This window comes from Sediminibacillus dalangtanensis (assembly GCF_017792025.1).
GTDB lineage: Bacteria > Bacillota > Bacilli > Bacillales > Amphibacillaceae > Sediminibacillus > Sediminibacillus dalangtanensis.
The window spans coordinates 1728302-1843644 of sequence record NZ_CP046956.1; the positions used below are offsets into that span (position 1 = coordinate 1728302).

At 42.9% G+C, this 115343-nt stretch carries 117 protein-coding genes (2 of these 117 running past the window's edge); 115 read left to right on the forward strand and 2 right to left on the reverse strand.

The window, feature by feature from the left end:
* The 14 genes from ERJ70_RS08695 to spoVM form a co-directional block, all read left to right on the forward strand.
* Positions 1–503: the 3' portion of a YicC/YloC family endoribonuclease gene (locus ERJ70_RS08695; protein ID WP_209368649.1), read on the forward strand. 376 nt of this gene lie to the left of the window's left edge; the window shows 503 of its 879 coding nt (coding positions 377–879); the start codon falls outside the window, past its left edge; it ends in the stop codon at positions 501–503.
* A gap of 83 nt (positions 504–586) precedes the next feature.
* Positions 587–847 (forward strand): extracellular matrix/biofilm regulator RemA, encoded by a 261-nt coding sequence (gene remA, locus ERJ70_RS08700; RefSeq protein ID WP_026570417.1) that lies wholly within the window; start codon positions 587–589, stop codon positions 845–847.
* 15 nt (positions 848–862) lie between these two features.
* Positions 863–1483 carry a guanylate kinase gene (gene gmk, locus ERJ70_RS08705; RefSeq protein ID WP_209368651.1) on the forward strand — a complete coding sequence of 207 codons (621 nt, stop codon included), beginning with the start codon at positions 863–865 and terminating at the stop codon, positions 1481–1483.
* Complete coding sequence (gene rpoZ / locus ERJ70_RS08710; protein WP_209368652.1) at positions 1480–1683, forward strand: DNA-directed RNA polymerase subunit omega; 204 nt, start codon at positions 1480–1482, stop codon at positions 1681–1683. Before gmk ends, rpoZ begins: the two co-directional genes overlap by 4 nt.
* A gap of 275 nt (positions 1684–1958) precedes the next feature.
* The gene (gene coaBC / locus ERJ70_RS08715; RefSeq protein ID WP_209368654.1) at positions 1959–3173 is read left to right on the forward strand and encodes a bifunctional phosphopantothenoylcysteine decarboxylase/phosphopantothenate--cysteine ligase CoaBC; all 1215 of its coding nucleotides are present in this window, start codon (positions 1959–1961) and stop codon (positions 3171–3173) included.
* A complete protein-coding gene (gene priA, locus ERJ70_RS08720; protein ID WP_209368656.1) occupies positions 3170–5578 on the forward strand; it encodes a primosomal protein N' in 2409 nt (802 codons plus the stop codon). Before coaBC ends, priA begins: the two co-directional genes overlap by 4 nt.
* Positions 5579–5591: 13 nt before the next feature.
* A complete protein-coding gene (gene fmt, locus ERJ70_RS08725) occupies positions 5592–6539 on the forward strand; it encodes a methionyl-tRNA formyltransferase (RefSeq protein ID WP_209368658.1) in 948 nt (315 codons plus the stop codon).
* A complete protein-coding gene (gene rsmB, locus ERJ70_RS08730) occupies positions 6532–7878 on the forward strand; it encodes a 16S rRNA (cytosine(967)-C(5))-methyltransferase RsmB (RefSeq protein ID WP_209368660.1) in 1347 nt (448 codons plus the stop codon). The genes fmt and rsmB overlap by 8 nt, the downstream gene beginning before the upstream one ends.
* A 69-nt stretch (positions 7879–7947) precedes the next feature.
* Positions 7948–8700 carry a Stp1/IreP family PP2C-type Ser/Thr phosphatase gene (locus ERJ70_RS08735; RefSeq protein ID WP_209368662.1) on the forward strand — a complete coding sequence of 251 codons (753 nt, stop codon included), beginning with the start codon at positions 7948–7950 and terminating at the stop codon, positions 8698–8700.
* Positions 8700–10694, forward strand: coding sequence for a Stk1 family PASTA domain-containing Ser/Thr kinase (gene pknB, locus ERJ70_RS08740; RefSeq protein ID WP_209368664.1), 1995 nt, complete (start codon positions 8700–8702; stop codon positions 10692–10694). Before ERJ70_RS08735 ends, pknB begins: the two co-directional genes overlap by 1 nt.
* Positions 10695–11579 (forward strand): ribosome small subunit-dependent GTPase A, encoded by an 885-nt coding sequence (gene rsgA / locus ERJ70_RS08745; RefSeq protein ID WP_209368666.1) that lies wholly within the window; start codon positions 10695–10697, stop codon positions 11577–11579.
* A gap of 3 nt (positions 11580–11582) precedes the next feature.
* Entirely contained in the window at positions 11583–12236 is a 654-nt protein-coding gene (rpe, locus tag ERJ70_RS08750) for a ribulose-phosphate 3-epimerase (RefSeq protein WP_209368668.1), read from the forward strand.
* Positions 12237–12727: 491 nt separating this feature from the next.
* The gene (locus tag ERJ70_RS08755) at positions 12728–13381 is read left to right on the forward strand and encodes a thiamine diphosphokinase (protein WP_209368670.1); all 654 of its coding nucleotides are present in this window, start codon (positions 12728–12730) and stop codon (positions 13379–13381) included.
* Positions 13382–13438: 57 nt separating this feature from the next.
* Positions 13439–13519, forward strand: a complete 81-nt coding sequence (gene spoVM, locus ERJ70_RS08760) for a stage V sporulation protein SpoVM (protein WP_035426727.1) — start codon at positions 13439–13441, stop codon at positions 13517–13519.
* A 132-nt stretch (positions 13520–13651) separates the two neighbouring features.
* Here the strand turns inward: spoVM and rpmB are convergent, their stop codons facing one another.
* A complete protein-coding gene (gene rpmB / locus ERJ70_RS08765) occupies positions 13652–13840 on the reverse strand; it encodes a 50S ribosomal protein L28 (protein WP_026570405.1) in 189 nt (62 codons plus the stop codon).
* A gap of 227 nt (positions 13841–14067) precedes the next feature.
* Here rpmB and ERJ70_RS08770 point away from each other — a divergent pair, with 227 nt between their 5' ends.
* From ERJ70_RS08770 to rnc, 11 genes are all read left to right on the forward strand, one after another.
* Complete coding sequence (locus tag ERJ70_RS08770; RefSeq protein ID WP_209369240.1) at positions 14068–14430, forward strand: Asp23/Gls24 family envelope stress response protein; 363 nt, start codon at positions 14068–14070, stop codon at positions 14428–14430.
* A 115-nt stretch (positions 14431–14545) separates the two neighbouring features.
* Positions 14546–16210 (forward strand): DAK2 domain-containing protein, encoded by a 1665-nt coding sequence (gene fakA / locus ERJ70_RS08775; protein WP_209368672.1) that lies wholly within the window; start codon positions 14546–14548, stop codon positions 16208–16210.
* A 161-nt stretch (positions 16211–16371) separates the two neighbouring features.
* On the forward strand, positions 16372–17034 hold the full coding sequence (sdaAB, locus tag ERJ70_RS08780; RefSeq protein WP_209368673.1) for an L-serine ammonia-lyase, iron-sulfur-dependent subunit beta: 663 nt from the start codon (positions 16372–16374) through the stop codon (positions 17032–17034).
* A gap of 64 nt (positions 17035–17098) precedes the next feature.
* Positions 17099–17983, forward strand: coding sequence for an L-serine ammonia-lyase, iron-sulfur-dependent, subunit alpha (gene sdaAA / locus ERJ70_RS08785; RefSeq protein ID WP_209368675.1), 885 nt, complete (start codon positions 17099–17101; stop codon positions 17981–17983).
* 5 nt (positions 17984–17988) lie between these two features.
* Positions 17989–20025, forward strand: coding sequence for an ATP-dependent DNA helicase RecG (gene recG, locus ERJ70_RS08790; RefSeq protein WP_209368676.1), 2037 nt, complete (start codon positions 17989–17991; stop codon positions 20023–20025).
* Positions 20026–20115: 90 nt separating this feature from the next.
* Positions 20116–20709, forward strand: coding sequence for a transcription factor FapR (gene fapR, locus ERJ70_RS08795; protein WP_209368677.1), 594 nt, complete (start codon positions 20116–20118; stop codon positions 20707–20709).
* Entirely contained in the window at positions 20693–21694 is a 1002-nt protein-coding gene (gene plsX, locus ERJ70_RS08800) for a phosphate acyltransferase PlsX (RefSeq protein ID WP_209368678.1), read from the forward strand. Before fapR ends, plsX begins: the two co-directional genes overlap by 17 nt.
* A gap of 1 nt (position 21695) precedes the next feature.
* Entirely contained in the window at positions 21696–22643 is a 948-nt protein-coding gene (gene fabD, locus ERJ70_RS08805) for an ACP S-malonyltransferase (RefSeq protein WP_209368679.1), read from the forward strand.
* A 2-nt stretch (positions 22644–22645) separates the two neighbouring features.
* Complete coding sequence (gene fabG, locus ERJ70_RS08810; RefSeq protein WP_209368680.1) at positions 22646–23386, forward strand: 3-oxoacyl-[acyl-carrier-protein] reductase; 741 nt, start codon at positions 22646–22648, stop codon at positions 23384–23386.
* A 35-nt stretch (positions 23387–23421) separates the two neighbouring features.
* The gene (locus ERJ70_RS08815) at positions 23422–23655 is read left to right on the forward strand and encodes an acyl carrier protein (protein ID WP_053219699.1); all 234 of its coding nucleotides are present in this window, start codon (positions 23422–23424) and stop codon (positions 23653–23655) included.
* A 109-nt stretch (positions 23656–23764) separates the two neighbouring features.
* Complete coding sequence (rnc, locus tag ERJ70_RS08820) at positions 23765–24451, forward strand: ribonuclease III (RefSeq protein ID WP_209368681.1); 687 nt, start codon at positions 23765–23767, stop codon at positions 24449–24451.
* Between the two features lie 56 nt (positions 24452–24507).
* On the opposite strand, the gene ERJ70_RS08825 is transcribed toward rnc, so the two are convergent.
* Positions 24508–24729: a DUF1128 domain-containing protein gene (locus tag ERJ70_RS08825; RefSeq protein ID WP_209368682.1), complete on the reverse strand. Its 222-nt coding sequence runs from the start codon at positions 24727–24729 to the stop codon at positions 24508–24510.
* A 170-nt stretch (positions 24730–24899) separates the two neighbouring features.
* On the opposite strand from ERJ70_RS08825, the gene smc reads away from it, so the two are divergent.
* The 90 genes from smc to ERJ70_RS09275 form a co-directional block, all read left to right on the forward strand.
* Positions 24900–28466: a chromosome segregation protein SMC gene (gene smc / locus ERJ70_RS08830; RefSeq protein WP_209368684.1), complete on the forward strand. Its 3567-nt coding sequence runs from the start codon at positions 24900–24902 to the stop codon at positions 28464–28466.
* Positions 28467–28488: 22 nt separating this feature from the next.
* Complete coding sequence (ftsY, locus tag ERJ70_RS08835) at positions 28489–29493, forward strand: signal recognition particle-docking protein FtsY (protein ID WP_209368686.1); 1005 nt, start codon at positions 28489–28491, stop codon at positions 29491–29493.
* A gap of 66 nt (positions 29494–29559) precedes the next feature.
* Positions 29560–29886: a putative DNA-binding protein gene (locus ERJ70_RS08840; protein WP_209368688.1), complete on the forward strand. Its 327-nt coding sequence runs from the start codon at positions 29560–29562 to the stop codon at positions 29884–29886.
* A gap of 13 nt (positions 29887–29899) precedes the next feature.
* On the forward strand, positions 29900–31243 hold the full coding sequence (gene ffh, locus ERJ70_RS08845) for a signal recognition particle protein (protein WP_209368690.1): 1344 nt from the start codon (positions 29900–29902) through the stop codon (positions 31241–31243).
* Between the two features lie 82 nt (positions 31244–31325).
* A complete protein-coding gene (rpsP, locus tag ERJ70_RS08850) occupies positions 31326–31598 on the forward strand; it encodes a 30S ribosomal protein S16 (RefSeq protein WP_074597396.1) in 273 nt (90 codons plus the stop codon).
* Between the two features lie 14 nt (positions 31599–31612).
* Positions 31613–31840 (forward strand): KH domain-containing protein, encoded by a 228-nt coding sequence (locus ERJ70_RS08855; RefSeq protein WP_209368692.1) that lies wholly within the window; start codon positions 31613–31615, stop codon positions 31838–31840.
* 193 nt (positions 31841–32033) lie between these two features.
* Complete coding sequence (locus tag ERJ70_RS08860; RefSeq protein WP_209368694.1) at positions 32034–32420, forward strand: YlqD family protein; 387 nt, start codon at positions 32034–32036, stop codon at positions 32418–32420.
* A gap of 11 nt (positions 32421–32431) precedes the next feature.
* Entirely contained in the window at positions 32432–32950 is a 519-nt protein-coding gene (gene rimM / locus ERJ70_RS08865) for a ribosome maturation factor RimM (RefSeq protein WP_209368696.1), read from the forward strand.
* Positions 32947–33687, forward strand: a complete 741-nt coding sequence (gene trmD / locus ERJ70_RS08870) for a tRNA (guanosine(37)-N1)-methyltransferase TrmD (protein ID WP_209368698.1) — start codon at positions 32947–32949, stop codon at positions 33685–33687. The genes rimM and trmD overlap by 4 nt, the downstream gene beginning before the upstream one ends.
* A 189-nt stretch (positions 33688–33876) precedes the next feature.
* Positions 33877–34221 carry a 50S ribosomal protein L19 gene (gene rplS, locus ERJ70_RS08875; RefSeq protein WP_074597392.1) on the forward strand — a complete coding sequence of 115 codons (345 nt, stop codon included), beginning with the start codon at positions 33877–33879 and terminating at the stop codon, positions 34219–34221.
* Positions 34222–34389: 168 nt separating this feature from the next.
* On the forward strand, positions 34390–34947 hold the full coding sequence (gene lepB / locus ERJ70_RS08880) for a signal peptidase I (protein WP_209368700.1): 558 nt from the start codon (positions 34390–34392) through the stop codon (positions 34945–34947).
* A gap of 243 nt (positions 34948–35190) precedes the next feature.
* Positions 35191–36033, forward strand: a complete 843-nt coding sequence (gene ylqF / locus ERJ70_RS08885) for a ribosome biogenesis GTPase YlqF (protein WP_209368701.1) — start codon at positions 35191–35193, stop codon at positions 36031–36033.
* A 47-nt stretch (positions 36034–36080) separates the two neighbouring features.
* Positions 36081–36920: a ribonuclease HII gene (gene rnhB / locus ERJ70_RS08890; protein WP_309507410.1), complete on the forward strand. Its 840-nt coding sequence runs from the start codon at positions 36081–36083 to the stop codon at positions 36918–36920.
* Between the two features lie 13 nt (positions 36921–36933).
* Positions 36934–38775: a TP0910 N-terminal domain-containing protein gene (locus ERJ70_RS08895; protein WP_209368702.1), complete on the forward strand. Its 1842-nt coding sequence runs from the start codon at positions 36934–36936 to the stop codon at positions 38773–38775.
* The gene (locus ERJ70_RS08900; RefSeq protein ID WP_209368703.1) at positions 38772–39041 is read left to right on the forward strand and encodes an EscU/YscU/HrcU family type III secretion system export apparatus switch protein; all 270 of its coding nucleotides are present in this window, start codon (positions 38772–38774) and stop codon (positions 39039–39041) included. The genes ERJ70_RS08895 and ERJ70_RS08900 overlap by 4 nt, the downstream gene beginning before the upstream one ends.
* A gap of 107 nt (positions 39042–39148) precedes the next feature.
* Entirely contained in the window at positions 39149–40309 is a 1161-nt protein-coding gene (gene sucC, locus ERJ70_RS08905; RefSeq protein WP_209368704.1) for an ADP-forming succinate--CoA ligase subunit beta, read from the forward strand.
* A 91-nt stretch (positions 40310–40400) separates the two neighbouring features.
* Positions 40401–41303 carry a succinate--CoA ligase subunit alpha gene (sucD, locus tag ERJ70_RS08910; RefSeq protein ID WP_074597386.1) on the forward strand — a complete coding sequence of 301 codons (903 nt, stop codon included), beginning with the start codon at positions 40401–40403 and terminating at the stop codon, positions 41301–41303.
* A gap of 117 nt (positions 41304–41420) precedes the next feature.
* Entirely contained in the window at positions 41421–42230 is an 810-nt protein-coding gene (dprA, locus tag ERJ70_RS08915; protein ID WP_245208159.1) for a DNA-processing protein DprA, read from the forward strand.
* 226 nt (positions 42231–42456) lie between these two features.
* Positions 42457–44532, forward strand: coding sequence for a type I DNA topoisomerase (gene topA / locus ERJ70_RS08920; protein WP_209368705.1), 2076 nt, complete (start codon positions 42457–42459; stop codon positions 44530–44532).
* Between the two features lie 765 nt (positions 44533–45297).
* Positions 45298–45666, forward strand: a complete 369-nt coding sequence (locus ERJ70_RS08925; protein ID WP_209368706.1) for a hypothetical protein — start codon at positions 45298–45300, stop codon at positions 45664–45666.
* A gap of 245 nt (positions 45667–45911) precedes the next feature.
* Entirely contained in the window at positions 45912–46829 is a 918-nt protein-coding gene (xerC, locus tag ERJ70_RS08930) for a tyrosine recombinase XerC (protein WP_209368707.1), read from the forward strand.
* An 18-nt stretch (positions 46830–46847) separates the two neighbouring features.
* A complete protein-coding gene (gene hslV, locus ERJ70_RS08935) occupies positions 46848–47396 on the forward strand; it encodes an ATP-dependent protease subunit HslV (protein WP_209368709.1) in 549 nt (182 codons plus the stop codon).
* Between the two features lie 19 nt (positions 47397–47415).
* Entirely contained in the window at positions 47416–48810 is a 1395-nt protein-coding gene (gene hslU / locus ERJ70_RS08940) for an ATP-dependent protease ATPase subunit HslU (protein ID WP_209368711.1), read from the forward strand.
* A gap of 21 nt (positions 48811–48831) precedes the next feature.
* A complete protein-coding gene (codY, locus tag ERJ70_RS08945) occupies positions 48832–49611 on the forward strand; it encodes a GTP-sensing pleiotropic transcriptional regulator CodY (protein WP_209368713.1) in 780 nt (259 codons plus the stop codon).
* 943 nt (positions 49612–50554) lie between these two features.
* Positions 50555–50953: a flagellar basal body rod protein FlgB gene (flgB, locus tag ERJ70_RS08950; RefSeq protein WP_209368715.1), complete on the forward strand. Its 399-nt coding sequence runs from the start codon at positions 50555–50557 to the stop codon at positions 50951–50953.
* Positions 50954–50956: 3 nt separating this feature from the next.
* Positions 50957–51412: a flagellar basal body rod protein FlgC gene (flgC, locus tag ERJ70_RS08955; protein ID WP_209368717.1), complete on the forward strand. Its 456-nt coding sequence runs from the start codon at positions 50957–50959 to the stop codon at positions 51410–51412.
* A gap of 99 nt (positions 51413–51511) precedes the next feature.
* Positions 51512–51754 carry a flagellar hook-basal body complex protein FliE gene (gene fliE / locus ERJ70_RS08960; RefSeq protein WP_374099813.1) on the forward strand — a complete coding sequence of 81 codons (243 nt, stop codon included), beginning with the start codon at positions 51512–51514 and terminating at the stop codon, positions 51752–51754.
* An 85-nt stretch (positions 51755–51839) separates the two neighbouring features.
* A complete protein-coding gene (gene fliF / locus ERJ70_RS08965; RefSeq protein WP_209368719.1) occupies positions 51840–53447 on the forward strand; it encodes a flagellar basal-body MS-ring/collar protein FliF in 1608 nt (535 codons plus the stop codon).
* Between the two features lie 12 nt (positions 53448–53459).
* On the forward strand, positions 53460–54470 hold the full coding sequence (fliG, locus tag ERJ70_RS08970) for a flagellar motor switch protein FliG (protein WP_026570365.1): 1011 nt from the start codon (positions 53460–53462) through the stop codon (positions 54468–54470).
* The gene (fliH, locus tag ERJ70_RS08975; protein WP_209368720.1) at positions 54463–55218 is read left to right on the forward strand and encodes a flagellar assembly protein FliH; all 756 of its coding nucleotides are present in this window, start codon (positions 54463–54465) and stop codon (positions 55216–55218) included. The genes fliG and fliH overlap by 8 nt, the downstream gene beginning before the upstream one ends.
* Positions 55208–56527, forward strand: coding sequence for a flagellar protein export ATPase FliI (fliI, locus tag ERJ70_RS08980; RefSeq protein ID WP_209368722.1), 1320 nt, complete (start codon positions 55208–55210; stop codon positions 56525–56527). Before fliH ends, fliI begins: the two co-directional genes overlap by 11 nt.
* Entirely contained in the window at positions 56527–56976 is a 450-nt protein-coding gene (gene fliJ, locus ERJ70_RS08985) for a flagellar export protein FliJ (RefSeq protein ID WP_209368724.1), read from the forward strand. Before fliI ends, fliJ begins: the two co-directional genes overlap by 1 nt.
* Before the next feature lie 3 nt (positions 56977–56979).
* Positions 56980–57564, forward strand: coding sequence for a MotE family protein (locus ERJ70_RS08990; RefSeq protein WP_209368726.1), 585 nt, complete (start codon positions 56980–56982; stop codon positions 57562–57564).
* 20 nt (positions 57565–57584) lie between these two features.
* Positions 57585–58991, forward strand: a complete 1407-nt coding sequence (locus ERJ70_RS08995) for a flagellar hook-length control protein FliK (RefSeq protein ID WP_209368728.1) — start codon at positions 57585–57587, stop codon at positions 58989–58991.
* Positions 58992–59441, forward strand: a complete 450-nt coding sequence (gene flgD, locus ERJ70_RS09000; RefSeq protein WP_309507411.1) for a flagellar hook assembly protein FlgD — start codon at positions 58992–58994, stop codon at positions 59439–59441. It begins immediately after the preceding gene.
* Between the two features lie 12 nt (positions 59442–59453).
* Positions 59454–59825, forward strand: a complete 372-nt coding sequence (locus ERJ70_RS09005) for a TIGR02530 family flagellar biosynthesis protein (RefSeq protein ID WP_209368729.1) — start codon at positions 59454–59456, stop codon at positions 59823–59825.
* A 90-nt stretch (positions 59826–59915) separates the two neighbouring features.
* Positions 59916–60818 carry a flagellar basal body rod protein FlgG gene (gene flgG / locus ERJ70_RS09010; protein WP_209368730.1) on the forward strand — a complete coding sequence of 301 codons (903 nt, stop codon included), beginning with the start codon at positions 59916–59918 and terminating at the stop codon, positions 60816–60818.
* Positions 60819–60861: 43 nt separating this feature from the next.
* The gene (locus tag ERJ70_RS09015) at positions 60862–61083 is read left to right on the forward strand and encodes a flagellar FlbD family protein (protein WP_209368731.1); all 222 of its coding nucleotides are present in this window, start codon (positions 60862–60864) and stop codon (positions 61081–61083) included.
* Positions 61073–61495, forward strand: a complete 423-nt coding sequence (fliL, locus tag ERJ70_RS09020; RefSeq protein ID WP_209368732.1) for a flagellar basal body-associated protein FliL — start codon at positions 61073–61075, stop codon at positions 61493–61495. The genes ERJ70_RS09015 and fliL overlap by 11 nt, the downstream gene beginning before the upstream one ends.
* Before the next feature lie 32 nt (positions 61496–61527).
* Complete coding sequence (fliM, locus tag ERJ70_RS09025) at positions 61528–62526, forward strand: flagellar motor switch protein FliM (RefSeq protein WP_209368733.1); 999 nt, start codon at positions 61528–61530, stop codon at positions 62524–62526.
* Entirely contained in the window at positions 62516–63706 is a 1191-nt protein-coding gene (gene fliY / locus ERJ70_RS09030; RefSeq protein ID WP_209368734.1) for a flagellar motor switch phosphatase FliY, read from the forward strand. The genes fliM and fliY overlap by 11 nt, the downstream gene beginning before the upstream one ends.
* Positions 63707–63727: 21 nt before the next feature.
* Entirely contained in the window at positions 63728–64090 is a 363-nt protein-coding gene (locus ERJ70_RS09035) for a response regulator (protein ID WP_026570354.1), read from the forward strand.
* A 16-nt stretch (positions 64091–64106) separates the two neighbouring features.
* Positions 64107–64784, forward strand: coding sequence for a flagellar biosynthetic protein FliO (gene fliO, locus ERJ70_RS09040; RefSeq protein ID WP_209368735.1), 678 nt, complete (start codon positions 64107–64109; stop codon positions 64782–64784).
* Complete coding sequence (gene fliP, locus ERJ70_RS09045) at positions 64777–65442, forward strand: flagellar type III secretion system pore protein FliP (protein ID WP_209368737.1); 666 nt, start codon at positions 64777–64779, stop codon at positions 65440–65442. Before fliO ends, fliP begins: the two co-directional genes overlap by 8 nt.
* A 21-nt stretch (positions 65443–65463) precedes the next feature.
* Positions 65464–65733 carry a flagellar biosynthesis protein FliQ gene (gene fliQ / locus ERJ70_RS09050; RefSeq protein WP_026570352.1) on the forward strand — a complete coding sequence of 90 codons (270 nt, stop codon included), beginning with the start codon at positions 65464–65466 and terminating at the stop codon, positions 65731–65733.
* 5 nt (positions 65734–65738) lie between these two features.
* Entirely contained in the window at positions 65739–66518 is a 780-nt protein-coding gene (gene fliR / locus ERJ70_RS09055) for a flagellar biosynthetic protein FliR (RefSeq protein ID WP_209368739.1), read from the forward strand.
* A 1-nt stretch (position 66519) separates the two neighbouring features.
* Positions 66520–67608: a flagellar biosynthesis protein FlhB gene (flhB, locus tag ERJ70_RS09060; protein ID WP_209369250.1), complete on the forward strand. Its 1089-nt coding sequence runs from the start codon at positions 66520–66522 to the stop codon at positions 67606–67608.
* A 17-nt stretch (positions 67609–67625) separates the two neighbouring features.
* Positions 67626–69659: a flagellar biosynthesis protein FlhA gene (gene flhA / locus ERJ70_RS09065; protein ID WP_209368741.1), complete on the forward strand. Its 2034-nt coding sequence runs from the start codon at positions 67626–67628 to the stop codon at positions 69657–69659.
* The gene (gene flhF / locus ERJ70_RS09070) at positions 69656–70783 is read left to right on the forward strand and encodes a flagellar biosynthesis GTPase FlhF (RefSeq protein ID WP_209368743.1); all 1128 of its coding nucleotides are present in this window, start codon (positions 69656–69658) and stop codon (positions 70781–70783) included. The genes flhA and flhF overlap by 4 nt, the downstream gene beginning before the upstream one ends.
* Positions 70776–71639: a MinD/ParA family protein gene (locus ERJ70_RS09075; RefSeq protein ID WP_209368745.1), complete on the forward strand. Its 864-nt coding sequence runs from the start codon at positions 70776–70778 to the stop codon at positions 71637–71639. The genes flhF and ERJ70_RS09075 overlap by 8 nt, the downstream gene beginning before the upstream one ends.
* Before the next feature lie 5 nt (positions 71640–71644).
* Positions 71645–72697 carry a protein-glutamate methylesterase/protein-glutamine glutaminase gene (locus ERJ70_RS09080; protein ID WP_209368747.1) on the forward strand — a complete coding sequence of 351 codons (1053 nt, stop codon included), beginning with the start codon at positions 71645–71647 and terminating at the stop codon, positions 72695–72697.
* Between the two features lie 18 nt (positions 72698–72715).
* Positions 72716–74758 (forward strand): chemotaxis protein CheA, encoded by a 2043-nt coding sequence (locus tag ERJ70_RS09085; protein WP_209368749.1) that lies wholly within the window; start codon positions 72716–72718, stop codon positions 74756–74758.
* Positions 74759–74824: 66 nt separating this feature from the next.
* Positions 74825–75295 (forward strand): chemotaxis protein CheW, encoded by a 471-nt coding sequence (locus tag ERJ70_RS09090; protein WP_209368751.1) that lies wholly within the window; start codon positions 74825–74827, stop codon positions 75293–75295.
* A 6-nt stretch (positions 75296–75301) separates the two neighbouring features.
* The gene (locus ERJ70_RS09095; protein ID WP_209368753.1) at positions 75302–75937 is read left to right on the forward strand and encodes a chemotaxis protein CheC; all 636 of its coding nucleotides are present in this window, start codon (positions 75302–75304) and stop codon (positions 75935–75937) included.
* Entirely contained in the window at positions 75934–76431 is a 498-nt protein-coding gene (locus ERJ70_RS09100) for a chemotaxis protein CheD (RefSeq protein WP_209368755.1), read from the forward strand. Before ERJ70_RS09095 ends, ERJ70_RS09100 begins: the two co-directional genes overlap by 4 nt.
* Before the next feature lie 55 nt (positions 76432–76486).
* Positions 76487–77260 carry a FliA/WhiG family RNA polymerase sigma factor gene (locus ERJ70_RS09105; RefSeq protein ID WP_209368757.1) on the forward strand — a complete coding sequence of 258 codons (774 nt, stop codon included), beginning with the start codon at positions 76487–76489 and terminating at the stop codon, positions 77258–77260.
* Between the two features lie 208 nt (positions 77261–77468).
* A complete protein-coding gene (locus ERJ70_RS09110) occupies positions 77469–77774 on the forward strand; it encodes a hypothetical protein (protein WP_209368759.1) in 306 nt (101 codons plus the stop codon).
* A gap of 9 nt (positions 77775–77783) precedes the next feature.
* Positions 77784–78293, forward strand: a complete 510-nt coding sequence (locus tag ERJ70_RS09115) for a DUF6115 domain-containing protein (protein ID WP_209368760.1) — start codon at positions 77784–77786, stop codon at positions 78291–78293.
* Positions 78294–78450: 157 nt separating this feature from the next.
* Positions 78451–79197 (forward strand): 30S ribosomal protein S2, encoded by a 747-nt coding sequence (gene rpsB, locus ERJ70_RS09120; protein WP_209368762.1) that lies wholly within the window; start codon positions 78451–78453, stop codon positions 79195–79197.
* Between the two features lie 111 nt (positions 79198–79308).
* Positions 79309–80193 (forward strand): translation elongation factor Ts, encoded by an 885-nt coding sequence (gene tsf / locus ERJ70_RS09125; RefSeq protein ID WP_209368764.1) that lies wholly within the window; start codon positions 79309–79311, stop codon positions 80191–80193.
* Between the two features lie 146 nt (positions 80194–80339).
* Positions 80340–81062, forward strand: a complete 723-nt coding sequence (gene pyrH, locus ERJ70_RS09130) for a UMP kinase (protein ID WP_209368766.1) — start codon at positions 80340–80342, stop codon at positions 81060–81062.
* Position 81063: 1 nt separating this feature from the next.
* Positions 81064–81621, forward strand: a complete 558-nt coding sequence (gene frr, locus ERJ70_RS09135; protein ID WP_209368768.1) for a ribosome recycling factor — start codon at positions 81064–81066, stop codon at positions 81619–81621.
* Positions 81622–81769: 148 nt separating this feature from the next.
* A complete protein-coding gene (uppS, locus tag ERJ70_RS09140; protein ID WP_209368770.1) occupies positions 81770–82540 on the forward strand; it encodes an undecaprenyl pyrophosphate synthase in 771 nt (256 codons plus the stop codon).
* 15 nt (positions 82541–82555) lie between these two features.
* Complete coding sequence (locus tag ERJ70_RS09145; RefSeq protein ID WP_209368771.1) at positions 82556–83347, forward strand: phosphatidate cytidylyltransferase; 792 nt, start codon at positions 82556–82558, stop codon at positions 83345–83347.
* Between the two features lie 27 nt (positions 83348–83374).
* The gene (gene dxr / locus ERJ70_RS09150) at positions 83375–84520 is read left to right on the forward strand and encodes a 1-deoxy-D-xylulose-5-phosphate reductoisomerase (protein WP_209368773.1); all 1146 of its coding nucleotides are present in this window, start codon (positions 83375–83377) and stop codon (positions 84518–84520) included.
* 15 nt (positions 84521–84535) lie between these two features.
* Positions 84536–85792: an RIP metalloprotease RseP gene (rseP, locus tag ERJ70_RS09155; RefSeq protein WP_209368775.1), complete on the forward strand. Its 1257-nt coding sequence runs from the start codon at positions 84536–84538 to the stop codon at positions 85790–85792.
* 213 nt (positions 85793–86005) lie between these two features.
* The gene (locus tag ERJ70_RS09160) at positions 86006–87703 is read left to right on the forward strand and encodes a proline--tRNA ligase (protein ID WP_209368777.1); all 1698 of its coding nucleotides are present in this window, start codon (positions 86006–86008) and stop codon (positions 87701–87703) included.
* A 157-nt stretch (positions 87704–87860) separates the two neighbouring features.
* On the forward strand, positions 87861–92153 hold the full coding sequence (locus tag ERJ70_RS09165; RefSeq protein WP_209368779.1) for a PolC-type DNA polymerase III: 4293 nt from the start codon (positions 87861–87863) through the stop codon (positions 92151–92153).
* A 429-nt stretch (positions 92154–92582) separates the two neighbouring features.
* Positions 92583–93056: a ribosome maturation factor RimP gene (gene rimP / locus ERJ70_RS09170; RefSeq protein WP_209368781.1), complete on the forward strand. Its 474-nt coding sequence runs from the start codon at positions 92583–92585 to the stop codon at positions 93054–93056.
* A gap of 14 nt (positions 93057–93070) precedes the next feature.
* Positions 93071–94189, forward strand: a complete 1119-nt coding sequence (gene nusA, locus ERJ70_RS09175; RefSeq protein ID WP_209368783.1) for a transcription termination factor NusA — start codon at positions 93071–93073, stop codon at positions 94187–94189.
* Between the two features lie 14 nt (positions 94190–94203).
* Entirely contained in the window at positions 94204–94482 is a 279-nt protein-coding gene (gene rnpM, locus ERJ70_RS09180; RefSeq protein ID WP_209368785.1) for an RNase P modulator RnpM, read from the forward strand.
* The gene (locus ERJ70_RS09185) at positions 94475–94789 is read left to right on the forward strand and encodes a YlxQ family RNA-binding protein (protein ID WP_209368786.1); all 315 of its coding nucleotides are present in this window, start codon (positions 94475–94477) and stop codon (positions 94787–94789) included. The genes rnpM and ERJ70_RS09185 overlap by 8 nt, the downstream gene beginning before the upstream one ends.
* A 4-nt stretch (positions 94790–94793) precedes the next feature.
* Positions 94794–96923, forward strand: coding sequence for a translation initiation factor IF-2 (gene infB, locus ERJ70_RS09190; protein WP_209368788.1), 2130 nt, complete (start codon positions 94794–94796; stop codon positions 96921–96923).
* The gene (locus ERJ70_RS09195) at positions 96920–97198 is read left to right on the forward strand and encodes a DUF503 domain-containing protein (RefSeq protein WP_209368790.1); all 279 of its coding nucleotides are present in this window, start codon (positions 96920–96922) and stop codon (positions 97196–97198) included. The genes infB and ERJ70_RS09195 overlap by 4 nt, the downstream gene beginning before the upstream one ends.
* A 36-nt stretch (positions 97199–97234) precedes the next feature.
* Positions 97235–97585: a 30S ribosome-binding factor RbfA gene (gene rbfA, locus ERJ70_RS09200; protein ID WP_209368792.1), complete on the forward strand. Its 351-nt coding sequence runs from the start codon at positions 97235–97237 to the stop codon at positions 97583–97585.
* 222 nt (positions 97586–97807) lie between these two features.
* Positions 97808–98719 carry a tRNA pseudouridine(55) synthase TruB gene (gene truB / locus ERJ70_RS09205; protein WP_209368793.1) on the forward strand — a complete coding sequence of 304 codons (912 nt, stop codon included), beginning with the start codon at positions 97808–97810 and terminating at the stop codon, positions 98717–98719.
* 241 nt (positions 98720–98960) lie between these two features.
* Positions 98961–99230, forward strand: coding sequence for a 30S ribosomal protein S15 (gene rpsO / locus ERJ70_RS09210; RefSeq protein WP_074597330.1), 270 nt, complete (start codon positions 98961–98963; stop codon positions 99228–99230).
* Positions 99231–99514: 284 nt separating this feature from the next.
* On the forward strand, positions 99515–101623 hold the full coding sequence (gene pnp / locus ERJ70_RS09215; protein WP_209368795.1) for a polyribonucleotide nucleotidyltransferase: 2109 nt from the start codon (positions 99515–99517) through the stop codon (positions 101621–101623).
* A gap of 688 nt (positions 101624–102311) precedes the next feature.
* On the forward strand, positions 102312–103262 hold the full coding sequence (locus tag ERJ70_RS09220) for a polysaccharide deacetylase family protein (protein ID WP_209368797.1): 951 nt from the start codon (positions 102312–102314) through the stop codon (positions 103260–103262).
* A gap of 33 nt (positions 103263–103295) precedes the next feature.
* Positions 103296–104507, forward strand: a complete 1212-nt coding sequence (locus ERJ70_RS09225) for a M16 family metallopeptidase (protein WP_209368799.1) — start codon at positions 103296–103298, stop codon at positions 104505–104507.
* Positions 104508–104596: 89 nt separating this feature from the next.
* Entirely contained in the window at positions 104597–104827 is a 231-nt protein-coding gene (locus tag ERJ70_RS09230; RefSeq protein WP_074597326.1) for a YlmC/YmxH family sporulation protein, read from the forward strand.
* Between the two features lie 414 nt (positions 104828–105241).
* Positions 105242–106138, forward strand: coding sequence for a dipicolinic acid synthetase subunit A (dpaA, locus tag ERJ70_RS09235; protein ID WP_209368801.1), 897 nt, complete (start codon positions 105242–105244; stop codon positions 106136–106138).
* Position 106139: 1 nt separating this feature from the next.
* Positions 106140–106727 (forward strand): dipicolinate synthase subunit B, encoded by a 588-nt coding sequence (gene dpaB, locus ERJ70_RS09240; protein ID WP_209368803.1) that lies wholly within the window; start codon positions 106140–106142, stop codon positions 106725–106727.
* A gap of 118 nt (positions 106728–106845) precedes the next feature.
* A complete protein-coding gene (asd, locus tag ERJ70_RS09245; RefSeq protein WP_209368804.1) occupies positions 106846–107892 on the forward strand; it encodes an aspartate-semialdehyde dehydrogenase in 1047 nt (348 codons plus the stop codon).
* A gap of 15 nt (positions 107893–107907) precedes the next feature.
* Positions 107908–109134: an aspartate kinase gene (dapG, locus tag ERJ70_RS09250; RefSeq protein WP_209368805.1), complete on the forward strand. Its 1227-nt coding sequence runs from the start codon at positions 107908–107910 to the stop codon at positions 109132–109134.
* An 81-nt stretch (positions 109135–109215) separates the two neighbouring features.
* Entirely contained in the window at positions 109216–110106 is an 891-nt protein-coding gene (gene dapA, locus ERJ70_RS09255; RefSeq protein WP_209368806.1) for a 4-hydroxy-tetrahydrodipicolinate synthase, read from the forward strand.
* A 663-nt stretch (positions 110107–110769) separates the two neighbouring features.
* Positions 110770–111492 carry a ClpP family protease gene (locus ERJ70_RS09260; protein ID WP_074597320.1) on the forward strand — a complete coding sequence of 241 codons (723 nt, stop codon included), beginning with the start codon at positions 110770–110772 and terminating at the stop codon, positions 111490–111492.
* Positions 111489–111701 (forward strand): YlzJ-like family protein, encoded by a 213-nt coding sequence (locus tag ERJ70_RS09265; RefSeq protein ID WP_209368807.1) that lies wholly within the window; start codon positions 111489–111491, stop codon positions 111699–111701. The genes ERJ70_RS09260 and ERJ70_RS09265 overlap by 4 nt, the downstream gene beginning before the upstream one ends.
* Before the next feature lie 164 nt (positions 111702–111865).
* Positions 111866–114181, forward strand: a complete 2316-nt coding sequence (locus ERJ70_RS09270) for an FtsK/SpoIIIE family DNA translocase (protein ID WP_209368808.1) — start codon at positions 111866–111868, stop codon at positions 114179–114181.
* A gap of 580 nt (positions 114182–114761) precedes the next feature.
* Positions 114762–115343, forward strand: the 5' portion of a protein-coding gene (locus ERJ70_RS09275) for a GntR family transcriptional regulator (protein ID WP_209368809.1). 144 nt of this gene lie beyond the right edge of the window; only the first 582 of its 726 coding nucleotides appear in the window; its start codon is at positions 114762–114764; its stop codon lies off the right edge, out of view.

The following is a 115343-nucleotide window of genomic DNA, read 5'->3' on the forward strand; positions in this document are numbered from 1 at the left end:
AAGGCGGTCTGTCTGAAGCCGTTATCGAAACGGTAGAAAGAGCCTGCCGGCTGGTTTACAAGATGAGATATAAAGAAGGCGTCCAATTGGCAGAAGACATGCTCTCACGTATAGAAAACATTAAAAAACTGGCAAAATGGTTGGGAGAACATCGAGATATTGTTATAATGGAGTATCGAGACAGAATAATCAATCGGATTCAGGGTTATTTAGACGAGGAAGTCAGGGATAATGCGAGGATTATTCAGGAAGCTGCCTTGATTGCGGAGAAGGGTGATATTACAGAAGAGGTGACCAGGCTCTTAAGCCATGTGGACCAATTCAGGCATACGATTCTTCAGCAGGAAGCAGTCGGCAGGAAACTTGATTTTATCCTACAGGAAATGCTCCGTGAAACGAATACAATCGGTTCTAAATCAAACGATGTACAAATTAGCGAAAGGATAGTCGATTTAAAAAGCGAAATAGAAAAAGTGAAAGAACAAACGCAAAACATTGAATGATCCTTTTGTAGTTTGGATATGGGACTGATTATCGAAAAATATGTTAGTCTGGGCGAAGAGCCTGGAATAAGGGGGAACACATGGTGAGCTTACGATTGATAAATATTGGGTTTGGCAATGTGGTTTCGGCGAATCGGATTATTTCGATTGTATCGCCTGAATCTGCACCAATCAAAAGAATCATAACAGTTGCACGAGATAATAATAAATTAGTGGACGCCACGTATGGACGTCGTACCAGAGCAGTTATCATTACGGACAGTGACCATGTTGTATTATCTGCCGTACAGCCGGAAACGGTTGGGCAACGGGTAATCAGTAACGATGAGATTTCGGATGAATAGGTAGGAGGAAGCGTTTTGATCAAAGAGAAAGGGATATTATTTATTTTGTCAGGTCCTTCCGGTGTTGGAAAAGGCACAGTTAGAAAGGCTTTGTTCGATCGAGATACGGAATTGAAGTATTCTATCTCCATGACTACACGCGGAAAGCGTGAAGGCGAAGTCGAAGGAATCGACTACTTTTACAAGTCAAGAGATGAGTTCGAGGAATTGATTAATGGGAACAGGCTGTTGGAATATGCGGAATACGTCGGCAACTATTACGGAACTCCTCGTGATTATGTAGAGGAAACGTTGGAATCGGGAAAAGATGTATTTTTGGAAATTGAAGTCCAGGGAGCACTTCAAGTAAAAGAAAATTTTCCGCAAGGTGTGTTTATCTTTTTGTTTCCACCAAGCCTTGAAGAATTGGCAAATAGAATCATTAATAGAGGAACAGAAACGGAAGATATCGTAAAGAACAGATTGACAGAAGCAAAAAAAGAAATCGAAATGATGGATGCTTACGATTATGTTGTGGTAAACGACCAGATAGAGAACGCTGTCGATAAAATACAGGCTATTGTGAAGAGTGAGCATTGCAAACGCGATCGAGTCGCGAAACAATATAAAAAAGTATTGGAGGCTGAACTGGGATGATGTTAGAACCGTCTATCGACGCTCTACAAGAGAAAATTAATTCAAAATATACGTTGGTGACACTTTCTGCACGGCGAGCACGGCAAATGCAGGAAACAAAAAGCTACTTGGTAGATAAGCCTAAGTCAAATAAGTACGTAGGTATCGCCCTGGAAGAGATTCAGAATGAAAAGCTTACTTTCAGCCGGGATGAGGAATAGTCAGCAATCAATCTCGGTATGCTATCCTTTTTTTCTTCCTGTCAGGAGGAAACCATAACCGGCCCTTGCTGCGTTCCAGCTGCAAGGGCTTCCTTTTGTTTGTTATCAGAAAGTAGCGTTTTAAAAAGGCAAGCTGGAAGGTCACTTGTATAAACCATGCTGTATCACTACACACTGTTTCCGCAGAAAACAAAGGAAAAGGCCAAGAGTGCCGATAAATCGACAGTTTAAAAGGATCAGCACGATGCTGCTGTGCGAAAGGGGATATAACCATAATGGTAAAGGGGAAGAAAATTGTTTTGGGAGTTACAGGAGGCATAGCTGCATATAAGGCATGTACACTGACAAGCAGACTGACCCAAGCGGGTGCTGATGTGAAAGTGATTATGACAACTAGTGCTGCCAAATTTGTCTCGCCATTGACTTTTCAGGCACTCTCGAGAAATCCTGTCTTTACGGATACTTTTGATGAAAAAGACCCGACTAAAATCGCTCACATAGATTTGGCCGACTGGGCAGATCTTGTATTGATAGCACCTGCTACTGCCAACATAATCGGGAAAATGGCAAATGGACTGGCAGATGATATGCTGTCCACGATGCTGCTGGCTACTCAGGCCCCTGTTTATATCGCTCCTGCCATGAATGTCCACATGTATGCCCACCCAGCAGTGATTGACAATATGAAATCGCTGGAAGGTTGGGGATATCGGTTTATCGAACCGGGTGATGGTCTGCTTGCATGCGGTTATGTAGGAAAAGGGCGCCTAGAGGAACCGGAAGCAATTGTTGAAGTGCTAAAAAGCGATATAGAACGAGAGTCCGTAAAACCAATTTTGGAAGGCAAGCGGGTGTTGGTATCCGCAGGACCGACAAAAGAAAAAATTGATCCAGTTCGTTATTTCACCAATCATTCAACAGGAAAAATGGGCTTTGCCCTAGCTGCTCAAGCAGCGAAAATGGGTGCGGAAGTAACGCTAGTATCCGGCCCTGTGAGCCTGGCAACCCCTTCTGGTGTTAACAGAATCGATGTAGAAACAGCCGAGCAAATGTACAGGGCCATGATCGACCAGTTTGTTGGAAAAGATATTGTCATTAAAGCGGCAGCCGTTGCTGACTATCGGCCGGCCTCGACATATGAGGAAAAAATGAAAAAACAACCAGGTGACTGGACTGTTGAAATGGAAAGAACAAAAGATATTCTGCAAGAATTAGGAAAAAGGAAACAGAAACAATACTTGGTGGGATTTGCTGCAGAAACACTTCATCCATTGCAATACGGCAGAAAAAAACTGGAATCAAAAAATTTGGATGCAATTGTCATCAACAATATCAAAACAAAAGGCGCAGGTTTTGGAACAGATAAAAATGAAGTTACCTTTATAAATAACCAAGGATTGGAAAAAACAATTGAACTTGCTGAAAAAACCGAAGTGGCCGGTCAAATACTCGAATTGATCTCTGCAGGATTAAAGGATGAGAGCCGGTGAACATTGCCAAAGTAGTAGTAGATGTACCAGCTAGTCAAACCAATCGCTTATTCGACTATCTTGTTCCGGACCATTTGATTGGTACTGTCCGTCCCGGTATGCGTGTGGTTATGCCGTTCGGTCCCAGGAAAATTATGGGGTTTGTTTTAGAATTGACAGATCGATCGGATTTTGACAAGCTGAAAAAAATTAGTGATGTGATGGACGTCTTCCCCGTGTTGACTCCAGAATTGTTGGAGCTTGGAAAATGGATATCGGAGAAGACGCTCAGTTTTTATATTTCTGCCTATCAGGCTATGCTGCCGCAAGTACTCAAAGCAAAATACAAGAAAGAATTGCTGCGGTTGACGAAAGAGGAATTACCTGATCTTTTGGAGGAAGTCTTTGCCCACCGAGACACCCTCCCCTACGAAGAATTTGTGGAAAGGCAAGGAAGCCTGGCAGCGTTACAAAAAGCAATACAGGAAGGGCTGGTCGAAGTCCGTTATTTGGTTAAATCCAGGGAAACCAAAAAAACAGAAACCATGCTCAAAGCGAACAGGAACACCATGGACTTAGAAGCTGCCATAGCCGAACTTCCACCACAGGCTTCCAAACAAAAAGAAATCCTTTCCTATATGGCAGATAATTCAGAAGCTGTAAGTCAAAAAAAACTGTGTTCCATCCTGCAAACAACAAGGGCAACCATCAAACAATTAATTGAAAAAGGTTTGCTCACTGAGTATCATCAGGAAATATATCGAAATCCTTATGAGGATGAAAATTACGAACGGACGTTTCCGTTGGAGCTGACAGAAGAACAAGCTGACGCCATTGCTCCAATTCAACAAGATATTGCAGCAGATAAGCACGATGTTTTTTTACTGCATGGGGTTACCGGGAGCGGAAAGACGGAGGTATATCTTCAATCCATTCAAAAAGTGATCGAGAAAGGGAAAGAAGCAATCGTTCTTGTTCCAGAAATCGCTCTTACTCCCCAGACCGTGCAGCGGTTTAAGGGACGGTTTGGATCTAACGTTGCTGTTCTTCATAGTGCGCTTTCTGCAGGTGAGAAGTTTGACGAGTGGCGAAAGATTCAACGAAAAGAAGTTCAAGTTGTTGTCGGAGCGCGCTCTGCTGTGTTTGCTCCCTTCGAAAATTTGGGGATTATTATCATTGATGAAGAACATGAGACAAGTTACAAGCAAGAGGATCATCCTCGATACCACGCTAGAGATGTTGCCATTTTCCGGGGGGATCATCATAACTGTCCTGTCGTCCTTGGAAGTGCGACACCGCTACTGGAAACGTACGCCCGGGCTCAAAAGGGAGTTTATCAGTTACTGACCTTGACCAAGCGGATGAACAATGCAAGCATGCCAACCGTTGATTTAGTGGATATGCGGCAAGAACTCCATGCGGGGAATCGGTCGATGTTTTCCTGGAAACTTAAAGAAGCGATAGAAGACAGGTTGGAGAAAAAAGAGCAGACCGTACTATTCTTAAACAGGCGGGGTTACTCGACCTTTGTGATGTGCCGGGACTGTGGACATGTTGTCGAGTGCCCTCACTGCGATATAGCACTAACCTATCATCGAAATAATGAAAGACTGAAATGTCATTATTGTTCTCACGAAGAACCCATGCCCGTTCAGTGTCCATCCTGCCAGAGCGAGACGATCCGTTATTTCGGAACAGGGACCCAAAAAGTAGAGGAATCTCTGACCAAACTCATTCCGAATGCACGGATCATCAGAATGGATGTGGATACGACCCGAAAGAAGGGGGCACATGAAAAGCTGTTGAACCAATTTGGCAACGGGGAAGCCGATATTTTACTCGGAACGCAAATGATTGCAAAAGGACTCGATTTTGCCAATGTCACGCTTGTAGGTGTGCTGGCTGCTGATTCGCTGCTACATCTTCCGGATTTTCGTGCTGCCGAGAAAACATTTCAGCTTTTGACCCAGGTCAGCGGCAGGGCTGGTCGACATACATTACCTGGAGAAGTGGTGGTTCAGACTTATACACCGGAACATTACAGCGTCGAGCTGGCAAGTCAGTATGATTATCCAAGTTTCTATCGCAAAGAAATGGAGATGCGCAGAGCTTTTCATTATCCTCCCTATTTTTTCTTGACTTTGATCACCGTTTCGCATCCAAATCAAGTGAAAGCGATCGAAGTCACCAAGAAAATCACACTGCTGCTGAATAATGAGTTGTCTCCTCAGACATCTTTGCTCGGGCCTACTCCTTCGCCTTTGACAAGGATCAAAGATAGATATCGTTATCAATGCATGATAAAATACAGAAATGAACCAGGCCTAAGTAAGTCGATCCGAAAAATTTTAGCAATGTTCGAAGAAGAAATCAGACAAAATGATTTATTGATAAACGTAGATATGCAACCCTATCAATTAATGTAGAGAGGAGACTTACATGAAACGGATAATTTTTATGGGCACTCCGGATTTTGCTGTTCCTGTTTTGAGACAACTTGTCGATGACGGCTACCAAGTTGTCATGGCTGTAACACAACCCGACCGCCCGAAAGGAAGAAAGAAAGTGTTGACACCCCCGCCAGTAAAAGTGGAGGCAGAAAAACTGGGAATACCCGTCTATCAACCGGAAAAAATAAAAGACGAGTATGAATATGTGCTTGATCAGCAGCCTGATTTGATTGTGACGGCTGCTTTTGGACAAATTTTGCCGAAAGCACTCTTGGAGTATCCAGCGTTCGGTTGCATTAATGTCCACGCCTCTTTACTGCCTGAGCTGCGGGGAGGAGCGCCGATTCAATACGCTATATTGCAGGGTAAAACGGAGACAGGTATAACCATTATGTATATGGTAGAAAAGTTGGATGCCGGTGCTATTTTGACACAAAGAAAAGTACCCATCGACAAGGAAGACCATGTGGGAACGCTTCATGACAAGCTCTCGGAAACAGGAGCCCAGTTGTTGAGCGACACACTGCCCAAACTGTTAGCAGGAGAGTTGCAAGCAGTTGAACAAGATGAAACGAAAGCAACCTTTGCTCCGAATATAAAACGGGGTGATGAAAAAATCGACTGGACCAGACCGATGATAGAGATTTACAACCAAATACGAGGCTTACACCCATGGCCAGTTGCCTTCACTACGTATAAGGATAAGATCATGAAGATATGGTGGGCAGAACCGATTGACCGGTCTTTTGACGGCGAACCGGGCGAAATTGTCGATTTAACGGAAGACGGCATGGTTGTGGTGTGTGGCGACACGAAAGCTGTAAAGGTGACCAGCTTGCAGCCAGCCGGAAAAAAACGGATGGAGACAGGGGACTTTCTTAGGGGGACTGGCAGCAATACCAGGTGTGGTGACAAGTTAGGAGAAAAAAATGGCTAAATATCAATTGCGAAAAACTGCCCTCGATATTTTGGTCAGGGTGGGAGAAAATGGCGGATTCAGCCATTTGCTGATCGACCAGGCGATACGAAAGCAAGGATTTGATCAGAGAGATGAGGCCCTGCTTACAGAAATCGTTTATGGAACTATACAGCGTAAACTTACCTTGAATTACTTTTTGGATCATTTTCTGAACAGCAGAAAAAAAATCGATGGCTGGGTAAGATGGTTATTATATATGTCGATGTATCAGATGAAATATTTAAACAAAGTCCCTGATCATGCCATCATCCATGAATCTGTCGAAATAGCCAAACAAAATGGGCATAAAGGTATTTCTTCTTTTATAAATGGCATCCTGCGGAATGTGCAGCGGAACGGTTTTCCTGATTTTGCAGAAATAGAAGACCAGGCAAAAAAGCTTTCCATCGAGACTAGTCATCCATTATGGCTTGTCGAGCGTTGGCTCGACATGTATGGGGTGGAGACAACAGAAAAAATGTGTCGATCCAACTTGAAGCATAAACCAATCAGTGTCCGTGTACAGCCGATGAAGCTAACCCGTGAAAAAGCACTGCAGCAATTGGAGGAAGAAGGGTATCAAGTAGAAGCATCCATCTTCTCCCCGCAAGGTATTAATGTAGTATCAGGGAACGTGCTGAAAAGCAGCTTATTCCATACAGGAAAGCTTACCATTCAAGACCAGACCTCCATGCTGGCAGCGGAAATTCTGTCTGCCGGACCGGAAATGATTGTCCTCGACGCATGCAGTGCGCCAGGGGGAAAAACGACCCATATTGCTGAGAAAATGAACAATCGTGGAGAAGTCCATGCTTACGATCTTCATAGCAAGAAGGCCAAGCTCGTATCTAAACGGGCAGTAGAATTGGATTTGACCATTATTGAAGCCAAACAAGCGGATTCGAGAAAATTGGCAGAATTATATGAGCCGGAACATTTTGACCGGATTCTGCTGGATGCTCCTTGCTCCGGTTTAGGAGTATTGCGCGGCAAGCCGGACATCAAGTACCATAAGAACGTAAAAGATATCGAAACATTGTCCGTCATTCAGCGTGAATTGTTGGAAAAGGTAGCCTCTTTATTAAAAAAAGGTGGTAAACTGGTATATAGTACGTGTACGGTTGATAAAGCTGAAAATGAAGCAGTTGTAAAAGCGTTTTTAGCTGAACACGAAGATTTTCAAGTCGACAGGCAATTTGTTGAAGAACTGCCTGAAGTCTTAAAAAAAGGGGACGGTCTCAGTGACTGGGGTCTTCAAATTTTTCCTTACGAGTTTGATACAGATGGATTCTTTTTAACGAGACTGACAAAGAATTGATCATACAAACTAATTGCACGTTAGCTAATCGAGCAAATGAAGTTATGCTTGAGGAGAGAAGGTGAGTAAATGAACGGTTATTATTCGACCGATCAAGGGAAAGTCAGGGCGCACAATGAAGATGCCGGAGGCTACTTCAGTAATGCAGGCGGCCAAGTGCTTGCGGTGATAGCTGATGGCATGGGTGGCCATAGGGCTGGTGATGTAGCAAGTCAAATGGCGACTTCTTTGCTAAGCGATATATGGAGTGAGACAGCTGAACTTACTTCTCCGGAAGCGGCCGAGTCATGGCTGGCCGATACATTGATACGAGTCAATCAGTCAATATTAGATTATTCGCGTACTCACGAAGAATGTGAGGGGATGGGAACGACCATCGTGTCTGTTATCTGTTCCCAGGATTTCATAACGATAGCTCATGTAGGAGACAGTAGATGTTACCTGATAAACGAACAAGGGTTTAAGCAGGTTACCGAAGACCACTCACTGGTTAACGAATTGGTCCGCTCCGGCCAAATCTCGAAGGATGATGCTGAACATCATCCAAGGAAAAATGTTTTATTGAAAGCTCTTGGAACAGAAGAGAACATTCAGGCTGACATTCAGTCGATTGGTTGGGACAAAGGGGATAAATTGCTCCTTTGCTCGGATGGATTGACCAATAAGTTGAGCGACGAGGAGATAGAGGAAGTATTGAGTAGTTCTGTAATTTTGCAAGATTCTGCCCGGCAATTAATTGATATGGCCAATGAACGAGGCGGGGAGGATAATATTTCCGTGGTGTTGGTGGATTATGATTCAGCGGGAGAAGGTGAATCATAGTGCTAAACGGCAGAATCTTGAATGAAAGGTATAAAATAAAGCAAACGATCGGCGGCGGAGGAATGGCAAACGTCTATCTTGCCAGGGACATTATCCTTGAGCGGGATGTTGCCATCAAGGTACTGCGGCTCGAGTATGCGAACGATGACGAATTTATAGCAAGGTTCCATCGAGAGGCACATTCGGCAACCAGTCTTTCCCATCCAAACATTGTCAATATTTATGATGTTGGGGAAGAAGAAGGCATTTATTATATGGTAATGGAATATGTAGATGGCATGACTTTGAAAAAATACATACAAACGTATGGTCCTATTGCTGTAGACGAAGCTATCACTATTATGAAACAAGTAACATCGGCGATCACACACGCCCATGCCAATGATATTGTCCATCGTGATATCAAGCCGCAGAATATTCTGATTGATAGCTATGGCAATGTAAAAGTGACTGATTTCGGCATTGCCGTTGCGTTAAGTGCTACCTCGTTGACGCAGACCAATTCCGTACTTGGATCGGTTCATTATCTGTCACCGGAACAAGCGCGGGGAGGAATGGCGAACAAAAAATCAGATATATACTCTCTAGGAATCGTCCTGTTTGAACTTTTAACCGGCAGATTGCCGTTTTCTGGTCAATCGGCGGTTTCCATCGCATTGAAGCACTTGCAGAGCGAAACCCCTTCTGTGAAAAGATGGGAACCGGACATACCACAAAGCGTCGAGAACATCGTTTTGAAATCCACTACAAAGGATCCTTTCTACCGTTATGAAACGGTACATGAAATGGAAGAAGATTTGGAAACGGCTCTTGATCCCGAAAGACTGGATGAGGGGAAGTTTCAGACGCCAGATGAAAACGGGGAAGAAACGAAAGCGATTCCCATCATTACAGAAGACACATTCCAAACGAAGTCCACAGAAGAAACCATCGTGCATGATAATACGAAGAACCATGGCGTAAAAGACAAAAAAAATAAAAAGCGAAAACGGAACAAGACTCTCATATGGATTGCAATTAGCATATTTGTCCTTTTGGGTGGGGTTATCGCTGCATTATTTTTCATCCCTGGTCTCCTGCAGCCTAAGGATGTCGAGTTAATCGACGTAAGCGGAATGGAATATGAAGAAGCGCTTAGCAAGCTGGATGATCTGAATTTAGAGGTGGAACGGGAAACCATGTTTTCGGATGAAGTACCTGAAGGAAGTGTCATCAGCACCGATCCGGAAGCGGGAACGACTGTGAAAGAAGGATCCACAGTAACAGTCTTTACAAGTGATGGAAAGGAAAAGGTCACGTTTGACGATTATATCGGCAGGGATTTCAGCCAGGTAGAGAGTTTGCTGGAACAGTCTGGTTATAAAAATATCAATGCGTATGAAAAGTTTTCCGATAGACCGGTCGGTGAGATTATCACACAAATACAACCACAACCTGATGCAGAAGTTGTGCCAGATGAAACCAATGTCATTTTTGAAATTAGTAAAGGTCCTGAAACTGTTACATTGCCGTCTTATCAGGGAATGACAGAGTCAGAGGCACGAGAGGCGATTGAAGACGAAGGGCTGCGGGTAGCCGTTTCGGAAGAGCATTCGGACGACGTGAAAGAAGGAAATGTCATTCGTCAGAAACCAGAGCCATATAGTGATGTCACACTCGAATCAGAAGTGGAAATCTTTGTTTCCACTGGACCAAAAGAACAGCCGCCAGTTAACCATTCGGTTACTTTCACAGTACCTTATACGGCGGATGAGACAAATCCGGACGACGAGCAGCAGGAAGAACAGCCTATCGAACAGGAAGTGAGAATCTACGTAGGTGATCTGGATCGAGATATAACAGAGCTGTTTAAAGAGGAAACCATTACTGAGGATACAGAGTTCACCATCAAATTGACGATTCCTCCCGGAGAGGATGCGGAATACCGTGTCATGCGAGAGGACGAAGTGATAATCGAAAAAACAGTGCCATACGAGGACGGGGAAGGTGACTAAATGACAACGGGCAAGATCATAAAAGCATTGAGCGGCTTTTATTATGTAAAAGCAGGAAATGGCGACATATTCCAATGCCGCGGAAGAGGGGTTTTTCGAAAAAACAAAATCAATCCTCTGGTAGGAGATATGGTGGAATTTGAAGAAAGTAACCCGGGTGAAGGGTATGTCGTGGATATCAAACCGAGAAAAAATGAACTGGTAAGGCCGCCAGTAGCTAATATTGATCAGGCGATTATTGTCGTTTCTGCGGTAAAACCCGATTTTAGTACACTTCTGCTCGACCGTTTTCTTGTTTTGATAGAGTCTAAACATATAGAGCCGGTCATCCTTATATCCAAAATGGATATGCTTGATCAGCAAAAGACTGTAGATATTGACCGCTACCAGGAGGATTACCAAAAAATAGGTTACCTGGTGCAGCCGGTTTCCTCGAAGCAGGAGGAAGGATTGACCGATGTGGAAAAGACGATAAAAGGCAAAATATCTGTGATTGCGGGTCAGTCCGGTGTAGGAAAGTCTTCTTTACTTAATGCTGTCAATCCTCGTCTTAATCTGGAAACAAATGAAATTTCCGAAAGTCTCGGCCGGGGGAAACACACAACTAGACATGTTGAATTGGTAGAAATAAATGACGGGTTTGTAGCCGATACACCCGGTTTCAGTTCGCTGGATTTCACGGAGGTTGAATTGGAGGATCTCCCGGAATGCTTTCCAGAAATGAGACAAAGACAGGCAGATTGCAAATTTCGGGGATGCATGCACTATAAAGAGCCCAAATGTGCCGTAAAAGCTGCAGTGGACGCTGAAGAGATACCGGAATACAGGTATCAGCATTATTTGCAGTTTTTTGAAGAAATACAGAATAGAAAGCCGAGGTACTAAACGATGAACACAAAAATAGCACCATCGATCCTATCTGCAGACTTTGCAAGATTAAAAGAAGAGATAGAAGAAGTGGAAGCAGCTGGGGCTGACTACATCCATGTGGATGTGATGGATGGACATTATGTTCCGAACATAACAATCGGTCCGCTGGTTGTGGAAGCGATCAGGCCTGTTACAAACCTTCCGCTTGATGTTCATTTAATGATCGAGCAACCTGAACAGTATATCAAGGCGTTCGCGAACGCTGGGGCAGATATTCTTACCGTACATCAAGAAGCATGCACCCATTTGCATCGCACCCTGCAATTGATAAAAAACGCCGGGGTGAAAGCCGGGGTTGTCATCAATCCTGCCACACCAGCAGATTTTATTAAACCAGTCTTACACCAGGTTGATCTTGTTTTATTGATGACAGTGAATCCGGGTTTTGGAGGGCAAAGCTTTATATCCGAAGTTTTGGAAAAAGTGAAGAGGATCTCTGAATGGCGAAATGAAATGAATCTGGATTTTGAAATCGAAGTGGATGGAGGAGTAAATGCTGAGACAGCAGCAGCCTGTGTAAACGCGGGAGCGAATGTACTCGTAGCAGGAAGTGCCATTTTCTCAAAAGAGAATCGGCAGCAAGCGATTCAAGAAATACGTAATGCATACTGAAAAATGCTATTCTCCTGTATAACCCGCAAGCATAAGTGAGGTCTCGGAGCGGCATTGTTTTAACTCCCGGAGGCATGGCTTATGACCACGGGGATAGGTGCAGGGGCTGGACAGCAGTACGTAAAATGTTGAGACTGGAACAAGCACATAGGGTCCAAAACAAAACCGAACGATGATTCGAAATCCTCCTGGACATTCGAAACTCGTTCGATTTTCTTTTAGATTTCTAATATAACTTCTGTTTAGCTTGTCTTACTTTCTCATGGAGATGAATGGCTCAGCAGACATTCCGGTAAGGTACTTTCCTTTCTGGGGAAGGTGAAGCCGTCCCGGTAAATACTCCAGTTTCTCGACGTATCGAGAAGAATCACTTATCAAACAACAGAATGAAAAGAAGTCAACCTAAGCAGGATTATCCTCTCATGAATGCCATGCTGGGATGGGTTGAGTGGTAAAACACCGATTTTCATTGAAAAGGAGCATCGCATAATATGGCAATTGGAATCGTAGGAGGGGGTCCTGAAGACTATGTCCCCGACTTACATGCATATCAGGATGTTACGTGTTGGATTGGAGCCGATAAAGGTGCTGTAACGCTCATTCAACAAGGACTGAAGCCCGATTTGGCTTTAGGGGATTTTGATTCCGTGACAAGGGAAGAAATGGAAAAAATCCGTGCCCATGCTCGAGAAATAAAAACATTTCCGCCGGAAAAGGATGAAACCGACTTGGAGCTGGCAGTAATCGAGGCGCAAGAACGGAAGGGTTCATCCATTTACTTCTTTGGCGTGACCGGCGGACGAATGGACCACAGCTTGGCCAACGTACAGCAATTATACAGATTGGAAAAACAAGGCATCCAAGGAACCATCATCGATATAGGGAACCAAATTTCCCTTGCTTTTCCAGGAACCATTCAAATAAGGAAAGATAAAATGTACCCTTATATTTCTTTTCTGCCCTTTACAAAAAGCGTAAGCGAGTTAACATTGCAACATTTTTACTATCCCTTGCAAAATGGTTACTTGGAGTGGGGATCCACTTTATGCATGTCTAACCAGCTTCTTTCAGAAAAAGGTACTTTTTCTTTCAACGAAGGCATATTAATGGTTATAAAGAGCCGTGATGTACTTATAGATGAATAAAGTCATATACTACACAAAGTGACTGCGCAGCCATCCGGAAAAGAGGAGGGGGATTTCATGAAGTTCTATACCTTTAAACTCCCGAGGTTCATAGGAGGATTCGTCCGAGCACTCATTGGTACCATTAAAAAAGATTGAACAGTTGAACAGAAACGCACGATCATTATTTACGAAAAAAGCAAAAAGCACCCTGACGGGGGTGCTTTTTGCTGTCAAACATTTTTAATTACGCATGGGTACTGGAGACCCTGCAAAATTGAATGTCTACCTTTATACGCGTTCTACTTTACCAGATTTCAAAGCACGAGCAGAAACATATACACGTTTCGGCTTGCCGTCTACCATAATGCGCACTTTTTGAACATTCGCTTTCCAATTACGTTTATTTGCGTTCATGGCATGAGAACGGGTATTACCTGAACGAGTTGTACGACCTGTAACAACACATTTACGTCCCATGTTTATCCCTCCTAAAACCGTAAATATCTTCACATACTTATACAATTTATCACATGACATCGAATAATGCAATTATAGTTTTCTGACGATATCAAGAAAACCAGCTTGACAGATAGTTTGTTTTCGTCCATTGTATAAAGGGGTTTGTGTATTGTGAAACTGCTTTCATTTCGGCTTATGTTATAATAAAATTACTTTAGACTTTTTAGTAACAAGGAGGAGTCATGATGTCCATTGAACTCACGACAAAGGATGGCCACGTAACGATTACCAATGAAGTTGTTTCTACCATTGCGGGTGGAGCGGCAATTGAATGCTACGGTATTGTCGGAATGGCCTCTAAAAACCAACTCAGAGATGGATTGGCAGAAATTCTTCGAAAAGAAAACTTTTCCCGGGGTGTGGTAGTAAGACAGGATGGGGAAAATCTTCATATAGATATGTACATTATCGTCAGCTATGGAACAAAAATTTCAGAAGTAGCCCATAATGTTCAGTCCCAGGTAAAATACACACTCGACAAGACATTGGGATTGTCTATCAGCTCGGTAAACATTTATATCCAGGGCGTAAGGGTAACGATTGATTAAAAAGAGTGTTGCTGTGGAAAATTCACGGCTTATAAAAAGAAAGGCAGGAAACCAGCCGTTTACTTAAAAAAGGTTGGACAGCTGTCCAGTTTGTGGATAGAAGGAGGAAGTTTTAGTGACGGTACGGACAATAGACGGTGCTGCTTTTGCCCAGATGGTATTGGCAGGATCTCAGCACCTGACGAATAATGCAAAAATGATCGATTCTCTCAATGTATTTCCAGTACCAGATGGAGATACAGGAACCAATATGAATTTATCGATGACATCTGGGGCAAATGAGGTTAAAAACACCAATTCAGATCGGGCTGGTGAAATTGCCCAGGCTTTGTCTAAAGGGTTATTGATGGGGGCAAGGGGTAACTCAGGGGTTATTCTTTCTCAACTGTTCCGAGGGTTCGCCAAAGGCGTTGAAGGAAAAGCTTTGTTGGATGCCACTGCCTTTGCGGAAGGCTTAGACACGGGTGTGAAAACAGCATATAAAGCAGTCATGAAGCCAGTTGAGGGAACCATTCTGACTGTGGCCAAAGATGCAGCAGCTAGAGCAGCTGATATAGCACCGGCTACACAAGATCTTACCGAATTTCTCGAAGCAGTATTGGAGGAAGCGAAGGCATCCCTGAAACGGACTCCCGAATTACTCCCTGTACTGAAAGAGGTAGGAGTAGTGGATAGCGGGGGGCAGGGATTGGTTACGATTTATGAAGGGATGTTAGCTTCCCTTAAAGGAGAAGAACTTCCGCAAACAACCGATTCGACCGTTGATTTAGATGACATGGTGAACGCCGAGCATCACAAAATGGCCCAGGATTTCATGGATACAGAGGATATTACCTTTGGCTATTGTACGGAATTCATGGTCAAGCTGGAAGAAGAAAAAACGAAGGAGCACCCGTTCGAAGAAGAAACCTTTCGAAATGAATTGGGGGAACACGGAGACTCTCTTTTGGTGGTGTCAGACGAAGAAATCGTCAAAGTACACATCCATGCTGAGTACCCGGGTGAGGTTTTAACGCTCGGTCAACGTTTTGGCAGCTTGATTAATTTGAAAATTGAAAACATGAGGGAACAACATACCTCGATTGTCGGCGATAAAAAGAAACAAAAGGATGCAAAAGAGCCCGCTGAATATGGAATAGTAACAGTCGCCATGGGAGAGGGACTCAAAACGTTGCTGGAAAGTCTGGGAGCCACGGTTGTCATTCAAGGCGGACAAACGATGAATCCAAGTACACAAGATATTGCTGATGCAATCCAACAAGCAAACGCGCGGAATGTGATTGTTCTTCCAAATAACAAAAACATTGTCATGGCAGCAGAGCAAGCTGCCGATCTTGCTGGAGAAAACGTAGCTGTCGTTGCCACAAAAACCATCCCGCAAGGTATGAGTTCTTTGCTGGCTTTTCATCCGGATGCTACAATAGAAGAGAATCAGACAAACATGTTGAAAGCGAGCAAACATGTGAAAACCGGCCAGGTAACTTACGCTGTAAGAGATACTCAAATCGATGGTCTTGCTATTGAAAACGGAAGTTTCATGGGACTTGCGGATGGGAAAATCAAATCCACCAATAAGGACAAGCTTACTACGGTAAAGAACCTGCTGCAGGAAATGATAGAGGAAGAAGATGAAATTGTAACCATTTTGCAGGGTGAAGACGCTACACAAGAAGAAGTGGAAGCCCTTGAATCCTTTATAGAAGAGAACTATGAAGATTTAGAAGTAGAAATTCATGAAGGCGATCAACCGATATATGCATTTATCCTGGCGGTCGAATAAAAGCCAAAGCCCTCCCCTCGTTTGGGATGAGGGCTTTTTTTGCCCGTTGCCATGTAAATATGAATAGCCGGACAGCCGTCTATTAACAGATTTTATTACGTATAATTGGCTGGTATTCACGTCCGGAAGCCTTTACAATAAAAGGGGAAGGAGATGAAAGGATGAAATACAAATCTGTGTTTGATATCATCGGTCCGGTAATGGTTGGTCCTTCCAGTTCGCATACTGCTGGTGCCGCCAGAATCGGAAGAGCTGCTAGGAATTTGTTCGGAAGGGAACCTGCATGGGCGGAAATTCATCTCTATGGATCGTTCGCCAAGACATATAAAGGCCATGGAACGGATGTAGCTATTGTTGGCGGCTTATTGGACTATGATACGGATGATCAGCGGATTGGCAAGTCGATTCAAACAGCTGAGAAAAAAGGGATGAAGGTCTCTTTTCATGAAGATGAAGCTGCAACAGAACATCCTAACACTGCCCGGATTAAAATTGGCGATGGTGAGGGCGATTTAGAACTTGTCGGTATTTCTATTGGCGGGGGAAAAGCAGAGATTACGGAATTGAATGGATTCGAGCTGCACTTGTCCGGCAACCATCCCGCTATTCTTGTGATGCATAATGATCGACATGGCGCAATCGCTTCTGTAACGCAAATACTTGCCAAGCATGAAATCAACATTGGCCGGATGGAAGTTTCGCGAAAAGATATTGGAAAAGAGGCACTCATGGTCATTGAAGTAGACCAAAATGTGGAAGATAACGTTATGCGTGAACTGGAAAATGCTTCCCATATTCTACAATTGTCAAAAATCGTAGATTGATAGAGTAGACAGCAGGAAATGCGCAACAGTCAAGCGCTATTATCAACAGAGAGGAGTTTTACATGTGTTCCGAAATGCTGCTGAATTAGTTGAAATTGCAGAAAACGAAAACATTAAAATCTCAGAAGTGATGATTCGTCAGGAAATGGACGTGAAAGATAAAACACGAGAAGAAGTTTTCAGCCAAATGGAAACCAACTTATCGGTCATGGAAAAAGCAGTAGAAGAAGGACTGCAAGGAGTGAAATCTCATTCTGGTCTGACTGGCGGAGACGCCGTTCTCTTGCAAAAGTATCTTCAGGAGAAACAACCATTGTCTGGAGAACTTCTGTTGGATGCAGTGAGTAAGGCGGTGGCTACGAACGAGGTGAACGCAGCCATGGGCACCATATGCGCTACCCCCACTGCTGGAAGTGCTGGCTGTGTTCCGGGTACCCTGTTCGCAGTTAAAAATCGTCTACACCCAACAAGGGAAGAAATGATCCGTTATCTATTTACTGCTGGCGCATTCGGTTTTGTCGTTGCTAACAACGCTTCCATTTCAGGGGCAGCTGGTGGCTGTCAAGCCGAAGTAGGGTCTGCAGCTGCAATGGCGGCTGCGGCAATCGTGGAAATGGCAGGAGGTACTCCCCAGCAAAGTGCTGATGCATTTGCTATCACATTGAAAAACATGCTTGGTCTTGTTTGCGACCCGGTTGCGGGCCTTGTGGAAGTTCCCTGTGTAAAACGCAATGCTGCGGGGGCTTCCAATGCTATTGTATCAGCGGATATGGCGTTGGCCGGAGTTACAAGTCGTATCCCTTGTGACGAAGTGATCGGTGCCATGTACCGGATAGGGAGAGCTATGCCCTCGGCTCATAGAGAAACGGCTGAAGGTGGATTGGCTGCGACCCCTACTGGCAGGGCGCTAGAAGCCAAGATATATGGAATTCCTATGAAGAAAGAGTGAATACCTTGTTGAATGACCCGGTAATAAATGTGAAAGGAATCGGAGAAAAATTAGAGCAGGGGTTGAACAGCTTAGGAATTCATACTGTAGAAGACTTGCTGTTTTACTTTCCTGCCCGGTATGATGTATATGAAATCAAACCATTAAGTGAACTGGTACACAATGATAAGGTAACGATCGAGGGAGAGGTGATCAGTGAACCTTCCCTTGCTTTTTATGGAAAAAAAAAGTCGCGTCTTTCTTTTAATTTGCAAGTGGAACATGTGACAGTCAAAGCAGTTATGTTCAATCGTTCTTTTGCAAAAAAACAATTGCAGACCGGAGACATCGTGACGGTTACAGGCAAGTGGGATCAACATCGCTTGCAAATCACGGTCAGTAATTATAAGAAAGGCAGAGCAAAAAGCGATGCGAAAATACAACCAGTCTATGCTTTGAAGAGCGATGTTTCCAACCTTCAGATCAAAAAAGCTGTCAGCACAGCATTATCTCAATTTCAGGATAGTCTCCAAGAAATTTTGCCACAGGAGTATTTATCGGCATACAAATTGCCGGGTCGTATGGAAGCTGTGAAGCAAATGCACTTTCCTGATAACCATCAGGTTTTGAAACATGCTAGAAGACGGTTCACTTATGAAGAATTTCTGCTTTTTCAGTTAAAAATGCAGCTGCTCAGGAAGCGTAAACGAGAATCAACTTATGGAAACAGCCTGGAGTATGAAAAACAGGCTGTGGATGAATTTGTCGAAAGACTTCCATTTCGGCTCACTGCTGCACAATTGCGTTCGCTTCAAGAAATTTTGACAGACTTGCATTCCCCTTACCGAATGAATCGGTTGTTGCAGGGGGATGTGGGTTCGGGCAAAACGGCTGTTGCTGCCATTGCCTTGTATGCTGCAATTACGGCCGCGAAGCAGGGGGCATTAATGGTGCCGACAGAAATTCTGGCTGAGCAGCATTTTCATTCATTGACAGAACTGTTTGCCGACCATGCATCGGTAGTGTTGCTGACTGGTTCTGTCAAAGGAAAAAGAAGAAAGCAAATTCTGCAAGAAATTGCTGAAAAAGAGGCGGATATCATTATCGGTACGCATGCTTTGATTCAAGACGAGGTTCTCTTTCAGGATCTTGGCCTGGTGATCGTTGATGAACAACATCGTTTTGGGGTGGAACAAAGGCGTGTGTTGAGGGATAAAGGTCTTCATCCGGATGTTTTGTTCATGACCGCTACACCCATACCGCGGACTTTGGCAATAACGGCTTTTGGAGACATGGATGTATCTGTTATCGACGAGTTGCCTTCGGGAAGAAAGCAAGTTGAAACCTATTGGGTAAAAGAAAACATGCTGGACAGGGTCTTGCAGTTTATCCAAAAAGAAGTGGACAATGGTCATCAGGCATATGTCATTTGCCCATTGATAGAAGAGTCCGACAAACTGGACATTCAAAATGCGGTTGAACTTTATGAGCAGTTAAAAGAAATCTACGCTCCCAAAACCACTGTCGGACTGATGCATGGAAGGCTTCCTTCCGATGAAAAGGAAGAGGTTATGCGGGAGTTTGCTGCCAATGATATACAAGTATTGGTGTCCACCACTGTCGTAGAAGTAGGGGTCAATGTGCCTAATGCGAGTGTGATGGTCATTTATGATGCGGAAAGGTTTGGGCTTTCCCAGCTTCATCAGTTAAGGGGACGTGTCGGCAGAGGTGAAGCCCAGAGTTATTGTATTTTGGTGGCCGATCCAAAAGGAGAGGTTGGAAAAGAGCGAATGAAAATCATGACCGAAACAGCAAACGGCTTTCAGTTGTCTGAAGAGGATTTGAAACTCCGTGGTCCCGGTGACTTCTTTGGCAAAAAGCAAAGTGGAATACCTGAATTCAGAGTCGCTGATATGGTTCATGATTACCGGGCCCTAGAAACAGCAAGAATGGACGCACAGCAAATCTTGGAAGCAGGTTCACTCGATAAAGATCCGCAATTTAAACAGCTTGCCACGCATGTTTACAATGATAAGATCGTTATGGGAGAAACGCTCGACTAACCAATTTAACTACATGATTTATGCTTGCATATTCATATTTGGTATTATATATTACTATTAGTACCTAGTCTTAATTTGGACGGTGGAGAGATGAAGCGAACGAAGAAGGAAAGGCAACAGCTGTTGAAACAGACAATAGAAGACACGCCTTTCATAACGGATGAAGAACTGGCAAAAAAATTTGCAGTCAGTATCCAAACCATCCGACTAGACAGGATGGAAATGTCGATACCTGAACTACGTGAAAGGATTAAAACGGTCGCTTCCACTCAATGGAATGAAACCGTGAAGGCTCTGCCTATTGACGAGGTGATCGGAGAAGTCATCGATTTAGAGCTGGATGAGCGGGCAATTTCGATATTGGATATCGGAAGCGAACATGTTTTTTCCAGAAACCGGATTGCCAGGGGGCATCATTTGTTTGCGCAGGCAAATTCCCTGGCAGTCGCTGTCATTAATGATGAATTGGCCCTTACAGCGAAAGCGGAAATCAAATTTACCAGACAGGTGAAGCAGGGAGAACGGGTGATTTCCAAAGCAACTGTGAGTGGAAGTGATGCCAAAGGGAGAACAGTAGTGGAGGTTAACAGTTTTGTTGAAAACGAAAAAGTGTTTTCTGGAGAATTCCTGATGTTCCGTTCCCATCATCATAAAGGAGAGTCAAGCAATGAAAATAGCAATTGATGCAATGGGGGGCGACCATGCCCCGGATGAAATTGTTGCCGGAGCAATCGAGGCTGTAAAAGAGTGGCAGGATATGGAAGTGACTTTGATAGGTGATGAGGCGAAAATATCTCCCCTCTTAAAAGATACACAAAGAATCAATGTGATACATACAACGGACATGATTACCGGAGAAGATGAACCTGTCCGGGCAGTTAGGCGCAAGAAAAATTCTTCTATGGTATTAATGGCGGAGGAAGTAAAACAACAAAAAGCAGATGCTTGCATATCAGCAGGGAACACAGGAGCGTTGATGAGTGCCGGTTTATTTGTGGTAGGGCGGATGGAAGGAATCGATCGTCCAGCCTTAAGTCCGACATTGCCTACGAAGGATGGCAGTGGTTTTTTATTGCTTGACGTCGGAGCGAATGTCGATGCAAAACCTCATCATCTCGTCCAATACGCGATCATGGGAGCTGTTTATACCGAAAAAGTTCGAAAGGTGGACAACCCCCGTGTCGGTCTTCTGAATGTCGGGACAGAGGATGGAAAAGGAAATGACTTGACGAAACGGGCTTTTGCGGAACTAACAAAAGCGCCGATTCATTTTGTAGGGAATGTAGAAGCTAGGGATTTACTCGAAGGTGCTGCGGATGTCGTGGTAACGGACGGGTTTAATGGGAACATCGCATTAAAAACGATTGAAGGTACTGCGATGACCATGTTTTCCATGCTGAAACAAACATTTATGTCAAACTGGAAGTCCAAATTGGCAGCCGGTTTGGTGAAACAGGAATTGAGAGAGTTGAAGGATAAGCTGGATTATTCGGAATATGGGGGTGCAGGCTTATTCGGATTGGCTGCCCCGGTCATCAAGGCCCATGGTTCTTCCAACAGGAGGGCTATCTATAATGCTGTCAAACAGGCGCGCAATATGGTTGAGTTAAATGTTACCGAGACGATTGAAAAAACGATAAAAGAAATGCATTTGGAAGAGGAGGAATAACATGAAACGCGTTGCTTTTGTTTTTCCTGGACAAGGTTCGCAGGAAGTCGGAATGGGAAAAGATCTGTTCGATAATTTTGATACGGTAAGGCAAATGTTCCGACATGCAGACCAACAACTGGATGGCGATTTGACTTCCCTTATGTTCGATGGCCCCCAGGAAACATTGACCAACACGGAAAATGCACAACCTGCTTTGCTGTTGACGAGTGCAGCCGCTGCAGCTGTTTTAAAGGAAAAAGGTGTGGAACCGGTAATGACAGCCGGCCACAGTTTGGGAGAATACAGTGCACTCGTATCGGCAGGAGCGATTAGCTTGGAAGAAGCGCTGCCGCTTGTCCGATTGCGCGGCAGGCTAATGGAAAAGGCTTATCCTGCTGGGAAAGGAGCCATGGCAGCGGTGTTAGGCGGTGAAATGGAGACAATCCAGTCCGTGCTTGATTCCGTTAATGATGAAACAGGAGAAGTTGTAGACGCTGCCAATTTCAACTGTCCTGGTCAATTGGTGATATCCGGTACGAAGCAGGGAATTGAAGCAGCAGGAGAAAAGCTGAAGGAAAATGGGGTCAAAAGGGTCCTCCCTCTGAATGTCAGCGGTCCTTTCCACTCTCGTTTGATGAAGCCTGCGGCAGAAAAGTTTGCCGAGGAATTACAAAAAACTGATCTAACCGACACCAAACTCCCTGTCTATGCCAATGTAACGGCTGCACCGGTGACAGAACGCTCCCAGATTGCGGAATTGTTGGTCCAACAATTGTATTCGCCGGTAAGGTTTCAGGAAATCATTGAAGCGATGCTGGATAAAGAGCTTGATGCCATCGTCGAGGTAGGGAATGGAAAAGTATTGACTGGACTCGTAAAAAAAATTCACAGACGCATGAAAACTTTTTCCGTGCAGGATACGGAATCGCTTCAGGCATTTGTTGAATGGTATAAGGAGGAATCTTAAGCATGCTGAAAGGGAAAACTGCATTAGTGACAGGGGCTTCCAGAGGAATAGGGAAGGCGATTGCGCTGGAACTCGTAAGTCAAGGAGCGAAAGTCGCGGTTAATTTTGCAGGAAACGAAGCGAAAGCCCAAGAAGTAGTAAAGGAAATCGAGTCGCTTGGCGGGGAGGCTATCAAGGTAAAGGCCAATGTTGCAGACGAAACGGAAGTCAAAGAAATGATCAAACATGTGATCGATTCCTTTGGCAGTCTAGATATCCTAGTGAATAACGCCGGCATTACGAGAGATAATCTATTGATGAGAATGAAAGAAGAGGAATTCGATCAGGTGATTGACACCAATCTGAAAGGTGTCTTCCTTTGTACAAAAGGGGTCACCCGGCAGATGATGAAGCAAAAGAGCGGCCGGATTATCAATATCGCTTCTGTTGTCGGAGTAAGCGGCAACCCGGGACAGGCGAATTACGTGGCAGCGAAGGCTGGAGTCATCGGGTTGACGAAATCAACTGCAAAGGAACTTGCTTCCAGAAACATATTGGTAAATGCGATTGCGCCGGGTTTTATCGAAACGGATATGACTGATCAATTGACAGATGAACAGAGACAAGGCATGCAGGAACTTATCCCGCTGGCAAAATTGGGAAAAGGGGAAGACGTAGCGAAAGTTGTACGCTTTCTTGCTTCTGAAGATGCCAATTATATTACCGGCCAAACCATCCATGTGGATGGTGGCATGGTGATGTAATACTTTATCGTTTACTTTGAAAGGGGGTGAATGAAATGGCAGATACATTCGAGCGTGTTAAGAAAATCGTAGTAGATCGTCTGGATGTGGAAGAATCAAAAGTAACGATGGAAGCTTCCTTCAAAGATGATTTGGAAGCTGATTCATTGGATGTTGTGGAATTGGTTATGGAATTGGAAGACGAATTCGACATGGAGATTTCTGATGAGGAAGCGGAAAAAATTGAAACAGTAGGTGATGCTGTTAATTACATAAACAGCATTCAATAATAAATAGTACTTATTTATTTAGCTAGACAGCAATATGTTGTTTATGGAAATGGCAGCACAGAAAAGTCCCGCGCATGAGCGGGGCTTTCTCCATATGGGAGGTGACGAAATGGACTTTTCAAAGCTGCAGAAACAGCTTGGAATCACTTTTAATAATGAAAGGCTTTTACAACAAGCATTTACCCATTCATCTTATGTGAATGAGCATCGGAAAAAGGACTACCGGGATAATGAGCGACTAGAATTTTTGGGCGATGCGGTATTAGAACTCGGTGTGTCTCAATATTTGTACCGTGAATACCCGGAAATGGAAGAAGGAGAACTGACAAAATTCAGGGCATCTATCGTTTGTGAACCTTCCTTGGTAAGTTTTGCGAATGATTTGAATTTTTCTCCTTATGTATTGCTAGGAAAAGGGGAAGAAATGACTGGCGGCCGTAACAGACCGGCGTTGCTGGCAGACGTTTTTGAAGCATTTATTGGCGCCTTGTATCTTGACCAGGGATTTGACGTTTCCATCAATTTTCTTGAAAAGTATGTCTATCCGAAGATTACCAAAGGTGCTTTTTCGCATGCGATGGATTATAAAAGTCAGCTGCAAGAATTGGTTCAACGAAGTAAGAATGGCAGCATTGACTATGCCATCACGGAGGAGCGCGGGCCGGCTCATAACCGTGAATTCGTTGCCGAGGTTCGCATACAGGGAGCGGTAGCTGGAACCGGCATTGGCAGGACGAAAAAAGAAGCTGAACAACGAGCTGCAAAAAAAGCGCTTGACAGTTATGAGGCAGGTTAAATAAAAGGAGGCGTGAGCTTGACTATTGAACGAGCCCAGCCTCCTTTTATTTATGATTACTTACGGTGGTCGGCCAATTCCTGGATGAACGCCTGGGTCTCTGCCACACTTAACTGGCCTTTCTGCTCAAGCATGTCATGCAAGGATTTCAGCTCTTGGTATTTTTCTATATCGTAATCATCCGGGTTCATGATTGAGCGGTTTACGACCTGTAATTTTCTCGCCATGTTATCAATAATAATTGCCAAGTTTTCCCTTGTTGGTTCCTGCAAACTCACATTAACACTCCTCAATATTTTATGATTCCTTCTATGACTCTACTCTTTATGATAAAATAAATAAGTTGAAATGCAAATTTATCTTGGATTTTTTACATATTTTTTGCAGGCTGCGCTGTCTGCAAAATTCCGATAGAGAAACAGTTAAACAGCGAATTAGGAGAATGAATATGTTTCTAAAACGATTAGATACAGTAGGTTTTAAATCTTTCGCCGAACGGGTTTCCGTTGATTTTGTACCAGGTGTAACAGCGGTTGTCGGCCCTAACGGCAGTGGGAAAAGCAATATTACGGATGCGATTCGCTGGGTGCTTGGAGAACAGTCTGCCAAGTCACTGCGCGGTTCAAAGATGGAAGATATTATCTTTCAAGGAAGCGATTCGCGGAAAGCATTGAATATTGCGGAAGTAACCCTGACACTGGATAACAGTGACCAGGCGTTGCCGCTCGATTACCAGGAAGTGAGTGTGACCAGAAGGGTTTACCGTTCGGGAGAAAGTGAATTCTTAATCAATAAACAGACTTGCCGGTTAAAGGATATCATTGATCTGTTTATGGATTCAGGGCTCGGAAGAGAAGCTTTTTCAATAATAAGCCAGGGAAAGGTCGAGGAGATTCTCAGTTCGAAACCTGAAGAGAGAAGGTCGATTTTTGAAGAGGCTGCAGGTGTACTCAAGTATAAGCAGAGAAAGAAAAAGGCTGAATACAAGCTGGCAGAAACGCAGGAAAACCTTAACCGTATCGAAGATATCATCTATGAAATAGATGGCCAGCTTGAACCATTGAAGGAGCAGGCGGCGGTTGCGAAAGATTACTTGCAAAAGAAAGACGATTTAAAAAAAGTGGAGATCGCCCTTTTGATTGCTGAGATTGAAGAGATGCATGGAAAATGGAAAGCGATATTGGCGGAAATAGAAATTCAAAAAGAGAAAGAAGTCGCTCTTCAAACAAGCATTCAACAAAAACAGGCTGATTTGGAAGAAGGACGTAGCCAAATTCAGGCACTGGATGAGTCTATTGAAGCGTTGCAAGAATCCCTTTTGGATTTGACAAAACAGCTTGAAAATTTACAAGGTAAAAAAGAACTGAGTAATGAGCGTTTTAAGCATTTTGAGGATAACAAATCGAAATTAGAGGAAGAAAATGGCCAACTAAAAATACGGATGGACAAGCTGGAAACCGGTTTGGCAGAGGAACAAGAGAAGTTAGCCCGGCTGGAAGCCGAAAGACGTGAAACAAACAAAAGTCTGAAGCAGACTGCAGAATTGCTTACCACCTCGAAGCAGAACATAGAGGAGCAAATTGAAGAATTAAAAAGTGACTATATTGAAAAATTGAATGAACAGGCAGCAAAACGAAATGAGCGTCAGTCCATCGCCAGGCAGTTGGAGCAACTCAACCTGAAAAAGGACAATCAACAGGATAAATTCAAAGGCTTGATCAATGAAAGGGGAAAGCTGGAACAAAAGCTGGCTGATTTGCAGGCGGAACTGGCAGAGAGGACTGACAACCGGCAGGCAGCTGAACAGACTTATGAAAAACAGAGAAAAACCTTGGAAGCGGATAATGCAGCTTATCAAGAATTGCAGACAAAGCTTTATCAAGGGTATCAGTACATTGAAAAGTTAAAGTCAAAGAAAGAAATGCTCGAAGATATGAAGGAAGGGTATCAAGGTTTTTTTCACGGGGTTAAAGAAGTTCTGAAGGCCAGAGAGGATAAAGAATTGACCGGAATCGACGGAGCCGTGATCGAATTGATCGATGTTCCAGCCAAGTTGATCCCGGCAGTCGAAACAGCGCTTGGAGGTCAAGCTCAGCATATTGTTATGGAAGATGAATCCAAAGCGAGAGCTGCGATTAACTGGCTAAAAAAGTATAACAAAGGCCGCGCGACCTTTTTGCCGATAACAGCCATTAAATCGAAATACATTCCCGGTGATTTGTTAGCGGGAGTGAAAAATCACCAAGGCTTTGTTGGTGTAGGAGCGGAGCTGGTTTCTTTCCAACAAAGACACAAGGGGATAGCAGAAAGTCTGTTGGGAAATGTGGTAATTGCGGATAACCTTAAGTCTGCAAACGAAATTGCTATTCGTCTGCATCGGAAGTTCCGAGTCGTGACGTTGGACGGAGACATCATTAACCCAGGCGGGTCGATGACTGGCGGAGCGAAGAAAAAATCGGGTCAATCCTTGTTTTCCCGTGAAAAAGACTTGCAGGAAGTGACAGACAAACTAAATGAATTTCAGCAAAAAGCGTTGGAATTTGAACAGAAGGTCAAGTCACGGAAACAAGCAAACGAAGAGTTGGAACAAGTGATGGAAAAGCAGCGTGAGGCAATAAGAGTAGCACAGCAACGAGAACAAGAAACAAGAACTGCCATGAAAGAAACGGAAGTAAATGTTGCTCATTACAACGAAAACTTAAAATTATACGATCAAGATACCAATCAATATGAAACAGATCTTTTTGATTTGAAGCAACGGAACGCGAGATTGGAAGAGGAGTTAAGCGAGCTGGAAAGAACGCTGGAGGATCTCCAAGGTAAAATTGATGATTGTACCCGTAGGCAATCCGATTATCAAGAAAACCAGGAGAAGTTGCAAGAGAGACATCAACGATTGCAAATATCCCTAGCTGAACAGGATGCCAACGTGAACAGTCAAAAAGAAAAATGCAAGACACTGAATCAGCAACTCGAAGAAACTAAACAGGCTTTCCGAGAAAACAAGGAACAATTGGAGAAAATGTTCGATTTTCAAAACAACCGTGAAACGGAAGAGGAAATTGACGCGAAGCTTGAAGAGAAACAAAAACAAAAGGATAAAGTGGCTGAATTGATTCAAGTACGACGTCAGGAACGTCTGAAAAGAACGAAAAAGGCAGGCGATCAAGAACGGGAAATCAAAGAGAAAAATCGGATCCATCAGTCGCTGGCTCAGGATTTGCAGGATAAAGAGCTGAAAGCTGCCAGGTATGATGTCGAATTGGAAAACCGGCTGAACCATCTGCAAAACGAGTACGCGCTTAGCTATGAAAAAGCGGCTCAAGATTATGAAAAGGCAGAGGATATCGATCAGGCAAAACAGTCGGTGAAGTTAATCAAACGTTCTATCGAAGAACTTGGTACTGTCAATCTTGGCGCGATTGATGAATATGAGCGGATCAGTGAACGATATGAATTTCTTACAGAACAGCAGACAGATTTGGTACAGGCGAAGGATACGCTGTTCGGAGTTATTTCCGAGATGGATGGGGAAATGGTCAGGAGATTCGAAACAACATTTATGCAAATCAAGGAAGAGTTTTCTATTGTCTTTTCCGCCTTGTTCGGAGGCGGGAGTGCAGAATTGAAATTGACGAATCCCGAAAACATGCTGGAAACAGGCGTCGATATCATCGCAAGGCCACCTGGTAAAAAACTACAGCACTTAGGATTGCTTTCCGGGGGAGAAAGAGCTTTGACGGCGATCGCGCTGTTGTTTGCGATTTTGCGTGTCCGTCCGGTTCCGTTCTGTGTACTGGATGAAGTGGAGGCCGCTCTGGACGATGCAAATGTCAGCAGGTTTGCCAGGTATTTAAAGGAGTTTAGCGAAAAAACACAATTTATTGTGATTACCCACAGAAAGGGTACAATGGAGGAAGCGGACGTATTATACGGGGTAACCATGCAGGAGTCGGGAGTTTCCCGTCTTGTATCGGTCCGGCTGGAAGATGCGCCTGCATTAGTGAAAGCATAAATGCACTAGAAAGGAAGGTATTATGAGCTTTTTTAAGAAACTAAAAGAAAAATTCAGCGGTGATACTGCTGATCAACAAGAGGCCCAGCCTGAAACGTATAAAGAAGGGCTTTCCAAGACGAGAAGCTCTTTTTCCAGCAAAATAAATGACCTAGTTGCACGTTATCGTAAGGTGGATGAGGACTTTTTTGAAGACCTGGAAGAAATATTAATTTCGGCAGATGTAGGCGTTACGGCTGTAATGGATCTTATCGATGAATTGAAAATGGAAGTGAAACGCAGAAACATTAAAGACAGTGGAGAAATGAAAGAAGTCATTTCTGAAAAGCTGGTCGAAATCTATTATGGGGAGAAAGACGGAGACACGGCAAAATTGCAGTTGAAAGAAGATGGACTGTCTGTCATTTTATTTGTCGGGGTCAATGGCGTCGGAAAAACGACGACCATAGGAAAAATGGCTCACCAATTGAAACAAGAAGGAAAAAAAGTAATCATGGCAGCAGGTGACACCTTCCGTGCCGGAGCGATTGAGCAGTTGGAAGTCTGGGGGGAAAGAGCCGGGGTTGATGTGATCAAGCATAATGCTGGGAGTGACCCGGCTGCAGTAGTTTACGATGGCATCCAGGCAGCGAGATCCAGAGGGGCCGATGTTTTACTGTGTGATACGGCTGGACGATTGCAGAACAAAGTCAATTTGATGAATGAACTTGCCAAAGTGAAAAAAGTCATTTCCAGAGAAGTTCCAGACGGCCCGCAAGAGGTGCTGCTTGTCCTCGATGCCACCACAGGTCAGAATGCGATGAGCCAGGCCAAAACCTTTTCGGAAGCGACGGACGTGTCAGGAATCGTTCTGACCAAGTTGGATGGTACGGCAAAAGGTGGCATTGTACTTGCTATTCGAAATGAATTACAGATACCAGTAAAGTTTGTCGGCTTAGGTGAGAAAGTGACTGATTTACAGTCTTTCGATGCGCACGCCTTTGTTTACGGATTGTTTGCAGATATGCTGGAAGAGGAAACATCTTGACACGACCTAAGAATGTTAGGTAGTATTTCATTGTAAAGGCATTTCACTTAACAAGGAGTGCTCGCTTTGCTGGAAAAAACGACAAGAATTAATTTTCTATTTGACTTTTATCAGGAATTGCTGACGCCAAAACAGCGAAATTACATGGAACTGTACTATTTGGAGGATTATTCACTCGGCGAGATCTCTGAAACATTTGAAGTTTCACGACAAGCCGTGTACGATAATATCCGACGTACGGAATCGATGCTGGAAGCTTATGAGGATAAGCTCCATTTGTATAAGAAGTTTTCAGAGCGAACCCAGTTGCTGGAGCAGCTGGAACAAGCGCTGAAAGGAAATCAGTTAACTACTTTAAGGGAATTGGTTGATTCACTTAAAGAATTAGATTAAGGGGGCTCCTTCTATGGCATTTGAAGGCTTGGCCGAACGCCTGCAAGGGACAATCCAACGTATCAAGGGAAAAGGGAAAGTCACGGAGCAGGATGTAAAGGAAATGACAAGAGAAGTACGGCTTGCTTTATTGGAAGCAGATGTCAACTTCAAAGTCGTGAAAGATTTTGTCAAACGCATTAAAGAACGTGCAGTCGGGCAGGAAGTAATGGAAAGTCTGACGCCCGGCCAGCAGGTAATCAAAGTAGTAAGGGACGAACTGACGGAGCTGATGGGAGGCGAGCAAAGCAAAATAGCAGTAGCCGACCGTCCGCCAACCGTGATTATGATGGTTGGTCTTCAGGGGGCAGGTAAAACGACTACCACTGGGAAGCTTGCGAACTTACTCCGTAAAAAATATAATAGGAATCCGCTTTTGGTTGCAGCGGATGTTTATCGACCGGCTGCTATTAACCAGTTGGAAACATTGGGCAAGCAATTGAGCATGCCGGTGTTCTCTCTGGGTACAGATGCAAATCCAGTCGATATTGCCAATCAGGCTATCGAACAAGCAAAGGCGGAACATCAGGATTACGTTATCATTGATACGGCAGGCCGTCTGCATGTCGACAATGAATTAATGGACGAACTGGATCAAATCAAGTCCAATGTAAAACCGGATGAAATCTTCTTGGTAGTTGACGCGATGACAGGACAAGATGCTGTCAATGTAGCGGAAAGCTTCAACGAACAGCTCGATGTCACGGGTGTAGTATTGACGAAATTGGATGGCGACACGCGTGGCGGCGCTGCCTTATCGATTAAAGCTGTTACAGACAAACCGATTAAATTTGCCGGGATGGGAGAAAAACTAGATGAGTTGGAAGCATTTCATCCAGAACGGATGGCTTCTAGAATCTTGGGTATGGGCGACGTTCTTTCGCTGATCGAAAAAGCACAAGATACAGTGGATGAGAACAAAGCCAAGGAATTGGAAGAAAAGATGCGATCTGCGTCCTTCACATTTGATGACTTCCTGGAGCAAATGGGACAGGTCCGAAATATGGGACCTTTGGAAGACTTAATCGGTATGCTCCCTGGCGCAAATAAAATGAAGGGTTTAAAGAATGTTCAATTCGATGAAAAACAACTTTCCCATGTCGAAGCGATCATCCAGTCCATGACAAAACAGGAACGGCAGGACCCCGGGGTCATGAACGCCAGCCGGAAGAAGCGGATTGCTAAAGGTGCCGGAAGATCGGTGTCGGAAGTCAATCGACTGCTCAAACAATTTGAAGAAATGAAGAAAATGATGAAGCAGATGACCAACATGCAAAAAGGGAAAAAAGGCAAAGGAATGAAATTTCCGTTCATGTAATGGAAAAACCCTTTACAGACAAATGAACATCTGATAGAATCTAAACTTGTGATAAGCAATATAAATGATGGAGGTGCAAGACATGGCTGTTAAAATTCGTTTAAAGCGTATGGGTTCAAAAAGAAATCCATTTTATCGTGTAGTAGTAGCTGATTCACGTTCTCCTCGTGACGGACGTTTTATTGAACAAATTGGCACTTACAATCCGGTAGCCAATCCGGTTGAAGTAAAACTAGATGAAGATAAGGCGCTTGACTGGATGACTAAAGGCGCTAAGCCTAGTGATACAGTACGTAACCTTTTCTCAAAAGAAGGCATCATGACGAAATTCCACGATACGAAAAACCAAAAGTAAAGTAGAGTGATATCATGAAAGCCTTAATCGAAACGATGGTGGCTCCGTTGGTCGATCATCCGGAAGATGTCCAGGTGACAGTCAAGGAAGACGATGAAAGATTGACTTACCATCTAACTGTCAATCAGGATGATGTCGGAAAAGTAATCGGGAAAAACGGACGAATCGCAAAAGCTGTTCGGACGGTTGTTTATGCAGCCGGTTCGGATGAAACAAAGCGAATCTATTTGGATATCATGTAAAAAGGGGAAGGGGGAACCTTTCCCTTTTTTCCAAATTCATAAAAGTTGTCATCCTTTTTTTCCTGCCTCACTAGAACAAGCCTGGTCTCGGGGACAGCTTTTAATAGGTCTTTTGAACAGGGTACGACCAGTAATCCATTTCGAGCCAGTGATATGTGGCTTGGGATATATGGAGGAAAGGCAGGGGCTGGTATTGAAAATAATTCGTAAAATTCCTGTCAAGCAGGTAATAACGGAGAGAAGCAAGGAAAGACTGGTGAAACAGTTTAACCAAAATAAACAGCAGCTTGAACAAGAGTGTCAACAACTGCAATTTGAACAGCGGAAACTACAAAATAAAAAAGGAGTTTCCAAACATGAAGTAGCCAAACGGTTCCAACAGGAAATAAAAAAGCGCAAAGACAAAATCAAGTGGATAGAATTTCAATTGGAGCAGTTGGACATCCTGCCTATTGGCAGTGAAATAACAGAAGAAGAAGTTGAAACTCTTGTTGAAGTTGAAGAAGGATCTAACTGGAGTGACATTTCCGATAACAAAGCAATCATCGTGAAAGATGGCATCGTGATCCAAATTACATAGCAGGTGAAGATATGAGCGAAGAAATGTACAATGTAGGAAAAATTGTAAATACCCACGGGATAAAGGGAGAAGTAAAGGTAGTGCGGATTACCGATTTTGATGAACGATTTGAAACTGGAAGCAGGTTATACTGGTCTGATGGCCAAGGCAGCCAGATAGCCCTTACTGTTGATGGTCACCGCAGGCATAAAAACTTTGATTTATTGCACTTCTCCGGCTATGATTCCCTTAATGATGCAGAAGCCTTAAAAAATGGCGTGCTTCAAGTAAGGGAAGAGCAACTGGCGCCCTTAGAAGAAGGCGAATTTTATTACCACGAAATCATTGGCTGCGAAGTTTATACGACGAATGGAGAATTCCTTGGGAAAATCAAAGAAATTTTATCACCAGGTGCCAATGATGTATGGGTGACCAGCAGAAAAGGAAAAAAAGATTTATTGATTCCTTATATAGAGGATATTGTTAAAACCATTGAGGTCGACCAAAAGCGGGTAACCATAGAGCCGATGGAGGGACTGCTTGACGAATGAAAATAGATATACTGACGCTGTTCCCGGAGATGTTTGACGGAGTAATGAACCATTCGATTTTAAAAAAAGCACAGGAATCAGGAGCATTTCAATATCGCTTGGTCAATTTCCGTGAATATTCACAAAATAAGCATAAAAAGGTGGATGACTATCCATACGGAGGTGGAGCTGGAATGGTTCTCACCCCTCAGCCCGTATTCGACGCTGTGGAAGACTTGTCGGCAGATCGGTCAGATAAAAGGGCGGAACCACGTGTGGTGCTAATGTGTCCCCAAGGGGAGCCTTATAATCAGGCAAAAGCGATGGAACTCGCAAACGAGGAGCATCTAATTTTTATTTGCGGGCATTATGAGGGTTATGACGAAAGGATCCGTGAACATATCGCAACCGATGAAATATCGATTGGTGATTATGTCCTGACAGGTGGAGAATTGGGTGCGATGGTGGTTATTGACAGTGTGGTCCGATTGCTTCCAGGCGTTCTTGGTAATGAATCATCTGCTCCGGAAGATTCATTTTCCACCGGCTTACTCGAGCATCCCCATTATACCAGACCGCTTGATTTTCGCGGTATGCGGGTGCCGGATGTACTGGTATCAGGGAACCACGGCAAGATTGAGGAATGGAGACGCCTGCAATCTTTGAAACGTACTTATCAGCGGCGCAAGGATTTGCTTGATGGGTTTCAATTGACCGACAAAGAAAGACAATGGCTGGAAGGTTTGAATGACGAATAATTGAACTAGAATATACTGGTTGGTCGATTGTTGAATCTATTTCCGGGAATCATCAATAAATAGTTGAAGTAGACGGTATGATATGGTATATTATTTGTTGTGCTTAAACGAAAGTTTAAGCTGGATAAACAATGTTCCGCTGTCTTTATTCTTAAGTTAAGAACGTTGGTTTGGAAGGAGTGTAACAGGATGCAAAATATTCTAGAAGAAGTGACAAGAGAACAGCTTCGCACTGATCATCCTGATTTTCGCCCTGGTGATACGGTAAAAGTCCACGTTAAAGTAGTGGAAGGAAACCGTGAACGTATCCAGGTTTTCGAAGGCGTTGTAATCAAGCGTCAAAACGGCGGAATCAGCGAAACTTTCACTGTTCGTAAGATTTCTTACGGCGTAGGCGTTGAACGTACTTTTCCAGTACATTCACCGCGCATTGATAAGATTGAAGTGAGCCGCCGCGGTAAAGTACGTCGTGCGAAACTTTACTATCTACGCAACCTGCGTGGTAAAGCTGCACGTATTAAAGAAATCCGCTAATTTGAATGCAGGAAAGGAGCTTGAAAAGTCAAGCTCCTTTTTTCTACTTAAAATAGGTAATTAGACTGGTTTGCTGAAATTGAAAAATAGACAATCGGGTGGTATAAGTTACCTGTCGACCGGTTACTGCTTTAAGCCGGATTAAAGCTGTTTTATGGAGGGAAGATAATGGCCAAAAAAAAGAATGAATGGCTGGATTGGATAAAGGCACTTTTGATTGCCGGATTACTGGCAGTTATCGTCCGGATGTTTTTATTCGCTCCTATTGTAGTAGATGGACCGTCCATGCTGCCAACACTGCATAATGGAGATCATATGATTGTAAACAAGTTCAATTATCTAGTTGGTGATCCACATAGATTCGATATCGTGGTATTCCATGCTACAGCCCAGAAAGACTATATAAAGCGGGTCATTGGCATACCGGGCGACCATGTAGAGGTCAAAAATGACACCCTTTATATAAATGGAGAAGCAGTGGAAGAACCATATTTAAAGTCTGCAAAGCAAATGATGGATGGCAACCAGCATTATACCGTCGATTTCAGTCTCGAAGAATTGCCGGGCGGGTATGAGGAGGTGCCGGAAAATCATGTATTGGTGCTTGGGGACAACCGGGGCAATTCAACGGACAGTCGTTTGTTGGGATTGATTTCCTATGATCAACTGGTAGGAGAAGTCCAGTTATTATATTGGCCGTTCGACCGCTTCCGTTTATACACGTGATAACAGCGTTAGAGAAATAACGAACGTTTTTCTTGTTGTATAGGAAATTATAAATTTAACTGTCTGTGGATCATTATTGGCTGAACCAGCCACGTCCAGCTCCAGCGCCTACCCCCTCGAGGTCTTAAGCCCACCCTCTGTGTGGCAAAAAGCGCCACGCCGAGGCTGTTCTTAAGCTTGTCGGGGGTGAGCAAGGCGCTTGCGCTTTTGTCCGTAAAGACGGAAAGGAATAGGTGGGATACTATGACAATTCAATGGTTTCCAGGACATATGGCAAAGGCAAAACGAGAAGTTCAGGAAAAATTGAAATTAGTGGATTTTGTTATCGAATTAGTTGATGCCCGGGTGCCGGATTCCTCACAAAATCCCATGCTGCAAGAGGTGCTGCAAAATAAGCCGCGCATGCGTGTATTGATGAAAAAGGATTTAGCTGATCCGGCAATTACACGTCTGTGGATGGATCGGTTCGAGGCTGAAGGTATCAAATCTGTTGCAGTGGATGTGCAGAACAAACAAGATGTGCAATTGGTCATTGCTGCTGCCAAGGAAATGGGCAAAGAAAAGCAGGAAAAGCTCATGAAAAAGGGTGTAAGACCACGGGCTTCCAGAGCAATGATTCTAGGTATTCCGAATGTGGGTAAATCAACACTGATTAACCGGCTGGTGAACAGAAAAATAGCTAAAACGGGAGACCGGCCAGGTGTGACCACCAGTCAACAGTGGATAAAAGTAAAGAAGGATTTTGAACTTTTGGATACACCGGGTATTTTATGGCCAAAATTCGAAGATGAACTGGTCGGCTATCGTCTGGCCGCTATTGGAACGATAAAAGATCAATTGCTGCCGAAAGAAGATATCGCTGCTTTTATTGTCAACTTTTTAAAAGAAGCTTATCCATCCCTGCTTCAGGAGCGATATGGCTTAGAAGGGGAAAATGACATGGGAATCATCTTTGAAAAAATCGGCGGTTCCAGAGGCTGTTTGGAAAGTGGAGGACGGGTGAATTTTGAGAAAACTGCAGAAGTGATCATCCGCGATCTGCGTTCTGGCCGATTGGGCAGGTTGACTTTAGAAGGCCCTGAATAAGACAGGCCGGACGATACACTAATGTTATGTAAAGGGCATCCGTCATTGTGGATGCCTTTCGTGCTTCATTACCAGAAAATATAGTCGATATAATGGATATGGGGGAATTGAAATTGGTATCCGATATGAAAATTGCTAAGATCAGGGAGCATTTGGACACGGATCAAGTATCTGATTCGTTTCTTGAAGAGTTGAAGAAAGATAACCGTAAGGGAGTACATAAATTAATAGCAGGCTATCAAAAACGAAAACAACAGCAATCCATACAGCAAGAGCTTTTTGTTCAAATGAGTGTGTATGAAAAAAAACATTATCAGGTCGGTAATAAGGTAGCAGGTATAGATGAAGCTGGCAGGGGCCCATTGGCAGGACCTGTTGTTGCGGCAGCAGTGATTTTAGGGGAATCTTTCTACCTGCCGGGCCTGAATGACTCCAAACAATTAAGCGAACAGACCCGGGAGGCATATTACCACTACATCATACAACACGCAGAGGCTTACGGTATTGGTGTCGTTGAAAGCGAAGAAATCGACCAGCTCAATATTTATCAAGCATCCAAGCACGCTATGCGCAAGGCAGTGGATGGACTCGCTTTTCAACCGGATCATATCCTCGTAGATGCTGTTCCGCTTGATGGTGTATCAAGTACAGTCGAAGCAATTGTAAAAGGGGACCAAAAAAGTATCTCGATTGCTGCAGCAAGTATTCTTGCCAAGGTAACCAGAGATTGGATGATGGAATCATTAGATGAGCGATACCCGATGTACCAATTTAAATCTAACAAAGGTTATGGCACGAAAGCGCACTTGGAAGCGTTGAAAACATACGGTGCTTCGCCCTGCCATAGGAAGAGTTTTTCGCCGGTTCGTGAGCAAATCCTAGAGTGAGAGGGGAATGATGATGCCTTCGATGAATCAAGCGGCTTCTAAACTGTTTAATACATTACATAGCCAGAAAATTTATCAGACAGCTGCCAAGGTAAAGCCTGGCCAAATACTTGCAGGCAAAGTAGTAAAACTTTATCCTGATCAAAAGGCATCCATTCAGTTCGGTGGTAAGCAAATAATAGCGCAGCTTGAAGCCCCTTTGACCGCTAACGGGAAGTATTGGTTCCAGGTTGCCACTGTCGGAGAGGTGATTCGCCTGAAAGTTCTTTCCAATAAAGTGACGTCCGATCAATCGAGTCAGGGTATTGCCGCCTTATTGGAAGAATTGGGGGTAAAAAACACCAAAGACAGAACAGCCCTAGTAGGTCAACTGTTAAGTAAAAAGATACCTTTTCAAAAGGAGACGATTCTTCAGGCATTTCAATTGATGGATGGGCAGGGGAACAAAACTGAAGCCCGTTCTCTTATTGTCGAAATGATTTCTCGGAAACTTCCGCTGACCAGTCCTGTTCTACAAGCGGTACAGGCAAAAAAGGAACAGCAGTTTGGTGCGTTGCTGGCCGAAACCCAACATCTACTCGAAGAGTCGGCGGTTTCTTCGGCAACACGAGAAGCACTGACAAACCGGTTAAATGGTTTTACCTATCAAAAGAACGCTCCGCTGATGAACCTTTTGCAAACGGCAGTACAAGAAGAATTGAAAAGGGGGGATACCAATCTGTTTCAGATGATGAAAAAGGCAGGAGTAATAACAGATTCCACTACCTTTACTGAATGGCAAAATACGTGGAAAACGTCACAGTCATCATCTGGCCAGATGAATGGATCCCTGGTCATACAAGCGGAGCCTCATGAAGTGATTAAGGGGCTCCATCAACTGCAACAAATGCAATTAACGCTTTCAAAGTCCTATCAAGAGCTTTTGGTAGCATTGACAGACCTGGCGGAAAACCAAGCAAAGGGAGAACTGTCACCATTAGAGAAGCAAAAAATGGCTTCTTTGCAGACGCAGCTTGTAAAAAGTGACTTTTTGTCCAGCATCCCGACACGCTTGCCACATAAGTATTCGGAGGCTATCCATCAACTTATCGTCAATGAGTCTCCCGATCGCGAAAGTATAGATGTCGTCAGGCAGGTCATCGATCGGCAGCTTCCAAAGTCCTCAGCAAATGTGCTGCTGCAATTACTTTCCGACACTACAGAGGGACAGACTATGCTGCTTACAGATCCAAAGCAGTACTTTCTGAGAAAATTGGAACAGGTTTTCCTTTTTTCAGGAGTAAACCATGAGAATAATCTGTTGAAAGATCAGCTTGTTGAAATGCCGATAAAAGAGCAAACATTGAAATCGATTTTGTTTCAAGCACTCTCTGACAGCGGAAGTAAGACAGCCGAAAAGCTTGATGGATTGCTTCATTACTTAAACGGTCTTCAGTTAACCCATAGCCAAGAGACGGTAAATACTGTCCAAGTCAATTTAATGCTTCCCGGTGACCATATCGGGGTAAAAAAAGATATCCAAATCGACTTTGAAGGGAACAAAGATGAAACAGGAAAAATAAACCCTGATTTTTGTCACATTGTTTTTTATTTGGATTTAGAGAAAATGAAGGAAACCGTTATCGATATGCAAATTCAAAAACGAATGGTCCGTATCACTGTATTTAATGAGAATCAGCGGTTGGAAAACCTTTTCCCTTTATTGAAATCTAAACTACAGCAAGGACTGGAGAATTTGGATTATCATTTAACTTCCGTCCAATGGAAGCCTTTTGAGGAATCAAATATCTGCAGTCCGGTTCAAGCTGCACAAACTGAATTAGATCGAACACAAGGAGTGGATTTCCGCATATGAATCCCCAGTCACCAAAAAGAAAAGCCGCAGCGTTAAGATACGAGGGCGACAAAGCTGCCGCACCCAAAGTAACAGCTGCTGGAAAAGGGTATGTTGCTGACAATATCATTGCCAAAGCTGAAGCGGCCAATGTTCCTATTCAAGAGGATTCGACATTGGTAGAGTTGCTGGCGGAATTGAATATCAACGAAACGATACCAGAAGAATTGTACCAGGCGGTTGCGGAAGTCTTTGCTTTTGTGTACCGTGCGGATCGGAAACTATGAAGCTGGAAAGAAAGCAATCTATCGATAAGTGATGGTAATGTGTAGACAATTTATGACGTTTTTTTATACAATAGATTTGCAGTGAAATTTTGATGGGAGGATGGAAGATGAACATTCACGAGTATCAAGGCAAAGAATTATTGCGAAAATACGGCGTGGCAGTGCCAAATGGCCGTGTTGCTTATACGGTAGATGAAGCAGTTGAAGCCGCAAAAGCACTTGGCAGCAATGTATCCGTTGTAAAAGCCCAAATCCATGCAGGCGGCAGAGGGAAAGCAGGCGGTGTCAAAGTTGCAAAAAGCCTGGATGAAGTCCGTACATATGCCAAAGAGATTCTCGGTAAGACTTTGGTTACACACCAGACAGGCCCTGAAGGCAAAGAAGTTAAGCGGTTACTAATCGAAGAAGGCTGCGATATTAAAAAAGAATATTATGTCGGTTTGGTGCTGGACCGTGCAACTTCGCGCGTAACCATGATGGCTTCAGAAGAAGGCGGTACTGAAATCGAGGAAGTGGCAGCAGAGACTCCGGAAAAAATCTTTAAAGAAGTCATCGATCCCGTAGTCGGTTTGACTCCTTTCCAGGCAAGACGGTTAGCGTTCAACATTAATATTCCGAAAGAATATTTATCAAAAGCGGTTAAATTTATGCTTGGACTTTATACCGTTTTTGAAGAAAAGGATTGCTCGATTGCAGAAATCAATCCACTTGTCACAACTGGTGATGGGGATGTTCTCGCATTGGACGCTAAGTTAAACTTTGATGATAACGCTGTATTTCGGCAGAAAGATGTGGCTGAGTACCGCGACTTGGATGAAGAAGATGAAAAAGAGATCGAAGCTTCCAAACATGACCTTAGCTATATAGCGCTTGATGGAAACATAGGCTGTATGGTTAACGGAGCTGGCTTAGCTATGGCTACGATGGATATTATCAAGCATTATGGCGGCGATCCGGCGAACTTCCTTGATGTTGGGGGCGGCGCAACAGCTGAAAAAGTAACAGAAGCTTTTAAAATTATTTTATCTGATTCCAACGTCAAAGGCATTTTGGTCAATATCTTCGGAGGTATTATGAAATGTGATGTCATCGCAGAAGGTGTTGTCGAAGCAACCAAACAAGTAGGACTGGAAATTCCGCTTGTTGTCCGGTTGGAAGGAACCAACGTGGATTTAGGCAAGCAAATTCTCGCTGATTCCGGACTGAACATCACTGCTGCAGAATCGATGGCTGACGGTGCAGAAAAAATCGTATCACTAGTTAAATAATGTGCAAGAAGACCATACCGGAACCATTCAACTATTTATTGTCTTAGTTGAAGGCTTGTAAGGGAGTAAATAACAGAAAGGACGGACGAAGATGAGCGTATTTGTTAACAAAGATACCAAAGTAATCGTGCAAGGTATTACAGGCTCTACAGCACTTTTCCACACAAAACAAATGCTGGATTACGGTACGAAAATCGTCGGCGGGGTGACCCCTAAAAAAGGCGGCACGGAAGTCGAAGGAGTACCGGTGTTTGATACGGTACAGGAAGCCGTTGAAAAAACAGGTGCCAATGCTTCAGTCATTTATGTACCTGCACCATTTGCTGCAGACGCTATTATGGAAGCGGTTGATGCAGAGTTAGATCTTGCTATATGTATTACCGAACACATCCCTGTGATGGATATGGTAAAGGTAAAACGTTATATGGAAGGGAAGAATACGAGACTAGTAGGTCCGAATTGCCCGGGAGTTATTACTCCGGAAGAATGTAAAATCGGTATCATGCCAGGTTATATCCATAAGAAAGGACATATCGGTGTCGTTTCCCGTTCTGGCACTTTAACCTATGAAGCAGTTCACCAATTGTCAGAGCAAGGGTTCGGACAATCGACTGCTGTCGGTATTGGCGGCGACCCTGTAAACGGAACAGACTTTATTGATGTGCTCAAAGCTTTTAATGAAGACCCGGATACAGAAGCAGTCATGATGATAGGGGAAATCGGAGGAACCGCGGAAGAAGAAGCAGCTGAGTGGGTAAAGGCTAACATGTCTAAGCCTGTAGTAGGCTTTATCGGCGGTGCTACAGCGCCTCCGGGAAAAAGAATGGGCCATGCTGGCGCCATCATCTCCGGCGGAAAAGGAACGGCAGATGAAAAAATCAAAGTGATGAACGACTGCGGCATCCAGGTTGCCGAAACACCTGCAGTCATGGGAGAAACCCTGATTAGCGTTCTAAAGGAAAAAGGATTGCACGATAAATGTAAAACCCATTAATAAATATGCTGGCTCAAGCTTTGCGCTTGGGCCGGATTTTTAAAAAGAGGTGGTTTTTTGAAAGAGGCCAGGCTGAAATTACTCCATTTACACCGGTGTCGTGGAGTCACTAGGCCATTGATCAGAAAGATGCTTCATGATGATCCTGCTCTGAATAGATTGTATCATTATTCAGTGGATGATTTCCGCGTACTGTTTTCCCTTCCAGACAAGCGTACTACTATGATTTATCAAGATCTCCATTCCTCTCAAGTTTTCTCTCAATTACGAAGAGACTTGAATACTTTTCAAACCGTCACAATCCTCGATAACACGTATCCCGCTTTGTTACGAAACATTCCGGACTGTCCCATCGTATTATACTTATACGGTGATTCCAACTTGCTTTCTCATGCTCCTTCCTTAAGTGTAGTCGGTACCAGGAATCCTACAAACGATGCCTACACTAAAATGAATAACATTCTGACACCCTTAATCAAAGAAGGATGGCTGATTGTCAGTGGAATGGCAATGGGAATAGATGCTATGGCCCATCGTCTGGCGCTGAGCTCCACAGGCAAGACGATTGCCATCCTCGGCGGAGGGTTTCAGCACATTTATCCAAGATCAAATAGAAGCTTGTTCCGCACATTGACGGAAACACAGCTTGTCGTTTCAGAGTATCCACCGGGCATTCCACCGCAGCGTCACCATTTTCCTGAAAGAAATCGGATCATTAGTGGTTTGACATTTGGCACACTTGTGGTAGAAGCAAAGGAGAGAAGTGGAAGTTTGATAACGGTGAATCAAGCACTGGAACAAGGAAGAGAAGTCTTTGCCATTCCTGGCTCACCGACACAGCCAGAAACAGAAGGTTGCAATAAAATGATACAAGATGGCGCTAAATTAGTTCAAAAGACCTATGATATAGTGGAGGAATGGCATTGAAAAAGTGGCAAATCAAGACGAATTATGTCAAAATTAAAAGAAATCGCTTTCTGTTTTTCGCAAGAAAACTACTTGTATGTTTGACAAATCATAAAAAAGTATTTAATAATAGGGAAGATTTATCAAAGAAATCAATTGCAGTTTTTGACAATGGGGCATAACAACAAACGATAAATGATAGTAACTACTGAACATAGAGACAGAATACCTCTTGGGAGGAACAAACATGGCAGATTATCTTGTAATTGTAGAATCTCCTGCAAAAGCCAAAACAATTGAACGTTACTTGGGGAAAAAGTATCAAGTGAAAGCTTCAATGGGGCACGTGCGGGATTTACCAAAAAGTCAAATGGGAGTAGATGTTGAAAAAGCATTTGAACCCAAATATATAACCATACGCGGCAAAGGACCGGTGTTGAAAGAACTGAAGAGTGCTGCCAAGAAAGCAAAAAAAGTATACCTTGCGGCCGACCCTGACAGAGAAGGGGAAGCCATCGCCTGGCACCTCGCTCATAGTTTGGATATAGATGAAAATTCGGACTGCCGCGTCGTTTTCAATGAGATTACCAAGGATGCAATCAAGGAATCTTTCAAGCATCCGCGCTCGATTGACATGGACCTGGTAGACGCGCAACAGGCCCGAAGGATTTTGGATAGATTGGTCGGTTACAACATTAGTCCACTTTTATGGAAGAAAGTAAAAAAAGGATTGAGTGCCGGACGGGTACAATCGGTAGCCGTCAAGATGATCATTGAGCGGGAAAGAGAGATCAACAACTTTCAACCTGAAGAATACTGGTCGATTGAAGCCGACTTTTTGAAGGGGAAGGATACCTTTGAAGGTGCCTTTTATGGAATCGATGGAAAAAAACAGGAACTGGGAACCAAAGAGGAAGTGGATCGAGTTCTTGCAGCCTTAAAAGGAAAAGAGTTCAACGTTGCCAAAGTCAATAAGCGGGAACGGAAGCGGAACCCGGCACAACCCTTTACGACCTCTTCCCTTCAACAGGAAGCCGCACGAAAACTGAATTTCCGTGCCAGAAAAACAATGATGGTGGCACAACAATTATATGAAGGAATAGACTTAGGTAAGAAACAAGGCATTACTGGTTTGATCACCTACATGAGAACCGACTCTACACGGATATCGGAAACGGCGAAGAAAGAGGCAGCTTCCTATATCGAAGAAAACTATGGAAAAGAGTATCTTGGTTCGAATAAAAAAACCAAGAATGCGGAAGGGGCTCAAGATGCTCACGAGGCAATCCGCCCAACTTCCATAAACAGGGATCCTAAATCGTTGAAAAGTATTCTTTCACGTGATCAGTATCGTCTCTACAAGTTGATTTGGGATCGTTTTGCTGCCAGCCAAATGGCACCGGCTGTAATGGACACCATGACCGTTCACCTTGTCAATCAAGGGGTTGAATTCCGAGCTACCGGCTCCAAAGTGAAATTCAAAGGATTCATGAAGGTATATGTAGAAGGCCGGGATGATAATAAAAAAGAAGAAGATAAGCTGCTCCCTGATTTAAAGGAAGGGATGTCAATAAAAGCGGAAGAAATTCGTCCCAATCAGCACTTTACCCAACCGCCTCCCAGGTATACAGAAGCACGTCTCGTCAGAACAATGGAGGAACAAGGCTTGGGCAGACCATCGACCTATGCGCCGACACTGGATACCATTCAGCGCAGGGGGTATGTAACGCTCGATAATAAAAGGTTCGTTCCCACCGAACTTGGTGAAATCGTTATCGATTTATTGAAAGAATTTTTTCCCGAAATAATCGATGTGGATTTTACTGTCAAGATGGAAAGTGACCTTGATGCAGTAGAGGATGGTAAGACAGAATGGATTAACATTATAGATGATTTCTATAAAGGATTTGACAAACGTCTTGAAAAAGCGGAAGAGGAAATGGAAAAGGTTGAGATCAAAGATGAACCGGCTGGTATCGATTGTGAAAATTGCGGTCATGAAATGGTCTATAAAATGGGTAGATACGGCAAGTTCTTAGCTTGTTCCAATTTCCCAGAATGCAGAAATACGAAACCTATTCTCAAGGAAATTGGGGTCAAGTGTCCGAATTGTAAAGAAGGAAACGTTGTCGAAAGAAAATCGAAAAAGCGTCGCACCTTCTATGGATGCGATCGGTACCCAGAATGTGATTTTATCTCTTGGGATAAGCCGATTGCACGTCCTTGTCCAAAATGTGATTCCTTATTGGTAGAGAAAAAATCGAAAAAAGGTGTACAAATACAATGTACCAATTGTGACTATAAGGAAGAAACACAAAACTGATCACGGAAAAAGCATCAGGCTACTGCTTGATGCTTTTTCTAATGGAAATATGTCACCGTGGCGGTGCATGCTGTCTAGCTTCGGCAATCACCCTTTCGAAGTCTTGGGGTTTATCCCTGCCTAAAAAAAGCGCTTCTAGCAGCTTTTTAAGCTTCATTTCAAAATCTGATTTCTATACATTGCAAAAGCTATATTCAGGAGACTATTTTTTCAAAAAAAGTTAGAAACTGCAATTAAAGATTACTCCCTTCCGATCCTTTTCAGAGGGTTAAGTGCTTGGACTCGCTTCGGCTTCAAACTCGTGCTGTTTCCGCAGGAGTCTGCGTATGCTTCCTGTGCTTAGAAGCATTCTGATTACCATAGCCGTAGAAATCTTTTCTCCTAGGAGTCCTTGAGACCCAACAAGACATCTTATAAACGTATGTCAGGATTTTCTCCTTCTCTTTGATTTTAAGCTTGCTTTTCTAGCTAAGTTTTTTGATAAGAAGTTTTCGGTAGTACCAAGTGAATCAAGAGAAAAAGTGTTAGTATCCTCGTTTATGAACAGGAAGCTGTTCATAGCGCAGGGGTAATTCCGCAGCGCTGGACACACATTTTCTAGTCAAGCACAGAAGGGAACCATTTAATGCGCAATTTTATTAAATAATCCTTTTAATAAGCAAAATAGTTTGCAAAAGAGCATTTGTTATTTGAACCTACTAAGGAAAGTTCGTAGTTACATTTCTCTGTGAACAGGGTATGAGAATAGTGTATAGGAGGGATAATATGTCTGAAAACAAAAAGTATTATGTAAAGGTAGATACAGGAGAAGTTCTATCTTCCCCAACTTATGATAACAGCGTCGAATATGAAATCGAAGGCGATTATGAAGACAAGCTTAGCTTGGAAAATTTATTTCATGAACAACATTTAGCTGGAAGCCGTTCAGCAGAATTACATTATGAGGCTCCGTTTCAAGAAGTAAAGGCAGACCAAGAAAGAAAAAAATATGATGATGAGATGTTAAATATTTATCAACGAATCTATGAGTTAGGTACACCCGAAACGAAAGAAAAAATAGAAGAAATCGGCATTCTCGAAGAAAAGAGACAACCAATGCCATCACAAAAGAATGGACCTGAGGATTTGAGTTGACACTTTATTGTTTAACAGATATAATTACCGTTCTGTAAGAAGCTTTACTTGACAGAAGAAGTTTTAGGCTGTTGATGCGAAGGTTGTCGAAATTTCCTTTCGACCCAACAGCCGTCCCTTTGTTTTTATAATAACGGTTGGATAACAGAAAGCACAATTCAGAATTTTGTTACAATTTAGTAAAATTCATTGCATGGACATGGACACTTGTGTTACTATTTATACGCCTTGAGCGAGGTGGAGAAATGCTAAACTGGTTTGAAGCGAAGAAAGCCTTTACAGAATATTTACAAATTGAAAAAAACGCTTCCCAATACACCATTGAATACTATCAAAGTGATATAGATGATTTCTATGGATTTCTGAAACGGGAATCCATCGGTCAATTGGAGCAAGTCGATTATCATATTGTACGAACCTACTTGACAACTCTTTATGAAAAGAAATTATCGAGGAGAAGCGTCTCTAGAAAAATTTCGAGTCTGCGCAGTTTTTACAAGTTTCTGGATCGGGAAAAACATGTAGCAGCGAACCCTTTCTCTCAAGTAGTGCTCCCGAAGACCAATCAGGCTGTGCCGGGTTTTTTGTATATGGAAGAATTGGAACGGTTATTTGAAGTGAGTGATTCGACAACACCCCTTGGTCAACGAAACCAGGCAATTCTCGAGTTGATTTATGCTACTGGAATACGCGTGAGTGAATGCACCGGATTGAAGCTTGATGACATGGACTTTGACATTGGAACCATGCTGGTAAGGGGAAAAGGAAAGAAAGAAAGATACTTGCCGTTTGGTCGTTTTGCTGAAGCCGCGATGCAAAACTACATAAACAATGGTAGAAAGGAACTGTTACAGAAAACGGCGAAGCCATCTTCTGCCGTTTTTTTAAACGCTAGAGGAAATCCCTTAACTCCACGTGGATTAAGACTGGTTTTGCAAAAGATGGTAAAGGAAGCTGCTTTGACGATTCATCTTCACCCTCACAAGTTGAGGCACACATTTGCAACCCATATGTTGAACGAAGGAGCGGATTTAAGGGTGGTTCAGGAGCTTCTGGGCCATGAACATTTATCTTCGACCCAGATTTATACACACGTCACCAAGGACAGACTTCGCCATGTTTACATGAACAGTCATCCAAGGGCGAAGCAGAGGAATGATTAGTAGAGGAGGTTGAGATTGATGGAATCACAGCAATTTCATGCCACAACCATATTTGCTGTGCGGCATAATGGACAAAGTGCTATGAGCGGTGATGGGCAAGTCACATTAGGAAATGCGGTCGTTATGAAGCATAAAGCCAAAAAAGTCCGCAGATTGTATAGAGGGAAAGTTTTGGCTGGATTTGCCGGGTCGGTAGCCGATGCTTTCACTTTATTTGAAAAATTTGAAGGGAAATTGGAAGCTTACAATGGAAATCTGTCAAGAGCAGCAGTTGAGTTAGCGAAAGAGTGGCGCAGCGACAAGGTTCTGCGGAAACTCGAAGCCATGCTGATTGTTATGGACAAAGAAGTAATGCTGCTGGTTTCCGGCACAGGAGAAGTGATTGAACCAGATGATGGTTTGCTGGCAATCGGATCAGGTGGAAATTATGCTTTGAGTGCAGGCCGGGCATTGACACGTCATTCCAAAGACCTGTCTGCCAGGGAAATTGCTCAGGCTGCTATGGAAGTAGCTGGGGAAATATGTGTGTACACTAATGATCATATAACTCTCGAAGTACTGGATTAAAAAAGGAGGGTTTACTGCAATGACGTTAAATAAGACTCCAAAACAAATTGTCGAACAACTCGATCAGTACATAATTGGTCAAACCAATGCGAAAAAGTCTGTTGCAATCGCACTTCGCAATCGCTATAGAAGGATGCAGCTTGATGATAAATTACGTGACGAAATCGTACCTAAAAACATTTTGATGATTGGACCGACTGGTGTTGGTAAAACAGAAGTCGCCAGACGTCTGGCAAAACTTGTAGGTGCTCCGTTTGTAAAAGTTGAAGCGACCAAATTCACGGAAGTCGGATATGTAGGTCGCGATGTAGAATCAATGGTCCGTGATTTGGTCGAGATGGCCGTCCGTATGGTCAAACAGGAAAAAATGGAAACAGTGATGGATAAAGCGGAAGAACAGGCGAACAAACGACTGGTCAAAATACTGGTTCCGGAAGAGAAAAAACAGAACAATTTTAAAAATCCACTCGAAATGTTTTTCCCGCAGCAAGGCGCTGAAAATCAGGAGCAGGACCAGGAGAGCGACCATCAGGAAATCGAAAGCAGACGCAAACGAATTCGCCACCAGCTCTCGCTCGGTGAATTGGAAGACAGGATGGTTACAATCGAAGTGGATGAGCAGACGCCATCGATGTTTGATATGTTACAAGGATCCGGTATGGAACAAATGGGCATGAATATGCAGGATGCGCTCGGCCAGTTCATGCCGAAGAAGAAAAAGAAACGGCGCTTGTCCGTTTCCGAAGCTAGGAAGGTATTGACTCAACAGGAGGCCCAAAAACTTATCGATATGGATGAAGTAGCTCAGGATGCAGTCGATAAGGTAGAGCAGTCAGGGATGATTTTCATTGATGAAATCGATAAAGTAGCTGGCAAGAGCGACCAATCGGCAAATGTGTCAAGAGAAGGTGTACAGCGGGATATCCTGCCTATTGTGGAAGGATCGACTGTTGTTACAAAGCACGGCCCTGTCCAGACTGATCATATTTTGTTCATTGCAGCAGGGGCTTTTCATATGGCTAAGCCGTCAGATTTGATACCCGAGCTTCAGGGGCGTTTCCCGATTCGGGTAGAGTTTGACAAATTGTCGATTGAGGATTTTCGAAATATTTTAACGGAACCATCGAACGCACTATTGAAACAGTACCAGGCCCTTCTAGCTACAGAAGGTATAAAAGTTGAATTTACGGACGATGCTGTGACTAGAATTGCCGAAGTAGCCTTCCACGTCAACCAGGAAACAGATAACATTGGTGCACGAAGGCTTCACACTATTCTGGAGAAGCTGTTGGAAGAGTTATCATTCGAAGCTCCGGATATCAACATGGAAAAGGTAGAAATAACTCCTCAATATGTTGATGAAAAACTGAGCAGTATCGCCAAAAATAAGGATTTAAGCCAGTATATATTGTAAATACTAGATTGGAGGATAACAATGGATTTATTAAATCGTGCCAGAAAAATCAATTCAATGTTACAAAAAACTACAGGGAAGTCGGTAAATTTTAATGATATGTCTGCTACATTGAGAGATATCATTACGGCGAATATATTTGTGGTCAGCCGCAGAGGAAAACTATTAGGTTTTGCTATCAATCAGCAGATTGAAAACGAAAGAATGAAATCTATGCTGGAAGAAAGACAATTTCCAAAAGAATATACCGACAGTCTTTTCAATATTCAGGAAACTACTTCAAATATTGATATTGACAGTCCTTATACAGCCTTTCCGGTTGAAAACAAGGAACTGTTCCAGAAGGGTCTTACCACAATTGTGCCGATTATCGGAGGCGGAGAGCGATTAGGTACATTGATTCTGAGTAGACTCACTCAAAGCTTTAGCGAGGATGACCTTTTATTAGCTGAATACGGTGCAACTGTTGTCGGAATGGAAATCCTTCATGAAAAAACTGAAGAAATAGAAATGGAAGCTAGAAGCAAAGCAGTTGTACAAATGGCGATTAGTTCACTATCCTATAGCGAACTTGAAGCGATTGAGCATATTTTCGATGAACTGGATGGAAATGAAGGGTTGCTGGTGGCAAGTAAAATAGCCGACCGAGTAGGCATCACCCGATCGGTTATTGTCAATGCACTGAGAAAGCTGGAGAGTGCGGGTGTCATCGAATCCCGTTCTCTTGGAATGAAAGGGACCTATATTAAAGTCTTAAACAATAAATTCCTTGTTGAATTAGAAAAAATCAGATCCAACTAATGGAATTCATTTGCAAAACCTTCTTGTCACGGTCGAACGACAAGAAGGTTTTTTGTGTTCACCATATTTTTTGCTGCTCTTGTGTTTGTGTTAGCAGAAAGAATATAATTTTGGCTAGCAAATTGACTCCACATTTTTTGAAAAGGAGCGCTAAAACATTACTGCGCCAAGCTTTCCTGGCAACACTTCAGCGTCCTCAATAAAGTCCGCTTATGCGTGTTCTTCCTTTGGTTGCCGCTCCGGAGGTGTCTTGCGTACTGCAACGCTTTGTTATCACTTTCGGATGAAACTTTCCTTTCCAGCTATTTGGAGAAGGGGAGGAAGACATAGGTTTTCTCGACCTTTCTTACGCTTTGCGGTTGAATGTCCTCTTTACCGGTTGTACTCCTCGCTTTTCGCAGGCAGCTGGTAAGCTTTCTCCCCGGGAATTTCCGAGAAAGTTGGCCCGCAGTTTATGTTTATATTCAACAACAACAACCTTTAGTGCTATTTCGACTGTATCTTCGCCTTCAGGATCGCCGACGTCAGGTTTTATTTACCGGGATGTTTATGGGAGGGACTCATCAAATTTTTGTGCCAAATTACCTGGGTCAATAGGAGGGGGGATGATAATTAAATTCGTCCGATATTAGAATTATTTTTCTTTTTTGCCAACCAATATTTTCATTTGTCCAAGAGTATGTAATAATAAAAGCAAAGGAAAAAAGACATGGTTCGACACAAATGCTAATGAGGAAAATGGGTTTTATAGGATGGGAATTGAGACTAAAGTAATGGGGGCGGGTGATTTTTTACAGACCTAAAGTAAGATTATCAGTAAATTGCATAGACATAAAATTAGAATTAAATTACAATATTCGATATTGATAGCCAATTTTTGACGGTTTATGAGAAAAATAAAACATTACGTTTAAAACCAAATTGAATATAGGGGGAAGAGAAAGTGTCTTTCTTTGGGAATACAATTAGCAATTTAGAGAAATCATTGGATTATGCCTCTTTAAAGAACCAAACCATTTCAAACAATATTGCTAACGCAGACACACCGGGTTATAAAGCGCAACAAGTCGCATTTAAAGATGTTTTGAACAGTGAAATGAACAACGGCTTCCAGACAAAACGCACTGATGCCAGACATATTGACTTCGGTTCCGACACTGCACAGCAATCCTTCCGTATCGTTTCCAATACAAATACTACATACAACCATAACGGAAACAACGTTGACATTGACAAGGAAATGACTGAGCTGGCTAAAAACCAAATCTATTATCAAGGATTGGTAGATCGATTGAATGGGAAGTTTTCAAGCCTGCAGACAGTAATAAAAGGAGGAAGATAATAAATGAGCATTTTCAATGCACTGAATACTAGCGCAAGTGCACTTACAGCTCAGAGATTGAGAATGGACACTGTTTCCTCCAATATTGCCAATGCGGATACGACCCGGGCGACTATGAACGAAAATGGTGAATATGAACCATATCGAAGGAAACTGGTCTCACTGGAAGCAAAAACACCCGACTTTCAATCTTTTCTGCAGAAAGCATCTGGAAAATCTTCGAGCCCCGGGCAAGGCGTCAGGGTGAGTGAAATATCAGAAGATCAAGAACCATTCAAACTTGTTTATAATCCCAATCATCCGGATGCGGATCAAAATGGTTATGTACAACTACCGAATGTCGATCCGCTTGAAGAAATGGTTGATTTGATGAGTGCCACAAGGTCATACGAAGCGAACGTTACTTCTGTAAATGCGACAAAGAGCATGCTGCTTAAAGCACTGGAAATAGGAAAATAATGAAGTGTCAGAAATGGGGGATACCTTTTGGTTACAATCAATAACATCGGAAATTTACAGTCACCGTCGGCTGTTTCTTTACAGCAGGATGGCGGGAAGCTGTCCACTCCTGGAGAAGCACAGGGACAATTTGCTAATAGCTTAAAAAATGCAATCGATACGTTAAACAATTATCAGGTTGAATCAGACAAAAAGACGCAGGCATTGGCCAATGGAGAAATCGATGACTTACATGACGTCATGATTACAGCACAAAAAGCAAGCATTACACTGAACACCGCCGTCGAGATGCAACGTAAAGCCATTGATGCTTACAATGAAGTAATGAGGATGCAAGTGTAAATTACATAGGCAAATAGAGTATACCGTCCTTTTCCTTATTGACGGCTCCAGGTAAGGGAAAGTGCGTTTTTTTTGGGGGAAGAGAATGAAACAGAAAATTGACATCTATAAAGAAAAATTGACGAAATTCTGGAGTTCCAAGTCTTCCAGACAAAAAGGAGTCATGATCGGTTCTCTCCTGATGGTTCTTTTTTTGATTATTGGTGGAACATTACTTGCAAGTAAAAGCGATATGGTTCCCTTATATAATAATTTGTCTATACAGGAAGTAGGACAGATTAAAACAGAACTGGATGCTAAAGGAGTCCAGTATGAACTTCAGGATGCAGGTAAAACGATATTGGTTCCAGAACAGGACGCTGACACGCTGTTGGTCGATCTTGCTGCACAAGGATTGCCGAACAGTGGAAATGTTGATTATTCGTTTTTCAGTGACAATACATCTTGGGGAATGACAGACAATGAGTTTGATGTCATCCAACTAGATGCAATGCAGACGGAAATCGCCAATCTTATAAAAAGTATCGACGGTATTCAGGATGCCAACGTGATGATCAACAAACCAGAAGAGCCGTTATTTGTCAGCGAGCAGCCTCTCGAAGCTTCGGCATCAATCGTTTTGAATACACAGCCGGGATATCAGTTGGAACCGGGCCAGATTAAATCTTTATATCATTTAGTGTCCAAAACGGTGCCGAACCTCCCTACTGATAATATCGTCATCATGAATCAAAATTTTGAGTATTTTGACTTAAATGATACAGCGACTGCCGGAAATACGGACACATATACGTATCAACAGAATGTAAAGCAAGACATTGAACGGGATATTCAACGACGGGTGCAACAAATGATTGGCATGATGGTCGGAAACAATAAGGTAATTGCTTCCGTTACTGCCGATATTGATTTCACCCAGGAAAACAGGGTCGAAGAATTGGTTACGCCCGTAGATGAGGATAATATGGAAGGCTTACCGGTAAGCGTAGAGACCATCAAAGAAACTTATACAGGAGGCGCTCCGGAAGGCGGTGTCGCGGGCACAGGGGAAGAGGAAGTAACCAATTATCCAGCCGGTGAGGAAGGGCAGGATGGCGATTACGAAATGGTCAAAGAATCGATAAACAATGAGTTTAATCGAATTAAGAAAGAAATCGTCGAAAGTCCTTATAAAATTAGAGACCTTGGAATACAAGTGGCAGTGGATAATACAAAATCTGTCGACAATGAAACAGGGGAAGTTCAATATTTGTCGGCTGCTGAAGAAGCAACGGTGGAAGACGGCATTTCATCAATCCTTGATTCAATCATTACCACTTCGATCGACAAGGAGTATGGCGAAGTGAACCCGGAAGAAAAAGTGTCGATTGTCTTACAGGAATTCAACGGCAGTAAGGGTTCTTCCGCTCAGCCGCAAGCTACCATTCCTACTTGGATGTATATCGCCGGCGGGGTTTTGATCGCTATCATACTGGCATTGATTTGGATGCTTTGGAGAAGAAGAAGCACGGAAGAAGAGGAAGAGTACGAATATACTGAAGAATCTTACGTCCCTGACCCAGTCACTATCCCGGATATTGAAGAAAGTCCGGAAACGGAAGCAGGGGTTCGTACCAAGCAACTAGAAAAACTTGCAAAAGATAAACCGGAAGAATTTGCGAAACTGCTTCGCAGTTGGATTGCGGAAGATTAGGGGGCAACCTTTATGGCAAGATACAAGGAATTAACAGGAAAGCAAAAGGCTGCAATATTACTGATTTCTCTCGGGCCCGATGTGTCTGCACAAGTATATAAACACTTGACTGAAGAGGAAATCGAAAAATTAACGTTGGAGATTTCTTCAGTGAAGAAGGTTGAAGCAGAGCAGAAAGAGCAAATTCTCGATCAGTTTCACCAGATAGCATTGGCGCAAGACTATATTTCCCAAGGAGGGATAGGTTACGCTAAAACGGTTTTGGAAAAGGCGTTGGGTCAGTCGGAAGCAGATAGTATCATTAATCGGCTGACGTCTTCCTTGCAGGTAAAACCCTTTGATTTTGCCCGTAAAGCAGAACCGTCACAAGTGCTTAACTTTATCCAAAACGAGCATCCGCAAACAATTGCACTTGTCCTATCGTATTTGGATCCGGAACAGGCGAGCCAAATTCTGTCTGAACTTCCGCAGGAAATGCAGGCTGATATTGCAAAACGGATTGCGGTCATGGATTCTACCTCCCCAGAAATTATAACGGAAGTGGAACAGATTCTGGAGCGGAAGTTATCAGCGACTGTCACGCAGGATTATACGCAAACGGGCGGGATTCAGGCAGTTGTGGAAGTGCTGAACGGTGTGGACCGGAGCACCGAGCGGACCATTCTGGATGCTTTGGAAATTCAGGACCCTGAACTCGCAGAGGAAATCAAGAAGCGCATGTTCGTATTTGAAGATATTGTCACATTGGATAACCGTGCCATACAGCGTGTGATCAGAGAAGTAGAGAATGATGATTTACGCTTGTCCTTGAAGGTTGCTAGTGAAGAAGTCAAAAATATCGTGTTCAATAATATGTCGACACGAATGGCCGATACTTTTAAAGAAGAAATGGAATTTATGGGGCCAGTTAGACTGCGCGATGTAGAAGAGTCTCAATCACGAATTGTTTCGGTAATTCGCCGGTTGGAAGAACTAGGTGAAATTGTTATAGCCCGTGGTGGAGGAGATGATGTGATTGTCTGACAGCCATCCGATTCATTCTGACACCGGGAGAAAGGTAATTGGGATCAAACCAGTTACTGTACGAGAGAAAGACGAGTATCATAAATCAGAAATAGAGCTTGATCAAACGGTATTAAAATTGAAACAGGCACAAGAAGACTTGGAAAAAGCAAGAAATGAAGCAGGATTCTTAACAAAAGAAGCAGAGCGTCAGATAGCAATTGAAAGAAGCGAGTGGGAATCCGAAAAAAAGCGATTATATGAGGAAGTAAAACAGTCGGCCTATGAGACGGGTTTTGAGACAGGGCGCTCAGATGCTCAAAAGCAATATGAGGAATTTGTTGACAAAGCACGTGAGCTCGCGGACCTTGCACAACAAGATTACCAGACCATCCTCGATAAAAGTGAAGATGCCATTTTGACCTTGAGCATAAAGGCTGCATCCAAAATTATTCACAAGGAACTGGAAACCACGGATGCTTTTCTGGAAATTGTAAAAAATGTACTGAAGGAAGCCAAGCAACAGGAAAACATTGCGGTTTACATTCACCCGGATGATTATCAGCTCGTGATCAGCCAGCAGGACGAGTTACGAAATATAGTGGTTGGGGAAGCACATCTCCAGTTTTATCCTGATATAGAGTTAACAAGAGGAAGCTGTATCGTAGAAACGTCATTCGGCAGAATTGACGCAAGTGTGGATACACGGCTGATTGAACTGAGAGAAAAACTATTTGAAGCGTTAAGGGAGAACTCAGATGAAGATTGATAAATACCTTGATGTAATTGACCGCTTCGATAATTACAAGCGCTATGGGAAAATTCACCGTGTGGTTGGTCTAATGATTGAATCTCAGGGACCAGAAGCAAGCATTGGAGATGTTTGTTACATTCATGCCAGCACAAACCATGATGAAACCATTTTGGCGGAGGTTGTCGGTTTCCATAATGAGAAAGTTTTACTTATGCCTTATTCGCAGCTGAAAAACATCGGACCTGGTTGCATGGTCGAAGCAACTGGTCAGCCTTTATCGATAAAAGTGGGAAGAGGCCTGATTGGCAAGGTAGTCGATTCGTTGGGAAATCCATTGGATAACTCACAAATGCCGAGGGGACTGGCATCTTATCCTTCTGAGCAGTCACCGCCGAATCCTATGTTGCGCCCACCGATTGATGAGTCCATCCAAGTAGGGGTGAAGGCAATCGATACCATGCTTTCTGTTGGAAAAGGGCAAAGGGTAGGTATATTTGCTGGAAGTGGAGTTGGAAAAAGCACACTCCTTGGAATGATCGCCAGAAATAGCGGGGCAGATATTAATGTGATTGCACTGATTGGCGAGCGTGGAAGAGAAGTCCGTGAATTTATTGAAAAAGATCTAGGTGATGAAGGTCTCCATAAGTCCATCGTCGTGGTTGCCACTTCTGATCAACCAGCATTGATGAGGATAAAAGGAGCGTACACTGCTACCGCCATCAGCGAATATTTTCGTGATCAAGGATATAATGTCAACCTGATGATGGACTCTGTAACTAGAGTGGCCATGGCTCAACGAGAAGTTGGACTTGCGACAGGAGAGCCGCCGACGACAAAAGGATATACACCTTCTGTGTTTGCAATATTGCCAAAATTGCTAGAAAGAGCAGGCACAAGTGAAGCTGGTACTATTACGGCGTTTTATACAGTGCTGGTGGATGGCGATGACATGAATGAGCCAATTGCCGATACGGTCAGAGGTATATTGGACGGCCATTTTATTCTGGACCGTAAACTTGCCGAACAAGGACGATTTCCGGCAATAAATGTACTAAAATCAGTCAGCAGGGTCATGCCGCAAATAATTTCTCCAGAACAACAACAAGTTGCCGGAAAAATCAGGTCCTTGCTCGCTACCTATGAAGAAAATCACGAATTGATCCAGATAGGCGCATATAAACGTGGAACGAACAGGGAGATAGATGAAGCAATTCAGTTTCAGCCGAAACTGGTACATTTCTTGAAACAGGGAACGGATGAAAAGTTCTCTAGTAAAGAAGCATTGCTGCAAGCTTCTAATCTAGTAGCGGGTGGTAAGGGATAATGGCAGATTCGAAAACATTGGAAAAATTGTTGGATTTAAGAGATAGAGACAAACAAACTGCTCAAAAAGACTACAAGTTATCGGTCGAACGTTTTGAAGATGTTGCTTCGGAAATGTACAACCTGTTAAAGAAAAAAGAAGATGCGGAAGCTGCATATCAACGGGAAATCGGCGAAGCCCCGGCATTTGTAGGGAGTTTAACTTCACATTCCGAATATATCGCTAAATTGAAGACGAATATCGCCAGCTTGCAAACAGCAGTTGGCAATGCACGCAAAGATATGGAAATGAAACAGGATAAACTTACTGCTGCTTATGTCGAAACAAAGAAATTCGAACGGATGATCGAACGAAAAAGAGAAAAACAGCAGGCAGTCGTAAAAGCAGAAGAGTCTAAGCAGATGGATGAGATATCCACTATGCAGTTTAACAAAAACAGGGATTGGTGAGTTATGGCTAACAAATCCGAGTATGAAAAAAAGAAACCAGGAATCCTTCAATGGATATTATTTATTTTAATACCTTTGATTTTGGCAGCCACGATCGCTTTGATTATCATGGTTGCTGCCGGTATTGATGTGGGGGGATTTGCTAAAAAGTATGCAAATCAGGTGCCGGGCGTCTCTTCATTGGTTTCTGAAGAAGAAAAAGAAAGCGGAGATGTAGAGCAAAAGCGTTTAACTGCTGCAATCGACAGCAGGGATGAACAAATCGAGCAATTGGAATCGGAATTGGAAGCCAAAGAAGCTGACATAAAGGATTTGAACGAACAAATCAATACACTCAATCAACAGTTGAAAGCGCAGGAAGAAGAAGTGGAGGACACTGCTTCCAATGCTATCAACGATATTTCAACCTCTTTTCAAAACATGGAGGCAGAAAGAGCAGCAGGAATATTGGCTAACTTAGAGGATGATACAGCGTTGGCAGTCATGGAGCAAATGTCCAAAAAGACTCTGGGAGAGATTCTTGGTGAAATGGATGCAGATGAAGCGGCCAGACTGACAAACGCATACGCAGCTGAGGAAACGCAGTAACACTGAAAGGAGGTGAAAAAGTGAATAGTATTGGATTATTTAACGTCCAGCCGAGTATGTCTTTGACTCCGTTATCTTCGCCAGAAGAGGAGAGTGGCTTGACAGGGCTGACCACTGCCTTTAAAGATTTAATGATGCAAAGTTCGTCAGCAAGTGATGAGAAAAAAAGCGACACTCAAGGCAGTGTGCTTGCCGGCCTTCTTTCTACTTTGAAATCGCTGGGCATTGAGTTACCAGATGAAGATTTAAAAAAACTGGATGCTTTATCACCACAAGTACAAGAAGTGATTTCTGAAATGCTCCAGAATGAAACAACGATAGAACAGCTTGGCGAAGATAACCCGGAACTGGAACCAACCGAGTTGATCGCCGTTTTGATACAAAGCGTTAAAAATGAAGTTGAGAAAGGGAATCCAACAGATGTCCCAACCGTTTCAGGTAAAACAACCGTTGCTTTTCCAACAACTTCTGATCAAGCGGTTGCCATGCTCCAAAATCAACAGGCTGTCTTGATTCAACCCGTTACGAACAAGGTGGATCATGAAAGCAAACAATCTTTTCAATTGATTTGGGAACAAGCAAAAGTGATACTCGGGAAAATCGAAGCAGGCAATCCTACTAAAGAGCAGGAAGCATCCTTGAAGCAATTATTGCAACAATGGATAAACCAAGAAAAAGCGGCAGGAAAAACGAACATGACGGTTGGAGCTAACAATGAAACCAGTTTTAAAGGGGAAACAAAACTGCAAAATATTTGGCAACAGCTTGTAACGACCTTTCGCAGCCGTGACAACCTTTCTGCCCAAAACCGTTATACAGGTAATTCTTCTGTAACCTCTGCTGACATTGGCAAATGGATTAAACAGGCGTTAGCAAGGCAGTCAGATGAAGGCCCATCAAATCAAGCAGTTGCCTCGCAGCAACATATGAACAGCATGCCGATTTCGAAAGTTGAGCAATATGTAGTGCATCTCAATCAAACCGGAAGTCAGGAAGCTAACCAGAAACAACTGACAGAAACGTTGCAGAAAGCAATTCACGAAAGCAATTTTTTAAAAAGCAATGGAACCAAAGAGCTTTCGATTAAACTGCGTCCAGCCCAACTGGGGGATGTAATGGTGAAAATGACCCAGCTGAATGGCGAAATGACCGTTAAAATAACGGTGACGAGCCAGGCTGCCAAGGACATGCTTGAAGGAAATCTCCATCAGCTTAAGCATATGTTCTCCCCGCAGCAAGTAGTTGTCGAGAAGCAGGATGCACAATTATTGCAACAAGATAATCGGAACAACGGACAACAAAACAGCGGCAATAGGGATCAGTCTGAACAAGAAAGCGGCTACCAGCAGGATGAATCTGGAGAGTCTTCTGAAGAAGACGCAAAAGGTAAAAGCTTCTCTGAATTGCTGATGAATGAGAAAGTGTAGGTGATAGAAGTGACAAAAGTAGATAACTCCTATTATTTGAGTCAGCAACCTCGTGGTACAACAGGTTCGAACTTAGGTAAAGACGAATTTTTAAAAATACTGATGGCCCAGCTGCAAAACCAGGATCCGCTGAATCCTATGGAAGATAAAGAATTTGTATCCCAGATGGCCAGCTTTTCCTCCTTGGAACAAATGACGAATATGTCTGCTTCCATGGATCGGTTAGTCGATTCACAAACCATTTCACCGGTACTTCAATACAGCCATTTAATCGGCAAAGAAGTTTCTTATAACCGATATGATAAAGAGACAGGTCAAGTAATCGAAACACCGACGAGTGATGTGACGGCAGTCAGCCAGTCAGAAGGAAAAGCCATATTGGAATTGAGCAATGGTGAAAAGGTATATGCGGATGCGATTTTAAAGGTGAGCAGCCCATCATCTGACTAGAGGATGATAAACATGGAGCACCGGATACAATCTTTACAGCACCCAATATCTTTAATACCCCAATCTTCAAAAACCAAAACATCTAAACAGCTGACAAATTTCAAAGATGCTTTATTAGATGTACAAGGTTTAAAGGTAAGTAAACATGCAAAACAACGGATGAACGAACGGAATATAGCGATTGACCAGGAGCAATGGCAGAAAATAACGGCAAAAGTAGGAGAAGCGAAACAAAAGGGAATAACGGATTCTTTGGTATTGACAGACAATGCAGCTTTGTTGGTAAGTACGAAAAATAATACCGTCGTGACAGCCATGGATCGCTCGGAAGCCGGGAGCAGAATATTCACCAACATCAACGGAACCATTGTTATGGATGATTAGGCTGGACCCGAATGGGAGGCCGAAATTTGCTGAGTGAATGAAGCAAATTCTTATGAATGAAAAAATAATCTAAAAAGGATGTTGTGCAAAATGTTACGTTCAATGTATTCAGGTATATCAGGTATGAACGGTTTTCAAACAAAATTAGACGTTATCGGAAATAATATTGCCAACGTAAACACTTCCGGTTATAAAAAAGGCCGGGTTACGTTTCAAGATATGATGAGCCAGTCCTTGTCTGGTGCAGAAGGGCCGGTCATGCAAGGTGGGAATGCTATCCGCGGTGGCGTGAATCCTTCGCAAGTCGGCTTGGGGTCTCAGGTTGGTTCAATTGACAATATACATACCGTGGGGAATCGCCAGACTACCAATCGAGCACTAGACCTGGCTTTGGAAGGGGACGGCATGTTCGTTTTAGGAGAAGATGCTAATTCGGATGGGAACTTTGACTTAAGCGGAAACGAAGTGTCCTTTACAAGAGCTGGAAATTTCTACTTGGATGACGATGGTTACATTGTCAATCCGGATGGAAAGTATCTGCTTGGCGCAGTTGATTCTGGAGAAGATGGAGCGGAACCGGCGTTAGGTAGAATACAGATTCCTGAGGATGCCGAAAGCTTCAGCATCCAGGGTACCGGGGAAGTGACTTATGTGGACCCGGAGGATGGGGCTACCATCGCTGGTACAATCAGGCTTGCTAAATTTTCAAATCCTGGCGGTCTGCAAAAGCTGGGCTCCAACACTTACCAGCTAACTGCCAACGCAGGTGTTTACACTGACGATGATAATAACTTTAACAGTATCGATGATTTGGTCATTCCTGGACAAGACGGTGGGGCGTCTGTTGTGTCTGGTGCATTGGAAATGTCCAATGTCGACTTGGCAGAAGAGTTTACCGAGATGATTACAGCACAAAGAGGTTTCCAGGCAAACACGAGAATCATCACGACGTCTGATGAGATTCTTCAGGAACTAGTCAACCTGAAACGTTAACCAAAAGGGGGAACGGGGGCGTTGAACCGCCCCCTTCAAATAAATGATTAAGCTCACTCGATTAAATGGTGATACATTCAGTTTAAATGCGGTTTATGTTGAACAGATACAATCTTTTCCTGATACGACCATAAGCCTTGTTACAGGAAAAAAATTAGTTGTAAGAGAAACGGAGAATGAAGTGAATATGTTGATTCAAAAGTATTATCAAACCATTGGTTTGCAGGGCTGTGTCAAAGAAGCCGGTGATGTTCATGGGCAGTAAAATGCTTAAAGTATTGATCATTACCCTGCTTGTTCTGGTCATTGGTGGTGCGGCTGGTATGGTTTATGTTTTGAATGCCGATGGAGAAGAAAAGGACTCGGATGAACAATCGTTGGATGAAATCGTTGAAAATTCTGTCCAAACAGAAGAAATGAGTACCGATTTAGAGGACGGCAGCTTTGTCCGCATCCAATTCCAAATCGTCGCAGACAGCGAAAAAGCGAAGGAAGAAGTAGAAAAACGCCAGTTTCAAGTACAAAATATCCTGATCAAAGAGTTGGCGAAGATGGATCGGGATGCATTTAAGACGGGCTTATCCGATTTGGAAGCATTGATGAAAGATAAATTGAACGAAGTAATGCAAGAGGGAAATATCGTCGATGTTTACACCATTAAAAAAGTTTTACAATAAGTTAGAAAGTCTCCTGATAGGAGGTGGCGGATATGGCACAGGAAGTACTTTCCCAAAATGAAATAGATGACCTTCTATCTGCTCTGTCATCAGGAGAGATGGATGCGAGCACCTTAAAGCAAGAAGAACAAGAAAAAAAAGTAAGAGTATATGATTTTAAAAGAGCATTGCGCTTTTCAAAGGATCAAATTAGAAGTCTTTCAAGGATTCACGAGAATTTCGCCAGGCTGTTGACCACTTATTTTTCTGCTCAGTTGCGGACTTACGTCCAAATCTCGGTGGCCTCAGTCGACCAGATACCTTACGAAGAATTCATTCGTTCGATTCCGAAAATGACGATTTTAAACATATACAGTATGGCCCCTTTGCAAGGAAGAATCATCTTTGAATTCAACCCGAATATCGCTTATGCCATGCTGGATCGTTTATTGGGCGGGAAGGGTAACAGCGTAAATAAAGTAGAAAACTTGACTGAAATTGAAACCACATTAATGTCCCAATTATTTGAGAAAGCTTTGGAAAATTTGCAGGAGGCGTGGAGTTCGGTTATTGACATCGACCCTATGTTTGAAGAATTTGAAGTAAATCCTCAATTTCTTCAGCTTGTTTCACCCAATGAAACCGTGGTGGTTGTGTCATTGAACACAACCATTGGAGAAAGTAGCGGAATGATCAACATTTGTATTCCTCATGTTGTACTGGAGCCGATTATCTCCAAGCTGTCTGTCCATTATTGGATGCAGACGAATACAAAGGAAAGCGATCCACAAGAGTATGAGGATTTGGCCCATACAATCAGCCAGGCTGAAGTGGATGTCAAAGCAATATTGGGGGAATCGACCATCAATGTCAGTGATTTACTGAACTTGAAAAAAGACGATGTCATTCAGCTGGATCAGGCGATCGATAAGCCAATGACGCTTAAAGTAGATGAACATTCCAAGTTTTATGTACAGCCTGGTAAACAAAAAAATAAAATGGCTGTCCAAGTCTTAGAAGAAATACAAGGGGGGAACGACAATGATGAATGATGATATGCTGTCCCAGGAAGAGATCGATGCTCTTTTGCGGAGTACGGATGACGAGGAACCTGAGCAAGAAACAAAGGAGAGCACAGTTCAGAATCCCCCGGTTGATGATTATTTAAACTCAGTCGAGCAAGATGCTCTGGGAGAGATCGGTAATATATCTTTTGGCAGTTCTGCAACGACGCTTTCCACTTTGCTGAATCAGAAGGTGGAAATTACGACACCGACTATTTCTGTCATTCACAGAGAAAATCTACAGGACGAATTTCCGCAACCATATGTAGGAGTGGAAGTGGAGTACACAGAAGGCTTTTCAGGAGTCAACTTGTTTGTCATACAATCGAGGGATGCAGCGATCATAGCTGATTTGATGTTGGGTGGAGATGGACAGGCGCCGTCCGAGGAATTGAACGATATTCATTTGAGTGCAGTACAAGAAGCAATGAATCAAATGATGGGGACGGCAGCTACCAGTATGTCGACCGTCTTTACAAAACGAGTCGATATTTCACCGCCTGCTATCAGCGTGCTGGATGTAGAAGCAGATCAAGGGACGAAACCGATTGACTCAGAAAATAACCTAGTAAAAGTTTCGTTTCAATTACAAATCGGTGATTTAATAGATTCGAATATAATGCAGCTGTTGCCAGTCAATTTTGCCAAAGATTTAGTGGATCAACTGTTGAATCCTCCGGAGGAAAACAAGCAGGCAACTGAACCAACTCAGCAGGAACAACATGTGGCCAAGCCGGAACATGTACAGCAACCAACTGCCGCAAAAGCCGGTTCAGAATACAATGGTGAACATGCCAGCAAAAACCAGCAACCAAACCATATCGGTGGCAAAGTACCCAGCAAAGCAACTGATGTCCAGCAAGCTGAATTTTCAAGTTTTGAACAGGTAGAATTACCTGCCAAGGAACAACGCAATCTAGAAATTCTGATGGACATTCCATTGAAAGTTACAGTGGAATTGGGCAGAACCAAACGATCTGTACAGGAAATTTTAGAGCTTTCATCGGGATCGATTATCGAGCTGGATAAACTTGCCGGGGAACCCGTTGATATTAACGTGAACGAAAAATTGATAGCAAAAGGCGAAGTTGTAGTCATCGATGAAAACTTTGGGGTTAGGGTTACAGATATCGTAAGCCCGAAAGATCGAATAAAAAAATTGAACTAGAATGCGAGAGGGGTAGTTTAAATGGGTAAGAGAGTATTGATAGTAGACGATGCAGCTTTCATGCGTATGATGATTAAAGATATTTTAAGTAAAAACGGCTTTGAGGTCGTAGGGGAAGCACCGGATGGCGCTCAAGCTGTCGAAAAATACAAGGAACTGACACCAGATCTTGTGACGATGGACATCACCATGCCCGAGATGGATGGTATTGCTGCTTTGAAGGAAATTAAACAAATTAATTCAGACGCAAAAGTTATTATGTGTTCCGCTATGGGACAGCAGGCAATGGTTATCGATGCGATCCAGGCTGGTGCAAAAGACTTTATTGTAAAGCCGTTTCAAGCGGACCGTGTAATTGAAGCAATTCAAAAAGTATTAGACTGAAAACAAGTGGTGAAAAATGTTGAAAAAATTTTGTATGCTGGCATTTGTCTTTCTTTCACTTTGGTTCATACCGGCAACGTTTCAGGCGGCTCCAAGTGTAAAGGACTGCGTGGGAACGCAAAGTGATGAATGCAAGTCAGATACTGGAACGACAAACGAAGATGATAGTGAAAGCGACGGGAACCAGGATGATCAGATTGAACCAGCAGACGAGTCTTCTTCCGGATTATTCTTTTATTTTATCCGCTTGTTACTAGCACTCGGATTGGTTTTGGCATTAATCTATTTTCTGCTGAAATTTTTAAATCGCAAAAATAAAATGTTTCAAAAAGTCAGGGCGTTGGAAAATGTTGGTGGGATCGCTCTAGGACCACAGAAATCGCTGCAAATCGTCCGTATTGGCGAGAAATTATTTGTTGTCGGCGTAGGAGACAACGTGGAAATGTTGTCCGAAATAACCGATGAAGCCACCAAGGAAGAACTGATGAAGACAGATGGCGGAGGAAGTGATTTCAACCCGGTCAACTTCCTTACTTCAGTCATGGGAACCGGAAAAAATACAGCAGACACTACCGAGGGAGATAAGCAACAGCATTTCTCTGCTTTATTCCAGTCAGAGCTAGATAAACTCAAACAGGGCAGAAAAAGATTGATTGAACGCCGACAGAATAAGGATGAAGATAGCAATGAATGAATTTATAGATGTGTTTTCCGGTTCAGATCCTGGCAGTATATCAACCTCTGTCCGATTGATCTTGCTGCTGACCGTTTTTTCATTGGCACCAAGTATTTTAATTTTGATGACGTGTTTCACCAGAGTCATTATTGTTCTGTCGTTTGTCAGAACTTCCCTTGCTACACAGCAGATGCCGCCCAATCAAGTGCTTATTGGACTGGCATTGTTTTTGACATTTTTCATCATGGCGCCTACTTTTCAGGAGATTAACGAGGAAGCTTTAACACCTTTGATGAATGAAGAGATCACGCTGGATGAAGCGTATGAAAATGCCAGTATGCCAATCAAAGAATTCATGGCCGGCCATACGCGACAAAAGGATTTGGCTTTGTTTATGAATTATGCCCAGATGGAACAGCCGGAAACTATTCAGGACATCCCGCTTACCACGCTAGTACCTGCATTTGCTATCAGTGAATTGAAAACCGCATTCCAAATGGGATTTATGATTTTCGTTCCTTTTCTTGTGATTGATATGGCAGTAGCAAGTGTTTTGATGTCCATGGGTATGATGATGCTTCCACCGGTAATGATTTCTTTGCCATTTAAAATTCTGCTATTCGTCTTGGTGGATGGCTGGTACTTAATCACCCATTCATTATTGAGCGGATTTTAACGATGGAAAGGAGAATGGTTTATGAGCGGTGATTTTGTCATCTCCCTGGCTCAGCAAGGGATATATACAATACTGATGGTGACCGGTCCATTGCTGCTTTTGGCGCTAGTGGTTGGGCTTTTGGTCAGTATCTTTCAAGCAACCACACAAATTCAAGAGCAAACACTGGCTTTTATCCCGAAAATAGTCGCGGTCCTTGTTGGACTTGTATTTTTCGGTCCCTGGATGTTGACAAGGATGGTTGAATTTGCAGCAAATATCTTCCAGAACTTGAACCAGTTTGTGGGTTGAAATAGATGTTGGATTTAATTAATTTATCCAGTGTTCCGGCTTTTTTATTGATACTAGTCCGCGTAACCTCTTTTTTTGTCACTGTTCCTATTTTTTCCTATAAAAATATTCCGACGCATTTCAAAATAGGGAGCAGTTTCTTTTTGGCTTGGATTATGTATTATACGATTACCATACCCGAGATAGCATTGGATGAAACCTTTATCTTATTAGTTTTTAAAGAAGCACTAGTCGGACTGCTTCTTGGATTGATAGCCTATTTGATTCTTGCGGCACTTCAAATTGCCGGAGGCTTTATCGATTTTCAAATGGGTTTTGCTATCGCGAATGTGATCGATCCTCAGACAGGCGCACAGAGTCCGTTGATCGGACAGTACTTTTATACGATTGCTTTATTGTTTCTGCTCGCGGTTAACGGGCATCATTTGTTGATAGACGGCATCTTTTATAGTTACCAAACGGTTCCGATAGATGCTTTCATTCCCTGGGGAAACGAAGCCATAACTGAACTTGTTACACAAACATTCAGCCGGATGTTTTTAATCGCTTTTCAAATGGCGATTCCGGTGGTGGGCTGTTTATTCCTAGTCGATGTTGCTCTTGGCATAATCGCCCGGACTGTTCCACAGCTAAATGTTTTTGTAGTGGGACTTCCATTGAAAATACTCGTCAGTTTTATTGTCCTTTTACCTTTTCTTGGTCTGTATGTAGGATTGGTGAAAAATTTATTTGAAACCATGCTTCAAACCATGCAAAGTCTGTTACAGCTATTCGGAGGTGCTTAAACTGGAATTAAAACTCGATTTGCAATTTTTTGCAGGGGAAAAAACAGAAAAAGCAACCCCGAAAAAGCGTCAGGATTCAAGAAAAAAAGGACAGGTTGCCAAGAGTCAGGATATAAATACGGCGCTTTTATTGTTTTTCGTCTTTCTTCTATTTATCGTTCTTGGCGGTTATTTGAAAAATATTATGCTGGCAATGTACCAGCACTCTTTCACGGAATATATCAACTGGGAGGTTACAGAAACGACCACCCATAAAGTTTTTTTGGAAACGACCATAGAAATGAGCAAAGCAATCGCACCTATTATGGGAATTGCCATCGTGGCTGGTCTTGCGTCCAATTTTATGCAAATAGGTTTCTTGTTCACAGGTGAGCCGCTAAAGCCGAAACTGAGTAAGATCAATCCACTCCAAGGGGCGAAAAAAATATTTTCGGCGCGGGCATTGGTAGAATTAGTCAAATCACTATTGAAAATCTTTTTTATCGGAGTAATCACTTTTGCTGTCATATGGATGCGTAAAGATGAGATGATGCAGCTTGCTGGTAAGGATGTGGACAGTTCGCTGGCGTTTTTTGGAAACACCACCATTACCATGGGAATAGCTGCTTCGATAGCACTCCTGGTGATTGCTGTAATTGATTATACGTACCAAAAATACGATTTTGAAAAAAGTATCCGAATGTCTAAAAATGACATCAAGGATGAACACAAAAATATTGAAGGTAACCCTTTGATCAAATCAAAAATAAAAGAAAAACAGCGGCAGATGGCCATGCGGAGAATGATGAGCGAGATACCACAAGCGGATGTAGTCATCACGAATCCGACCCACTATGCTGTCGCGATCAAATATGATGAAACAAAGGCGGATGCCCCTTATGTGGTGGCGAAAGGGGTAGACTACGTTGCTTTTCGGATCAGAGATATAGCTAAGGCAAACGAAGTAATGATGGTGGAAAATCGTCCTCTGGCACGTGGATTATACAAGGAAATCGAAATCGGCGACATTATCAGTGAAGAATTTTTTCAGTCAGTAGCTGAAGTGCTGGCTTACGTGTATAAAATGGGACACAATGCTTCAAGTAAGTGATTTAAGGAGAGAGTTACATGGCAATCAGAGATTTATCGGTTTTATTAGGCGTTATTTTAATTATTATTATGTTGGTCATCCCTTTGCCAGGATGGATATTAAGTATTTTCATTCTATGCAATATATCCTTAGCACTTATTGTCATACTAGTGTCCATGAATACAACAGAGGCATTGCAATTTTCGATCTTTCCGTCCCTGTTACTATTGATGACTCTTTTTCGACTTGGATTGAATGTTTCCACAACGCGTTCCATTCTTTCAAAAGCGGATGCAGGGGGAGTAGTTGAAACGTTCGGAACCTTCGTAATTGGTGATAATCCTTTAGTAGGTTTTGTGGTATTTGCCATTTTGGTAATTATCCAGTTTCTTGTTATCACAAAAGGAGCCGAACGGGTTTCCGAAGTTGCCGCCAGGTTTACGCTGGATGCAATGCCTGGTAAACAGATGAGTATCGATGCTGACTTGAATGCGGGCATGATATCGGAACAGCAGGCGAAGGAAAGGCGTGAAAAGATTGAGAACGAAGCTGATTTTTATGGTGCAATGGACGGTGCAAGTAAATTCGTAAAAGGGGATGCGATTGCCGGAATCATCATCGTCCTGATTAATATTATATTCGGTTTGATCATTGGCATGGTCCAGATGGATATGAGCTTTCAGGAAGCAATCAGTACCTATATGCAGTTGACAGTAGGGGATGGCCTGGTAAGTCAAATTCCGGCACTGTTGATTGCCACGGCTACTGGCATCGTGGTTACCCGTGTTGCTTCGGAGGGGAACCTTGGGACGGATGTCACCACCCAACTTTTCCGATATCCAAAACTGTTGTATATAGCGGCAGGCACCATTTTCTTTCTTGGTTTTACTCCAATAAACTTTTTGCTGACGACAATGATTTCCGGCATCCTTATTTTTGGAGCATATTGGCTCTCCAAGGAATTGGAGCAGCCAGATTTGCCCACAGTCGAAGAAGAAGAGGAAGCAGACACGGATCATATGAAGTCGCCAGAAAATGTGGTCCAGCTGCTAAGCATGGATCCGATCGAGTTTGAGTTTGGTTATGCGTTGATTCCGTTAGCGGATACAAGTCAGGGAGGAGACTTACTTGACAGGGTGGTAATGATCCGCAGGCAGTTGGCGATTGAATTGGGGGTCGTCATTCCGGTCGTCAGAATCCGGGATAACATCCAACTGAATCCTAATGAGTATCGTTTAAAGGTGAAAGGAAATGAAGTGGCCACAGGCGAATTATTGCTCGATCATTATTTAGCAATGAGCCCAGGTATCGATGACGATACTATAGAAGGCATTGATACACAGGAACCCGCCTTTGGACTCCCTGCAAAATGGATAAGCGAAGAATTGAAAGATGAAGCGGAATTGTCAGGTTACACGGTTGTCGATCCTCCTTCGGTTGTATCCACCCATATAACCGAGGTTATCAAGCAGCATGCTCATCTATTGCTCGGCAGACAAGAAACAAAACAGCTTATCGATCATTTGAAGGAAAGTTATCCGATTTTGGTTGAAGAGGTGACCCCAGAACCATTGTCTACAGGGGATATCCAAAAAGTTTTGGCCAAGCTGTTGCGTGAGAATGTTTCGATTAGAAATCTGCCGATCATTTTTGAAACACTTGCTGATTTTGGCAAGATGACCAGTGATACAGAGTTATTGGCTGAATATGCCAGGCAGTCACTTGCTTCCCAAATAACCAAACAGTATGTAGATGAGGGAGGAATGCTACGAGTGATAACCATTTCCAATGATGTTGAACAGGTGCTGGCGGAAAATGTGCAGCAAACAGAACATGGCAGCTATTTAGCGTTAGACCCGGAAACGCAGCAGGTAATAATACAATCCGTAACTGAGCAAGTAGAACAGGCATCGCTGCGGGAGGAAACTCCGATTATCTTATGTGCTCCTTCTATCAGAATGTATTTGAAGCAATTGCTCGATCGGTACTTTCCTCAGGTTATTGTACTTTCTTACAATGAACTGGAACCAAACCTTGAAATTCAAAGCATAGGGGTGGTGAACGTCGCATGAAGGTGAAAAAGTTTACAGCGCCTACCATGCCGGAAGTTATGCAGAAAGTCCGCAAAGAGCTGGGGGCCGATGCCGTAATCCTGCATTCAAAGGCAGTTCATACTGGTGGATTTTTAGGTTTGTTTAAAAAAAGAAATATAGAAGTGGTTGCCGCATTAGATAAAGAGCCGGAAAGAAAAAAACAAGCCGAACAGCAAGTAACAAAGCCGGTAGCCTCCGAAAAAGAAGTAAAATGGAAGGAATCGGATAGGTTCAAAGCAGATCAGGGTATGTTACAGGAATTGAGAGACTTGAAAAGCTTGATAGAATTAAACAGCAACACAGGCAATCTACCGCAATATCCTGCTGCATACCAGTTGTTTTATAAACACTTACTTTCACAAGATATGGAAGAGGAAACGGCTGAAAGATTGGTATCGAGTATGTATGAACACAATCCTGACGCTGGAAGAGATTCTTTTGTGGAACTTTTGACAGAAGAGTTGGCTGGCAGATTCCGGAAAGATGCATTTGAAGGGATATCCTATGAGAAAAAATTTGTCCATTTTGTAGGGCCTACCGGTGTCGGCAAAACCACTACCATTGCGAAAATCGCAGCAAATAGCGTATTGAAGGATAACAAAAGAGTGGCCTTTATTACAACAGACACCTATCGAATTGCGGCTATCGACCAGTTGAAAACGTACTCGAAGATATTGGATGTACCGATGGAAATAGCATACAACCTTGATGACTATCGCTCGGCAAGAGAAAAATTCAAAGATTTTGATTTGGTGTTGGTAGACACGGCGGGAAGGAACTTCAGGGATGAAAAATACGTAAAAGAACTAGCTGAAATCATTGATTTGAACCAGGATATCGATACGTATCTGGTTTTATCCCTCGCTGCTAAAAGCGCTGATTTGATGGAGATTTACCGGCAATTTGAAAAAGTTCCGATAAAGCAATTGGTTTTCACAAAGAAGGACGAAACAGCGAGCTATGGAGCGATGGCTGGCTTATCAATGGTATCCGGCAAAGGGATTGCCTATCTTACCACCGGTCAGGATGTTCCGGATGATATAGAATCAGTCGATGTTCAAAAACTTGCGAAGTTGATAGTTGGTGATTTTGCCGATGTATGACCAGGCTGCTAATTTACGTAGAAAAGTAGAGGCCACGAGGAATCCGAAACAGGCAAAAACGATAGCGGTTGTAAGCGGAAAAGGAGGGGTGGGTAAATCCAATTTCGCTTTGAACTTCTGTTTGTCCCTTTCGAAGAAACAAAAGAAAGTATTGTTGTTCGATCTGGATATCGGCATGGGAAATATTGATGTGTTATTAGGAAAAACCAGCAAGCTGTCCATCGTTGATATGTTTGAAGAACAACTGCCGATCCAGGATGTTATCGAGCAAGTATCTGATTCTTTCGCATACATTTCTGCTGGTTCAGGTCTTACGAATATTTTTGCGATGGACAATGAACAATTTGATTATTTTATCAATCAATACGAACTGCTGACTGGTTTATTTGATTTTATTATTTTCGATATGGGGGCAGGGATAACGGAAGGCAGTGCCAATTTTTTAATGGCCGTAGATGAAGCGATCGTTGTAACCACTCCAGAGCCCACTTCGCTAACCGATGCCTATGCAATGATCAAACACATTACCAGGGAAGACCTGAAATTACCACTGTTTTTACTGATCAACCGGATTCCCAATCAGCGCATCGGCAAACAAACAGCAGCCCGCCTACAACGTGTTGCTGGCCAATTTCTGGGAAAAGAACTAGCCATTCTCGGGATGCTGCCTGAAGATAAAGCGGTGGTACAGGCAGTCATCAGTCAGACACCTTTTATCGAAAAAAACCCAAAAACTGCTGCTGCCAAGGCTGTCAGAGAGATGACGGATATGTTTCTTGATGGTGATAGACCAGACTCCAGGAGAACGTCTTCTTCCTTTATCAAAAAGCTCACACATTTCATCAAAGAGAGGTAGTTAACATGAAACCGATACGGGTACTGGTGGTAGATGATTCAGCATTCATGAGGAAAATGATATCGGACATACTGAATTCCGATCCGCGGCTTCAGGTGACCGGGACAGCTCGTAACGGGCAGGATGCATTGGACAAACTGGAAAATATTGCTGTCGATGTCATTACCTTGGATATCGAAATGCCTGTTTTAGACGGAATTAGCACGTTAAAAAGAATCATGGAGAAACAGTCTTTACCGGTAGTAATGCTTTCCAGTCTCACTACCCGTGGAGCAGACAGTACGTTAGAAGCAATGTCGCTTGGTGCAGTGGACTTTATCGCCAAGCCTTCTGGTTCTATTTCGTTGGATATTAACAATGTCAGGGACGAAATCACCGACAAAGTCTATCATGCCTCTGGGGTTAAGTTAAACGATAGAAAAAACAAAGAATTTGTAAGACGCACTGTTACACCACAGCCAATACAGATGCCTAAACAGCATCCGCAAAAAAAAATCGTTGCGATCGGAACTTCTACAGGAGGACCAAAAGCGTTACACGAGGTATTGACACGCTTGCCGGAAAATTTCCCGGCACCGATTGTGATTGTCCAGCATATGCCGCCCAACTTTACCAAGTCGTTGGCTAACAGGCTTGATTCCTTATCCCAACTACATATAAAAGAAGCGGAAAACGGGGAAGTCTTGCAAAATGGCACGGCGTATATCGCACCAGGCGGTTACCATTTACGAGTAAGGCAAATCGGAAGAACATTGGCAGCGCATGTAACGGAAGAAGCTCCGCTGAAAGGACATCGGCCTTCTGTTGATATCCTGTTTGAATCTCTGGCAAAACAGACGCTGTTCCAAACGATTACAGTCGTGATGACAGGCATGGGTGCTGATGGCTCGGCTGGTATCGTCAAAATGAAAAAAGCTGCTGCCGATACGGTAGTGATCGCTGAATCCCAAATCAGCTCAGTCGTTTATGGAATGCCGCAGGCTGCCGTGAAGACCGGCTGTGTTGACATGGTAGAAGAGCTGGAGAATATCAGCAATGCTTTAATAGACCAATTTTAGGCAATGGGGGAATAAACCATGGAAACGAATGAATATTTAGAGGTATTTATTGACGAAAGCAAGGAACATATCCAGTCTTTGAATGATCACTTACTGGAGCTGGAAAAAAATCCTTCCGATTTGACGATGGTCAACGAGATTTTTCGATCCGCCCATACGTTGAAAGGGATGTCGGCGACAATGGGGTATCAGGACCTGGCAGATTTGACCCATAAAATGGAGAATGTCCTGGATGCTGTGCGCAACCAGCAGTTAATGGTGACTACGGCAATTCTTGATGTTGTTTTCGAAGCAGTAGATCAGCTAGAGGAAATGGTGCTGGATATTGCTTCTGGAGGAGAGGGAAGAAAAGACGTCGTACGTTTGGTTGAACAACTGAATGCGATAGAGAGAGGCGAGGCCCTCTCGGAAGACGGCAGCAATACGGCTGCACCTATTTCAGAATCCGACCAACAATCTCCATCGAATCTGGCTTCGACCCTTGATGAATTTGAAATGACCGTATTAAGGGAATCGAATGACCAAGGGTATCAAAACTTGGAATTACATATCACATTACGCGAGGATTGCCTGCTTAAGGCTGCAAGAGTGTTTATGGTATTCGAAATCCTTGAACAATCTGGCGAAGTCATCAAGTCGGCTCCCACTGTTCAAGATTTAGAAGAAGAAAAATTTGAACAATCCTTCACGGTTTTATTGGTGACAAAAGAAAAAGCGGAAGAAATAGAAAAGAAAGTAATGAAGGTTTCCGAAATCGAATCGGTCAAAGTGCAAAAATTTTCAATCGAACAACGTCCTAGCCAATCAGACACTTCTGCGGATACAACGAAAGCAACAGAGGAAAAGGGTGCGACAGCAATAGCAGAGGCACCTGTAAAGCAGGAAAAAGATACAGCGAAAAAGGCTCCGGTGAGCAACAAGACAATCAGAGTAAACATCGATCGTTTGGACGCTTTAATGAATTTATTCGAAGAGCTGGTCATTGACCGCGGTCGACTCGAACAAATTGCGGATAGTTTAAAACATATCGAACTGCAGGAAACAGTCGAGCGGATGACCAGAATATCAGGAGACTTGCAAAATATTATTTTAAATATGCGCATGGTGCCGATTGATCAAGTGTTCAATCGATTTCCGCGTATGGTACGGCAGCTGGCCAAGGATTTAGGAAAACAAATCAATCTGGAAATTGAGGGTGCTGAAACAGAACTGGACCGTACGGTGATAGATGAAATTGGTGATCCACTTGTCCATTTGATCCGGAATGCTCTTGACCACGGGATTGAATTACCGGATGTAAGAGAGCAAAAAGGTAAACCCCGAGAAGGTTCCTTAAAGCTAAATGCCTATCACAGTGGCAACCATGTGTTTATTGAAATCAGTGACGATGGAGCCGGCATTAATCGTGAAAAAGTGATAAACAAAGCAGTGTCAAATGGCGTAATAACCAATGATCAGGCAGAAAATTTAACAGAAAAGCAAGTATATCAATTGATCATGGAAAGCGGTTTTTCCACTGCAGACAAAATTTCGGATGTATCCGGTCGAGGAGTAGGACTGGATGTTGTAAAGAATACAATTGAATCTTTAGGAGGCAATATTACCATTGATTCAGCGTTTGAAAAGGGATCTGTTTTCTCTATCCAGCTTCCGCTGACATTATCGATCATCTCGGTCATGCTCGTAGAAATAAAAGAGGAAAAATATGCAGTACCTTTGTCTTCGATTATCGAAACAGCCGTGATTAAGAAATCGAATATTATGTCAGCTCATAATAAAAAGGTGATTGATTTCCGCGGCAAGGTCGTTCCGCTCATCGATTTGCAGGATGTTTTTGAAGTGCCTGGAGAAAAACTCGATGATGAATACTGCTCCGTTGTAATCATCAGAAAAGGGGAAAAGATGGCAGGGCTTATCGTCGATACGTTCATCGGCCAACAGGAGGTTGTATTAAAGTCGCTCGGAAATTATTTGACCGATGTGTTTGCTATCTCCGGCGCAACGATTTTGGGAGATGGTCAAGTTGCATTGATTATCGATAGTAACTCGTTGATTGTATAAAAGTAAAAGAATTACAACCAATAGTTTCAAGAAAAAATGAGGAATCAATTAGGGGAGGGCAATGGAATGCCACAAGATAATAAACAGGATATTAAAGCGATAATTTTTCAGCTGAATGATGAGGAATTTGCGATTTCCGTACAGCAGGTCAGTGGGATTGAAAGGATGCAACACATCACCAGAGTTCCACAAACAGCATCATTTGTCAAAGGTGTTATCAATTTGCGGGGTGTCGTAACACCGATCATCGATTTACGGAAACGCTTTGGGCTTGATGCAGCAGAGTTTACGGACAGTACCCGGATGATCATTGTATATATGGACGAAATGGAAGTAGGTTTAATCGTAGATGCGGCATACGATGTCATCGATATCCCAGAGGAAGCCGTCGAACCGGCGCCTGAGGTAGTAGGCGCCGTAGATGTGGATTATATCGAAGGGGTTGCTAAACTGGAAGACAGATTGTTGATTTTATTGAATCTAAATAATGTCTTAACCGATGAAGAAGTCCGGGCGTTGAAAACTGTAGAAGGATAAATTGCCATGTCATTTATCGAAAAACTTTCAACCTATCAACTTGATGCATTAAAGGAAATCGGTAATATAGGAGCGGGTAATGCTGCCACGGCTTTGTCCAAGCTGCTTAATCGGAAAATTGACATGCAGACGCCAGCTGTCCGTATTGCCAGTTTCGATGAAACAATGGAATTGGTAGGAGGAGCAGAGAAAGTGATTGTATCTGTTTTCCTTCGGATTGAGGGAGAAGCGCCCGGCAGCATGTTCTATCTGTTTTCACCCGAGCAAGCAGAACAATTTGTTCATCATATAACAGGTAGTGATGAATTCTCGTTTACCAAACCGCCATACCCGGAAATGGGATTATCGATTTTACATGAAATAGGGAATATTTTGTCCGGGTCCTATTTGACCGCTCTCTCGGATTTCACTCAAATTAATATGCAGCCATCGGTGCCATCCTTGTCGATGGATATGGCCGGAGCCATTATTTCGGAAGGGTTGATGGAGCTTTCCAGGGAAAGTGATTATGCGATCATAATCGATACAACCATACAGGAACCAGAGAGTGAAACAGAGGATATTGAAGGACATTTCTTTTTGCTTCCTGATCCGGAATCATTTGAGCGAATTTTCACAGCTTTGGGAGTAAATGATCAATGAATGCAACCAATCAAATAGTAAAAGTTGGTATAGCGGATGTAAAACTTGCCAATGCCCCTGATACTTTGCGGACAACCGGGTTGGGTTCTTGTGTAGGAGTGGTTATCTACGATCTTTCTATAAAACTTGCGGGCATGGCCCATGTCATGCTGCCGGATTCAACCTTATCGAGGAACGGTGAGTTGAATAAAATGAAATTTGCCGACACAGCAATCGATTTGCTGATTGAGCAACTCTTGGAAAAGGGTGCGCGCCGTTATGCTTTGAAATCGAAAATTGCGGGTGGTGCGCAAATGTTTACGTTCAGTACTTCCAGCGACATGATGCGGGTAGGTAATCGAAATGTGGAGGCTGTTACCGAGCGGTTGAAGCATCATCGGGTTCCGATAATTGCCCTGGATATCGGCGGAAATAATGGAAGAACGATAGAATTTTCTCCAGAAAGCGGAATTCTGAAAATCAGAACTGTCAATATGGGAGAATCAGAGATATAAGACACATTACTGTAAATCTTTTCAGGAATAGAATGATAACGTGAGGAGGATAACCATGTCCGAACAAACATCTCCTCTAGAAGAGCAATTGTGGGACAGATGGATGAAAACGAGAAGCAGTGAAACCGCCGACAAACTAATGAAAAAATATATCTATTTAGTAAACTTCCATGTCAGCCGGATATCCACCCATTTACCTGGCAGTGTCAGTAAAGACGATTTGAAAAGTCTAGGAATGATGGGATTGTTCGATGCTCTGAAAAAGTTCGAACCTGAACGCGATTTAAAGTTCGATACTTATGCCTCGTTCAGGATACGGGGGATGATATTGGACGGTTTGCGTAAAGAGGATTGGCTGCCGCGCTCCGTCAGGGATAAAGCAAAACAAGTCGAACAAGCTGCACAGGCATTGGAACAATCTTATCAGCGGCCGCCTAGTTCAAAGGAAATTGCCGATTATTTAGGAATGGCAGTACAGGAAGTGGAAGAGGCAGTCAAGGATTCTTTGTTTTCAAATGTATTATCCATGGAAGACAAGCCAAAGGATGGTGCTGGCGATCATAAAGAAGGGATTGGCTATACTTTGCCGGACAATCATGCATCTACTCCGGAACAAAGGCTAATTAAACAGGAAGATTACGTTGAATTGGAAGCCGGCATAAGACAATTAAATGAAAACGAACAGATGGTGATCAGTTTGTTTTATAAAGAAGAATTAACCCTGACAGAGATCGGCCAGGTTCTTGATCTGACGACTTCGAGAATTTCACAGATTCATCGTAAAGCGATTTTCAAATTAAAAAATTCCCTTAATAAACTTAGCCAGTGATTGCCGGTGTTCATCCAAGGAGTTAACCTTCAGCCAGATACGCAGCAGGAGATTTCCTGTTGGAAGAAGAACTATTTGTAAAGGGCTAAGAAATACAAGTCGTTCCCATTTTTGACCGGAACGGATGCCCTTAAAAATAAGTGTCCTCTGAGTAAGGATGAATTAAGTATTATGTGCTATCTTGGAGGAGCACGAAGGGTGCGGGGAAATGAGCTGGAAATCGGTAGAAATGCAAGTGGCACTTCCGAGAGTCCAGGATGCGGCAAAGATGCAGGAACAATTACAACAGAGGGGACAGCAAACGCAAGAACTTCTTGCGGCAGCACAACAGAACCTGGAAGAAGTCAAGCGGAAGCAAGTCAATCATTCCGTACATAAAGCGGATGTACACAATAAAGAGAAGAAGGAAAAGCAATTTAACGCAAAGGATAGTCAGCAAAAGAAAAAAGCCGACGAGGAAAAAACGGATAACAACCACCCTTACCTCGGGCGGAAAATCGATTTTAGTGGTTAGGGGATTTGCATGCTTACTTTTTTACTATTCATCAGTTTGCTATTACACATATTCACATTCATTGCGATTCGGTTATTGTTCCAAAAATTGCAGCAAAATGGTAATGAAGGACAGGCTAAGATTGATTCTCTTCAACAATCGGAGGAAATGCTGAGCGCTTTTTTGCATGAAATAAGAGAAGAAAATGACCGTCTGTTGAAAGAATTGGATGAACCTACGTCCAAAAACAAACATACTGCTCAAAAAAACAGCAATGAGGGGGTTAGTTCTGCATTTGAGGAAGAACAGGCTCCACCATATAAACAAAGCTACAGAAAACGTTATACGTCCGACAAGGCAGAAGATTCGGAGTACGTGCCGCCAATGCCAGAGGTACAACAGGATACGGTAGAAGAATCTGTCACGGCAAAGGTATATTCTTTATATGATCAAGGGTATACAGTGGATGAAATCGCCAAAAAGCTTGATAAAGGAAAAACTGAAGTCGAACTGATGGTAAAATTTCATCGAAAAAACTGATATTATGCTTGATTGCAGAAAACCCATGTGGTATATTTACTTTTGGTGTTAATACACACGCTTGTAGATTTGAACAGGAGGTGCTGGCCTGTCGGTTAGTTCCTGCTCAAAGAGGACACAGGCGGAGGATCAAAAAACCAATTAGGAGGAATTTTTCATGGCAGTTATTTCAATGAAACAACTACTTGAAGCTGGTGTTCATTTCGGACATCAGACACGCCGTTGGAATCCAAAGATGAAGAAATATATCTTCACAGAGCGTAACGGCATTTACATCATCGACCTGCAAAAAACCGTTAAAAAGGTTGATGAAGCTTATCAATACGTTAAAGATATTGCTGCAGACGGCGGCTCTGTCCTTTTCGTAGGAACCAAAAAACAAGCACAGGAATCAGTTCGTGACGAAGCTACTCGTTCTGGCATGTACTATGTCAACCAACGCTGGTTGGGCGGTACACTTACTAACTTCCAGACAATCCGCAAACGGATCAAACGTCTTAAAGATATCGAGCGTATGGAAGAAGACGGAACTTTCGAAGTACTACCTAAAAAAGAAGTAGTAGGATTGCTTAAAGAAAAAGAACGTCTCGTCAAGTTCCTTGGCGGAATCAAAGAGATGAACAAACTTCCGGATGCTTTGTTCATTATCGACCCTCGTAAAGAGCGCATTGCTGTTGCGGAGGCTCATAAATTGAACATTCCTATTATCGGAATTGTCGATACAAACTGTGATCCTGATGAAATTGACTATGTTATTCCGGCTAACGATGATGCTATTCGTGCTGTGAAGCTTCTTACTTCTAAAATGGCAGATGCTATTCTGGAAGCGAAGCAGGGAGAAGCAGAAGAAGAAGCGGAAGTTGAAACCGAGGAAACTGCAACAGAGGAAGCAGTACAAGAGTAAGAAAAGGTTTAGTAGGGTGATAAGGGGGGGACCTTTTATCACCTTTTTTTAAGAGTTTGGATAATTACCAGGATAAGGATGTTCCTGGTCTATCATAAGGAGGAATTTTTAATGGCTGTAACTGCAAAAATGGTAAAAGAACTACGTGAAAAAACAGGCGCAGGAATGATGGACTGCAAAAAAGCTTTGCAAGAAACCGACGGCGATCTTGACAAAGCGGTTGATTATCTTCGTGAAAAAGGAATTTCCAAAGCTGCCAAAAAAGCTGACCGAATTGCAGCTGAAGGCTCTGCTCATATTGAAGTGCAAGGCAACCAGGCAGTAATTTTGGAAGTGAATTGTGAAACAGATTTCGTTACCAAGAATGACCAGTTCAAAAATTTGCTGTCAGAGTTGGCAAAGCATTTATTGGAGCAAAAACCAGCGTCTGTCGAAGCTGCTTTGGAGCAAAAGCTGCACGGTGAAGGTGAATCGGTTCAGGAATATATCAATTCAAACATTGCCAAGATCGGTGAAAAACTATCATTACGCCGTTTTACTATAGCTGAAAAAACCGATAATGACGCATTCGGTGCGTACTTGCACATGGGCGGAAGTATCGGTGTGTTAGTCGTTGCTGAGGGAACCACGGATGAAGCTGTTGCGAAAGATGTGGCGATGCATATTGCCGCAGTAAATCCTCGTTATGTTTCCAGAGAAGAAGTTTCTGCTGAAGAAGTGGAAAAAGAACGCGAAGTATTGAAAACACAAGCGCTTAACGAAGGAAAGCCTGAGCATATTGTTGAAAAAATGGTAGAAGGTCGTCTTGGGAAGTTTTTCGAGGAAATCTGCCTGCTTGAACAAAGCTTTGTGAAAGACCCAGATCAAAAAGTGAAGAAATATGTGGAAGATAAAGGTGCGTCTGTCAAAGGATTTATCCGTTATCAAGTCGGTGAAGGTATGGAAAAACGCGAGGATAACTTTGCTGAAGAGGTAATGAGCCAAGTGAAAAAATAATGTTGGATACGATGGGGGGACACATAGTGTTCCCTCTTTCCACATCAGGTTGACAAGAAACCAGTCTGCAACTTGCCCTGGGTGCTTGTTGCTTGTTTTCAACAATCTTTCATCTTAAAATAAATACATATTACTGGAGGTAACCTATGACTACAGCTCGCTACCGTAGAATTGTTTTGAAATTAAGCGGAGAAGCTCTCAGCGGTGAACAGGGATACGGAATCGAACCAAAAATCATCCAATCGATAGCAGATCAAGTGAAGGAAGTTGCAGAACTTGGCGTAGAAGTAGCCGTTGTTGTCGGAGGAGGCAACATCTGGAGAGGAAAAGTTGGCAGCGAAATGGGGATGGACCGTGCGAATGCCGATTATATGGGGATGTTGGCAACAGTAATGAATTCTCTTGCGTTGCAGGACAGTCTGGAAAATTTCGGAATCCCAACGCGCGTTCAAACCTCGATTGAGATGAGGCAAGTGGCTGAACCGTATATTCGGAGAAAGGCTATTCGCCATCTTGAGAAAAAAAGGGTAGTCATTTTTGCTGCCGGTACGGGAAATCCATATTTCTCGACTGATACGACAGCTGCACTAAGAGCTGCCGAAGTCGAGGCAGATGTCATTTTGATGGCGAAAAACAATGTAGACGGAGTCTATACGGCCGATCCAAAGATCGACCAAACCGCACGCAAATACGAAGAACTTACCTATCTTGAAATCTTGAATGAAGGATTGGGAGTGATGGATTCTACAGCTTCCACTTTGTGTATGGATAATAATATTCCGCTGCTTGTTTTTTCGATCATGGAAGAAGGAAACATCAAAAAAGCCGTGTTAGGTGAAAAAATCGGGACTATAATAAGGGGGAAATAACATGACTCAAGCAATTATTAAGGACACAAATGACAAAATGGCACAAGCGGTTCAGGCATTTTCCAAAAATCTTGCAACAGTTCGGGCGGGAAGGGCGAACCCTTCTTTGTTAGACAGTGTCTATGTCGATTATTACGGAGCCAGTACACCTCTCAACCAGCTTGCAACTGTTTCGGCTCCTGAAGCCCGCCTGCTGGTCATAACGCCTTTTGATAAATCCGCTACAGCTAATATCGAAAAAGCAATTTTAAAAGCGGATTTAGGTCTTTCACCTTCCAGTGATGGAAATGTGATTCGCATTAATATCCCTGCTTTGACTGAAGAACGCAGGAAAGACCTGGTCAAGGTTGTCGGAAAGTATAGTGAAGAAGGAAAGGTTCAGGTCCGCAATATCCGTCGGGAATCCAACGATCAATTGAAAAAGGCTGAAAAGAATGGCGATTTAACAGAAGATGATTTAAGAGACTTCCAAGACGATGTGCAAAAGGCTACTGACAAACATATCGCGGATATAGATTCACTTGCAAAGGAAAAAGAAAAAGAAATTATGGAAGTTTGACCGCATAACATGTAAAATAATAAGTAGAAAAGACCCTCTTTACTTAAGGGGGTTTTTGCACGTTAAGGAAAATACAGCTAATCCCTTATCGTCACTGCCCTGCCTGGTCAGAGCAAAAAGGAATGTAAGCCCATGATGGAGGATTACTATGCCAATCAAACTTCCCTTTATAGGTAAGACAAAAAAATATAATCAAAATGAACAAATCACTTTGAACAAAAATACCATGCCAAAACATGTAGCGATCATTATGGATGGAAACGGACGTTGGGCAAAAAAAAGGGGCATGCCGAGAGTCGCTGGACACAAGGAAGGCATGAGTAATGTGAAAAAAATCGTTTCGGCTGCATCCAGTTATCAATTGGATGCTTTAACCCTCTACGCTTTTTCGACAGAAAATTGGCGGCGCCCCAAAGCAGAAGTCGATTATTTAATGAAATTGCCGATGGAATTTTTGAATACATATTTACCAGAACTCGTTCAGAAAAATGTTAAAGTACAAACAATCGGCCGGTTTGACGGTCTGCCCAAACATACAAGGGACGCAGTTCAAAAGGCAAAGGAACAAACAAAGGATAATACTGGATTAATCTTGAATATAGCATTAAACTATGGTAGTAGAAATGAAATCATGGAAGCAATGAAATGTTTCCTGGATGATGTCCAGGCAGGAAAAAAGTCGGTGGAAGACATGAATGAGGAATCTTTTTCCCAGTACTTGCACACAAAGAATCTGCCGGACCCTGACCTGCTGATTCGCACCAGCGGCGAACAAAGGCTCAGTAATTTTCTGTTGTGGCAGTCTGCTTACACGGAATTTTGGTTTACAGATGTTCTGTGGCCCGATTTTGACGAGCAGCTGTTTGACAAGGCATTGTGTGACTATCAAAAGAGAAAACGCCGCTATGGTGGGATATAAGGTGATGTGAGATAAATGAAGTTAAGAATAATTACTGCTTTGATTGCAATTGTATTATTTTTTCCCATTGTATTTTATGGAGGATGGGTATTTAAAGCACTCGTTTATTTGATTGCAACCATTGGCCTTCTGGAACTGTTGAAAATGAGGATGACTATTAACTATTTCATACCTTTTGCGATTACCATTTTGCTGTTATGGGGACTGCTTATCCCTGTTACCGAGCAGGAGCTCATGGATGTTTTGTCCATTACCAAGGCGGAAATCACGCTGATCGGTGTCCTGCTTCTGTTGTCATATACCGTTTTGGTGAAAAATAAATTCACTTTCGAAGACGCGGGTTTCCTGGTACTATCGGCTATTTATATCGGTACAGGTTTTTATTACTTTATGAACGCCAGAGATGCTGGTGCAATTTTTATTTTTTATGGCATCATTGTGGTATTGGCTACCGATACGGGGGCGTATTTTTTTGGACGAGCTTTCGGCAGGAAAAAACTTTGGCCGCAAATTAGTCCGAATAAAACCGTTGAGGGTGCAATCGGGGGTGTTTTGCTTGCTTGTGTCATCGCCGTCCTTTTCCACTGGCTGTTCCCCCTCCCGCACTCTTTACCGATTATTATTGTGGTCACCATAATAGCGTCGGCAGTAGGGCAGATTGGAGACTTGGTCGAATCAGCTTTTAAAAGGCATTATGATGTGAAGGATTCTGGCAAAATCCTCCCAGGTCACGGTGGAATACTCGACCGGTTTGATAGCTGGCTGTTTATATTCCCGTTGTTGCATTTCATTCATTTTATTTCCTAGCCCGGAATAGATATAGGAGCGTGTCACATGAAAAACATAGCACTTTTAGGGGCAACTGGATCCATTGGGCTCCAAACCCTTGATGTTATCAGAGAACACCCTGAAGCTTTCTCCCTGTTTGCGATGGGATTTGGTGAAAATATTGATAAAGCTATACCAATTATAAAAGAGTTCAATCCTAAAATTGTAGTAGTCGGAAATGACAAAATCAAACACGAATTGCAAGACTTTTTCCCCAGGCTAGAAGTGGTAGCAGGAAAAGAAGGGTTGGTAACCATCAGCACGGCGGGTGAAACGGATATCGTTGTCAACGCCGTAATGGGAAGTATAGGTTTGCAGGCTACATTGCAGGCAATCGAGCACCGTAAACAAGTAGCTTTAGCTAATAAAGAGACTTTGGTCACAGCAGGACATCTTGTCATGGAGAAAGCTAAACAGTATGGTGTGCAGATTCTTCCTGTGGACAGTGAACATTCGGCGATTTTTCAATGTTTGAACGGGGAGAACGAGAAGCAATTGAACCAGCTTATCTTAACTGCATCCGGGGGGAGTTTCCGCGATAGGAACCGAGAAGACTTGATCGGCGTTACAAGGGAAGACGCATTAAAACATCCTAACTGGAATATGGGAGCAAAGATCACTATAGATTCGGCAACCATGATGAACAAAGGCCTGGAGGTAATTGAAGCTCACTGGTTGTTCGGTGTACCTTATGATCGTATCGATGTTATGATGCATAAAGAAAGTGTCATTCATTCAATGGTGGAGTTTGCTGACAATAGTGTCATCGCCCAATTAGGTACTCCGGATATGCGCGTTCCGATACAATATGCTTTGAATTATCCTGACAGACTTGAATTATCAGGGACAAAAAGGTTAGACTTAATTGAAATAGGCAAGCTGCATTTTTCTGAAATGGATCTAGAAAGATTCCCCTGTTTGAAAATGGCTTATGAAGCCGGTAAAGAGGGAGGAACGATGACCACCGTACTGAATGCAGCAAACGAAGCTGCAGTACAGTTGTTTTTGCAAGACAAGATATCTTTTTTGCAAATAGAAGCGTTGATCAAAAAAGCACTGGATGCACATCAATCCATTAAACAGCCTGATTTGCAGACTATTTTGGAAGTGGATCGCCAGACAAGATCACAGGTGTTATCCTATTTAGATTAAAGGAAGGTGCATCAGTTGAATACTATTATCGCATTCATTCTAATGTTTGGTCTGCTTGTGTTCGTGCATGAGTTTGGACATTTTATTTTTGCCAAGCGAGCAGGAATGCTTGTGAGGGAATTTGCCATAGGCTTCGGGCCCAAAATTTTTTCTAATAAAAAGAATGAAACTCTTTATACCATTCGCCTGCTTCCAATCGGTGGTTATGTCCGTGTAGCAGGTGAAGATCCGGAAATCATAGAATTGAAACCGGGCCAGCATATAGGATTGGAGTTTAATCCAGATGGAGCAGTAAACAAAATTATCGTTAACAATAAATCTAAGCACCCAGAAGCAAGAGTGATTGAAGTGGAGCATGCGGATCTGGATCATCGACTTATCATTGAAGGTTATGAAATCGATGAAGAGGAAAAACTCACCTTTTCGATCGATCCCAAAGCAGGTTTCGTCATGGATGAAGTGGAAACGCAAATCGCGCCATATGACAGACAATTTGCTTCAAAGACGAAGCTGCAACGGGCAATGCAACTATTTGCCGGTCCGATGATGAATTTTCTGCTGGCTGCCGTTATCTTTTTCTTGCTGGGAATGTTAAACGGTGTGCCTGCCGACAGGGCTATTATCGGCAATGTTGTCTCCGACAGCCCTGCTGAGGAAGCAGGCTTTCAGGATGGAGACGAGGTCATCCGTATCGGGGATACATCCATATCTACTTGGGAAGAGTTCACTGAGATCGTTCGGGCTCATCCGGAAGAAGAATTGTCGATGACGGTTGAAAGAGACAATGAGCAAGTAGATGTCCAAGTAGTACCGAAGAGCAATGCAGCTCAAGATCAAGAAATTGGACAGATCGGAGTTCAGGCAGCAACAGAAAAATCTTTGTTAAAGGCAATTCCATACAGTGTCAATCAGACATACGAGTGGATCAAACTAATTCTGGTTAACCTTAGCATGCTTGTAACAGGACAATTTTCCCTTGACATGCTATCCGGTCCGGTAGGCATCTACGATGCTACAGACCAGGTAGTCCAAACAGGGATGCTCAATTTACTGATGTGGACCTCAGCGTTAAGCATCAACCTGGGTATCATTAATCTTTTGCCTTTGCCTGCTCTCGATGGAGGAAGGTTGTTGTTTGTCGGAATCGAGGCAGTAAGAGGAAAACCGATAGATCCGCAAAAAGAAGGTGTTGTCCACTTTATCGGTTTTGCGTTGTTAATGTTGCTGATGATTGTGGTAACCTGGAACGATATTCAGCGATTGTTCTTGTAATTGCAATTTGAATATATGAATAGGTCTGTTTTTTAGGAAGTTCCCTATCCTTTCGGTATGGAAAAAATCATGCGCAACGTTTAGACGTATCCTATATTTTCTTGGACGAAAGCACAATTTTTTAAAACCAGCCTTTCCGTAAAGGCTGGTTATTACAAATTTGGTTAGCATGCATAGTGAAGGATGACAGGAGAAAATTGAGGTGACATACATATGAGACAAAGTAACATGCTGATACCGACACTTAAAGAGGTTCCCGCTGATGCGGAAATCAAGAGCCACCAATTGTTGGTTCGGGGAGGCTTCATACGTCAAATAGCATCCGGAGTTTATAGCTTTTTGCCAATGGGGCAGCGAGTGCTTCGAAAGGTAGAAGCAATCATCAGAGAAGAAATGGATAACATTGGAGCTAATGAAATGGTCATGCCTGCCATGCAGCCCGCCGAGCTTTGGAAAGAAACGGGCAGATGGCATAATTTTGGTCCCGAGTTAATGCGGTTGAACGATCGACATGACCGTGAGTTCGCACTGGGTGCTACCCACGAGGAAGTCATAACAAGTGTCATCAGGGACGAGATAAAGAGTTATAAACGACTACCGTTAACTGTTTACCAAATTCAGACGAAATTCAGAGATGAAAAACGTCCTCGATTCGGCTTGATGAGAGGCAGAGAATTTGTCATGAAGGATGCCTATTCGTTTCATGATTCCTTCGACAGCCTTGATCAGGTATATCAGAAGATGTACCAAGCATATGAGAATATATTCCGACGCTGCGGATTGAATTTCCGGGCAGTAATCGCTGATTCTGGAGCAATGGGCGGCAAAGACACACATGAATTCATGGTTCTGTCAGAAGTGGGCGAGGATACAATTGCCTATTCAGACAGCTCCGAATATGCCGCCAATATAGAAATGGCCCCTGTAACTGCTACGTTAAAAGCGGAACAAGGTGAATTAAAAGAGTTGAAGGAAGTAGCTACTCCTGGTAAAAAAACGATGCAGGAGGTTGCTGACTTTTTAGAGCACCCGCTTGACAAAGGTCTAAAGGCATTGATGTTCAAAGTAGATGGCAATTTAGTGTTGGTTGTTACCAGAGGCGATCATGAAGTAAATGACATTAAGCTAAAGAACCTTTACAAAGCAGAGACAGTCGAACTTGCTACGGAAGAAGAAACAAAAGCGGCACTTGGTGCTGGTTTTGGTTCACTGGGACCGATCGGCATACCGGACGACATGAATGTTGTCGCCGACCAGGCAGTGAAAAGTGTCGTCAATGTTACCTGTGGAGCAAATAAAGATGGGTATCACTTTATCAATGTTAACCCGGGACGCGATTTTAAAGTAGATTCCTATGCCGATCTTCGTTTTATTCAAGAAGGCGATCCTTCCCCCGATGGAAAAGGCACCATTCAATTTGCTCGCGGTATTGAAGTCGGACATGTCTTCAAACTAGGAAGCATTTATGCCGAACGGATGGGTGCTACGGTTTTGGATGAACAGGGGAAAGCAAAAACGATGAACATGGGATGTTATGGCATCGGAGTGTCTCGAACGGTTGCTGCAATTGTTGAACAATATCACGATGAAAGAGGCATCACCTGGCCGGCACATCTAGCTCCATTCCAAGTACACTTGCTGGCTTTGAATATGAAAAAAGCCGAGCAACAGCAATTGGCTGAAAAAATTTACGATTCCTTGAAGACAGCAGGTGTTGAAATACTTTTTGATGATCGTGCGGAAAGAGCAGGCGTCAAATTTGCCGACAGTGATTTAATTGGTATTCCACTCCGGATAACAGTAGGAAAACGAGCTGATGAAGGGTATGTTGAACTGAAACAACGAGCTACAGGAGAACAAACAGAAATTCATGAGTCGGAATTGTTGGGACAATTGAATAACTTGGTCTGATTGGTAATCAAAACCCTTGTCTGTTTTCTAATGACAAGGGTTTTCTAAAGTAGTAAAATTGTAAAATAAAAGCTTTTTCAATCCTGTCTTCAGGGCGAAGAAGCCTGGCCATACTGCTAAATCAAGTAAAATGGTCGTAAATTGGGGAGGAAGAAAAATGGACATATCAGGTAAAGAAAAGCTTGGTTTACTGTTGAAGCAAATCGATATGCCCGATGAGTTAATCCAACAGCATTTTCAGGATAGTTATCTCGCTAAATTGGAAGTCCATACGAAACACAAGCAATGGCATTTTCACATAAATGTACCACGAATTCTGCCACCTTCTGTCTATCAGTTGTTCACTGCAAAACTACAGGATGCTTTTTCTCAGATCGCAGCGATTAAATGGACGATTTATGCGGAAAACAAAACATTGTCAGATACCGATGTTTGTACTTATTGGAAGCATTTTGTTCATTCACTTACAGATTTATCCCCGGCTTACCGGGATTTAGTTCATGAACAAGTGCCTAAGGTGAACGGTAATAAGATTATGTTAACTTCGAGAAATGAAGCAGAAGCCAACGCACTTCGAAAAAGATTAGAGCCCGGCTTCCAAAGCTACTGTCAAACCATCGGAGCAATGAATTATTTATTGACGGTCGAAGTTGGAGACGAACAAGAGAACATACAAAAATTCAGAGAACAAAAAGCATTGGAAGATCAGCAGCTTGTTCAGAAGGCTGTCAAAGACAAACAGGAAAGAGAAAAACAAAAAGCCGAAGGTGCGTTCGAAGGACCGCTAACCATTGGATACAGAATTCAGGATGAAATCGTTCCGATGGAAAATATCGTGGAAGAAGAACGGAAAATGACAGTGCAGGGATATGTGTTTAGCTCGGAAGTCAGAGAGCTTCGTTCTGGCAGGCATCTGTTAATCGCAAAGGTAACGGATTACACGGACTCTTTCCAGTTGAAGATGTTTTCCAAGGGAGATCAAGATGCCGAAAAATTCGCCAAATTAAAGCAAGGCATGTGGATCAAAGCACGAGGAAGCATTCAAACAGATAATTTCACCAATGAACTGACGATGATGGTACAAGACATCAACGAAGTGAAGGCGGAAAAAAGAAACGACAAAGCCCCTGAAGGGGAAAAGCGAGTAGAACTGCATGCGCATACTGCCATGAGCCAAATGGATGCCGTTGTTTCAGCTGGTAAGCTAGTACAGCAAGCTGCTGAGTGGAAGCATTCAGCTGTGGCGATTACTGATCATGCTGTCGTCCAGTCCTATCCAGAAGCCTATGCTGCGGGACAAAAACATGGCATAAAAGTTATCTATGGGCTGGAAGCAAATATTGTCGATGATGGAGTACCTATTGCATACAATGAAGCCGATTTAGAGCTGGAGGACGCTGTTTATGTCGTATTTGACGTAGAGACAACTGGTTTATCTGCGGTTTATGATACGATTATAGAATTGGCAGCCGTTAAGGTGAAAGGCGGGGAAATCATCGATCGTTTCGAAGCCTTTGCCAATCCGCACCACCCCTTATCACAGACGACAATTGATTTAACTGGAATTACCGATGATATGGTAAAAGACGCACCGGAAGTCGGAGAGGTATTGAAGGATTTTCATGAATGGATGAGCGATGCGGTACTAGTTGCCCATAATGCGAGCTTCGACATGGGATTCTTGAATGAAGGACTAAAAAAAATCGGTTTTGAAAAAGCTGGAAACCCAGTGATTGATACGTTAGAGCTTGCACGTTTTCTTTATCCGTCCTTGAAAAACCATCGATTGAATACGTTATGTAAAATGCTTGATATCGAACTGACACAGCACCATCGGGCGATCTATGATGCCGAAGCAACGGGGTATTTGCTCTGGAAACTGATCAAACAAGCATTCCAAAAAAATATCGTCAACCACAATCAATTCAATCAGCATATGGGAGAGGGCAATGCTTATCAGCGATCAAGACCATTTCACTGCACGTTGCTGGCTATGAATCCAGAAGGCTTGAAAAATATTTACAAGCTGGTATCTATCTCTCATGTCGACTATTTTTACAGAGTACCACGGATTCCACGTTCTCAACTCCAAAAGCTGAGAGAAGGCATACTGGTTGGTTCCGGATGTGACAAAGGGGAAGTATTTGAAACGATGATGCAAAAATCCAAGGAAGAGGCAGAAAAAGCTGCTGAATTCTATGATTTTATCGAGATACAGCCCCCTTCAAATTATTACCATTTAATTGAAAAAGAGTTGGTAGGAAATGAAGCTCAGTTGTATGACATCTTGAAAAATTTAGTGGAACTGGCAGATGGGATGGGAAAGAAGGCCGTCGCTACGGGTAACACCCATTATATTGACCCGCATGAAAAATTGTACAGGCAAATTTTGATTTCTTCACAGAACGGCAATCCGTTAAGCCGTCAGACATTGCCCGATGTTCATTTCCGGACAACAGATGAAATGTTGGATTGTTTTTCCTTCCTGGGTGAAGAGAAAGCAAAGGAAGTCGTTGTCGAAAATAGTCAATATATCAGTGATTTAATTGAAGAAGTCTCTCCTGTTAAGGAAGATTTGTACACGCCGAACATCGATGGTGCGGAAGAAGAAATTAGGGAAATGAGCTACAGCATGGCGAAAAGCATCTATGGTGAGGAGCTGCCAGAAATAGTTACCAAACGGATTGAAAAAGAACTGGAAAGTATTATCGGGCATGGTTTTGCGGTCATTTACTTGATCTCACACAAACTGGTGAAAAAATCTCTGGACGATGGTTATCTCGTCGGCTCCAGGGGGTCTGTAGGATCTTCTTTGATTGCAACCTTGACCGAGATAACGGAGGTCAATCCGCTGCCTCCGCATTATGTCTGTCCGTCATGCAAACATAATGAATTTTTCAATGATGGATCGGTCGGTAGCGGCTTCGATTTGCCGGACAAGGATTGCCCGGAATGCGGGCAACCGTTGAAGAAAGATGGACAAGATATTCCGTTTGAAACGTTTCTGGGCTTTAAAGGCGATAAAGTACCCGATATCGATTTGAATTTTTCTGGAGAATACCAGCCACAAGCACATAACTATACGAAAGTTTTGTTTGGAGAGGAAAAGGTTTATCGTGCAGGTACGATCGGTACAGTCGCGGAAAAGACTGCCTATGGTTATGTAAAAGGGTATGCAGGCGACAATCAGCTACAATACAAAAATGCTGAAATCGACCGTCTGGTTCAGGGCTGCACCGGCGTGAAGCGTACTACCGGGCAGCACCCTGGCGGTATTATTGTCGTACCGGATGATAAAGAAATTTATGACTTTACGCCTATTCAATACCCGGCTGACGATCGGAACTCGGAATGGAAGACCACACATTTTGATTTCCATTCCATCCACGATAATTTATTGAAATTGGATATTCTCGGGCACGATGATCCGACTGTTATCCGGATGCTTCAGGATTTAAGCGGAATTGATCCGAAAACCATACCGACAGACGATCCGGATGTAATGAAAATTTTCTCCGGACCGGAATCATTGGGAGTCACAGCTGAAGAAATAAATTGCAAGACAGGAACGCTCGGTGTACCGGAATTTGGTACAAAATTTGTGCGTCAAATGCTGGAGGATACCAATCCAAAAACTTTTGCAGAATTAGTAATTATCTCAGGATTGTCTCATGGTACCGATGTATGGCTTGGGAATGCACAGCAATTGATTAACGATGGCATATGTGAACTGCCTGACGTAATCGGGTGTCGCGATGACATCATGGTTTACTTGATGCATAAGGGTTTGGATGCATCGCTTGCTTTTAAAATCATGGAGTTTGTCAGGAAAGGAAAAGGGCTTCAAGATGAGTGGATAGAAGAAATGAAAAAACACAATGTACCCGATTGGTATATTGAATCATGTAAGAAAATCAAGTATATGTTCCCGAAGGCCCATGCTGCAGCATATGTACTTATGGCCGTGCGTATTGCTTATTTCAAGGTGCATTACCCAATTTTCTTTTATTCCGCTTACTTTACGGTCAGAGCCGGCGACTTCGAATTAGAAACGATGATTAAAGGAGCAGACGCTATTAGAAAAAGAATCCAGGAAATCACAGTGAAAGGAAACGATGCTTCGCCAAAAGAGAAGAGTTTGCTGACCGTTTTGGAAATTGCTTTGGAAATGAATGCGAGAGGTTTCTCTTTCCAAAAGGTCGACTTGTATAAGTCCAGTGCAACAGATTTTCTGGTTGACGGGAACACATTAATTCCACCATTCAATGCTGTGGACGGCTTAGGTACGAACGCTGCATTGAACATTGTCAAAGCCCGTGAAGAAGGGGAGTTTTTGTCGAAGGAAGACTTGCGTGAGCGAAGCAGGATTTCCAAAACCGTTTTAGAGTATCTGGATAATCACGGCTGTCTGGAAGGAATGGCAGACGCAAATCAGCTATCTCTGTTTTAGTCATAAGGCTGTAAAGGCTTTATCTTGCATTAAATTGTTAGATATGGTATATTTTCTATGGTAAGCATTGATACGTAAGCAGAAAGAGTGGGTGAAACCCACTCTTTCTTCATACCTTTTTCTTTTTTCTGCAATGGAACTATTTTTGACTGAACAGGATGCGTGCACAATACTGAGTCGTTTTTATTTTGTGTGAAAGCTGTCAGTATTGTTTATCACACTGCTAGAGGCCTCTGTTTCTCACTTTTTGTTAACACAGTAATAGGTTGGAAGCTGATGAGTTCCCTTGTCAATTATCTAAATGGCAAGGGTTTTGTAATGATGGGGCCGGAAGCGGGCAAGATTTCCCGTTCAAAATGAAACAGCAGCTAATTGAGTATACTAACGTTACATGACGGGATAGTATAGGTGGTAAAAGGAGGGTGCCAATTGAGTGCAAAAGTAACCGAAACAACAGAAAAACTTGTTCAACCTATATTGCAAGAAATGAATTTGGAACTCGTGGACATTGAATTTGAAAAAGAAGGTAAAAATTGGTTCCTGCGCGTTTTCGTGGACAAAGAAGGTGGCGTCGACATTGAAGAATGTGGCCAAGTTTCCGAGCAGCTCAGTGAAAAACTGGATGCAGAAGACCCGGTGACTACTCCATATTTTTTGGAAGTGTCATCGCCTGGTGCCGAAAGGCCGCTGAAGAAACCAAAGGATTTTCAGGCGAATATCAACAACAATATTCACGTGAAGCTGTATGAACCGATAAATGGCGAAAAAGAGTATGAAGGTGTACTGAAGGGTTTTGATGATGATACCATCACATTAGAAGTGAAAGTCAAGACACGTAAACAAGAGATACAATTACCGTACGATAAAGTTGCAAAGGCGCGCTTGGCGGTATCATTTAACTAAAGGGGGAAAAAACGGTGAGCAGCGAGCTTTTTGATGCAATTGATTATTTGGAGAAAGAAAAAGGGATTGATAAAGATATCCTCATGGAAGCCCTCGAGGCTGCTCTTATCTCCGCTTATAAGAAAAACTTTAAATCTGCCACGAATGTCCGGGTAGATTTGAATGAAGAAACGGGAAGCATGCACGTATATGCCCGTAAAGATATTGTCGAAGAAGTGGAAGATCCATTGCAGCAAGTCTCCATTGAAGAAGCAACTCAGAAAGACCCTAACTATGAAATTGGAGATGTAATCGAGGAAGAGGTAACGCCGAAGGACTTCGGAAGAATCGCTGCTCAAGCAGCGAAACAGGTAGTTACCCAAAGGGTCCGGGAAGCAGAACGAGGAGTTATTTTTAGTGAGTATGCGGACCGGGAAGAAGATGTGATGACCGGTATTATCCAACGAAAAGATCCTCGTTTCATATATGTCAATCTAGGCAAGATCGAGGCGAGACTTCCCGAGAGTGAGCAAATGCCTTCGGAACGGTATGAGGTTCACGATCGGCTTAAAGTGTTGGTCACAAAAGTTGAAAATACGAACAAAGGACCGCAGATATACGTGTCTCGTACCCATCCAGGGTTGTTGAAGCGGTTGTTTGAAATGGAAGTACCTGAAATTTATGATGGAACAGTGGAGATTCGTTCTGTAGCCAGAGAAGCCGGAGACCGTTCGAAAATTTCGGTTCATGCAGAAGATCCGGAGGTGGATCCGGTTGGTTCATGTGTAGGACAACGCGGCCAGCGGGTACAGACAATCGTTAATGAGTTGAAGGGTGAAAAAATTGACATTGTAGAGTGGTCAGAGGACCCGGTCGTATATGTTTCGAATGCTCTCAGCCCATCCAAGGTAATCGAAGTACTTGTCAATGAAGAAGAAAAGGCTACTACTGTAATTGTTCCTGATTATCAATTATCACTCGCTATCGGCAAGCGGGGGCAAAACGCACGGCTTGCCGCAAAATTGACCGGATGGAAAATAGACATAAAGAGCGAGAGTGAAGCCCGGGAAGAAGGCTTGTTAGAACATTCGCAAGAAGATACGCCCGGCACAGATGAAGCTTATTCAGATATTGACGATAACTTGTTTGAATAAGGAGGGGGAAAAGGATGGCAGCAACCAGAAAAGTTCCTCTTAGAAAATGTGTAGTGACGCAGGAAATGAAACCAAAGAAAGAATTAATTCGCATCGTCCGTAATAAAGAAGGCGAAGTATTTGTGGACGAAACCGGGAAAAAGAACGGGCGTGGAGCCTACTTGACCAGAAGTATCTATGTCGTAGAAACAGCAAAAAAAAGCGGCGCATTGAACCGTCATTTGAATACGGAAGTCGATCCGTCGGTTTATGAACAACTAAAAACAGTTATTGAAGGTAAGAAAATTGAGTAAAGATTATCTGAATTTATTGGGCCTTGCTTTTAGAGCGGGGAAACTCACTTTGGGAGAAGAGGCCATTATACGCGACATTCAGAAGCGGAAGGCGAAACTTGTTCTTTTAGCAAGTGACACGGGGGCGCAGACAAGAAAAAAGATTACCGATAAATGTACGTATTATCAAATCCCTTTCTTTGTAGTAGACGACCGCGAAACCATCTCACAAGCTATTGGGAAGTCAGGAAGAGTTGCTGTTGCAATTCTCGACTCAGGATTCGCCGCTAAAATGACATCGTTGCTCGATGAATCTATTCGGGGGTGAACGTATGAGTAAAACAAGAGTTTACGAATATGCGAAAAAACACAATCTATCCAGTAAAGTGGTCATAGATAAATTAAAAGATTTGAATATTGAAGTATCGAACCATATGTCGACCATTTCGGAAGACACCATCCAAACGTTGGATAAAGCAATTAACGGAAATAAACAAGCTGACAAGAAGCAAGAACAGACAAAACCAGTAAGCGGAGATAGTTCCTCCAATAAAACAAATGCCAATCAAAACAATAAGAAAAGAAATAACCGGAACCAAAATGGTAAGAATCCGAACAACAAAAATAATAAAAATAACAAAAATAAGAAAAGAAACAACCAACATTCCGGACAGAATAATCAACAATCGAAAAGCAAAAAACAGGAAACTCCTGAAAAAATCACTTATACCGGTACTTTAACTGTTAGTGAATTGGCTGATAAGCTGAACAAAGACGCTTCAGAAATCATCAAAAAATTGATGTTTTTAGGCACAATGGCAACAAAAAATCAGGATTTGGATCAGGATTCTATCGACTTGATTTGTGATGAATATGGAGTGACTGCCGAGCAAGTTGTCGAAGTTGATGAAATAGCATTGGAAAATTTTAAACCAGAAGAAAAAGAGGAAGACCTGGTGGAACGTCCTGCGGTTGTAACCATCATGGGCCATGTCGACCATGGAAAAACAACGTTACTCGACTCCATTCGGGATACGAAAGTGACCGAAGGAGAAGCTGGTGGGATCACTCAGCACATCGGCGCTTATCAAGTGGAGGAAAATGGCAAAAAAGTAACGTTTTTGGATACACCTGGTCATGCTGCTTTTACCAGTATGCGTTCACGTGGTGCGCAGGTAACAGATATTGCCATACTCGTAGTCGCTGCAGATGACGGGGTCATGCCGCAAACGGTGGAAGCAATAAATCATGCCAAAGCAGCAGAAGTTCCAATTATCGTTGCTGTCAATAAAATGGATAAAGAGGGAGCCAATCCAGACCGGGTCATGCAGGAACTGACGGAACACGAATTGATACCGGAAGACTGGGGCGGCGATACAATTTTCGTTCAACTTTCTGCTATAAAAAGAGAAGGAATCGACGACCTGCTGGAGATGATTTTGCTCGTTTCCGAAGTGGAAGAACTAAAAGCAAACCCTAACAGCAATGCCAGTGGAACAGTAATCGAGGCACAGCTTGATAAAGGACGTGGATCTGTGGCGACACTGTTGGTTCAAAATGGAACCCTGCATGTCGGAGATCCAATTGTTGTCGGCAACACGTTTGGAAGGGTCCGGGCAATGGTCAATGATCTTGGGCGAAGAGTCAAATCCGCTGAACCTTCGACTCCAGTAGAAATCACCGGTTTGAACGATGTGCCACAAGCAGGAGATCAGTTTGTTGTTTTTGCTGATGAAAAGAAAGCCCGCCAAGTCGGTGAAGCACGTCAACAAAAACAAATTGAAGAAAAACGCAGTGACAAGGCGAAAGTCAGCCTTGACGATTTGTTTGAACAAATCAAACAAGGGGAAGTCAAGGATATTAACCTTGTGCTAAAGGCTGATGTCCAAGGCTCTGTTGAAGCATTGGCATCTTCATTGCGAAAAATCGATGTGGAAGGCGTAAAAGTGAATATTATCCACACAGGTGTAGGGGCAATTGCCGAGTCGGACATCATCCTGGCCTCTGCCTCAAATGCGATTGTGATCGGATTTAACGTTCGTCCGGATAACAACGCCAAGAAAGCGGCAGAGACAGAGAATGTAGATGTTCGGTTGCATCGAATTATTTATAAGGTGATTGAAGAAATCGAGTCAGCCATGAAAGGAATGCTTGATCCGGAATTTGAAGAAAAAGTCATCGGGCAAGCTGAAGTTAGGGAAATCTTCAAAGTTTCCAGAATTGGCACGATTGCTGGAAGCTATGTTACCGATGGAAAAATAACCAGGGATGCAGGGGTTCGTGTCATCCGTGACGGCATCGTCATTTATGAAGGCGAAATTGATACACTCAAGCGATTCAAAGATGATGTGAAAGAAGTCGCGCAAAACTATGAGTGTGGTATTACGGTGAAAAACTTCAATGACATAAAAGAAGGCGATGTATTTGAAGCGTATGTCATGGAGGAAATCGAACGTGTATGATTTTATACGTGGAAGTAAATTGTTTTATTTATGAACCCCAATCGCTAAAACAAAAGCGTTCTGTGGTCAAAAGCCTAATAACAAGGTTGAAAAATGATTATAATATTGCTGTAAGCGAGATAGATCACCAAGACTTGTGGCAAAGAACAGGTCTTGGTCTGGTGACGGTCTCTCCTGATAAAGTCCAGGCGGAAAAAGTAGTCAATCAGGCATTGAAGCTTATTGATTCTTTTCCCGAATTGGAGCGGACCACTACCAACTTTGAATGGCTTTAAAATGACTTTCCCTCCACATAATAGAGGTGATAGAAAATGAATGAATTACGCGCAAACCGTGTAGGGGAACAAATGAAAAAAGAACTTGGAGATATAATCGGCAGAAAAATCAAAGATCCTCGTGTCGGGTTTGTTACAGTGACGGATGTGGAAGTTTCCGGCGATTTGCAACAGGCGAAAGTGTTTATTTCCGTGCTAGGCGACGAAAAGCAACGGCATGATACACTTGTCGGTCTGGCCAAAGCGAAAGGTTTCATCCGTTCAGAAATCGGTAAAAGAATTCGGTTACGAAAAACACCCGAACTGTATTTTGAATTTGATGAAGCAATTGAAAAAGGAAACAGAATTGAGCATATACTTCGCCGATTAAATGACTCAGAAGAATAATTTTTTTCTACTGGATAAAACCCTTGTCATCCAACAAGGGTTTTATCTTTGTACATACCACTGTCAAAAGAATTTCGGCGGAGGAAAAAGGCACGGTAACATATCTGGGGTGCCCATTTTTTTGTGATTGTTAAGCAATTGGAGATGAATGGTTCCCTATGTTTACTGAAGTAGGGTGTTCGATCAATTCTAAGAAATTTTTTAGAGGCGGAGGAAAGAGATATGGATGGAATTCTTCCTTTATGGAAGCCAAAGGGATGGACATCGCATGATTGTGTAGCGAAAATCAGAAGACTATATGGCACAAAAAAAGTTGGACATACAGGAACCCTTGACCCGGAAGTGGAAGGAGTTCTGCCTATTTGCGTCGGCCAGGCGACGAAGCTGGTCCCATACTTGACTGAAACCAACAAGACCTATATTGCCGAAGTAACTTTGGGCAGCTCAACAGAAACAGAAGACAGCTTTGGGGAAGTTGTTGAACAAGCTGTGGTCCAAGAAGATTTTTCTGTTGAACAGGTACAACAAGTTTTGGACAATTTTATCGGATACAGTGTACAAGTACCACCAATGTATTCAGCGGTGAAAGTGAATGGGAAAAGGCTTTATGAGTATGCTCGCAAGGGGCTTACGGTGAATCGTCCGGAGCGTACCATTCATATAGAGCGGATACAACTTCTATCTGATATCCGCAAGGAAGGGCAGCGTGTTCGCTTTTGTTTTCTTGTAGAGTGTGGGAAAGGTACATATGTGCGGACCTTATGCGTCAATATTGGTGATAGACTAGGATACCCAGCGCATATGTCGGGATTGGTACGGACAAAAACAGGTTCGTTTGATCGAAACAGCACCTATACAATAGAGGAAGTTCAGCAGGCTAAAGAAAAAAATGCACATCTGGATTTACTTCTTCCTTTATCAGCAGGAATAACTGATTTGGAAAAGGTCGAAGCCGATGCAGATTTGGCGGATAGAGTATTTCACGGTCAGAAACTGAAAATGCCAGAAGGTTTAACGGGAACAAAGCAATTCCGGATTCAGCAAGGCGATAAACTCCTTGCTATCTATCAGTCGCATCCTTCGGAACCCGGCATTGCAAAGCCGGCCAAGGTTTTTCATTATGAGCAGGATTGAATCGAATTTGCTTGTTAGTCATGCAGTGTATAGCACTGTATACTGGGGAAAGGCGTATTAGGAAACAGATAGAGTAACCCTTTTATTAAAAAAATGCGCATATATTGAAGGGATTTTGTATAATTACTTGCAATTTATCAATAAAAGCGTTAATCTAAAATACGGAAACCATCCCTTGGCAACGCGTAACTCCGACGCTTGCTGGGAGATTGGGGTTTACAATTCATAGGAGGTGAAAAGGATGGCAATCACACAAGAACGCAAAAATGAAATCATCAATGATTTCAAAACACACGATAATGATACTGGTTCTCCAGAAGTTCAAATCGCTGTCCTAACGGAAGAAATTACTAATTTAAATGAGCATTTGCGTGTTCATAAAAAGGATCACCACTCACGTCGTGGTCTATTGAAAATGGTAGGTAAACGCCGTAACTTGTTGAACTACCTTCGCGCTAAAGACGTAACACGTTATCGCGAGTTAATAAAAAGACTTGGCCTTCGTCGCTAAGTTTTTTAGGGGAAAGCGGGAGAATTCCCGCTTTTTCTGTACTTATAAACGATTACATAAAGCAGTTTTTAAGCAGGTTTTGTGGGCGCAATCGGCAGTCGCCGGATAGCTTTATAAACTGTTATACATGCTTTCAGTCCTGGAGTATGAGGATGGTTAACCCATCGACTGCTACAGGTATGCAAACTGTTTAATCGGCAAAGACTGACAGTATAGCTACAACAAAAAAATCAGCGTTTTTGTCGAAATTGAAAGCTTGATTTTTATTGAGAGGAGTATAGTAGATGGCAGATAAGAAAATATTTTCCACGGAAATCTCCGGACAGCCGTTCACTGTCGAAGTCGGAGAGTTAGCGAAGCAAGCCAATGGTGCTTGCATGGTCCAGTATGGAGACACTTCTGTTTTAACAGCAGCAACTGCATCAAACGAACCGAAAGACCTGCCGTTCTTTCCGTTGACGGTCAACTATGAAGAACGCTTATATGCTGTAGGGAAAATTCCAGGAGGATTCATCAAAAGAGAGGGACGTCCAAGTGAAAAAGCTGTCCTGACTTCCCGTTTGATTGACCGTCCCATACGGCCGTTATTCGCTGATGGTTTTCGAAATGAAGTACAAGTAATCAGCACAGTGATGAGCGTAGATCAAAATTGCTCTTCCGTCATCGCCGCAATGATCGGTTCATCGTTGGCTCTCGGAGTTTCGGATATTCCATTCGGCGGTCCGATTGCAGGTGCAATTGTTGGCCGTGTAGATGGAGATTTCATCATCAATCCATCGGTCGAACAGTTGGAAAAAAGTGATATCAATTTGACAGTGGCCGGAACAAAAGATGCCGTAAACATGGTGGAAGCTGGAGCACAAGAAGTGCCGGAAGAAACCATGCTGGAAGCAATCATGTTCGGACATGAAGAAATAAAACGGCTGGTTGCATTTCAGGAAGAAGTAATTGCCGCAGTTGGCAAGGAAAAAATGGAAGTAACCCTGTTTGAGTTGGATAAAAGTTTGTCGGCCGAAGTAGAAGCGAAAGCAAAAGAATCCCTTGTACAAGCCATCCAGGTTCAAGAAAAACATGCTCGTGAAGAAGCTATTGAGGCAGCCAAAAAAGCGGTTGTGGAAAGTTATGAGGAAGCCGAGGCCGAAGAAGACAAAATCAAGCAGGTCAAAGGTGTTTTGGATAAACTGGTAAAAGAAGAAGTCCGCCGTTTAATTACAAAAGAAAAGGTACGTCCAGATGGGAGAAAAGTAGACGAAATTCGTCCTTTATCTTCCCGAATCGGCGTCCTGCCGCGTACACACGGATCGGGTCTGTTTACCCGCGGTCAGACGCAGGCATTAAGCGTGTGTACACTTGGTGCGTTGGGTGATGTGCAAATTCTTGATGGCTTGGATTTGGAAGAGTCGAAACGATTCATGCATCATTATAACTTCCCGCAATACAGTGTAGGGGAAACCGGTCCAATCAGAGGTCCGGGGCGTCGTGAAATTGGTCATGGAGCTTTAGGGGAACGCGCATTGGAAGTAGTGGTTCCTTCTGAAAAGGAATTTCCTTATACCATAAGACTCGTATCTGAAGTATTGGAGTCGAACGGTTCGACTTCACAGGCTAGTATCTGTGCAAGCACAATGGCAATGATGGATGCTGGTGTTCCTATTAAGGCTCCGGTAGCTGGAATAGCCATGGGCTTAGTAAAGCAAGATGAGGATTATACCATTCTCACCGACATACAAGGTATGGAAGACTTTCTTGGTGACATGGATTTCAAAGTAGCAGGCACTTCCAAAGGTGTAACGGCTTTGCAAATGGATATCAAGATTGAAGGTCTTTCCCGGGAGATCCTTGATGAAGCCCTTAGCCAGGCTAAAAAAGGACGTATGCATATTCTTGATCATATGATGGAAACCATCGGTGAACCGAAACAGGAACTTTCCGAATATGCACCGAAAATACTGACCATGGAGATCAATCCTGATAAAATACGTGATGTTATTGGTCCGAGCGGTAAACAAATTAACAAAATCATCGAGGATACTGGCGTGAAAATTGATATCGAACAGGATGGAAGAGTATTTATTTCTTCTACCGATTCGTCTATGAACCAAAAAGCCAAGAAGATCATTGAAGATCTTGTACGCGAAGTGGAAGTGGGCGAGATATATCTGGGCACTGTACGCCGTATCGAGAAATTTGGAGCTTTTGTCGAACTATTCAAAGGTAAAGACGGTCTTGTTCATATTTCCGAGCTAGCTGAAGAAAGGGTCGGAAAGGTTGAAGATGTTGTTTCGATTGGTGACCAGGTAATGGTCAAAGTAAAAGAAATTGATAATCAGGGACGCGTTAATTTATCGCGAAAAGCAGTTTTGAAAGAACAAAAGCAGGAAGACGAAAAATAAACGCAAAAACAAGAAGCTGGACTCCCAGTTTCTTTTTTTCTTTTGTTTCATTTTTGAAAAAACAAATGATTTTGCTTAGTATTCTGGATTGATTACGAAGCACCAGTTTCGGCAGCACTTTTCGCTTTTACGGCTTCGGATTTCCATGATGGTATAATCTCTATAGGGATCTTTTGGCCCCCTTTTGTATTATAAGAGTTAACATGAACGAAACTAGCCCCTTATCGTCACAATGTGGTATATGTGCCAATGCTTACCGTATCGTTCTAAAAAACATACAAGATGAAAGGGAGGTATTGGAATCCTCCTTTTTAATTGAATAGGAAATGATAAATTTAACTGTCTGTGGATCATTATTGGCTGAACCAGCTGCGTCCAGCTCCAGCGCCTACCCCCTCGAGGTCTTAAGCCCACCCTCTGTGTGGCAAAAAGCGCCACGCCGAGGCTGTTCTTAAACTTGTCGGAGGCCCAAACGATGTGGGTCATGCAGGCGTTGCCACAGGACGTGGCGGCTCTAGCCTGTCCTCCTTTAAACAGGCGCTTGCGCTTTTGTCCTTCTGTGGGCAGAAGAGAGCTTTCAAATAAGTGTTAGGAAATCCCGGCATAAACAAGGAGGCAGTCCTTCTCGTAATCCCTTTTGTTCTACCTTGTCCCCGCTCCTCATAGTTATAGAAGAGGAGGGATCAAAGTGAAACGGTTGATTATCCAAATAGGTGTTTTTCTCTTATTGGCAGGCGCTTTTTTTCCGACGACTGCCAATCCATTTAAATACAACAACCTAGAGGTTCTTCCAGAAGCATTGCCAGTTACAAATCCAAAAGAGGATACACTCCGCAACGAAATCGAAGCACAAGCAAAGCATTGGAATGAGAAGCCTGACAATGCAAAAATAGACAAAGTTTGGAAGAAAATGCCGGGGAGGAACGGATTAAAGGTAAACGTCGAAGAATCGGTGGCTAAGATGAAAAAGGCAGGAAAGTTTGATAAGTCACTGCTTGTTTTGGAGCAAGTTCCACCCCGGATATCGTTTGAGGATCTTCCAGCTGCCCCGGTCTATCGGGGGCATCCAGAAAAGAAGATGGTCACCTTGCTGATTAACGTGGCCTGGGGCAGTGAAAATATACCAAGTATCCTCAAAACCTTAAGGGAGAAGAATGTTAAAGCTAATTTTTTCATTGAGGGAAAATGGGCTAGCCAGAACGCTGAGTTGGTTAAGATGATTAAGGAAGAAGGGCATACTATTGGTAATCATGCATACAATCATCCAGACATGAGGCGGTTAGCAGCTGATGAAAATAGGGAACAAATAGAACAGACAAATGAAATTATCAAAGCCATTACAGGCGATACGCCCAAATGGTTTGCTCCACCAAGCGGGAGTTACAGTGAACAAGTCGTTCAAATAGCAGCTGAGCTTGATATGGAAACGATCCTTTGGTCGGTTGATACAATTGATTGGAAAAACCCAACCGTCCCTGTCATGGTGAAGCGGGTGGAAGAAAAAGTGCACCCAGGTGCGATGGTTTTGATGCACCCGACTGATGTGGTGAACAGTGGATTGGATGAATTGATTGAAATGATCAAACGGAAAGGCTACAAGATTGCAGCAATAGAACGTTTGTTGAGCGAACAGCGATAAAATGCAGTGCAGGAAGATATAGGAGGATTCAATTTGCTTAAAAAATATACATGCAGCAATGGATTACGAGTAGTATTAGAAGGAATACCGGCAGTAAGATCCGTTACCGTAGGAATCTGGATCAAGACAGGGTCACGCAACGAAACGTCGGAAAACAATGGGATATCCCATTTCTTAGAGCATATGTTTTTCAAAGGGACTACTTCGCGTTCGGCCCGCGACATTGCAGAAGCTTTCGATGCTATAGGCGGACAGGTAAATGCGTTTACTTCGAAAGAGTACACCTGTTTTTATGCGAAAGTACTCGATACTTATAAAGATTTTGCCTTGGAAATATTGGCGGATATGTTCTTCAACTCTACTTTTGAAGAAGAAGAGCTGGAAAGAGAAAAGAAGGTCGTATATGAAGAAATAAAGATGTCCGAGGATACCCCGGATGATATTATACACGATATGCTGTCGGAGGTTTCTTTCGGTAACCATCCGTTAGCTTATCCGATTCTCGGTTCCGAGCAAACTCTTTCTTCCTTTAAACGGGAAGATTTGCAGCGATATAAGGATAGTCATTATACACCCGAAAATGTGGTGATTTCTGTAGCCGGCAATGTTGACGACAGTTATTTTAAACAAGTTGAAAAATTATTCGGCAACTATCATACAAAAACCGACGGATTCGAATATCAACGGCCATTGTTCAAGGGAGAGCATGTTGAACGAAAAAAAGATACCGAACAAGCCCATTTATGCCTTGGTTATCAAGGCCTTCCGGTCGATGATCCATCCATCTACAGCTTAATAATCATGAATAATGTGCTTGGCGGCAGTATGAGTTCAAGACTGTTTCAAGACGTAAGGGAGCAGAGAGGACTTGCTTATTCCGTTTTTTCCTACCATAGTTCTTTTGTCGATAACGGGTTGCTCACCATTTATGCTGGTACAGGAAAAGAACAGTTACCTTTACTGCAGGAAACGATGGAGGCGACCATCGAAAGCTTCAAGGTAAATGGACTTACTGACAAAGAGCTCCACAATAGTAAAGAGCAGCTGAAAGCTAATTTAATGCTAAGTTTGGAAAGTACAAACAGTCGAATGAGCAGAAATGGAAAAAATGAATTGATTTTAAACAGACATCGGACGCTTGATGAGATGATTAACGAAATTGATCAGGTAACACATGAGTCGACCAACCGTATCATCCGTTCATTGTTTGAACAAGATCCTTCTAGTGCGCTGATTTCACCTTGATTTTTTTATAACTATCTAAAGGTTATCATCATGTTTTCCCTTGTCCTTCATAAAATAAAGGAATAAGGAACGTGGAAGGATGTGGATATATGAGATACAAGGATTTAAGCGGCAAGGAAATCGTCGATGTGAGCAGTGGTACGAGACTCGGCATTTTGGGTCATACCGATTTGGAATTTAATGAGGAAACTGGTCAGATAGAATCCTTCATTCTTCCGAATTATAAATGGTTCGGAATGAAAAAAGAAGGGGAAAATATCAGAATAAATTGGCGTGATATCAAGAAAATCGGTGAAGATATGATTATCATTGATTCATAAAACCTATTGATGAAGGTAATAGGCCTGTTTACAGCTTGCAGATTTCTCTGCAGGCTTTTTTGTTTTTTGCTTTATTCTGTAATCTTTTTGATCGGTTATTCGTCATCAAAACCATAACGGTTCATGCTTTTAGCCCTGTCAAAGTTTAGGTCTTACCTGGTGATTGAGTTTATCCGGAACAGTCCCCTTAACCCTAAATAGAGTATTTGAACTCCTCTCTATCCATAAGATTGAATCCCTATTCCCCATCTGACTTTCTGATCCTGTCGATAAAGTAGACCCAAATGACTTTAACTGAAAGTAAAACCTTATTTTTTCAGGTCGTAAAATCTTTCGGGATGAGTGTACAGTCACTAACCATAGTGGATTTCATAGTATAAACAGAGACGCATTATCCCTACGCGAGGTGAAGTAATGGATACCAAAATGAATATTGCCATTATCGGCGGTGACGCAAGATATTTGGAATTGATCAGGCACTTAACGAAAAACCCCCAAATGGACTTGACAATAATCGGTTATGATCAACTGGATAAGGGGTTCACAGGTGCAAAGCAAGCAGAACTAGAAGATATCGAACCGAATAAATTAGATGCTGTGATTATTCCTGTGCCAGGCACAGACCATCAAGGATATGTGGAAACAGTTTTTTCTGACAAACAGATTCAGTTGAAAAAAGATTGGTTTCATTCCTTGAAAGAAGGTTGTATCGTGTTTTCAGGCATCACTACGACATTTTTAAATGAAGCAGCTGGCGAGGCTGCATTACAGTTGGTCCCTTTATTCGATCGGGATGATGTGGCGATTTACAATTCAATCCCAACCGTCGAAGGCACCATCATGATGGCCATTCAGAACACTGATTTCACTATCCATTCAAGCAATGTAGTCATCTTGGGATTGGGAAGGGTTGGTATGACGCTTGCCAGCAAGTTTGCCGGACTTGGAGCACATGTATCTGTCGGATCTAAGCATCAGTCAGACCTTGCCAGGATAACGGAAATGGGATTGACCCCTTTCTCTTTGGAGGAATTGACCACACACTCCCCCAACTGTGATTTGCTAATCAATACCATACCCGCAAAGGTTGTCACCAAGGAAGTAATTCAAGTCATGAAGTCCCATGCTTTAATTATTGATTTGGCTTCCAAACCAGGCGGAACTGATTTTAAATATGCTGAACAGCGAGGAATCAAAGCAATGCCCGCACCGGGGTTACCAGGAATCGTTGCTCCGAAGACTGCAGGTGCCATTCTGGGAAGGGTAGTTTCCCAAATATTGACGGAACATATTTCGGAAAGGAGTAGGTAACATGTCTTTAGAAGGAAAAAGAATCGGATTCGGTCTTACAGGCTCCCACTGTACCTATGATGCTGTATTTCCTCAAATGGAAAAACTTGTAGAGGCAAAAGCGGAAGTAGTACCAGTAGTTTCTTATACAGTACAGAATACCGATACTCATTTTGGTGAGGCGAAAGCACATATGCAAAGGATAAAAGAGATTACTGGCAAAGAGTTGATTACAACCATTCCGGAAGCAGAGCCGCTGGGACCGAAATATCCTTTGGATTGCATGGTTATAGCCCCTTTGACAGGGAATTCGATGAGTAAACTAGCTAATGCATTGACGGATTCTCCGGTTTTGATGGCTGCAAAAGCTACCATCCGTAATGGAAATCCTGTCGTCTTAGGTATATCAACCAATGATGCCTTGGGATTAAATGGAGTTAATTTAATGCGGTTGATGGCCACAAAATTGATTTATTTTATTCCTTATGGACAGGACGATCCGTTCAAGAAACCGAACTCCTTGGTAGCAGAAATGGATCTATTGCAGGATACAGTAGAAAGCGCCCTGCAATATAAACAATTGCAACCGGTTATCATAGAAAGAAAATAAGCACGCATACCCTTTCTATACCTTCCTTTCTTCTCTTATGTTAGAATAAAGATTATGAGAAAAAAATCTGTAAACATGTTAACAGACACCGAATTAATCAGGGAGGAGATTTTTTAGCATGCAAAATCAACAAGGGTACCATGTTGCCGTCGTAGGGGCGACGGGAGCAGTAGGACAAAAAATGCTGGAAACTCTTGAAAAAAAAGCGTTTCCTTTGGCGAGTTTAACATTGTTATCTTCCAGTCGTTCAGCTGGTAAAAAAATAGCTTTTAAAGGTGAGGAATTAACGGTAAAAGAAGCAACTCCTGAAAGTTTTGAAGGAGTGCAAATCGCTTTGTTTTCAGCAGGGGGATCAGTATCCAAAAGTCTGGCCCGCGAAGCAGTAAACAGAGGAGCCGTTGTCATTGACAATACAAGTGCTTTTCGCATGGATGAAGAAGTTCCGCTCGTTGTGCCTGAAGTAAACGAAGAGGATCTTTCCAGTCACAAAGGTATTATCGCCAATCCGAATTGTTCAACAATTCAGATGGTGGCTGCCCTCCAGCCGATAAAGAAATCTCATGGTATTACTCGAGTAATCGTTTCTACTTATCAAGCAGTTTCGGGCGCTGGTACTTCAGCTGCGGAAGAATTGCGTGAACAATCGAAAGCATTTTTGAATGGTGAGGAACTAGAAGCGGAAATTATGCCAGTTAAAGGTGATAAAAAGCATTTTCCAATTGCATTTAATGCCCTTCCGCAAATAGACACGTTCGAGGAGAACGGCTATACATTCGAAGAAATGAAAATGATAAACGAAACGAAAAAAATCATGCATGCACCGAATCTTCCTGTAGCTGCAACTTGCGTACGTCTTCCATTTTTCACTTCACATGCAGAAAGTGTGTATATTGAAGTAGAAAAAGAGGGGCTGCAGGCAGCTGATATCCATGAAGTATTGCGGAATGCGGATGGCATTACGCTTGAAGATGATCCATCAGAACAGGAATATCCTACCCCATTAAGCGCAGCAGGCAAAAGTGATGTTTTTGTCGGTCGAGTGAGAAAAGACCCAGACCATCCGAAAGGCTTCCACCTTTGGGTCGTATCTGATAATCTACTAAAAGGGGCAGCATGGAATTCTGTGCAAATCGCAGAAAGTCTTATAAAAAATAATTTGCTGTAACTTTGAGGTGTGTGTATGAGTAAAATATTAGTTCAAAAGTTCGGTGGAACATCTGTGCGAGATAAAGATACTCGGGCAAGTGCCGCCGGACATATTAAAGATGCGATTGACGAAGGCTATAAAGTAGTAGTGGTGGTTTCAGCCATGGGAAGGTTTCCGGATCCTTATTCGACAGATGCCCTGCTCCAGCTTGTCGGATTCCCGCATACACAAATTTCGAAGCGGGAACAGGATCTGTTGTTATCCTGCGGAGAAACAATTTCTTCTGTTGTTTTTTCCAATGAATTAAAAGAAGCAGGAATCCATTCCATTTCACTGACTGGAGCACAAGCTGGTTTTATTACAAGCGGGGATTTTACCGAGGCCAAAATTAAAGAAATGAATCCAGAACGTGTGAAAAAAGAATTGGAAATGTATGATGTGGTAGTGGTAGCGGGTTTCCAAGGTAAAACGGAGGATGGGGAAATCACCACAATCGGAAGAGGAGGAAGCGATACCTCTGCCGCCGCATTGGGAGCAGGACTTGGTGCCGAGTATATCGATATCTTTACAGACGTAGAAGGGATCATGACGGCAGATCCGCGAGTTGTGGAGACTGCAAGGATATTGGATGTAGTTACTTATTCAGAGATTTGCAATCTTGCTTATCAGGGAGCAAAGGTCATCCATCCACGAGCAGTCGAAATTGCGATGCAGGCAAAAGTGCCAATAAGAGTCCGTTCCACTCATACGAAGGATACCGGAACATTGGTTACTTCCTCCCGTGAATCGGCGAAAGGAAAAGATATTCCCGACAGGCTTGTGACAGGGATTGCTCATATTTCCGATATCACACAAGTGAGGGTAAATACGAACAAGGAGCCTTACCGCTTACATTCGGAAGTTTTTAAAGCAATGGCTGCAGCTGGGATTTCTGTCGATTTTATAAATATTTCTCCTACTGGTGTGGTATACACTATACCAGAGCGATTTACAGACCAGGCTGTCGATTTGCTGGAAAGATTGGATTACGAACCAATCATTACGAAAGATTGTGCAAAAGTATCTTTAGTAGGCGCTGGAATGACAGGTGTACCTGGCGTGACTGCCAAGATTGTCCAGACATTGACAGATGCAGGGGTTCATATCCTTCAGTCAGCAGACAGCCATACGACGATTTGGGTTCTAATCCATCAGGAAGATCTTGTACCAGCGGTAAATGCACTTCATAATACTTTTGAGCTGGATATCCAGCAGGATTGATCGTACTATCAGACGCAGCACATAAGCAGGTGGTTTACCACCTGCTACTCTTAACTAACGAAACGACAAGATGAAGTGAAGATGAAAGGAGTCCGTATTGCCATGAATTTCGGCAGAGTACTAACAGCAATGGTCACTCCGTTTGACAATAAGGGGAACGTAGACCTGGAAAAAACAACAGAATTGGTGAATTATTTATTAAAAAACGGTTCCGATGGACTCGTCATTGCAGGAACGACCGGTGAATCACCGACCCTGACGAAGGAGGAAAAAATAGCCGTTTTTAAGCGTGTTGTAAAAGACGTGGATAAACGAGTGCCTGTCATCGCCGGTACGGGAAGCAACAATACCTATGCCACCATTGAGTTTACAAAAAAAGCAGAGGCAGCTGGTGTGGATGCCGCATTGCTGGTTGTCCCTTATTACAATAAACCGAATCAGCGAGGGATCTATGAACACTTTGCTGCAGTCGCCAGGGAAACTGCTTTACCGATAATGCTTTATAACATTCCTGGTCGCTCGGTTGTGAGAATGGAGCCGGAAACAGTAATAGAACTGGCAAAAATACCGAACATTGTGTCGATTAAAGATTCGACTGGCGATTTGGATGCAATCTCGACAATAATCGAAAATACTAGTGCTACTTTTACTCTATATAGCGGGGATGACAGCTTGACCCTTCCGATAGCAGCTGTCGGGGGAGACGGTATTGTATCTGTTTCTTCCCACATCATTGGAAAAGAGATGCAGGAAATGCTGACAGCCTTTGAAATGGGAGACACGAGTAAAGCTTCCCAGCTGCACCGACAATTACTTCCAATCATGAAAGGCATGTTCATGGCTCCATCGCCAACACCTGTCAAGACTGCTCTTCAAATCAAAGGGATGGATGTCGGAGGAGTTCGTCTGCCGCTTGTTCCGTTGACCGGAGAGGAAAGAAATCAACTAACGCAACTATTATCCGGTAAATGATTCGGAAAAGTCTTTACCTGGGTAACATATTCTATTCTTTAAAACGTGCTTATCTAAGCGCGTTTTTTAATTGGTTATTTTTCGTAAAAGATTGATTAGCAACATAGTTAATCTAAACTGCGCAGTAACTTCCTTTGTAGCCCTTGGGCCATTTTGCTTTCCGCGGGCGGCTAGCTAGTCCTCAAGCTAACACTCTGCGGGATCTCACCGAGGCCTTTGCTCCCGCAGGTAGCATACGCAGACTCCTGCGGGAAAAGCGCGAGCTGAAGATCCAGGAAAGCGGTTTTCTTTTCCATGTTAGCTGAAGCCGTGCCCGCGGAAAGCGAAGTATGCTGCCGAAGCGGTGGTTAACACTATTTTTGAATAGACAATGGCACTTCACATTACAGTTACTGCGTAGTTTCTATCAACAAGACATTGATCTGTGATGCGGCTATCCATTTTCTTTAAACAGTCAGTTTCTAAATCCTGTTAACTGAAAACTTTAAGAAAGTACGTAACCAGAACCAAACCAAAGGACAATGAAGTTCGTTCATTCAATGTTTGTGTGGAAGCCACATATACAGTATAAAACGACGTCAAACTTCCCTTTACCCGTGTGTATGTAAGTAGCTGCACTGATACATACTAGGTACATGTTTTGAAAAGGAGCGTGGATAAATAATGGGAAAAGATACATCTAAACAAGACAACCAGGATCAAAATAATCAATCGTCACTGGTGCAAAAGATTCAGCAGCTAGGTCAGTCTACTGTACCGCAAGCGCCGGATTCCAATATTCATGTACTGCCAATCATCGGGCAGATTGAAGGACACGTACAGCTGCCTCCGCAAAATAAGACAACGAAATATGAGCATTTAATTCCACAAATTGTGGCGATAGAGCAAAACCCTAAAATTGAAGGGTTAATCGTTTTACTCAATACTGTAGGAGGAGACGTAGAAGCCGGTCTGGCTTTGTCGGAAATGATTGCTTCTTTGTCTAAGCCTACCGTTTCTATTGTACTTGGAGGCGGGCACTCAATCGGAGTGCCGATCGCTGTGTCTACTGACTACTCTTTTATCGTTCCGACGGCAACCATGACGATCCACCCGATCCGATTGACGGGACTGGTAATCGGTGTACCGCAAACCTTCGAATATTTGGATAAAATGCAAGAGCGGGTCATTAATTTTGTCAAACAACATTCGGATATTGAAGAAGAAAAATTTAAAGATTTGATGTTTGCTAAAGGAAATCTGACAAGAGACATAGGTACCAATGTTGTCGGGGCTGATGCCGTGAAATATGGATTGATTGATGATGTAGGTGGTGTCATGGAAGCCATGAGTAAGTTGAACGATTTGATAGAAAAGGAAAAACAATCGGGAGAGATGCTGCAATGATTTTATATACGCCGCTGACAGAGGATGAAATATTCGGAGTCGATCAGGAGGCGTTTGCCAATCGACAATTTATCAACATAAACGGGAGAACTGTCCACGTAGAAAGGAACAAAGACGGATCATACAGTATTTTGCAACTGATTTCTACTGATCCACAGGATTACCTTGATGAAACGTATACACCAGGAACGATTATTTCTCGCCATTAAAAAGCATTCTCTTCATTTCAATGCGCTTACTCTGTGCTATAATAATAGTAGAGACCAGTGGGTAATCTTGCCATATTTCAGGTTATCAACCCTTGTCATCGTGATGGCAAGGGTTGAACTACATAAGAAGACTGGCGTTATTTATGAGTGCAGAGGTGAATCTAATGGCAAAAAAGAAGAAAAACAGAAGAAAGAAATCACAACTGAAAAAACAAGTTAAATATGAACTTACTGGAATCTTATTCGTATTTTTGGGAGTGTTAGGAAGCGGAGCGAGTGCGATAAGTGATGGCGCCATTCCAGCGGGACTGGAAAATATTTTTCGCTTTTTCTTTGGGATATGGTATTTCGTTGCTTCCTTGTTTTTACTGATAATCGGGATTATGTTAATTATCAAGAGAAGAGTACCATATTTATTTCATAAACGGATGATTGGGTTCTACATCATTTTTTCAGGTGTTTTGCTCATCACTCATATACAAACTTTTGAATCTATCCTGCAAGAGTCAATGAATACGTCGATCATCGTTACGACATGGGACAACATCCTTTCTTACATAGGAGGAGATGTCCCCTCTGCCAATCTTGGAGGAGGTATGGTCGGTGCTCTATTATTTGCTTTTAGCTACTTTTTATTTTCTGCCGCAGGAGCTAAAATAGTAGCGGTATTCGGAATGGTTATCGGAGCACTGTTTGTTACAGAACTTTCAATCGGCGAAATACTGGACAAAGGCTGGCAGCGGGCAGACGGTTTTTTTCGCAGTCAGTTCAAACAAATGAAAAAGATGCAGCAGAACAATCGATCAAACCGACAGAAAAAGAAACAGTCCAACCATTCAGAGGAAGGGCTAACAGATTCTTCTATAGATGATGGCAGTGAGTCATCAATAGATGAACCAGTAATCCAGGATTTCACGGATATCGCTTATTCTGCTGATGTACAGACTGCAGAAGCAGTAAATCATCCAGAGAAACAGGAAGCATCTTCTGAGCAAAAGAAAGATACCGATGAAGGCGAGATAGCTGAATCCTTGCCGATGACGGAAGCCGAAAACCTCGATTATAAGCTGCCTTCCATGTCGTTATTAGCTGAACCGGAATACAATACCCAGCAACAGGAAAGATCTCAAATTCAGGCAGTAGTAAGAAAATTGGAAAAAACCTTCCAAAGCTTTGGAGTTAAAGCAAAAGTTACCAAAGTGCATGTAGGCCCGGCAGTGACAAAATATGAAGTATATCCTGATGTCGGTGTGAAAGTGAGTAAAATTGTCAATCTACACGATGACCTGGCGCTAGCTTTAGCGGCGAAGGATATCAGGATTGAAGCACCGATTCCTGGAAAATCAGCAGTGGGAATTGAAGTCCCTAATGGTGAAGTGGCCACCGTATCCCTAAGGGAAGTTTTGGAAACCAAGCAGGCGCAGCAAGGGTCCAAACTCTCTTTTGTGTTAGGAAGAGATATATCTGGGGATGCAGTTATGGCTGAACTGAATAAGATGCCGCACTTACTTGTCGCAGGTGCTACCGGAAGCGGTAAGAGTGTTTGCATCAATGGAATTATCACCAGTATATTGATGCGGGCAAAACCGCACGAAGTAAAAATGATGATGATCGATCCGAAAAAAGTGGAATTGAATGTTTATAATGGCGTTCCTCACCTTTTATCGCCCGTAGTAACAGATCCTAAAAAAGCTTCGCGGGCTTTAAAAAAAGTGGTTTCTGAGATGGAAAGGCGGTATGAGTTATTTTCTGATACAGGGACCCGGAATATTGAAGGGTACAATGAGTTTATAAAAAAACATAATCAAACAGAAGAAGACAACCAGCCGCAGTTACCATATATTGTTGTGCTGGTGGACGAGCTGGCCGATTTGATGATGGTCGCTTCCAACGACGTCGAAGATGCCATTACGCGACTGGCACAAATGGCCCGGGCCGCCGGCATCCATTTAATCATAGCGACCCAGCGTCCGTCTGTAGATGTTATAACCGGTGTCATTAAAGCTAATATACCATCCAGGATTGCCTTTAGTGTTTCTTCTGCTACCGATTCCCGGACCATCTTGGATTCTGGCGGCGCAGAGAAACTGCTTGGAAGGGGAGATATGTTATTCATTCCAGTCGGATCTTCCAAATCGACGAGAATACAGGGCGCATTTCTTTCCGATGAGGAAGTAGAACGGGTAGTGGATCATTGTATTGATCAGCAAAAAGCGCAGTATCAAGAGGAAATGATACCAGATGAAGAAGCGGAAGTGAACGAAGAAGTAGATGATGAATTGTTTGATGATGCCGTGCAAATGATCTTAGAGATGCAAAGTGCGAGTGTCTCGATGCTCCAACGAAGATTCCGCATCGGTTACACGCGAGCAGCTCGATTGATCGATGCCATGGAAGCGAGAGGGATCGTCGGACCCTATGAAGGGAGCAAACCAAGAACTGTGTTAATTTCGCAGCAAGAAGAAGAAAAAACTTCATAGGTAAACAGAAAAGCGGATGGGCCTTGTTTATCCCCGGCAAGCTTAAGACCAGCCTCTAAGTGGTGAATTTTGCCACACAGAGGATGGTCTTAAGCCCTCGAGGGGATAGGCACATTTTCCCGAAGACCGTAACAAGTCACATTTACTACCTTGTACTTATAACCTTTATAAAAAACACCATATAAGATTTGCCGCAGTTTAACAAAACTCCTTCTTTGGACAATAAGTTCAAATAGGAGTTTTTTTAAGAGAAAAACCTCGGAAATATTTGCTTGCATTCCCATATGTAAAAAGTATACCAGTGGTTGATTAACATTAATTGTAAGAAAATTAGCAGGTTTATTAAAATTGTCATAAAACTAAAAGATTCTGTCGTTTTTTGTCCAAATCCTGTTTATTTACTAGACCAAAAGTGTTATATTTATTTCGGACAAAGAATGACTTGTCAGAGGTCAGTTCTCTTACAACCTGTCTGCGTAGATTTTTGAGTTATTAGGCGGATTGACCTGGAAATAATACTTTTTACCTAGTAAGTAGATACATATGTTACGAAGATTGAACTTCATCGGAGGGTAATGTCATGTCAATTAAAGCCGATGCTCGTCATTTATACCTTCAGGTTATCGATCAATTGAAACAGGATATAGAGGTTGGAAGGTATAAAGAGAAAGAGAAATTGCCTTCTGAATTTGAGCTGTCAAAGCGACTTGGCGTTTCAAGGGCTACATTAAGAGAAGCACTCAGGCTCTTGGAGGAAGAGAATATCGTGACCAGACGTCATGGAGTCGGGACGTTCGTCAACCCTAAACCTGTTTTTTCTGCTGGTATTGAACATTTGAAAAGTGTTACAGAAATGATTGCTTCCGCCGGGAAAACCCCGGGAACCCAATACTTGTCAACAGAATTGATCGAAGCTTCTGAGGAAGATAAAAACAGATTCGCCCCATTCGAGATCGATACTTTGGCTAAAATAGAACGGGTCAGAACTGCCGACGGTGAACCCGTCGTTTATTGTATCGATAACATTTTAGAGCACTTGATTCCAATAGAAAAAATTCATAATCAAGCCTCCATTTTCCAGGTATTAGAAGACTATGGAAGTAAACATGTCAGCTACACAGTCACCCACATCGAACCAGTAGGCTATCATGAGCTGGTATCA

Bases quoted from the DNA above. Each gene is read 5' to 3' on its own strand.
- ERJ70_RS08895 (WP_209368702.1), top strand. From the start codon at position 36,934: ATGCCTTCGATGAATCAAGCGGCTTCTAAACTGTTTAATACATTACAT.
- ERJ70_RS08755 (WP_209368670.1), top strand. From the start codon at position 12,728: ATGGCAATTGGAATCGTAGGAGGGGGTCCTGAAGACTATGTCCCCGAC.
- ylqF (WP_209368701.1), top strand. From the start codon at position 35,191: ATGACAATTCAATGGTTTCCAGGACATATGGCAAAGGCAAAACGAGAA.
- rpsO (WP_074597330.1), top strand. From the start codon at position 98,961: ATGGCAATCACACAAGAACGCAAAAATGAAATCATCAATGATTTCAAA.
- ERJ70_RS08855 (WP_209368692.1), top strand. From the start codon at position 31,613: ATGAAAGCCTTAATCGAAACGATGGTGGCTCCGTTGGTCGATCATCCG.
- uppS (WP_209368770.1), top strand. From the start codon at position 81,770: ATGCCAATCAAACTTCCCTTTATAGGTAAGACAAAAAAATATAATCAA.
- dpaB (WP_209368803.1), top strand. From the start codon at position 106,140: ATGTCTTTAGAAGGAAAAAGAATCGGATTCGGTCTTACAGGCTCCCAC.
- fliM (WP_209368733.1), top strand. From the start codon at position 61,528: ATGGCACAGGAAGTACTTTCCCAAAATGAAATAGATGACCTTCTATCT.
- flgG (WP_209368730.1), top strand. From the start codon at position 59,916: ATGTTACGTTCAATGTATTCAGGTATATCAGGTATGAACGGTTTTCAA.
- coaBC (WP_209368654.1), top strand. From the start codon at position 1,959: ATGGTAAAGGGGAAGAAAATTGTTTTGGGAGTTACAGGAGGCATAGCT.
- rnc (WP_209368681.1), top strand. From the start codon at position 23,765: ATGGACTTTTCAAAGCTGCAGAAACAGCTTGGAATCACTTTTAATAAT.
- frr (WP_209368768.1), top strand. From the start codon at position 81,064: ATGACTCAAGCAATTATTAAGGACACAAATGACAAAATGGCACAAGCG.
- xerC (WP_209368707.1), top strand. From the start codon at position 45,912: ATGCTAAACTGGTTTGAAGCGAAGAAAGCCTTTACAGAATATTTACAA.
- rnpM (WP_209368785.1), top strand. From the start codon at position 94,204: ATGGCAGCAACCAGAAAAGTTCCTCTTAGAAAATGTGTAGTGACGCAG.
- infB (WP_209368788.1), top strand. From the start codon at position 94,794: ATGAGTAAAACAAGAGTTTACGAATATGCGAAAAAACACAATCTATCC.
- rplS (WP_074597392.1), top strand. From the start codon at position 33,877: ATGCAAAATATTCTAGAAGAAGTGACAAGAGAACAGCTTCGCACTGAT.
- ERJ70_RS09075 (WP_209368745.1), top strand. From the start codon at position 70,776: ATGTATGACCAGGCTGCTAATTTACGTAGAAAAGTAGAGGCCACGAGG.
- rsgA (WP_209368666.1), top strand. From the start codon at position 10,695: ATGACAACGGGCAAGATCATAAAAGCATTGAGCGGCTTTTATTATGTA.
- fliQ (WP_026570352.1), top strand. From the start codon at position 65,464: ATGAGCGGTGATTTTGTCATCTCCCTGGCTCAGCAAGGGATATATACA.
- ERJ70_RS08770 (WP_209369240.1), top strand. From the start codon at position 14,068: ATGTCCATTGAACTCACGACAAAGGATGGCCACGTAACGATTACCAAT.
- spoVM (WP_035426727.1), top strand. From the start codon at position 13,439: ATGAAGTTCTATACCTTTAAACTCCCGAGGTTCATAGGAGGATTCGTC.
- fliG (WP_026570365.1), top strand. From the start codon at position 53,460: ATGGCAAGATACAAGGAATTAACAGGAAAGCAAAAGGCTGCAATATTA.
- dapA (WP_209368806.1), top strand. From the start codon at position 109,216: ATGAAAGGAGTCCGTATTGCCATGAATTTCGGCAGAGTACTAACAGCA.
- codY (WP_209368713.1), top strand. From the start codon at position 48,832: ATGGATTTATTAAATCGTGCCAGAAAAATCAATTCAATGTTACAAAAA.
- rpe (WP_209368668.1), top strand. From the start codon at position 11,583: ATGAACACAAAAATAGCACCATCGATCCTATCTGCAGACTTTGCAAGA.
- fliR (WP_209368739.1), top strand. From the start codon at position 65,739: ATGTTGGATTTAATTAATTTATCCAGTGTTCCGGCTTTTTTATTGATA.
- flgC (WP_209368717.1), top strand. From the start codon at position 50,957: ATGAGCATTTTCAATGCACTGAATACTAGCGCAAGTGCACTTACAGCT.
- ERJ70_RS09015 (WP_209368731.1), top strand. From the start codon at position 60,862: ATGATTAAGCTCACTCGATTAAATGGTGATACATTCAGTTTAAATGCG.
- fabG (WP_209368680.1), top strand. From the start codon at position 22,646: ATGCTGAAAGGGAAAACTGCATTAGTGACAGGGGCTTCCAGAGGAATA.
- rpoZ (WP_209368652.1), top strand. From the start codon at position 1,480: ATGATGTTAGAACCGTCTATCGACGCTCTACAAGAGAAAATTAATTCA.
- ERJ70_RS09100 (WP_209368755.1), top strand. From the start codon at position 75,934: ATGAATGCAACCAATCAAATAGTAAAAGTTGGTATAGCGGATGTAAAA.
- ERJ70_RS09145 (WP_209368771.1), top strand. From the start codon at position 82,556: ATGAAGTTAAGAATAATTACTGCTTTGATTGCAATTGTATTATTTTTT.
- dapG (WP_209368805.1), top strand. From the start codon at position 107,908: ATGAGTAAAATATTAGTTCAAAAGTTCGGTGGAACATCTGTGCGAGAT.
- fliI (WP_209368722.1), top strand. From the start codon at position 55,208: ATGAAGATTGATAAATACCTTGATGTAATTGACCGCTTCGATAATTAC.
- ERJ70_RS09115 (WP_209368760.1), top strand. From the start codon at position 77,784: ATGCTTACTTTTTTACTATTCATCAGTTTGCTATTACACATATTCACA.
- flhF (WP_209368743.1), top strand. From the start codon at position 69,656: ATGAAGGTGAAAAAGTTTACAGCGCCTACCATGCCGGAAGTTATGCAG.
- pnp (WP_209368795.1), top strand. From the start codon at position 99,515: ATGGCAGATAAGAAAATATTTTCCACGGAAATCTCCGGACAGCCGTTC.
- ERJ70_RS09165 (WP_209368779.1), top strand. From the start codon at position 87,861: ATGGACATATCAGGTAAAGAAAAGCTTGGTTTACTGTTGAAGCAAATC.
- dxr (WP_209368773.1), top strand. From the start codon at position 83,375: ATGAAAAACATAGCACTTTTAGGGGCAACTGGATCCATTGGGCTCCAA.
- flhA (WP_209368741.1), top strand. From the start codon at position 67,626: ATGGCAATCAGAGATTTATCGGTTTTATTAGGCGTTATTTTAATTATT.
- hslU (WP_209368711.1), top strand. From the start codon at position 47,416: ATGACGTTAAATAAGACTCCAAAACAAATTGTCGAACAACTCGATCAG.
- ERJ70_RS09005 (WP_209368729.1), top strand. From the start codon at position 59,454: ATGGAGCACCGGATACAATCTTTACAGCACCCAATATCTTTAATACCC.
- sucD (WP_074597386.1), top strand. From the start codon at position 40,401: ATGAGCGTATTTGTTAACAAAGATACCAAAGTAATCGTGCAAGGTATT.
- ERJ70_RS09090 (WP_209368751.1), top strand. From the start codon at position 74,825: ATGCCACAAGATAATAAACAGGATATTAAAGCGATAATTTTTCAGCTG.
- trmD (WP_209368698.1), top strand. From the start codon at position 32,947: ATGAAAATAGATATACTGACGCTGTTCCCGGAGATGTTTGACGGAGTA.
- fliO (WP_209368735.1), top strand. From the start codon at position 64,107: ATGTTGAAAAAATTTTGTATGCTGGCATTTGTCTTTCTTTCACTTTGG.
- fmt (WP_209368658.1), top strand. From the start codon at position 5,592: ATGAAACGGATAATTTTTATGGGCACTCCGGATTTTGCTGTTCCTGTT.
- dpaA (WP_209368801.1), top strand. From the start codon at position 105,242: ATGGATACCAAAATGAATATTGCCATTATCGGCGGTGACGCAAGATAT.
- ERJ70_RS09035 (WP_026570354.1), top strand. From the start codon at position 63,728: ATGGGTAAGAGAGTATTGATAGTAGACGATGCAGCTTTCATGCGTATG.
- ERJ70_RS09080 (WP_209368747.1), top strand. From the start codon at position 71,645: ATGAAACCGATACGGGTACTGGTGGTAGATGATTCAGCATTCATGAGG.
- asd (WP_209368804.1), top strand. From the start codon at position 106,846: ATGCAAAATCAACAAGGGTACCATGTTGCCGTCGTAGGGGCGACGGGA.
- ERJ70_RS08735 (WP_209368662.1), top strand. From the start codon at position 7,948: ATGAACGGTTATTATTCGACCGATCAAGGGAAAGTCAGGGCGCACAAT.
- ERJ70_RS09270 (WP_209368808.1), top strand. From the start codon at position 111,866: ATGGCAAAAAAGAAGAAAAACAGAAGAAAGAAATCACAACTGAAAAAA.
- ERJ70_RS09095 (WP_209368753.1), top strand. From the start codon at position 75,302: ATGTCATTTATCGAAAAACTTTCAACCTATCAACTTGATGCATTAAAG.
- rsmB (WP_209368660.1), top strand. From the start codon at position 6,532: ATGGCTAAATATCAATTGCGAAAAACTGCCCTCGATATTTTGGTCAGG.
- rpmB (WP_026570405.1), bottom strand. From the start codon at position 13,840: ATGGGACGTAAATGTGTTGTTACAGGTCGTACAACTCGTTCAGGTAAT.
- sdaAB (WP_209368673.1), top strand. From the start codon at position 16,372: ATGAAATACAAATCTGTGTTTGATATCATCGGTCCGGTAATGGTTGGT.
- rpsP (WP_074597396.1), top strand. From the start codon at position 31,326: ATGGCTGTTAAAATTCGTTTAAAGCGTATGGGTTCAAAAAGAAATCCA.
- hslV (WP_209368709.1), top strand. From the start codon at position 46,848: ATGGAATCACAGCAATTTCATGCCACAACCATATTTGCTGTGCGGCAT.
- rpsB (WP_209368762.1), top strand. From the start codon at position 78,451: ATGGCAGTTATTTCAATGAAACAACTACTTGAAGCTGGTGTTCATTTC.
- ERJ70_RS09265 (WP_209368807.1), top strand. From the start codon at position 111,489: ATGATTTTATATACGCCGCTGACAGAGGATGAAATATTCGGAGTCGAT.
- ERJ70_RS08900 (WP_209368703.1), top strand. From the start codon at position 38,772: ATGAATCCCCAGTCACCAAAAAGAAAAGCCGCAGCGTTAAGATACGAG.
- ERJ70_RS09085 (WP_209368749.1), top strand. From the start codon at position 72,716: ATGGAAACGAATGAATATTTAGAGGTATTTATTGACGAAAGCAAGGAA.
- topA (WP_209368705.1), top strand. From the start codon at position 42,457: ATGGCAGATTATCTTGTAATTGTAGAATCTCCTGCAAAAGCCAAAACA.
- fliJ (WP_209368724.1), top strand. From the start codon at position 56,527: ATGGCAGATTCGAAAACATTGGAAAAATTGTTGGATTTAAGAGATAGA.
- rbfA (WP_209368792.1), top strand. From the start codon at position 97,235: ATGAATGAATTACGCGCAAACCGTGTAGGGGAACAAATGAAAAAAGAA.
- ERJ70_RS09105 (WP_209368757.1), top strand. From the start codon at position 76,487: ATGTCCGAACAAACATCTCCTCTAGAAGAGCAATTGTGGGACAGATGG.
- smc (WP_209368684.1), top strand. From the start codon at position 24,900: ATGTTTCTAAAACGATTAGATACAGTAGGTTTTAAATCTTTCGCCGAA.
- ftsY (WP_209368686.1), top strand. From the start codon at position 28,489: ATGAGCTTTTTTAAGAAACTAAAAGAAAAATTCAGCGGTGATACTGCT.
- lepB (WP_209368700.1), top strand. From the start codon at position 34,390: ATGGCCAAAAAAAAGAATGAATGGCTGGATTGGATAAAGGCACTTTTG.
- fabD (WP_209368679.1), top strand. From the start codon at position 21,696: ATGAAACGCGTTGCTTTTGTTTTTCCTGGACAAGGTTCGCAGGAAGTC.
- fapR (WP_209368677.1), top strand. From the start codon at position 20,116: ATGAAGCGAACGAAGAAGGAAAGGCAACAGCTGTTGAAACAGACAATA.
- ERJ70_RS09195 (WP_209368790.1), top strand. From the start codon at position 96,920: ATGATTTTATACGTGGAAGTAAATTGTTTTATTTATGAACCCCAATCG.
- tsf (WP_209368764.1), top strand. From the start codon at position 79,309: ATGGCTGTAACTGCAAAAATGGTAAAAGAACTACGTGAAAAAACAGGC.
- sucC (WP_209368704.1), top strand. From the start codon at position 39,149: ATGAACATTCACGAGTATCAAGGCAAAGAATTATTGCGAAAATACGGC.
- fliP (WP_209368737.1), top strand. From the start codon at position 64,777: ATGAATGAATTTATAGATGTGTTTTCCGGTTCAGATCCTGGCAGTATA.
- ERJ70_RS09110 (WP_209368759.1), top strand. From the start codon at position 77,469: ATGAGCTGGAAATCGGTAGAAATGCAAGTGGCACTTCCGAGAGTCCAG.
- pyrH (WP_209368766.1), top strand. From the start codon at position 80,340: ATGACTACAGCTCGCTACCGTAGAATTGTTTTGAAATTAAGCGGAGAA.
- fliF (WP_209368719.1), top strand. From the start codon at position 51,840: ATGAAACAGAAAATTGACATCTATAAAGAAAAATTGACGAAATTCTGG.
- ERJ70_RS09160 (WP_209368777.1), top strand. From the start codon at position 86,006: ATGAGACAAAGTAACATGCTGATACCGACACTTAAAGAGGTTCCCGCT.
- ERJ70_RS09230 (WP_074597326.1), top strand. From the start codon at position 104,597: ATGAGATACAAGGATTTAAGCGGCAAGGAAATCGTCGATGTGAGCAGT.
- ERJ70_RS08925 (WP_209368706.1), top strand. From the start codon at position 45,298: ATGTCTGAAAACAAAAAGTATTATGTAAAGGTAGATACAGGAGAAGTT.
- ERJ70_RS08815 (WP_053219699.1), top strand. From the start codon at position 23,422: ATGGCAGATACATTCGAGCGTGTTAAGAAAATCGTAGTAGATCGTCTG.
- ERJ70_RS09260 (WP_074597320.1), top strand. From the start codon at position 110,770: ATGGGAAAAGATACATCTAAACAAGACAACCAGGATCAAAATAATCAA.
- plsX (WP_209368678.1), top strand. From the start codon at position 20,693: ATGAAAATAGCAATTGATGCAATGGGGGGCGACCATGCCCCGGATGAA.
- ERJ70_RS08990 (WP_209368726.1), top strand. From the start codon at position 56,980: ATGGCTAACAAATCCGAGTATGAAAAAAAGAAACCAGGAATCCTTCAA.
- truB (WP_209368793.1), top strand. From the start codon at position 97,808: ATGGATGGAATTCTTCCTTTATGGAAGCCAAAGGGATGGACATCGCAT.
- fliL (WP_209368732.1), top strand. From the start codon at position 61,073: ATGGGCAGTAAAATGCTTAAAGTATTGATCATTACCCTGCTTGTTCTG.
- rimM (WP_209368696.1), top strand. From the start codon at position 32,432: ATGAGCGAAGAAATGTACAATGTAGGAAAAATTGTAAATACCCACGGG.
- ffh (WP_209368690.1), top strand. From the start codon at position 29,900: ATGGCATTTGAAGGCTTGGCCGAACGCCTGCAAGGGACAATCCAACGT.
- fliY (WP_209368734.1), top strand. From the start codon at position 62,516: ATGATGAATGATGATATGCTGTCCCAGGAAGAGATCGATGCTCTTTTG.